At 62.3% G+C, this 113,793-nt stretch carries 112 protein-coding genes and 4 tRNA genes (2 of these 116 cut by a window edge); 42 read left to right on the forward strand and 74 right to left on the reverse strand.

What is annotated here, in order from left to right; genetic code table 11:
- The 4 genes from M2342_RS12345 to ffh all read right to left on the reverse strand — a co-directional run.
- Positions 1–150: the 5' portion of a class I SAM-dependent methyltransferase gene (locus M2342_RS12345; RefSeq protein WP_264579310.1), read on the reverse strand. It extends 855 nt beyond the left edge of the window; 150 of the gene's 1,005 nt are visible here — the first part of the coding sequence; it begins with the start codon at positions 148–150; the stop codon falls past the left edge of the window.
- 91 nt (positions 151–241) lie between these two features.
- Positions 242–736, reverse strand: a complete 495-nt coding sequence (gene rimM / locus M2342_RS12350; RefSeq protein WP_264579311.1) for a ribosome maturation factor RimM — start codon at positions 734–736, stop codon at positions 242–244.
- 2 nt (positions 737–738) lie between these two features.
- A complete protein-coding gene (gene rpsP, locus M2342_RS12355) occupies positions 739–1,203 on the reverse strand; it encodes a 30S ribosomal protein S16 (RefSeq protein ID WP_264574806.1) in 465 nt (154 codons plus the stop codon).
- A gap of 51 nt (positions 1,204–1,254) precedes the next feature.
- The gene (gene ffh, locus M2342_RS12360) at positions 1,255–2,742 is read right to left on the reverse strand and encodes a signal recognition particle protein (protein WP_264579312.1); all 1,488 of its coding nucleotides are present in this window, start codon (positions 2,740–2,742) and stop codon (positions 1,255–1,257) included.
- 353 nt (positions 2,743–3,095) lie between these two features.
- On the opposite strand from ffh, the gene epsI reads away from it, so the two are divergent.
- Positions 3,096–3,812 (forward strand): exosortase-associated protein EpsI, V-type, encoded by a 717-nt coding sequence (gene epsI, locus M2342_RS12365; RefSeq protein WP_413715170.1) that lies wholly within the window; start codon positions 3,096–3,098, stop codon positions 3,810–3,812.
- A 10-nt stretch (positions 3,813–3,822) separates the two neighbouring features.
- Here the strand turns inward: epsI and M2342_RS12370 are convergent, their stop codons facing one another.
- The 4 genes from M2342_RS12370 to M2342_RS12385 form a co-directional block, all read right to left on the reverse strand.
- Complete coding sequence (locus M2342_RS12370) at positions 3,823–4,350, reverse strand: TPM domain-containing protein (protein WP_264579314.1); 528 nt, start codon at positions 4,348–4,350, stop codon at positions 3,823–3,825.
- Positions 4,347–4,991, reverse strand: coding sequence for a thiamine phosphate synthase (thiE, locus tag M2342_RS12375; RefSeq protein ID WP_264579315.1), 645 nt, complete (start codon positions 4,989–4,991; stop codon positions 4,347–4,349). Before thiE ends, M2342_RS12370 begins: the two co-directional genes overlap by 4 nt.
- A gap of 30 nt (positions 4,992–5,021) precedes the next feature.
- Positions 5,022–5,591, reverse strand: coding sequence for a glutathione peroxidase (locus tag M2342_RS12380; RefSeq protein ID WP_264579316.1), 570 nt, complete (start codon positions 5,589–5,591; stop codon positions 5,022–5,024).
- A gap of 112 nt (positions 5,592–5,703) precedes the next feature.
- The gene (locus M2342_RS12385) at positions 5,704–6,603 is read right to left on the reverse strand and encodes a fructose bisphosphate aldolase (RefSeq protein WP_181561363.1); all 900 of its coding nucleotides are present in this window, start codon (positions 6,601–6,603) and stop codon (positions 5,704–5,706) included.
- Positions 6,604–6,752: 149 nt separating this feature from the next.
- On the opposite strand from M2342_RS12385, the gene M2342_RS12390 reads away from it, so the two are divergent.
- Complete coding sequence (locus M2342_RS12390) at positions 6,753–7,277, forward strand: TlpA family protein disulfide reductase (protein WP_181559171.1); 525 nt, start codon at positions 6,753–6,755, stop codon at positions 7,275–7,277.
- Here M2342_RS12390 and M2342_RS12395 read toward each other — a convergent pair whose 3' ends face one another.
- From M2342_RS12395 to tkt, 3 genes are all read right to left on the reverse strand, one after another.
- On the reverse strand, positions 7,278–8,483 hold the full coding sequence (locus tag M2342_RS12395; RefSeq protein ID WP_264579317.1) for a phosphoglycerate kinase: 1,206 nt from the start codon (positions 8,481–8,483) through the stop codon (positions 7,278–7,280).
- An 84-nt stretch (positions 8,484–8,567) separates the two neighbouring features.
- Positions 8,568–9,578 carry a type I glyceraldehyde-3-phosphate dehydrogenase gene (gap, locus tag M2342_RS12400; RefSeq protein WP_181559169.1) on the reverse strand — a complete coding sequence of 337 codons (1,011 nt, stop codon included), beginning with the start codon at positions 9,576–9,578 and terminating at the stop codon, positions 8,568–8,570.
- 23 nt (positions 9,579–9,601) lie between these two features.
- A complete protein-coding gene (gene tkt, locus M2342_RS12405) occupies positions 9,602–11,569 on the reverse strand; it encodes a transketolase (RefSeq protein ID WP_264579318.1) in 1,968 nt (655 codons plus the stop codon).
- Positions 11,570–11,838: 269 nt separating this feature from the next.
- Here tkt and M2342_RS12410 point away from each other — a divergent pair, with 269 nt between their 5' ends.
- The 4 genes from M2342_RS12410 (at position 11,839) to M2342_RS12425 (ending at position 13,423) form a co-directional block, all read left to right on the forward strand.
- Positions 11,839–12,087: a hypothetical protein gene (locus tag M2342_RS12410; protein WP_181559167.1), complete on the forward strand. Its 249-nt coding sequence runs from the start codon at positions 11,839–11,841 to the stop codon at positions 12,085–12,087.
- 3 nt (positions 12,088–12,090) lie between these two features.
- Positions 12,091–12,426 carry a cell division protein ZapA gene (locus M2342_RS12415; RefSeq protein ID WP_181559166.1) on the forward strand — a complete coding sequence of 112 codons (336 nt, stop codon included), beginning with the start codon at positions 12,091–12,093 and terminating at the stop codon, positions 12,424–12,426.
- Between the two features lie 200 nt (positions 12,427–12,626).
- Positions 12,627–13,205, forward strand: coding sequence for a 5-formyltetrahydrofolate cyclo-ligase (locus M2342_RS12420; RefSeq protein ID WP_264579319.1), 579 nt, complete (start codon positions 12,627–12,629; stop codon positions 13,203–13,205).
- Positions 13,202–13,423, forward strand: a complete 222-nt coding sequence (locus M2342_RS12425; protein WP_264569843.1) for a DUF2842 domain-containing protein — start codon at positions 13,202–13,204, stop codon at positions 13,421–13,423. The genes M2342_RS12420 and M2342_RS12425 overlap by 4 nt, the downstream gene beginning before the upstream one ends.
- Before the next feature lie 91 nt (positions 13,424–13,514).
- Here M2342_RS12425 and M2342_RS12430 read toward each other — a convergent pair.
- The 3 genes from M2342_RS12430 to thyA all read right to left on the reverse strand — a co-directional run bounded on the left by M2342_RS12430 (position 13,515) and on the right by thyA (position 15,832).
- Positions 13,515–13,591: transfer RNA gene (locus M2342_RS12430), tRNA-Asp, on the reverse strand.
- A 61-nt stretch (positions 13,592–13,652) separates the two neighbouring features.
- Positions 13,653–14,744 (reverse strand): AI-2E family transporter, encoded by a 1,092-nt coding sequence (locus M2342_RS12435; protein WP_181561361.1) that lies wholly within the window; start codon positions 14,742–14,744, stop codon positions 13,653–13,655.
- A gap of 107 nt (positions 14,745–14,851) precedes the next feature.
- On the reverse strand, positions 14,852–15,832 hold the full coding sequence (gene thyA, locus M2342_RS12440; RefSeq protein ID WP_264579320.1) for a thymidylate synthase: 981 nt from the start codon (positions 15,830–15,832) through the stop codon (positions 14,852–14,854).
- A 194-nt stretch (positions 15,833–16,026) separates the two neighbouring features.
- Between thyA and M2342_RS12445 the strand changes: the two genes are divergently transcribed.
- A tRNA-Pro gene (locus tag M2342_RS12445) sits at positions 16,027–16,103 on the forward strand.
- 88 nt (positions 16,104–16,191) lie between these two features.
- Here M2342_RS12445 and M2342_RS12450 read toward each other — a convergent pair.
- The 4 genes from M2342_RS12450 to M2342_RS12465 form a co-directional block, all read right to left on the reverse strand.
- Complete coding sequence (locus M2342_RS12450) at positions 16,192–17,187, reverse strand: tyrosine-type recombinase/integrase (RefSeq protein WP_264579321.1); 996 nt, start codon at positions 17,185–17,187, stop codon at positions 16,192–16,194.
- 429 nt (positions 17,188–17,616) lie between these two features.
- Positions 17,617–19,077: an AAA family ATPase gene (locus M2342_RS12455; RefSeq protein ID WP_264579322.1), complete on the reverse strand. Its 1,461-nt coding sequence runs from the start codon at positions 19,075–19,077 to the stop codon at positions 17,617–17,619.
- Between the two features lie 279 nt (positions 19,078–19,356).
- Positions 19,357–22,311 carry a MobA/MobL family protein gene (locus M2342_RS12460; protein ID WP_264579323.1) on the reverse strand — a complete coding sequence of 985 codons (2,955 nt, stop codon included), beginning with the start codon at positions 22,309–22,311 and terminating at the stop codon, positions 19,357–19,359.
- Positions 22,312–22,963: 652 nt separating this feature from the next.
- Positions 22,964–26,158, reverse strand: coding sequence for a hypothetical protein (locus M2342_RS12465; protein WP_264579324.1), 3,195 nt, complete (start codon positions 26,156–26,158; stop codon positions 22,964–22,966).
- An 88-nt stretch (positions 26,159–26,246) separates the two neighbouring features.
- Here M2342_RS12465 and M2342_RS12470 point away from each other — a divergent pair.
- Positions 26,247–27,373, forward strand: a protein-coding gene (locus M2342_RS12470; protein ID WP_264579325.1) for an IS3 family transposase whose coding sequence is annotated in 2 segments (ribosomal slippage) — positions 26,247–26,478 and positions 26,478–27,373 — 1,128 coding nt in all. Because the reading frame shifts where the segments join, the coding sequence is not laid out codon by codon here.
- Between the two features lie 26 nt (positions 27,374–27,399).
- Here the strand turns inward: M2342_RS12470 and M2342_RS12475 are convergent.
- From M2342_RS12475 to M2342_RS12510, 8 genes are all read right to left on the reverse strand, one after another.
- Positions 27,400–28,143: a hypothetical protein gene (locus tag M2342_RS12475; protein ID WP_264579326.1), complete on the reverse strand. Its 744-nt coding sequence runs from the start codon at positions 28,141–28,143 to the stop codon at positions 27,400–27,402.
- A 546-nt stretch (positions 28,144–28,689) separates the two neighbouring features.
- Positions 28,690–29,837 (reverse strand): IS3 family transposase gene (locus M2342_RS12480; protein ID WP_264579327.1). Its coding sequence is split into 2 segments (ribosomal slippage): positions 28,690–29,576 and positions 29,576–29,837, totalling 1,149 coding nucleotides; the frame shifts between segments, so codons are not numbered across the junction.
- 701 nt (positions 29,838–30,538) lie between these two features.
- On the reverse strand, positions 30,539–31,036 hold the full coding sequence (locus M2342_RS12485; RefSeq protein WP_264579328.1) for a hypothetical protein: 498 nt from the start codon (positions 31,034–31,036) through the stop codon (positions 30,539–30,541).
- Positions 31,023–31,331 carry a hypothetical protein gene (locus M2342_RS12490; RefSeq protein WP_264579329.1) on the reverse strand — a complete coding sequence of 103 codons (309 nt, stop codon included), beginning with the start codon at positions 31,329–31,331 and terminating at the stop codon, positions 31,023–31,025. The genes M2342_RS12485 and M2342_RS12490 overlap by 14 nt, the downstream gene beginning before the upstream one ends.
- A gap of 54 nt (positions 31,332–31,385) precedes the next feature.
- Entirely contained in the window at positions 31,386–32,000 is a 615-nt protein-coding gene (locus tag M2342_RS12495; protein WP_264579330.1) for a hypothetical protein, read from the reverse strand.
- A 3-nt stretch (positions 32,001–32,003) separates the two neighbouring features.
- Positions 32,004–32,531, reverse strand: coding sequence for a hypothetical protein (locus M2342_RS12500; RefSeq protein WP_264579331.1), 528 nt, complete (start codon positions 32,529–32,531; stop codon positions 32,004–32,006).
- A 124-nt stretch (positions 32,532–32,655) separates the two neighbouring features.
- Complete coding sequence (locus M2342_RS12505) at positions 32,656–33,159, reverse strand: hypothetical protein (RefSeq protein WP_264579332.1); 504 nt, start codon at positions 33,157–33,159, stop codon at positions 32,656–32,658.
- A 536-nt stretch (positions 33,160–33,695) separates the two neighbouring features.
- Complete coding sequence (locus M2342_RS12510) at positions 33,696–34,034, reverse strand: hypothetical protein (RefSeq protein ID WP_264579333.1); 339 nt, start codon at positions 34,032–34,034, stop codon at positions 33,696–33,698.
- Between the two features lie 188 nt (positions 34,035–34,222).
- On the opposite strand from M2342_RS12510, the gene M2342_RS12515 reads away from it, so the two are divergent.
- Positions 34,223–34,666 carry a hypothetical protein gene (locus tag M2342_RS12515; protein WP_264579334.1) on the forward strand — a complete coding sequence of 148 codons (444 nt, stop codon included), beginning with the start codon at positions 34,223–34,225 and terminating at the stop codon, positions 34,664–34,666.
- 170 nt (positions 34,667–34,836) lie between these two features.
- Here the strand turns inward: M2342_RS12515 and M2342_RS12520 are convergent, their stop codons facing one another.
- From M2342_RS12520 to M2342_RS12570, 11 genes are all read right to left on the reverse strand, one after another.
- A complete protein-coding gene (locus M2342_RS12520; RefSeq protein ID WP_264579335.1) occupies positions 34,837–36,201 on the reverse strand; it encodes an aminomethyl transferase family protein in 1,365 nt (454 codons plus the stop codon).
- Between the two features lie 156 nt (positions 36,202–36,357).
- The gene (locus M2342_RS12525; protein WP_264579336.1) at positions 36,358–37,122 is read right to left on the reverse strand and encodes a class II aldolase/adducin family protein; all 765 of its coding nucleotides are present in this window, start codon (positions 37,120–37,122) and stop codon (positions 36,358–36,360) included.
- Positions 37,123–37,129: 7 nt separating this feature from the next.
- Entirely contained in the window at positions 37,130–38,581 is a 1,452-nt protein-coding gene (locus M2342_RS12530; protein WP_264579337.1) for a class I adenylate-forming enzyme family protein, read from the reverse strand.
- The gene (locus tag M2342_RS12535) at positions 38,541–39,275 is read right to left on the reverse strand and encodes a CoA-transferase subunit beta (RefSeq protein ID WP_264579338.1); all 735 of its coding nucleotides are present in this window, start codon (positions 39,273–39,275) and stop codon (positions 38,541–38,543) included. Before M2342_RS12535 ends, M2342_RS12530 begins: the two co-directional genes overlap by 41 nt.
- Positions 39,272–40,081, reverse strand: a complete 810-nt coding sequence (locus M2342_RS12540; RefSeq protein WP_264579339.1) for a CoA transferase subunit A — start codon at positions 40,079–40,081, stop codon at positions 39,272–39,274. The genes M2342_RS12535 and M2342_RS12540 overlap by 4 nt, the downstream gene beginning before the upstream one ends.
- A complete protein-coding gene (locus M2342_RS12545) occupies positions 40,081–40,794 on the reverse strand; it encodes an enoyl-CoA hydratase/isomerase family protein (protein ID WP_264579340.1) in 714 nt (237 codons plus the stop codon). The genes M2342_RS12540 and M2342_RS12545 overlap by 1 nt, the downstream gene beginning before the upstream one ends.
- Positions 40,794–41,954 carry a CaiB/BaiF CoA transferase family protein gene (locus tag M2342_RS12550; RefSeq protein WP_264579341.1) on the reverse strand — a complete coding sequence of 387 codons (1,161 nt, stop codon included), beginning with the start codon at positions 41,952–41,954 and terminating at the stop codon, positions 40,794–40,796. The genes M2342_RS12545 and M2342_RS12550 overlap by 1 nt, the downstream gene beginning before the upstream one ends.
- Before the next feature lie 11 nt (positions 41,955–41,965).
- A complete protein-coding gene (locus M2342_RS12555) occupies positions 41,966–42,733 on the reverse strand; it encodes an IclR family transcriptional regulator (protein WP_264579342.1) in 768 nt (255 codons plus the stop codon).
- 67 nt (positions 42,734–42,800) lie between these two features.
- On the reverse strand, positions 42,801–44,258 hold the full coding sequence (locus M2342_RS12560) for a carotenoid oxygenase family protein (RefSeq protein ID WP_264579343.1): 1,458 nt from the start codon (positions 44,256–44,258) through the stop codon (positions 42,801–42,803).
- Between the two features lie 197 nt (positions 44,259–44,455).
- Positions 44,456–46,882, reverse strand: coding sequence for a TonB-dependent receptor (locus M2342_RS12565; RefSeq protein WP_264579344.1), 2,427 nt, complete (start codon positions 46,880–46,882; stop codon positions 44,456–44,458).
- A 36-nt stretch (positions 46,883–46,918) separates the two neighbouring features.
- On the reverse strand, positions 46,919–47,899 hold the full coding sequence (locus M2342_RS12570; protein WP_264579345.1) for an AraC family transcriptional regulator: 981 nt from the start codon (positions 47,897–47,899) through the stop codon (positions 46,919–46,921).
- Between the two features lie 143 nt (positions 47,900–48,042).
- On the opposite strand from M2342_RS12570, the gene M2342_RS12575 reads away from it, so the two are divergent.
- The 4 genes from M2342_RS12575 (at position 48,043) to M2342_RS12590 (ending at position 52,577) form a co-directional block, all read left to right on the forward strand.
- Positions 48,043–49,467, forward strand: a complete 1,425-nt coding sequence (locus M2342_RS12575) for an NAD-dependent succinate-semialdehyde dehydrogenase (RefSeq protein WP_264579346.1) — start codon at positions 48,043–48,045, stop codon at positions 49,465–49,467.
- A 102-nt stretch (positions 49,468–49,569) separates the two neighbouring features.
- The gene (locus M2342_RS12580) at positions 49,570–51,111 is read left to right on the forward strand and encodes an MFS transporter (protein ID WP_264579347.1); all 1,542 of its coding nucleotides are present in this window, start codon (positions 49,570–49,572) and stop codon (positions 51,109–51,111) included.
- Between the two features lie 67 nt (positions 51,112–51,178).
- The gene (locus M2342_RS12585) at positions 51,179–51,601 is read left to right on the forward strand and encodes a DUF3237 domain-containing protein (RefSeq protein ID WP_264579348.1); all 423 of its coding nucleotides are present in this window, start codon (positions 51,179–51,181) and stop codon (positions 51,599–51,601) included.
- Positions 51,594–52,577: a 2-hydroxyacid dehydrogenase gene (locus M2342_RS12590; RefSeq protein WP_264579349.1), complete on the forward strand. Its 984-nt coding sequence runs from the start codon at positions 51,594–51,596 to the stop codon at positions 52,575–52,577. The genes M2342_RS12585 and M2342_RS12590 overlap by 8 nt, the downstream gene beginning before the upstream one ends.
- 7 nt (positions 52,578–52,584) lie before the next feature.
- On the opposite strand, the gene M2342_RS12595 is transcribed toward M2342_RS12590, so the two are convergent.
- Positions 52,585–53,469 (reverse strand): LysR family transcriptional regulator, encoded by an 885-nt coding sequence (locus M2342_RS12595; protein WP_264579350.1) that lies wholly within the window; start codon positions 53,467–53,469, stop codon positions 52,585–52,587.
- Positions 53,470–53,544: 75 nt separating this feature from the next.
- On the opposite strand from M2342_RS12595, the gene M2342_RS12600 reads away from it, so the two are divergent.
- From M2342_RS12600 to M2342_RS12610, 3 genes are all read left to right on the forward strand, one after another.
- Entirely contained in the window at positions 53,545–54,591 is a 1,047-nt protein-coding gene (locus tag M2342_RS12600) for a YeiH family protein (protein WP_264579351.1), read from the forward strand.
- 96 nt (positions 54,592–54,687) lie between these two features.
- On the forward strand, positions 54,688–55,905 hold the full coding sequence (locus tag M2342_RS12605; protein ID WP_264579352.1) for a molybdopterin-dependent oxidoreductase: 1,218 nt from the start codon (positions 54,688–54,690) through the stop codon (positions 55,903–55,905).
- A 2-nt stretch (positions 55,906–55,907) separates the two neighbouring features.
- Complete coding sequence (locus tag M2342_RS12610; protein ID WP_264579353.1) at positions 55,908–56,270, forward strand: cytochrome c; 363 nt, start codon at positions 55,908–55,910, stop codon at positions 56,268–56,270.
- Here M2342_RS12610 and M2342_RS12615 read toward each other — a convergent pair whose 3' ends face one another.
- On the reverse strand, positions 56,271–56,831 hold the full coding sequence (locus M2342_RS12615; RefSeq protein WP_264579354.1) for a TetR family transcriptional regulator: 561 nt from the start codon (positions 56,829–56,831) through the stop codon (positions 56,271–56,273). It abuts the gene before it with no gap.
- A gap of 73 nt (positions 56,832–56,904) precedes the next feature.
- On the opposite strand from M2342_RS12615, the gene M2342_RS12620 reads away from it, so the two are divergent.
- Entirely contained in the window at positions 56,905–57,978 is a 1,074-nt protein-coding gene (locus tag M2342_RS12620) for an aromatic ring-hydroxylating dioxygenase subunit alpha (protein ID WP_264579355.1), read from the forward strand.
- Between the two features lie 172 nt (positions 57,979–58,150).
- Here M2342_RS12620 and M2342_RS12625 read toward each other — a convergent pair whose 3' ends face one another.
- The 3 genes from M2342_RS12625 to M2342_RS12635 form a co-directional block, all read right to left on the reverse strand.
- Positions 58,151–59,185, reverse strand: coding sequence for an aromatic ring-hydroxylating dioxygenase subunit alpha (locus M2342_RS12625; RefSeq protein WP_264579356.1), 1,035 nt, complete (start codon positions 59,183–59,185; stop codon positions 58,151–58,153).
- Between the two features lie 525 nt (positions 59,186–59,710).
- Positions 59,711–59,884 (reverse strand): hypothetical protein, encoded by a 174-nt coding sequence (locus tag M2342_RS12630; RefSeq protein ID WP_181559163.1) that lies wholly within the window; start codon positions 59,882–59,884, stop codon positions 59,711–59,713.
- A 167-nt stretch (positions 59,885–60,051) separates the two neighbouring features.
- Positions 60,052–60,258, reverse strand: coding sequence for a cold-shock protein (locus M2342_RS12635; RefSeq protein WP_181559162.1), 207 nt, complete (start codon positions 60,256–60,258; stop codon positions 60,052–60,054).
- A 338-nt stretch (positions 60,259–60,596) separates the two neighbouring features.
- Here M2342_RS12635 and M2342_RS12640 point away from each other — a divergent pair, with 338 nt between their 5' ends.
- Together M2342_RS12640 and M2342_RS12645 are read left to right on the forward strand one after the other, a co-directional pair.
- Positions 60,597–61,094: an Lrp/AsnC family transcriptional regulator gene (locus tag M2342_RS12640; protein ID WP_264579357.1), complete on the forward strand. Its 498-nt coding sequence runs from the start codon at positions 60,597–60,599 to the stop codon at positions 61,092–61,094.
- Positions 61,095–61,274: 180 nt separating this feature from the next.
- Positions 61,275–61,964, forward strand: a complete 690-nt coding sequence (locus M2342_RS12645; RefSeq protein ID WP_264579358.1) for an HD domain-containing protein — start codon at positions 61,275–61,277, stop codon at positions 61,962–61,964.
- A gap of 248 nt (positions 61,965–62,212) precedes the next feature.
- Here the strand turns inward: M2342_RS12645 and M2342_RS12650 are convergent, their stop codons facing one another.
- Positions 62,213–64,600, reverse strand: coding sequence for a TonB-dependent receptor (locus M2342_RS12650; RefSeq protein WP_264579359.1), 2,388 nt, complete (start codon positions 64,598–64,600; stop codon positions 62,213–62,215).
- 386 nt (positions 64,601–64,986) lie between these two features.
- Here M2342_RS12650 and M2342_RS12655 point away from each other — a divergent pair, with 386 nt between their 5' ends.
- Complete coding sequence (locus tag M2342_RS12655; protein WP_264579360.1) at positions 64,987–66,072, forward strand: TauD/TfdA family dioxygenase; 1,086 nt, start codon at positions 64,987–64,989, stop codon at positions 66,070–66,072.
- Between the two features lie 82 nt (positions 66,073–66,154).
- Here M2342_RS12655 and M2342_RS12660 read toward each other — a convergent pair whose 3' ends face one another.
- Genes M2342_RS12660 through M2342_RS12670 form a run of 3 tightly spaced genes read right to left on the reverse strand, consistent with a single transcriptional unit; the run spans position 66,155 to position 68,281 of the window.
- Positions 66,155–66,754, reverse strand: a complete 600-nt coding sequence (locus M2342_RS12660; protein ID WP_264579361.1) for a nitroreductase family protein — start codon at positions 66,752–66,754, stop codon at positions 66,155–66,157.
- 20 nt (positions 66,755–66,774) lie between these two features.
- Positions 66,775–67,434: a cysteine hydrolase family protein gene (locus tag M2342_RS12665; protein WP_264579362.1), complete on the reverse strand. Its 660-nt coding sequence runs from the start codon at positions 67,432–67,434 to the stop codon at positions 66,775–66,777.
- Positions 67,427–68,281, reverse strand: coding sequence for an oxidoreductase (locus tag M2342_RS12670; protein ID WP_264579363.1), 855 nt, complete (start codon positions 68,279–68,281; stop codon positions 67,427–67,429). Before M2342_RS12670 ends, M2342_RS12665 begins: the two co-directional genes overlap by 8 nt.
- A gap of 168 nt (positions 68,282–68,449) precedes the next feature.
- On the opposite strand from M2342_RS12670, the gene M2342_RS12675 reads away from it, so the two are divergent.
- From M2342_RS12675 to M2342_RS12705, 7 genes are all read left to right on the forward strand, one after another.
- Positions 68,450–69,388, forward strand: coding sequence for a ribokinase (locus M2342_RS12675; RefSeq protein WP_264579364.1), 939 nt, complete (start codon positions 68,450–68,452; stop codon positions 69,386–69,388).
- 75 nt (positions 69,389–69,463) lie between these two features.
- Complete coding sequence (locus M2342_RS12680; RefSeq protein ID WP_181559154.1) at positions 69,464–70,582, forward strand: LLM class flavin-dependent oxidoreductase; 1,119 nt, start codon at positions 69,464–69,466, stop codon at positions 70,580–70,582.
- Positions 70,575–71,231 (forward strand): cysteine hydrolase family protein, encoded by a 657-nt coding sequence (locus M2342_RS12685; RefSeq protein WP_264579365.1) that lies wholly within the window; start codon positions 70,575–70,577, stop codon positions 71,229–71,231. Before M2342_RS12680 ends, M2342_RS12685 begins: the two co-directional genes overlap by 8 nt.
- Positions 71,228–72,517, forward strand: coding sequence for an MFS transporter (locus M2342_RS12690; RefSeq protein WP_264579366.1), 1,290 nt, complete (start codon positions 71,228–71,230; stop codon positions 72,515–72,517). The genes M2342_RS12685 and M2342_RS12690 overlap by 4 nt, the downstream gene beginning before the upstream one ends.
- 104 nt (positions 72,518–72,621) lie before the next feature.
- Positions 72,622–73,857: a CynX/NimT family MFS transporter gene (locus M2342_RS12695; protein WP_264574787.1), complete on the forward strand. Its 1,236-nt coding sequence runs from the start codon at positions 72,622–72,624 to the stop codon at positions 73,855–73,857.
- Between the two features lies 1 nt (position 73,858).
- Complete coding sequence (locus M2342_RS12700; protein ID WP_264579367.1) at positions 73,859–75,259, forward strand: peptidase M20; 1,401 nt, start codon at positions 73,859–73,861, stop codon at positions 75,257–75,259.
- A 99-nt stretch (positions 75,260–75,358) separates the two neighbouring features.
- Positions 75,359–77,704 carry an acetamidase/formamidase family protein gene (locus tag M2342_RS12705; protein ID WP_264579368.1) on the forward strand — a complete coding sequence of 782 codons (2,346 nt, stop codon included), beginning with the start codon at positions 75,359–75,361 and terminating at the stop codon, positions 77,702–77,704.
- Here M2342_RS12705 and M2342_RS12710 read toward each other — a convergent pair.
- From M2342_RS12710 to M2342_RS12750, 9 genes are all read right to left on the reverse strand, one after another.
- Entirely contained in the window at positions 77,694–79,010 is a 1,317-nt protein-coding gene (locus M2342_RS12710; protein ID WP_264579369.1) for a serine hydrolase domain-containing protein, read from the reverse strand. The two genes, M2342_RS12705 and M2342_RS12710, sit on opposite strands and share 11 nt — an antisense overlap.
- Complete coding sequence (locus M2342_RS12715) at positions 79,010–79,822, reverse strand: TauD/TfdA dioxygenase family protein (RefSeq protein WP_264576190.1); 813 nt, start codon at positions 79,820–79,822, stop codon at positions 79,010–79,012. Before M2342_RS12715 ends, M2342_RS12710 begins: the two co-directional genes overlap by 1 nt.
- Positions 79,823–79,900: 78 nt before the next feature.
- Entirely contained in the window at positions 79,901–80,920 is a 1,020-nt protein-coding gene (locus M2342_RS12720; protein WP_264579370.1) for a helix-turn-helix domain-containing protein, read from the reverse strand.
- Positions 80,901–81,992 carry an acetamidase/formamidase family protein gene (locus tag M2342_RS12725; protein WP_181559146.1) on the reverse strand — a complete coding sequence of 364 codons (1,092 nt, stop codon included), beginning with the start codon at positions 81,990–81,992 and terminating at the stop codon, positions 80,901–80,903. Before M2342_RS12725 ends, M2342_RS12720 begins: the two co-directional genes overlap by 20 nt.
- Before the next feature lie 40 nt (positions 81,993–82,032).
- Positions 82,033–82,815: a 4,5-DOPA dioxygenase extradiol gene (ygiD, locus tag M2342_RS12730; protein ID WP_264569825.1), complete on the reverse strand. Its 783-nt coding sequence runs from the start codon at positions 82,813–82,815 to the stop codon at positions 82,033–82,035.
- A 201-nt stretch (positions 82,816–83,016) separates the two neighbouring features.
- Positions 83,017–83,502, reverse strand: a complete 486-nt coding sequence (locus M2342_RS12735; protein WP_181559144.1) for a VOC family protein — start codon at positions 83,500–83,502, stop codon at positions 83,017–83,019.
- A gap of 144 nt (positions 83,503–83,646) precedes the next feature.
- On the reverse strand, positions 83,647–84,849 hold the full coding sequence (locus tag M2342_RS12740) for an aromatic ring-hydroxylating oxygenase subunit alpha (RefSeq protein ID WP_264579371.1): 1,203 nt from the start codon (positions 84,847–84,849) through the stop codon (positions 83,647–83,649).
- Between the two features lie 315 nt (positions 84,850–85,164).
- Positions 85,165–85,240 (reverse strand) — tRNA-Ala (locus tag M2342_RS12745).
- 110 nt (positions 85,241–85,350) lie between these two features.
- Positions 85,351–85,680, reverse strand: a complete 330-nt coding sequence (locus M2342_RS12750) for a TIGR02300 family protein (RefSeq protein ID WP_181559142.1) — start codon at positions 85,678–85,680, stop codon at positions 85,351–85,353.
- Positions 85,681–85,852: 172 nt separating this feature from the next.
- Here M2342_RS12750 and aroA point away from each other — a divergent pair, with 172 nt between their 5' ends.
- The 7 genes from aroA to M2342_RS12785 all read left to right on the forward strand — a co-directional run bounded on the left by aroA (position 85,853) and on the right by M2342_RS12785 (position 92,538).
- Complete coding sequence (gene aroA / locus M2342_RS12755) at positions 85,853–87,193, forward strand: 3-phosphoshikimate 1-carboxyvinyltransferase (RefSeq protein WP_264579372.1); 1,341 nt, start codon at positions 85,853–85,855, stop codon at positions 87,191–87,193.
- On the forward strand, positions 87,190–87,819 hold the full coding sequence (locus M2342_RS12760) for a (d)CMP kinase (RefSeq protein ID WP_264579373.1): 630 nt from the start codon (positions 87,190–87,192) through the stop codon (positions 87,817–87,819). The genes aroA and M2342_RS12760 overlap by 4 nt, the downstream gene beginning before the upstream one ends.
- A 176-nt stretch (positions 87,820–87,995) precedes the next feature.
- Positions 87,996–89,696 carry a 30S ribosomal protein S1 gene (gene rpsA / locus M2342_RS12765; RefSeq protein WP_181559139.1) on the forward strand — a complete coding sequence of 567 codons (1,701 nt, stop codon included), beginning with the start codon at positions 87,996–87,998 and terminating at the stop codon, positions 89,694–89,696.
- A 213-nt stretch (positions 89,697–89,909) separates the two neighbouring features.
- Positions 89,910–90,194, forward strand: coding sequence for an integration host factor subunit beta (locus tag M2342_RS12770; RefSeq protein WP_181559138.1), 285 nt, complete (start codon positions 89,910–89,912; stop codon positions 90,192–90,194).
- Between the two features lie 165 nt (positions 90,195–90,359).
- Positions 90,360–90,446: transfer RNA gene (locus M2342_RS12775), tRNA-Leu, on the forward strand.
- Between the two features lie 116 nt (positions 90,447–90,562).
- A complete protein-coding gene (locus tag M2342_RS12780; protein ID WP_264579374.1) occupies positions 90,563–92,053 on the forward strand; it encodes an ABC transporter substrate-binding protein in 1,491 nt (496 codons plus the stop codon).
- Positions 92,054–92,130: 77 nt separating this feature from the next.
- Positions 92,131–92,538: a DUF4112 domain-containing protein gene (locus M2342_RS12785; protein ID WP_264576197.1), complete on the forward strand. Its 408-nt coding sequence runs from the start codon at positions 92,131–92,133 to the stop codon at positions 92,536–92,538.
- Between the two features lie 32 nt (positions 92,539–92,570).
- On the opposite strand, the gene nadC is transcribed toward M2342_RS12785, so the two are convergent.
- The 9 genes from nadC to leuD all read right to left on the reverse strand — a co-directional run bounded on the left by nadC (position 92,571) and on the right by leuD (position 99,479).
- Positions 92,571–93,431, reverse strand: a complete 861-nt coding sequence (nadC, locus tag M2342_RS12790) for a carboxylating nicotinate-nucleotide diphosphorylase (RefSeq protein WP_264579375.1) — start codon at positions 93,429–93,431, stop codon at positions 92,571–92,573.
- The gene (locus M2342_RS12795; protein ID WP_264579376.1) at positions 93,415–94,728 is read right to left on the reverse strand and encodes a DUF2254 domain-containing protein; all 1,314 of its coding nucleotides are present in this window, start codon (positions 94,726–94,728) and stop codon (positions 93,415–93,417) included. The genes nadC and M2342_RS12795 overlap by 17 nt, the downstream gene beginning before the upstream one ends.
- 16 nt (positions 94,729–94,744) lie before the next feature.
- Entirely contained in the window at positions 94,745–95,740 is a 996-nt protein-coding gene (nadA, locus tag M2342_RS12800) for a quinolinate synthase NadA (protein WP_264580046.1), read from the reverse strand.
- Positions 95,741–95,808: 68 nt separating this feature from the next.
- Positions 95,809–96,573 (reverse strand): hypothetical protein, encoded by a 765-nt coding sequence (locus M2342_RS12805; RefSeq protein WP_264579377.1) that lies wholly within the window; start codon positions 96,571–96,573, stop codon positions 95,809–95,811.
- Between the two features lie 66 nt (positions 96,574–96,639).
- Positions 96,640–97,533: an MBL fold metallo-hydrolase gene (locus M2342_RS12810; protein WP_264579378.1), complete on the reverse strand. Its 894-nt coding sequence runs from the start codon at positions 97,531–97,533 to the stop codon at positions 96,640–96,642.
- Positions 97,534–97,840: 307 nt separating this feature from the next.
- Complete coding sequence (gene grxD / locus M2342_RS12815) at positions 97,841–98,170, reverse strand: Grx4 family monothiol glutaredoxin (RefSeq protein WP_181559131.1); 330 nt, start codon at positions 98,168–98,170, stop codon at positions 97,841–97,843.
- A 46-nt stretch (positions 98,171–98,216) separates the two neighbouring features.
- Positions 98,217–98,450 (reverse strand): BolA/IbaG family iron-sulfur metabolism protein, encoded by a 234-nt coding sequence (locus M2342_RS12820; protein WP_181559130.1) that lies wholly within the window; start codon positions 98,448–98,450, stop codon positions 98,217–98,219.
- A gap of 12 nt (positions 98,451–98,462) precedes the next feature.
- On the reverse strand, positions 98,463–98,789 hold the full coding sequence (locus M2342_RS12825) for a DUF1476 domain-containing protein (RefSeq protein ID WP_264574774.1): 327 nt from the start codon (positions 98,787–98,789) through the stop codon (positions 98,463–98,465).
- 96 nt (positions 98,790–98,885) lie between these two features.
- A complete protein-coding gene (gene leuD, locus M2342_RS12830) occupies positions 98,886–99,479 on the reverse strand; it encodes a 3-isopropylmalate dehydratase small subunit (protein WP_264579379.1) in 594 nt (197 codons plus the stop codon).
- Positions 99,480–99,612: 133 nt separating this feature from the next.
- On the opposite strand from leuD, the gene M2342_RS12835 reads away from it, so the two are divergent.
- Entirely contained in the window at positions 99,613–100,110 is a 498-nt protein-coding gene (locus M2342_RS12835; protein WP_264579380.1) for a GNAT family N-acetyltransferase, read from the forward strand.
- Between the two features lie 171 nt (positions 100,111–100,281).
- On the opposite strand, the gene leuC is transcribed toward M2342_RS12835, so the two are convergent.
- The 5 genes from leuC to thiS all read right to left on the reverse strand — a co-directional run bounded on the left by leuC (position 100,282) and on the right by thiS (position 104,844).
- A complete protein-coding gene (gene leuC / locus M2342_RS12840; protein ID WP_264579381.1) occupies positions 100,282–101,724 on the reverse strand; it encodes a 3-isopropylmalate dehydratase large subunit in 1,443 nt (480 codons plus the stop codon).
- A 266-nt stretch (positions 101,725–101,990) separates the two neighbouring features.
- Entirely contained in the window at positions 101,991–102,626 is a 636-nt protein-coding gene (locus M2342_RS12845; protein WP_264576204.1) for a CoA transferase subunit B, read from the reverse strand.
- On the reverse strand, positions 102,626–103,333 hold the full coding sequence (locus tag M2342_RS12850; RefSeq protein ID WP_264569800.1) for a CoA transferase subunit A: 708 nt from the start codon (positions 103,331–103,333) through the stop codon (positions 102,626–102,628). Before M2342_RS12850 ends, M2342_RS12845 begins: the two co-directional genes overlap by 1 nt.
- Before the next feature lie 206 nt (positions 103,334–103,539).
- Positions 103,540–103,722, reverse strand: coding sequence for a CsbD family protein (locus M2342_RS12855; RefSeq protein WP_264569799.1), 183 nt, complete (start codon positions 103,720–103,722; stop codon positions 103,540–103,542).
- A 117-nt stretch (positions 103,723–103,839) separates the two neighbouring features.
- A complete protein-coding gene (gene thiS, locus M2342_RS12860; RefSeq protein WP_264579382.1) occupies positions 103,840–104,844 on the reverse strand; it encodes a sulfur carrier protein ThiS in 1,005 nt (334 codons plus the stop codon).
- 91 nt (positions 104,845–104,935) lie between these two features.
- Here thiS and aroQ point away from each other — a divergent pair, with 91 nt between their 5' ends.
- The 5 genes from aroQ (at position 104,936) to arsC (ending at position 108,226) form a co-directional block, all read left to right on the forward strand.
- On the forward strand, positions 104,936–105,379 hold the full coding sequence (aroQ, locus tag M2342_RS12865; RefSeq protein WP_264579383.1) for a type II 3-dehydroquinate dehydratase: 444 nt from the start codon (positions 104,936–104,938) through the stop codon (positions 105,377–105,379).
- Between the two features lie 98 nt (positions 105,380–105,477).
- Entirely contained in the window at positions 105,478–105,966 is a 489-nt protein-coding gene (accB, locus tag M2342_RS12870; RefSeq protein WP_264569795.1) for an acetyl-CoA carboxylase biotin carboxyl carrier protein, read from the forward strand.
- 13 nt (positions 105,967–105,979) lie between these two features.
- Positions 105,980–107,332, forward strand: coding sequence for an acetyl-CoA carboxylase biotin carboxylase subunit (accC, locus tag M2342_RS12875; protein WP_181559119.1), 1,353 nt, complete (start codon positions 105,980–105,982; stop codon positions 107,330–107,332).
- Entirely contained in the window at positions 107,329–107,859 is a 531-nt protein-coding gene (locus M2342_RS12880; protein WP_264579384.1) for a GNAT family N-acetyltransferase, read from the forward strand. Before accC ends, M2342_RS12880 begins: the two co-directional genes overlap by 4 nt.
- Positions 107,860–107,887: 28 nt before the next feature.
- Positions 107,888–108,226, forward strand: a complete 339-nt coding sequence (gene arsC, locus M2342_RS12885; RefSeq protein ID WP_264579385.1) for an arsenate reductase (glutaredoxin) — start codon at positions 107,888–107,890, stop codon at positions 108,224–108,226.
- 9 nt (positions 108,227–108,235) lie between these two features.
- On the opposite strand, the gene M2342_RS12890 is transcribed toward arsC, so the two are convergent.
- The 4 genes from M2342_RS12890 to M2342_RS12905 all read right to left on the reverse strand — a co-directional run bounded on the left by M2342_RS12890 (position 108,236) and on the right by M2342_RS12905 (position 111,646).
- Entirely contained in the window at positions 108,236–108,517 is a 282-nt protein-coding gene (locus M2342_RS12890; protein ID WP_264579386.1) for a DUF427 domain-containing protein, read from the reverse strand.
- Positions 108,518–108,588: 71 nt separating this feature from the next.
- Positions 108,589–108,864: a hypothetical protein gene (locus M2342_RS12895; RefSeq protein ID WP_264579387.1), complete on the reverse strand. Its 276-nt coding sequence runs from the start codon at positions 108,862–108,864 to the stop codon at positions 108,589–108,591.
- A gap of 74 nt (positions 108,865–108,938) precedes the next feature.
- Entirely contained in the window at positions 108,939–111,176 is a 2,238-nt protein-coding gene (locus M2342_RS12900) for a xanthine dehydrogenase family protein molybdopterin-binding subunit (protein WP_264579388.1), read from the reverse strand.
- Entirely contained in the window at positions 111,173–111,646 is a 474-nt protein-coding gene (locus M2342_RS12905) for a (2Fe-2S)-binding protein (protein WP_264569789.1), read from the reverse strand. The genes M2342_RS12900 and M2342_RS12905 overlap by 4 nt, the downstream gene beginning before the upstream one ends.
- Positions 111,647–111,791: 145 nt before the next feature.
- Between M2342_RS12905 and M2342_RS12910 the strand changes: the two genes are divergently transcribed.
- Both M2342_RS12910 and M2342_RS12915 read left to right on the forward strand, forming a co-directional pair.
- The gene (locus M2342_RS12910) at positions 111,792–112,709 is read left to right on the forward strand and encodes an XdhC family protein (protein WP_264579389.1); all 918 of its coding nucleotides are present in this window, start codon (positions 111,792–111,794) and stop codon (positions 112,707–112,709) included.
- Positions 112,709–113,317: an NTP transferase domain-containing protein gene (locus M2342_RS12915; protein WP_264579390.1), complete on the forward strand. Its 609-nt coding sequence runs from the start codon at positions 112,709–112,711 to the stop codon at positions 113,315–113,317. Before M2342_RS12910 ends, M2342_RS12915 begins: the two co-directional genes overlap by 1 nt.
- Positions 113,318–113,546: 229 nt before the next feature.
- Here M2342_RS12915 and M2342_RS12920 read toward each other — a convergent pair whose 3' ends face one another.
- Positions 113,547–113,793 carry the end of a potassium transporter Kup gene (locus tag M2342_RS12920; RefSeq protein WP_264579391.1) on the reverse strand. 1,691 nt of this gene lie beyond the right edge of the window, so the window shows 247 of its 1,938 coding nt (coding positions 1,692–1,938); its start codon lies off the right edge, out of view; its stop codon occupies positions 113,547–113,549.

Below are 113,793 nucleotides of genomic sequence, written 5' to 3' on the forward strand. Positions count from 1 at the left end.
GCGACAGATCCTCAGCCCCCAGCGTCCCGGCGCGCCGAACATCGGATCGCGCAGATCGCGATAATGTTGAGTGCCCGATTCGCCGCACAACGGACAATCCGGCGCGTGCAGGCAGCCAATACCCTCATTGTCCAAAACAATCGCGTTCATGCGGCCCTGCGCTCTTGGAGGTGATCGATCGAGACCGATCCATGTGGGCAAGCAAGAGGCCCGTCCTCATTCGCCGAAGCGGAATGTCCTGTCAGTCTGCAAGGAAAAGGCTGCTCAGGACAAGTCTTTCCTCGTTCCAGTCGAGCACCGCTTCCGGCTGCATGGGGACCATGAACCGTTTTCCGCCGGGCTTCTCGATTTCGATGACGTCACCGGCCCCGAAATTCTCGACAGCCACGACCGTCCCCACCGCTTCAGCCGATTCGGCAACGCATGGCAGGCCGATCAAATCGACATGATAATATTCGCCGGGTTCGAGTGGGGGCAGCGCCGAGCGCGGAACGGTGAGTTCCACGCCGCGCAAGACTTCGGCGGCATTGCGATCGGCAATTTCCGCAAAGCGCGCGACGGCGCCATTTGAGCCATCGCGCACCGTCTTGAGCGTGAGGGTGCGACCGCCCGCCTCGAAGCTCTTGTAGCGTTTCAAGCTCTCCGGCCCATCGCCGAAGAGCTTGAGACGCACTTCCCCCGTCACGCCATGCGCGCCGATGACAGCCGCGAGCGTGACGGGACGATCCACGGGCAAAATCAGCCCTCGGCCTGCTCTTCAGCGGCAGCCTCGGCAGCGGGTGCTTCCTCGGCGGGTGCTTCAGCAGCCGGCTCTTCAGCCGGAGCATTGGCGGCTTCTTCCGCAGCCTTGCGGGCTTCCTCGGCCTCGGCCAGCTTGGTGGCCTTGTCCTCGGCGCGGTCCTTGGCCTTCTGGCCCGGCTCTGCCTTGTTGGGGTTGTTGCGCGCAGCGCGCTCCTTGACGCCTGCGGCATCGAGGAAGCGGGCGACACGGTCGGTCGGCTGGGCGCCGACGCTCACCCAGTGCTTGGCGCGCTCGGTGTCGAGCACGACGCGCTTCTCGTCATCCTTGGCGAGCAGCGGGTTGTAGCTGCCGATGCGCTCGATGAAGCGGCCATCGCGCGGCGAGCGGCTGTCCGTCACCACGATCTTGTAATAGGGGCGCTTCTTGGAGCCACCGCGCGACAGGCGAATGCTGGTTGCCATCTGTAACTTACCTTACCTTTCTTCTGAACTCTGAACCTGAAATTCGTTACGTTACTTCTTGAGAAAATTCTGAAAACCCGGCGGAAGCTTGGGCATGTCCGGCATCCCCGGAAGTCCCTTGAGGGCGCTGAGATCGCCCTGCCCCGCTCCCGGCGGAGCGCCGCCACCGCCGAGCAAACCGCCCAGCCCGCCGCCGCTACCGCCGCCCGCAAACATCTTGGCCAGTCCCTTGAGACCGCCCATTTTCTTGATCTTCTTCATCGCGGTTTCCATCTCCTTGTGCATCTTGAGGAGACGGTTGACGTCCTGCACCTGAAGACCGGCGCCCTTGGCCACGCGGATCTTGCGCTTGGCGTTGAGCAATTCCGGCTTCTCCCGTTCCTTGAGCGTCATCGAGCCGATGAGCGCATCGAGGTGAACGAGTGTCTTGTCGTTGACGCCGGCATTGGTCATCTGCGCCTGCGCCTTCTTGAGGCCGGGGATCATGCCCGCGAGCATGCCGAGGCCGCCCATGCGCTGCATCTGGCTGAGCTGCGCGCGCAGATCGTTGAGATCGAACTTGCCGGCAGCCATGCGCTTGGCCAGCTTGTCGGCATCTTCCTGCTGGATCGATTCCGCCGCGCGCTCGACGAGGCTGACGACGTCGCCCATGCCGAGGATGCGCTGCGCGACCCGCGCGGGATGGAAGGGCTCGATGGCATCGAGCTTTTCGCCGGTGCCGGCGAACTTGATCGGCTGGCCAGTAACGGCGCGCATGGAGAGCGCGGCACCACCACGCGCATCGCCGTCCATGCGGGTGAGGACGACGCCGGTCAGGGGCACCTGCTCGGTAAAGCTCTTGGCGACGTTGACGGCGTCTTGGCCGGTCAGGCTATCGACGACCAACAGGATTTCAGCCGGCGTCGCGACATCCGCGACCGCCTTCATCTCGTCCATCAGCGCCTGATCGACGTGCAGGCGGCCGGCCGTGTCCAGCATCAGCACGTCGAAGCCCTGCAGCTTCGCGGACTGAAGCGCGCGGCGGGCAATATCCACCGGCTGCTGGCCGGGCACGATCGGCAGCGTCGCGACATCGGTCTGCGTGCCGAGAACGGCCAGCTGCTCCTGTGCCGCCGGGCGATTAACGTCGAGCGACGCCATCAGCACCTTCTTGCGCTCTTTTTCCTTGAGGCGCTTGGCGAGCTTGGCCGTGCTGGTGGTTTTGCCCGAGCCCTGCAGGCCGACCATCATGATCACGGCCGGCGGCGTCACGTCGATCAGCAGCTCGCTGGTCTCGGCGCCCAATGTCTCGGTCAGCGTGTCGGAGACGATCTTGACGACCATCTGCCCCGGCGTGACCGAGCGCAGAACGTCCGATCCCACCGCGCGCTCGGTCGCCTTGTCGACGAACGCGCGCACGACCGGCAAGGCGACGTCGGCTTCCAGCAGGGCGATTCGGACCTCGCGCATCGCGGCGCGCACGTCCGCCTCGGTCAGCGCACCGCGCCCCCGAAGCTTCTCGAACACCCCACCGAGCCGATCGCTCAGACTATCGAACATCACCACCTCATTGCGGCCGAAGCCGCTGAAAAACCAACCAAAACGCCGCAACGCACAAAGCGCCGGTGGGCGAAACCTCGCCGACCAGCGTCTATCCTTGGACAGTGAAATCCAGGACTGTCAGGGCGCCCGGGCAGTTGGACAACCGCGCCGGAACAGCGGCTCCTTAACGAAATCCGCCGGTTAAGACAAGAAGGCAGGCATCCGGGCCTGCGGTGGACGCGCGGAGAGGCCGAGGCAGAAAGGCTTTGGCAGGAATTTGCCGCTATGGCGCTTGCAGTTTGGAAATCCGCTCTTAGCTGCTATTCTGCGCGACAGAGCCAAGGAATGAGGGTGCAGTGGCAGCGGACGACGTGAATTCAGTTTCGGATGAGAGCGAGCCCGCGCGGCGCTCGCTCAGCCGTCGCCATCTCCTCATGGGCGGCGCCATGCTGGCCGTGAGCGGCCTTGCCATCGCGCGCGAGCCGCACCAGCGCTATCGTGATCTGTCCGACAAGCAGTTCGAGGCCCTGTTCCCCAAGGCGTTCGGCGATTGGACGACGCTCCCCGTCAGCGAGCTCGTGCTGCCGCCAGAGAGCGACCTGGCCGACAAGCTCTATCAACACATTCTCACGCGCACCTACGTCAATTCCAAGGGCGTGGGCGTGATGTTCCTGGCTGCTTACAACAGCAAGCAGTTGAACAACGTCCAGCTCCATCGGCCGGAAATCTGCTATTATGCTGGCGGTTTCTCAATCGATCGCAGCGAGTCACTGGATTTGCCGGTTGATGTCGCCGGCCGCCAAATGATTATTCCGGCCCGATCGGTGACGGCGGTGCTCGGCTCGCGCAACGAGAACATCCTGTACTGGACGCGGATCGGCCCCGACTTCCCGCAGAGCTGGCTCGCGCAGCGCATCGCGATGACCAAGGCCAATATCGCCGGCTATCTCGCCGACGGGTTGCTTGTCCGCATGTCGGTGATCGACAAGAATTACGATGAGTCCCTGCACAACATGCAAATCTTCATCGCAGACATGCTCAAGCATTCGGGCGAGCCGACCAGGGACATGGTGGTCGGCGACGCCTGATCCGACGTCGCTAGAGCCGACCTTCCAGCTCGGCGATCCCAGCCACCAGACCGGCCTCGAAAAGCCCGTTGCGAAACTGTGGCAGCATTAGCGTGTCTATGATCGCCTGGCAGTCATCGTCCGGAATGGCGGCGGCAAGGCCCTGCCCGACCGCGATGCGGACCAGCTGTTCTCTCGGCGCGAGCAGGATCACGATCCCCTCCGCCCCCGGCGCACCCACGGCCCAGCGATCGCCAAGCTCGCTTGCATAGCCGGCAATGTCCTGCCCATCGAGTGACGGCACCGTGACAACGATGGCCTCCCGCCCCGTCGCGGCCTGCAGCGCGACCAGCCGGCGCTCGATCTGGTGCCGCTGATCGGGCGTGAACAGCGCCGCAGCGTCGGTCACCCAGCCATCGCGCGCAATTGGCAGGCTGGATGGAAGAAGGACCTGGGCGGTCTCGGTCGGTTCACCGGCCGCAGCCGGCTCCGCCATCAGCCCCGCCGCCACACCCAGGGCCGCGATGCCAAGGGCGGAAAGCCCGCGTGTCAGGATCACCCAAGCACTTTCGCGAAGGCGGCAACACCGGCGCGCGGCCCATCAGGGTGGTTCCACACCGCGCCACTCACCGCGAGAAAATCGGCGCCAGCCTCGACCAGCGGCGCTGCATTGTCGGCAGTGATGCCGCCGATGGCGACGCAGGGAATTTCAAAGATGGACGACCACCAGCGCAGCAGGTCGGGTTCAGTATGGTGGCTGACTTCCTTGGTGGTGGTCGGATAGAAGGCCCCGAACGCGACATAATCAGCCCCAGCCTCACCCGCTTCCATCGCCATGTGGCGGCTGTCATGACAGGTCACGCCGATCTGAGCGGACGGGCCGAGCACGCGCCGGGCCTCGCGAGGATCCCCATCCCCCTGCCCCAGATGCACGCCATCGGCGCCGAGGCGCTGGGCCAGCGCGATGCTGTCATTCACGATGAAGGCGACATCCCGCTCCGCGCACAGGCGCTGGAGCGGTTCGGCCAGCCGCGCGACTTCTTCCTCGCGCACGCCCTTCAGGCGAAGCTGAAACGCGGCGACACTGCCACCGTCCAGCGCCTCGGCAAGGCGAGCGGCGAAATCCTCGCCGATCACCGGCGGGGAGATCAGGTAGAGTTGGCAGGGCGGAAGGCTGAGCGCCTGTGTGGTCTCGGTCATTCCGCCCCCATAAGCCCGGTGACCGCGCGGTCAACCAGCCGCAGCGGAACCCGACAAGGCCGCCTCAATCGCGGCGACGAGGTCGCCATCGTCCGGCTTGGTATCCGGCGAGAAGCGCGCGAGCACCGTGCCGTCGCGCCCGACGAGGAATTTCTCGAAATTCCACAGCAGTTCCGGCGGATCATTCGGCGTGCGGTTGCCGTTCTTGAGACGCTCACGAAACGCGCCATCGTTGAGCGCTTCCGGCTGCGCCTGCGTCAGGGCCGCGAACAGCGGATGCTTGTCCGGCCCGGTGGCGACCACCTTCTCGAACATAGGGAAGTCCACGCCGAAATTGGTTGTGCAGAAGCTCTCGATCTCCTCATTGGAGCCCGGCTCCTGCCCCGCAAAGTCATTGGCGGGAAAGCCCAGCACGACGAGGCCATCATCCTTATATTTGCGGTAGAGCGCTTCCAGCCCCTCATATTGCGGAGTGAGGCCGCATTTGGAGGCCACGTTGACGATCAGCAGCACCTTGCCGGCATAATCGCCCAGCGACGCATCATCGCCCTTGATGGTCTTGAGCGGAATTTCGTCCAATGCAGTCGTCGTCGCGGTCATGGTCATCCTCCAGATGAAAAAGGGCAGCTCGCCCAAGATAGGGAGCCGCCCTTCATCTGTCATCGGGTGGAGACCGCAGGCGGCGCAATTGGGCGCCGCCCCGTCGTGCGCGTCAGGCCGCGACCTTGTCCGTCGAGGCTTCGTAGATCTCGTCGATCGCGCTGGCGAGCGAGGCGTTGAACGCCTCATCGCTCATCTGATGACGCAGATCCTCCAGCAGAGCCCGGCTGAAGCTGGCGATCATGCCGCGATTCTTCGCCAGTTCGGCGCACGCCTCGGGGCGCTTGTAACCGCCCGAAAGCGCGACGACGCGCAGCACCTTGGGATGATCGACCAGCGGACCGAACAGACCGGCCTTCTCGGGAATCGAGAGCTTGAGCATCACCTGCTGACCCTCGGGCAGTGCATCGAGCGCCTTGAGGATTTCCTCCAGCAGGATCTGATCGGCCTGCGCCCGCTCGGCGCTCTTGATGTTCACTTCCGGCTCGATGATCGGCATCAGGCCCGCCGCCAGCACCTGCTGGCCAATCTCAAACTGCTGCTTGACGATGGCGGCAATCCCCTCGCGGTTGGCGAGATTGACAACCGAGCGCTCCTTGGTGCCGAACACGCCAAGGCTCTTGGCGCGCTTAAGCAACGCGTCCAGCTCCGGCATCGGCTTCATCATCTGCACGCCATTGGCCTCGTCTTCCAGGCCCTTGTCGATCTTGATGAACGGCACGACGCCGCGTTCGATGAGCGCGGCCGGCGTCGGCTTGCCGTCCACGGTGCCGTCCATGGTCTTCTCGAACAGGATGGCGCCCAGCACCTTCTCGCCGGTGAAGGCGGGCGAGGTGATGATGCGGCTACGCATCTGGTGGATCAGGCCGAACATCTCTTCATCGCCCGAATAGGCGTTTTCTTCGATGCCATAGCCCTTCAGCGCCTTGGGCGTGGAACCGCCGCTCTGGTCGAGCGCGGCAATGAAGCCCTGCCCCTTGGCAATCTTCTCGGTCATGTCGGAGTCCTGCATCATCCTGTCCTGTTTTTCGAAGTGGTGCCAAAATCGGCGGTGCTGTGTGGCACGCCTATGCCGCGCCTGCGCCGCATATTGCAAGCCGGTCAACCATCTTGACGGGCGCACTGCCCGGAACGAAAGATGGTTGGAAGGGGGGACGATCGATGCGCTCAAAATTCGCGGCCGTTGCCGCACTGATTGCGATCATCGGCATGAGCGTGGCCCGGCCAGCCCACGCTCAAAAGATCAAGGTGGGCGACCTAGCGCCAGCGTTCACGCTGATGCTGGCTGATGGAAGCTCGGTTTCGCTGGCCGATCTCAAAGGGCAAGTCGTCGTCCTCAATTTCTGGGCGACATGGTGCGGACCATGCATCAAGGAACTGCCGACGTTGGACGCCTTTCACGACATCCTGAAGGACAAGGGGCTGCGCGTTTTTGCCGTGGCGACAGAAGATTCCGTGCCGCTCCCCAAGCTCAAGAAAATGCTGGCCGGGATGACCATCCCGATGGTTCGACGGGTGAAAGGCCCCTATCGCCATCTGGGCGCGCTCCCCACAAACTTCGTGATCGGGCGCGACGGACGCGTTCGTTATGCCGCCACCGGCGCCTTCGACCTCGATCAACTCAACCGCGTAATCATTCCGCTGATGAACGAGCGGGCGCCAACGGCTCCCGCTCGCTCGCGTTGATCAACCGCGCGTAAGCGCCGCGACGCCCGGCAGTTCCTTGCCTTCCATCCACTCCAGGAAGGCGCCGCCTGCGGTCGAGACGAACGAGAAATCCGCAGCCACGCCGGCATGATTGAGGGCGGCGACCGTATCGCCGCCGCCGGCAACTGACACCAGCGAACTTTCCGCCGTCAGCGCCGCGGCGGTGCGGGCCAGCGCAACGGTGGCCGTGTCGAAGGGCGTCAGCTCGAACGCGCCGAGCGGGCCGTTCCAAACCAGGGTCTTGCATGTCTTGAGAACGTCCGCGAGCGCCTCGACGGCGGCCGGTCCCACGTCGAGGATCATTTCGCCATCGGCCAGCTCGTTCACGTTGCACACGCGGTAGCTGGCCGGATTGGCGGCGAATTCGGTCGCGACGGCGACATCATAGGGCAGGTGCAGCGTGCAGCCCGCTGCTTCGGCCTTCTCGAAAATCTCATTGGCCGTATCGACCAGATCATGCTCGCAAAGCGACTTCTTCACGTCGACGCCGCGCGCCGCGAGGAAGGTGTTGGCCATACCACCGCCGATGATCAGATGATCGACCTTGGCGACAAGGTTCTCGAGCACGGCGAGCTTGGTCGAGACCTTGGCACCGCCCACAACCGCCGCGACCGGCTTTTCCGGCTGGCCCAGCGCGGCCTCAAGCGCGTCCAGCTCCTTCTCCATCGAGCGGCCGGCGAAGGACGGCAGGCGATGCGCAAGGCCCTCGGTCGAGCAGTGCGCGCGATGAGCAGCTGAAAAGGCGTCGTTGACGTACATGTCACCCAGCGCGGCCATAGCATCGGCGAGCGCCGGATCATTCTTCTCCTCGCCCGCATGGAAGCGGGTGTTTTCCAAAATGGCAATGTCGCCGCCCCGCATCACCGCGATGCCGGCTGCCGCCGCTTCGCCCTGGCAGTCAGGAATGAACTGCACGTCGCGACCCAGCACCTGGCTCAGCCCGCGCGTCACAAGGCTGAGCGAGAGATCGGGCGACTTCTGGCCCTTGGGGCGACCGAAATGCGCGAGGATCAGAACTTTCGCGCCCCGGTCCGCCAGTTCCAGCAGCGTCGGCACCGCAGCCCGCAGGCGGGTGTCGTCGCTCACCGACCCTTCCAACATCGGCACGTTCAGATCCTCGCGGACTAGCACGGCCTTGCCGGCGATATCGCCCATGTCGTCCAGCGTCTTGAAGGGTTTGGCCACGTCGTCACTCTCCCATGCGTGAATCGGGCCGAGCGTGTGTGAACATGCCCGGCCCGAAGAAATGTCAGCGGTGTTCCGCAATCCTCAAATCAGGCCAGCAACAACCTTGCTGGTGTCGATCATGCGGTTCGAGAAGCCCCACTCATTGTCGTACCAGCTCAGCACGCGCACGAGCTTGCCGTCGATGACCGCCGTCTCGAGGCTGTCGACCGTCGAGCTGCGCGGATCGCCATTATAGTCGATGGAGACCAGCGGCTCATCCGAATAGCCCAGCACGCCCTTGAGCGGGCCGTTGTCGGCAGCAGCCTTGAGCAGGCTGTTGACCTCTTCCTTGGTCGTGTCGCGCTTGGCGATGAACTTGAGGTCGACGACCGACACGTTCGGCGTCGGCACGCGCACCGAGGAGCCGTCCAGCTTGCCCTTCAGCTCAGGCAGGACCTCGCCCACGGCGCGGGCGGCGCCCGTCGTGGTCGGGATCATGGAGAGCGCAGCGGCACGGGCGCGACGCATGTCCTTGTGGATCTGATCCAGCGTGTTCTGGTCGTTGGTATAGCTGTGGATCGTCGTCATGAAGCCGCTCTCGATGCCGACCGCATCGTTCAGCACCTTGGCGAGCGGCGCGAGGCAGTTGGTGGTGCAGCTCGCGTTCGAGATGACGATGTCATCAGCGGTCAGCGCATCATGGTTCACGCCGAACACGATGGTCTTGTCGACGCCCGTGGCCGGCGCTGAAATGACGACGCGCTTGGCGCCGGCGGTCAGGTGGGCGCTGGCCTTGGCCTTGTCCGCGAAGATGCCGGTGCATTCGAGCGCGATCACCACGCCGAGCTCGGCGTGCGGCAGATTGGCGGGGTCACGCTCCGCCGTCACCTTGATGCGCTTGCCGTCCACGACGAGGCTGTCGCCATCGACCGAGACCTCACCCTTCCAGTTGCCATGCACGCTGTCCCGCTTGAACAACAGCGCGTTCGACTTGGCATCGCCAAGGTCGTTGATCGCGACCAGCTCGAAATCATGATCGGTGCGCTCCAGCAGCGCGCGCGCGACGAGGCGCCCGATCCGTCCGAACCCGTTGATTGCTACCTTGATCGCCATGTCCTGCACTCCTTAGCTCAAAGTCAAACCAGCGCGGCGGAAACCCGTGCCGCGACACTCTGGGCATTCAGCCCGAAATGATCGTAAATTTCCTGCGCCGGCGCGGAGAGGCCGAAGCTGTCGATACCGATATTGATGCCATCGGTTCCCGTAATCGTCGCCCAGCCGAAGGTGGTGCCGGCCTCGATCGAGACCCGCAGCGCGCCCTGCCGCAGCACGGAAGCCCGGTAGGCCTCTTCCTGCGCCAGGAAGCGCGACATGCTGGGCATGGAGACGACGTTGGTGGCGACCCCCTGCTCTTCCAGCAGCTTGGCGGCGTTCACGGCGATCTCCACTTCCGATCCGGTGGCGATCAGCACCACCTTGGGCGCGCTCGCGCTGGCCACGAGGGTATAGGCCCCCTTGGCACAGAGATTTTCCGAAGCGTCGGTGCGCAATTGCGGCAGGTTCTGGCGGCTGAGCGCCAGCAGGGACGGCGTGGACTCCTGCTTTAACGCAAGCGCCCAGCACTCGGCTGTCTCGATGGTGTCGGCGGGACGGAAGACCTCCAGATTGGGGATCATCCGCAGCGACATCACATGCTCGATGGGTTGGTGCGTGGGGCCATCCTCACCAAGGCCAATGCTGTCATGCGTCATCACATAGACGACGCGCAGCTGCTGCAAAGCGGACATGCGGATGGCATTGCGCGCATAATCGGAAAAGACGAGGAAGGTGCCCCCATAGGGGATCATGCCGCCATGCAGCGCGATGCCATTCATCGCGGCGGACATGCCGAACTCGCGGATGCCGTAATAGACATAGCGACCGCTGTAATCGTCGCGGCTGAAAGCGACCTTCTGATCCTTGGACTGGGTCAGGTTGGAGCCGGTCAGGTCCGCCGAGCCGCCGAACATCTCGGGCAGTTGTACGTTGATCGCATCGAGCGCCATCTCGCTCGCCTTGCGCGTCGCGACCTTCTTGGGCTCGGCGATCAGGCCATCCAGATAGGGCTGGATGGAGAAGCCGGCCGGCAGCTTGCCCGCCATGCGCCGCTCGAATTCATCCTTGTCAGAATGGCTTGCAAGGCGTCCCTGCCAATCGGCATGAGCCTTCTTGCCGCGCGTGCCGGTTTCTGCCCAGGCGGCCTTTACATCATCGGGCAGCTCGAACGGCGGCAGATCCCAGCCCAGCGCCTCGCGGGTCGCCGTGATTTCATCCTCACCCAGCGGCGATCCGTGCACCTTGTGCGAGCCGGCCTTGTTGGGCGCGCCCTGGCCGATGCGGGTGCGGCAGGCGATGAGTGAGGGCCGCGGATCGGCCATGGCCTCATCCATCGCGCGGCGAATGTCGCCGAAATCATGGCCGTCGCAGGCCGTGACATGCCAGCCTGTCGCGGCGTAACGGGCCAGGACATCCTCGCTGGAGGAGAGGCTGACAGCGCCGTCGATAGTGATCTTGTTATCGTCCCACAGCACATTCAGGCGCCCGAGGCCCAGATGACCGGCAAGACCAATTGCCTCGTGGTTGATGCCTTCCATCAGGCAGCCGTCGCCCGCGATCACCCAGGTGCGGTGATCGACCAGCGGATCGCCAAAGGTCGCATTGAGATGCCGCTCGGCCATTGCCATGCCGACGGCCATGGCCAGCCCCTGACCCAGCGGACCGGTGGTGGCTTCAACGCCCGCCAGTTCGAAATTCTCGGGGTGGCCGGCGCAGGGGCTGCCCATCTGGCGGAAATTGCGAATGTCCGCCATGGTCGGTCTGGCATAGCCGGACAGGTGCAGCAGCGAATAGATCAGCATGGAGCCATGGCCGGCCGAGAGCACGAAGCGGTCACGGTCGTGCCAGCCTGGCGCACTCGGATCGAACTTCAGATAATCCTTGAAGAGCACCGTCGCGACATCGGCCATGCCCATCGGCATGCCTGGGTGGCCGCTATTGGCGGCCTGCACGCCGTCCATGGAAAGGACGCGAATGGCGTCGGCGAGCCGCTTTTCGGTGACTGACATGGGCGAGCGCCCCTTCTTCTTTATCTGGCCCGCAGGCGTGTTGCTCCAGAGCGATCAAGGACCGAAGATGGTCGATGAACGGCCGCGCCGGCGCCGAGAGAACGGGCCATGAGTCGCCGCGCGGTCTCCATGTCGTCTAGCGGCCCGAGCGTCAACCTGCGGGGCGCCCCACAGCCTCAAAGGCACGGTGATTCTGGCGCCGTCACGCTCAGTCCGCAGCTGCGCAACGAGTTTTTGCATTCGCTCGGGAGCGTGATAAGGGTTCGCTCATGGCAAGCAAGGCGATGATGCAGGCGATCGAGCGGCTGGAACGCGCCGTGACGCGCGCCGAGGGACTGGCGCGGGAACTGACCGAAGCGCGTGCGCAGGAAATCGAGGCGCAGCTCGCCGCTGGCAGCATCGAGGATGATGGCCCGCCGGTGGATATCGACCCCTTCTCACGCGACAAGGCGATCGCAGCGTTGAAATCGCTCGATGCGCTCATTGGCGATCTTCAAAAGGCCAGGAGCGAAGCCTGATCTATGGCAGAAGTACGAATCATGGTCGGCGGTCGGCAATATGCGGTGCATTGCCGGGATGGCGAGGAAGCGCGCCTGCACGAGCTGGCCGCATTGATGTCCGAGCGGGTCCAGCAGGTCAGCAGCGGCAGTCCCGGGCTGACCGAGGTGCGGCAACTGCTGTTCGCGGGCCTGCTGCTGGCCGATTCCCTCACCGACAAGGCGCCCGCCCCGGCAGCCGCGCCACCACCGCCCGCCGAGCCGGAGGACGAATCCGCAACGCTGGAGGCGCTCGATGCGCTGGCTCAGCGGATCGAAGCCTTGGGCGACAGCCTTGCAGCCCAGCTGTCCAACGCCTAAGTAAGGCGGGACGGGTACTGCCCGGTGCGCGCATTAGCGAACATCCCTGAGGCGATAATCACATCCAAGGGGGCTGTCCCTGGCCGGACCCAGGTCCGAACTACATGGTCCCCACCTGACGTTGAGGCGTCAGAGGATTTTCCGGCAAACGGCCACGGCGGTCCCGTCACCCCGCCGGCATCTCGGACAGGACCCAAAGAATGACCGATACTGATCGCGCCAAGCTGCGCTCCTCTTTGCTCGCCCGGCGCTCAGCCTTTGTCGCTGGCCTGCCGCCTTCGGTGCGCACGCTGGCCTTCCGGGTTCTCCCTTCCCGCGTGCTTGCCCGCACGCCGCCCGGCTCGCGCGTCGCCATCTATCGGGCCATGGGCTCTGAAGCGCCCACCGAAGCGCTGATCGACTTCCTCCACGAGCGCGGCTTCAAGCTGTGCCTGCCCCGGCTCGGCAAGACCACGGCCGAGGACATGGAATTTGCCGACTGGTCGCCGGACGACATATTGGTGCCGGGCCAGCTCCGCATCCCCCAGCCCGCCCCGCAGGCCGCCACAGTCACGCCGGACGTGGTGCTGACGCCGCTCGTCGGGTTCGATCCCTCGCTCAATCGCATCGGCCATGGTGCGGGCTATTATGACCGCGCTTTCGCCAAGCTGCCCAACGCGCTGCGAATCGGCATGGCGTGGAGCTGCCAGATGGTCGATGCGCTGCCCATTCAGCCGTGGGACGTGCCCTTGCACATGCTGTTCACCGAGCAGAGCGTCATCGAGGGAGAGGCCGCGTGAACGACGCGCCGCAACCGAGCTGGCGCAAGCCGGCGGGCATGTTCGCTATCCTCGGCATCATCGCCGTCTGGGCCGCCATCATCGGCTCCTTTTCGGAGCAGATCGCGCGCTGGCCCGGCGCCCTTCAACTCGTCTTCTATGTGATCGTGGGGATCATCTGGATCTTCCCGACCCGGCCCATCCTGGTGTGGATGGAGACAGGCCGCTGGCGCGCCTGAGTGCCAGTTCCAAATCCATTTTCCAGGGGCTTGTCCCGCTCCGTTCAGGAGGGGGAAGCCAGCGCGATGCCATTCTCTTCATTGAAGAAAATGGCGCGAGTGACGGGGCTCGAACCCGCGACCTCCGGCGTGACAGGCCGGCACTCTAACCAACTGAGCTACACCCGCGCTTGGCTGAGGAGGGCGCAGGTATAAGAGGGCGCCGGCCCTGTCAACACGCTTCGCGCGATCAATTGCGATATTCTTCCTGCGGGTCCGATGGCACGCTGGTGAGCGTTCCGGACTCGAACAGGAAACCGGCGATATCCGGCTTACCGGCTGCCGCGAGCACCGTCTGGATGATGATCAGCAGCGGCACCGCCAGCAGCGCGCCTGCCGTGCCCCACACCCACGTCCAGAAGCTCAGCGAGACGAGAATCATCAGCGGACTGAGCTTCAGGCGCTCGCCGAGCACCAGCGGCGTCACGACATTCGCCTCGATAAGATGCAGCCCGGTCATGATGATCGCCGGCATCAGCGCCCAGCCGACCGTAGAAAAGGTCATCAGCCCGCCCATCGCCAGCAGGATCGCCGCCACGAAGGGGCCGAAATAGGGAATGAAGTTGAGCAGCGCGACGAATCCGCCCCACATGAACGGCGTGGGCATCCCGAACAGGCTGAGCGCGATGGCGACGGTGAAGCCCAGCAGCACATTGATGAGCGCGATGGTGAGCACGTAGCGCGACGTGGCATCGACCACGTTCTGGATCACCCGCGCGATGGTCAGCGCGCCCGAGAAGCTGCCCCGCCCCTGAATCGTCCGCCGGCGCATGCGTGTCCAGCCGGAGAGGAAGAAGAAGATCACCAGCAGCCCGAACACGACATTGATGACGACGCTCGGCGCGGCGGTGGTCAGCATATCCAGCAGCGAGCCTGGGCGCGGCACCTCGCCGGGCACCGTCGGCGCCCTGCGGGTTTCCGTGACGAGCTTGAGCAGGCCGTCGATGAAACCCTGCGCCTCGGTATAGAGGCGGATGACCGGCTCCAGCGTCGTCTTGATCTGGCCGATCCGCTCGGGAAGCTGGGCAATCCAGTCGACCGCCGGCACCACGATGAGCACCAGCGCGGCATTCACAGCGAACAGGAAGGACACGAGCGCGATCAGCGCGGCCAGCGGCGACGGGATTCGCCGCCGCTCGAGCCACTCGAGGAAGGGCACGAGGCAAATTGCGATCACCAGCGCGACCGTGAGGGGAAGAAAGAAAGCACCGCCGGCGCGAAGCACGAACGGCAGGGCCAGCAACACGCCCAGCCCCGCGAACAACGCGATCGAGGCAACCAGCCGGTTGCGCTCCCAGGTACTGCGGTCAAAGCGCTCGGCGGAGGGCTGATCGCCCGCGCCTTGCTCTGTGGCCAGATTTTGCTCGTCCAGCGGCACCGACAAGCCCCTTAAACCGCGACCGGGGCAGCGATACCACGTTGCGGCGCATAGTCCTCAACCACGAAGTCCTCGATGCGATGCGCGAAGATGGTGTCCGGTCTGCGCAGGATTTTCAGCTTGGGCGAGCCGGACGGCGTCCGGGAAAGCTGCTCTTCGACCAGATCGGCGTGATTGAGATAGAGATGGACGTCTCCGCCCTGCCAGACGATCTCGCCGGCCTCCAGATCGCAGTGCAGCGCCAGCATCCGCGTCAGCAGGGCCAGCCCGAAGATGTTGAAGGAAAAGCCAAGGCCCAGATCGCAACTGCGCTGGAACAAAAGCCCGTTGAGGCGCCCGTTCGCGACATGGAACTGGTAGGTCATATGGCAGGGCGGCAAGGCCATGCCCTCCAGTTCGTCGACATTCCAGCCGGTAAAGAGCAGCCTGCGCGAGCCGGGATTGTTGCGGATGGCATCGACCAGCGTCGCGATCTGGTTGTGCCCGGTCGCCGCGCGGCGGTACAGCCCCGCCCCGGCCTCCGGCGCCGGCTCATAATGCGGCCAGTTGACCCACTGCCGGCCATAGACGGGACCAAGGTCGCCCCAAAGCTGCGCGAAGCCATCGTCGGCCAGAATGCGCGCCTCGAAATCCTCCATGGAGATCATGTCGCCGGTTTCGCGCCGGTAGCGATCCAGCGGCCAATCGGTCCAGATATGGACCCCCTGCGCCACCAGAGGGCGGATGCTGGTGTCCCCCGAGAGAAACCACAGCATCTCCCGCGCCGCGACCTTCCAGTAGACGCGCTTGGTCGTCAGCAGAGGCACGGCGTCATCGGCGAGCGAGAATCGCATGGTCGCCCCGAAAATCGACCGCGTGCCCACGCCGGTGCGGTCCACCCGTTCATCGCCCGCATTCCAAATATGCCGCATCAGATCGAGATATTGCTGCTCATAATGCGGCGAAGCGCTCGTTGGCGGCGCAGACTCGGCGAGGGAGGCAGATGAAAGCATGGATCGAGCTTAACCGCGCCGCCGCGCGAGCGCCAGCACATGCCATCTGCCGCCCTGATAAGCGCGACCAAACGATCCCGCAGCCAAGGGTTACCGCGCTGTTTGACGATTTCTCGATGCAGCGCTTGCCAGCACGCAAACCCCTGACTATAGGGCAGCGCCTGTCTTGCCGGCGCTTCAAGCGTCGGCCCGGTCGGGGAGTAGCTCAGCCTGGTAGAGCACTGTCTTCGGGAGGCAGGGGCCGGAGGTTCGAATCCTCTCTCCCCGACCAAATTCTCCAACAGTTAGCGACGGATTTCTGCCATTTTTGGAAGAGATGACCGTCAAGTACGACAGGGGTTGGAAGTTCAGTTTGAACCTCACTCGTGTTTTCTGGGTCGGCGTTGGACTGAATTAGCGGCTTTCTTGAGATGTCCGGGAGAATAGCGAGCATAGTGTTTTTGCGTTGTACGGTCGTCGTCATGCCCCATGAACTGCGCAAGTTCAGCCATCGACGTTCCGGCTTCGGCTGCCCAGACTGCTCCGGTATGTCGTAGCATGTAGGGGGTCACCCGAAAGCCGCAGCGCGAGCTCGCGGCTTGAAAGGCCTTCTTGATGTTTTCGATCCGTTGGCCACCCCGCTCGATTACATGTTGGGTCTGGCGCGCGGCGTACGCGTCGATAAGCACTTCAAAGAGAGCATCGTTGATCGCGACGATCGGACGGAACTTAATAGTCTGCCGGCGACCAGAAGGATTGAGATCGATCTGACGTAGATCAAAGTCGACCTGCTCCCACGTAAGGTCCAGCAGCGCTGTAGGCCGAGCCATCGTATACAGCCCCAGCAAGACATATAGCCGCGCATGCGGCGCTCGCACCGCCTCGAAGAACGCCTCGAACTGGGCGTGGCTGAGGTGCCGGATCTGCCGCTCTGGCTTAGGCGGCAGCCACACCTTTGGCTTTTCGGTATAGCTGGCCTTTCCTTTGGCCCATTCCAAAGCGGTCGACAGCAATTGCAGTTCATAACGAGAGGTGGCATCGCTCACAGCGCGCGCTTTGTGATAACCCTCGCACATCTTGTCATCAATGCGGCTTGGATCGACATTATCCCAATATGATCTCATGGCCTTCCACGCATCTCGGCGACGCTGAAGTGAAGGGGGAGCTGTCTCCGCTAACTTGTCAATGTAGCCGATTACAATCCGCCCCACCGTCCATGGGGCGCTATCGGCTTCCTGCCATAGCTGGCGCGCTTCTGCCTCTGCGCTTAAACGGTCCGTTGAATACAGCCTGCGGCGATGGCGCTGATCGCCCTCGTACCATACCATGGCAAAGGCACCGCGAAAGCGTTGCACGCTGTAGGATGTCAGCGACACTCGAACCTCGCCACTTCAACTGCGGGGACACGGATGAGTTTGCCGATGCGGAAATGCCCCAGCGCACCGGTCTGGATGAGATTGCGAATTGCCCCTTCAGAGCAGTTCCAGCGCTCAGCAAGGGCCCAAATCGCGAAGGGAGGCTCAGGCGCTGGTGATGGTCTAACCCCGGTCTCGACGGCCGCCCCTACCGACTGAACGCCGACCGATGAGCTTGGGGGCAAAGCTGCATCGACGGTCGTTGTATTAAGGGCCCTTGGCGGGGCGACACCAAGTAACTCTGCTGGCCATATCTTTTCTAGTGGATTCTGCCGAACCTTCGGGGCCATCGGCGCGGTTCTCGGCCGCTTTTTGCGGCAAAGTAACTTGTCGTGAAGACTCAATTTTTCCTCCTGGGAGTGCCTATGCGACACCCCAGGAATCCAATTATTAACTTGGTTGAACGAGCTGCTGCTGCCGCAGCTCTACTTTATCTCCGAGGCCCCCATCTTCTGACGAGGAGCCATCTTGCTCGTCGACCGCAGCGCTACCGCTTTCAAATTCATTCGTCGCGACAGTTGACACTTTACTGAAGCGCGACCGTGCAATCTGCAGGTCGATCACAACGAAACCTTGTTTGCTGTCTCCCAGCGCTCCGAATTCGCGCAATTGATAGAGACACCAAGCTAGACTGAAAGTTGATTTCGAATATTTACCTTCGTGCTCTGGCGAAACATGTTCGAGCGCATCGTTTAAGTTCCGATGGTGATCGAACTGATCTCTCAGATCCTGCCGGGTAAATTTCGAACCCGGAGTACCGTTATTGGATACCCGCGCGACAAGGTCTATGATGACGAGCCAAGTTTGGTTCTCATCCGTGGGTGACAGCCTTTCGGAACGGTCATTCTCACTCTTTGTCTTCGCGATCCGCTCGAATATGTTCGGAAACTGATCGGTGACGTCTCTGAATGCGCCGTTATCTTTCAAGCGGATCAGCGCGCGTGGCCTGAGATCGGCCCCGACCGAGTTGGCCTTTGCCGTCGAGAGGAACAAGACATCTCGCATTTCCAGATGTGGATATCGAACGAGCACCTGTTCGACATTGTCGATCGAGGTTGCGCAACGAAGTTCGATGACCGTACGCGGCGTTGTCGACCACATCGCCGAACCGCGCAGGCGTTCAACGGCTGGCTCATCAACTTTCTTCGCAGCGTCCTTGGGCGTATGCCCGATGATAGCCCAGAACATTTCTTGACGACGAGACATTCGGTTCAAGTGAAACAGAAAGTTCGTCGTCGCTTCGGATTGCGACATCTCGAACCCGGCCATTGAAACGGCCGAGTCAAGAATGACGCCCACGAAACGATCTTGCGGACGGTTCGCAGCCTCCGCTTCTGCGTTCGCGTCATCCAAAAACTTTTCGATATGAACAAGTGAACTGGTCGGCTGCCAATCGCCGTCGGCACCACGCTCGAACATTGAAGGATTAAGCTCTGAAAATTCGCTGCGGCTCATTGATAGAAATGGCATCACGTGAATGCGAGCGCAGACCTCCTCAACTTGCTCGCCACTCCAACCATTTTCCTCACCCATTTGCCAAGCGATGCCGCCGATGCGCTTGAACAGATGTTCGCGCAGGTCCTCGGCGGATAGCACCAGTATTTTTCCGGTAGCCCGAACATCCGCGCCGAGCCAGTCTTTGGTTTCAGCAACGCCCTGGGCCGCAATGTGGGCTCCAAGCCAGAGCAAAAGCTGCGTTTTACCCGTGCTGCCGGTACCAAAAAGAACTGTTGCGCCTGTCGCTGGCAGCAATCCTTCGACTGCCCAGTCCATTGCAAATGGGTTTCTGGCAGCATCCCGGGCACTGTATCCACCACGCCTAGCTAAAACGGTCCAGTTCTCGTCGCTCATTCTGATTCTCCTAAGGCTCATGACCGCCTAGGGAGCTTGAGTTAACCGAATGCTAGCCCTGCTATTTTTCCTCATTTCCAGAAATTTTAACTCTTTATAAACGCATCCCTTCCATGAAGGCGGCTTGGGGGTAAGGGGGTAGAGCAAGAGAGAGGGTGCTGTGCTCCCCAGCTCTTGCTCTACCCCTCTCCCCCCATTTTGATGCATCGCCTGATGACGGGCGCGCCGATTGCATTTCTCGCATTCGTTTCCGGACGCCTTCTTTTCGCGTCCTCGACATTATCGCTTCAGACCGTTGCGGAGAGCCAGATAGTAGGCTTGCTCCTCGATCGAATAGCCCTCGAGATCATTTCCAATCTCCACTGAAGGCGCTTGCGCCGGAATGATATCCTCTTTTTTCTCATCGAACTGCAGCGCCCTTAAAGCTGCCACATTCCTCTCACGTGCTTTCCACGTCCGATCTATATCCTCATACGCTGCGTGTAATTCCGGATGAGTTGGCCATTCGCTCACAGCCGCTTTGAATTTTTCGCTGATATGGGTGACGACCCAACGATCACCGTCCCGTTCTAGCGGTCTGCATTTCGACATCCTCAGTTCGTCAATGATCTTACCGCGATCTGACCTTCTCTCGCGTTCCAAAGCAGTAGTCCAACGCTCCTTGCTGGCCACTTGCACTGAAGCCTCAGCCTCAAAACTAAGAACGCTGATACACCAATCCGGCATTGTCGAAGCATCAACGCGATATTCACCGTCGATGAAGTCAACAACGACGCCAGGCTCTGTTAAAATTGCGTGGGCAAAGGCCAAGATTGCTTCCTTTCTAGCGTTATCGCTTTTCGGGTCGTGCACCGCGTAACTAGCAGGTGCACTGGAGACGCTCACCTCGTCAGATAGCTGTCCTGGTGAAAAGGCGGCAGTAGAACGTTCTGGAACAACTGGCTCTTCCGCACGCGACACCGCGATCGGGGAAGCCTTGTGCGGTGAAGTCTCCTGCAGAGGCGGATTTACGAGCTTACCAGGCGAAGCGCTCTGAATATACGCTTCGGCCCGATCAGAAGCGCGATTACCTTCCTGCTTGGGACCAGCCTGCAGTTCGATCTCCGGTTGCTTATATTCGGCAAGCGGTCGGCTTACTGCCTTCCTACGCTTGCTTTGGACCTCCGCAATGCCTTGCAGACGTTTCTGAACCCACACAAAGCTGCGATCGGCCGAGAGAGTTTTGAACTCTTCCCGGCTAATACTTGGCACGCGGAAGAAAGGCGCATTCTCGTCAGGGGCTAGAACGAGCATGTCCTCGGACATAATGCGGCGCAGAATGATGTCGATCTCGTCCCGGGGTGTATCGACGTTTTGTGAAGCTTTTTCGGCGACGGGTTCTTCTCGCCGCTCTTCGCCAGAATGCAACTCAAACGCCCGCGTAACCAAATAATCGGTTTCCTTGAGCACGCTCTCGATAATTCGCCTGGCTTCCTCAACCTGATCTAGGATTGGAGCAATACTGGTCATGCTCTGATCCATTATTTCTCGAATGGTCTCTCCGAAGGCTTCTGCTGCAGCTTTGCGTTCCCGAATAAGATGTTCATTCGCTCGATCGGACCGTGTCCCTTTTCCGGCTTCTAAAGTCTCTAGGAGCCGCGAGCAGGTCGCAATGGTTTTATCCGGACGGGCATAGGCCATCTCAAGTGTGACGCGAAACTCATCCATCTCGAGCTCATGTGCGTCGAGCAGCAAACTTTGTGTTCTAATTTCTTCGGCCTTCGACAAGAGACTGTCGCTCTCCCCGATTAGGTTTTTAGCTGCGAGATGACCGGCAGCGTCCTGTAACCGCTTCAACTGGTTCTTCCTTGCAACACGCCGTTTTTCGTCAGCCTGAAGCGCAGCCCGCAGTTCATTGGTCCACATTATCTCGGCATTTCTTCGTCCCGCAGGCGTTGAAACCCCGGCTGCCTCGAGGGGCGCGGCGTTTCGACCTAGCGGTTCGGTGGGCTCTCGATCGATCCCCATTTCCGAATATTTCCTTGGATCGAACAGGCGACTGATCCCGACCTGCCTAAGCTCCTCGTTACACAGTTCCGCGAAGCGCTCACGCCAACCGTAGATCATAGAGGCCCGGTATTTGCGATAACTACCACCTGAGGGATCTCGCCCAAGTTCCGAGATTTTCGGTTGACGATATGGATAGCGAAAGCGGTCATGCTGGCCTTCCACTTTTTCCCGGATTTCGAAATCCCACATCCCAAGTTCAGGCACGATCGAACAAGGACGATCATAATAGGCCAAGTGCAAGTGGTGATTTCTTTCGTCGTTATATCCATCGGGAGCATGGATAGCGGCCGTGTACATTGCGCCTAGCTCTCCAAAATCATTGCAAAACCTTTTGGTAATCCTGACTCGTGCGGTCGCATCAATGCCAAGCGGGAACTCGGCTGTCAGCCTGAACTGCGTTCTGCCATTGCGGCCCTTCACAACCTTCACGCCTGGCTGTTTTGCGTTCCAGCGATCTCCGCATACCATTTGCATGGTGCGACAAATCCTCCGGCCTTCTGCTGCACCCAATTCGAGGGTAACTTTCGGCTCTTTCGCCTCAATCAAGGGCGCGTGCGCCAGATCCGCCGCGATCTCTCGCACTTTGATCGGCAGCGTCGCCTCTTCAGAGATATCTTTCCAGCTTTCAGCGGAAAGCAGTGCGCCACTAAAAATGAGGCAATCTGGCTTGCCAATGCGCTCATGCTTGTGAACGGCGAGCCAGAACTTTCGACGAACTTCAGGGTCCTCACTAATATTTGAGAAGACCGCCGCCTTCTCCGACTCAATTTCAACGGCAGAATCTCGCTCGGCATAGTTACCAAATTTGGAGGCCGAAATGGTAAGCACTGCGTCTGGACGCGCCACATATCTGTCATGCTTCGCGGCAGCATTTCCCTCCAAAAGTTTATGCCCTCTGGCTGATGTGATCAGTGATCCACCACTCGCAAGCTTGGTGACGGTTTGTTCGGAAAAGTGGAAAGTAACACGTCCTTCTGCAGACATCGGTCGGATGGAAGCAAATGTTCCCGGCACATTAAATGACGGTGCGATCATGAACCTGCCGCCCATTGATGCTTTCTTTTCTTGATCCCGATCATGTGGAAGGCGCACTGTCCAACGCAGGGCTGCTTCTTCCTCAACGGCGAGTGCTCGTCGAAGCTTGGCAGAGCAGTGGCCGATTGGACCCAGAGGACGCAGGCTCATTGAACACTTCCTTTGTGACGTGTTCAATTATTGTGCTTGATTTGTTCTCTCTTCGACAAGCCCACTTTCAGATTTATTTTCACCCTCCCGAAGTTGAATCGACAACGAACGGGCCCATGCGTATGCATGCATAAGATGAAGCTGGCGGACCCTCGCCGCATGTCTTGATTCCGCTGAAAGCGACGCAGCAAAACAGAAGTTGTTCAGTTTTGCTTTATTGCGCCTCACCTTTAATCTTCTGAAATATCCTCGTCAGATCGGGGCGTCAGTGCGCCGATGATCAATCAAGCTTGCAACTAATTGACTGTCCGGAGATCGGGACTGAAAACACATTGATCTCGGGTTGAATGTTTACGATGAGCAGCAGGTACAGCTCAGATTACCCGTCCGATCGGACGGCAGATGATCGTTTCGAAGCGGCCAAAGTTGTTTAAACTTGACGCCCCTCATCCTGCGGATTTTCATGCAGCCTTGCAAAGCGGCGCGTTGCACCGCTGAGGCTAGCCGCCGCGTGTGAAGTGCTGGGCCAGCGTGAACGGACGCACGAACGGCGTGGGGACGTCCTCTACGATGCCGATCAATGGGAAAGTTGGGGTTCCTCTGACGTCAAGAACGCCGTGGGATGGAAGCCAATCTTGCTCCGGGTCGAAAATCATGCAGGCCGCGAAAGATCGAGGACAACGACCTGCACCCGCCCTGCCTTCACGGCTGGGTGAGCGTCGAAAGCTGATTGCAGTTCTGCAGCGGTAGTTGGCTTGGGCCCTCCGTCCCGGCGGGCCGACAGATTGAACCGAGAGCCAAACCAGAAGACAAGAAAGACACCTTGACCTTCCGCCTGCCAATGGCCCGTATAAAGCCGTTCTAGCTGGTGCTCTATAGCGATCCACAGGTCGGGGTGCTGCTGACGTTTGGCTTCGACAGGTAGCCAGAAAGCATCGTGATAAAAGACGATGTCGGCCCGCTTACCTTGCGGCATGTCTGCTTCATCCATCGGGTAAACTGACAGGGGCACGAGATGACCACGCAGCAGGGTCACCGTCAGGTCGCGGCAGTCGTTTTCGCTGCGCGGCTGATCGCCCTGCCAGAACCAGCGGACTTCGTCCTCGGAACTACCGCGCAGCCGGCGGTTCAAGCCCTCTAGCTGGTCGACCACAATCGCGCGCAGGTCGACGACGTTGGCCGGCGGGCCTGCATCGAGCACCGCTTTAATCTGATCGAGAGTGGGAGAAATATAGCCGTCGTCTGCTTGCTTCTGCCGCTGCTCGGCGACGACTGTCCGCAGTGCCCAGGTGTATCCATCCTCAGGAGCATCACGCAATTTGGCGAGCGCAGTTGCGGCCTCGGACGAGACCTCATTGCCGAGACGTGTGATTAGCGCCCGGATATGTTCGGAAGCGTCCCACGGGTTCGTATCGCCAGTTGTGGCGCCCGTCGGATGGCCGGTGACCGGCCATAGCACACGGAAGGTCGCGATTAACCAGGCGAGCTGGTCCACCGATAGGAAAGTCGGCAATCCCTCGCCGTCGTGGTGGTAGCGTCCGCCGCCAGCGCGAGCGCGCAAGTGCCATAGCAGCTCTGGCTCGATTGCAGTGCCGAGCCGCGCCCGCGCGGTGTCGAAGTCGATGATGAGCGCAACAGCGTCCCAATTGCGCCGCCTCTCCTCATTCAATTCCCTCCCCAGTCGGTCGGCGAGCAGCGCGCGCAAAGCACTCCGCCGGTTGGAGCGGATCAGCCGATCGATCATCTCCACCTCAGCTTCGCCGGACATGTCTGGGAATCGGCTCAGCCAATCCTCGGCCAGGTCCGCGCCTAGACCGCCATCATCCCCGCGCATAATTGCCCAAAGCCGATCAACATGCTGTGTGCGGCGGCGCAACTGCGGTTCGACAAATAGCCGGATTACCCGCCTCCACTGCCCACGCCGCCTCAGTTCGGCCTCGAGAAGCGGCCCAAGTTCTTTTAGTCCGGCGTGGTCCCCTATTGCGCCCTGCCAGCACTCGAACACACCCGCCGCCAGTCGCTCACTGCTCAGGCCGTCGAACGGCTGTTCCCTTGTCCGCACCCGCTCTGCAAGTGCCGCGACAATGATATCGCCCGCTGGCCAACGTTTCGATTCGGCATAGCTACGTACCATCTCGACCGCGCGCGGACGCGGCGGCCGGGCTTGAAGGAACGCCTCGAACCCGTCCCGTGACGCCGCCGCGACCTCCGCACCCAGCCACTCGGCTACCCGCTCATGCGCAGGCACCTCGTCGCCCATATCTTGGAAACGCTTGAGATACGCCTGAGCCGGTGCGAGGATCAGCCCGTATTCCCCTGCCGCAACCCCATTGATTTTCCCGAGGAACTCGCGGCGATGCTCCGCGCGCTTGGATGTCCGCTCGACGTCGCGCTGGCGTGCCTGCTCCTCCTGCTTGCGTTCCCAATCGGGTACGGGCCGATCAGCTTTGGCTTCAATCCATGCGAGGTCTTCAGGCCGGCCGCCAGCAAAGCGCATGGCCGCCTCGCGCAACGGGAGTCCTTCCTCCCCCCAGGTCCGACCCAGCTCCAAAACCTCACGCCAGCGCGCGTCGGCCGCGCTCATTGATGCCAGAAGAGCGATAACGTCGCTCTGCGTGGGATACAGGTTGACGGTGTCACGATGGAGCGGCCAAGCTCGTTGCCAGATGTCTTTTGTGGCTTCTTTGTCGAGCAACAAATATCGTTGGATGGCTTGGCGCACTGGGGCATTGTCACTGAGCCATTCAGCTAGCTGCTTGCCCTGTTCGCGCCGGTATGAGCTCTGTTCCTCGAAAGGCTCAAGCCATCGCCATAGCCGGAGCGGATCGACCGAACTGCCGCTTCCGAGCCGCTCTAGTATCAAAGCGTATTGTAGGTCGATCAGATCGTTTTCTTCTCGGCCGGCATGCTCAGGCAGCAGTTCTTCAGAATAATCTGTGAAAAGATCGAGCAGCCCATCGATCCGCGTGAGCGGCACGTGCTTCGCCAGGCGGTAGAAGCCCATCACTGTGTTGCGCTCTGGCTCCGCAGCCAATGGGCAAAGGGTTAAGCCGTCGCGAGCTAAAATGATCTTAACAATCTGATCGTCGCTGAACGTCGTCAGGCCGATGTCATCGAGGAGCTCGTGTGCGAGCCGCAGGGAATCCTCGCGCGCCTGGCAGCGCAGCTGCTCCAGCACGGTGGGCCAATCCTCGCTGCCGACGGATACTAGAGCGCTCGCGGAAGCATGGCGGATACCATAGGGCTCAGCCTCATCAAGCATGAGCTGTCGCAACAGGTCACGAAGTTTTTCCGCCGTGGGTGTGCCATTTAACTGCTGTAGCAGAAGAGCGCGCAGCCCAAATTCCGCTTTCGGATCGCGGACGACGCGCTCCACCTGGGCTATCAGCGCCGGCGTCACTAGGGATGACGCGCGGTATTCGCGCCAATCCATGAAGCGGGGGTTCTCGGTAGCAAGGCGCTCAATCGCAGCAAACAGACGCCGCGCCTGATCAGGCGTCAACGCTTCCGCGTCGCCATATTCAACGACACCCATTGGATCGATATCAATTACCGCATCTGCGAAATGCGCGTCCCGCGCGAGCCACGCATGTAGACCGCGCAGAGACGCCGGCACGAGCCCATGTGACGAGAACTGTTCGCGCAGTCGGCGCCGCTTTAAGGGCGTATCTGCGCGCGCTGCCAGCCATTGGGCGCCGACAAATTCCCCAACACGGCGGTGAGCGTAGGTTAGGCCTTCCGATTTGTCGGCGGAAAACAGCCTAGTGTCGGCGGCCCGCCTGACATTGCCTCGATCGAATGCCTCGACTTCGGCGAGCGGGAGAGCTTTATCGCCCTGATCGACCAATCCACTTGGCTTGTCTACGATACTGGACTTGTAACGGATTTGCGCCGGTCACCTGAGCGATTAGAGCTCGCAACAGGAGACCGACGAGATGATCAAGCATACAGAAGAGTTCAAGCATGAGGCGGTGCGGATTGCGCTGACCAGCGGGTTACCCCGCGACCGGGTTGCATCGGATTTGGGGATCGGGAAGTCGACGCTGGGCAAGTGGGTATCACAGTATCGGCCCAGTGATCTGGTTTCAGCGCCGCAGGCAGATTTGGCACGTGAGAATGAACGCCTTCGCCTTGAGAACCGTGTCCTCCGGGAGGAGAGGGAAGTGCTAAAAAAGGCCACGCAGTTTTTCGCGAGCCAAAGGCCGTGAAGTTTGCGTTCGTGCATAGCTGGCGGCACCGGTGGCCCGTTGAACTGCTCTGCCGTGTCATGCTTGTCAGTGAGCGCGGCTATCGATCCTGGCGCTCGCGACCGATCAGTCGTCGGGAGCGGACGGATATGAAAGTGCTGGCCCATATCCGGGAACAGTACAGCCTGAGCCTTGGCAGCTACGGTCGTCCTCGCATGACGATGGAGTTGAAAGAGGTGGGCCTCGATGTTGGCGAGCGCCGTGTTGGACGACTGATGCGGATCAACGGGATCAGGCCGGTCCGTACACGCAAGCATAAGGTTACGACGGATAGCCACCATCGTCTGGGGGTCGCAGCGAACTGGCTGGACGGTGATTTTGCCGCCGATGCGCCCAACCGTAAATGGGCCGGCGACATCACCTATATCTGGACCTCAGAAGGCTGGCTCTACCTTGCCGTCATCCTGGACCTGCATAGCCGCCGCGTCGTGGGCTGGGCAGTCAGCGACAGGATGAAGAAAGACCTGGCGATCAGGGCGCTGGACATGGCGGTGCGCCTGCGCCAGCCCCCCGAGGGCTGCCTTTTCCATTCAGATCGCGGCAGCCAATATTGCTCCTATGATTATCAGAAGAAGCTGCAGGCCTATGGCCTGCGTCCATCGATGAGTGGCAAAGGTAATTGTTACGACAATGCCTCCGTCGAGACCTTCTTCAAATCCCTGAAGGCCGAACTCATCTGGCGGCAGAGCTGGCCAACGCGGCGTCAGGCCGAAGCGGCCATCTTCCAGTACATAAACGGCTTCTACAACACCCGCCGTCGTCATTCATATCTGGGCGGCATCAGCCCGCTCGCGTTCGAAGCCAAGGTGGCTTAATGAGATAGGTGACCGGCACAAAACCGTTACAAGTCCATACGCCCGTTGCCCGACAAGATGAGGCCGGCGAACGCCGCCCCTGCTGCATCGAGCGTTGCCTCGCGCGGTAGCTCCTCCTTGACCTCGTTACGCTCCTTGCGGAGCGTCTCGATTGCTTGCTCGAATAGCTCTACGGACGTGTCCGGCAGCGCTTCATTAGGCAGGGCCGCAATCAGCTCAAGAGTCTGCGGGTTACCGAGGAAGCTTAGTCCGAAATCCTCAAAATGACCCAGTAAGACTCCAGCCCTGCCTGCGTCACCGGTCAATTCGGTCAGCAGTCGCAACTGCTCGTCCCGAGTGAGCGGTTCAAGGTGCACCTCAAGCGGTGGCGTGTCATATTGCTCTGCGATGGCGCCGGACGCGATCGCAGACCGCCACTCCGCGACGCGGCAGCTTAGCACAAAGGGCGGGTAACCGAGTTGCCCCAGCTTCTGCAGAACTAAGTCGACGGCATCTCCATGACGTTGCGCCGCCACTTCATCTAGTGCGTCAATCACGAGGCGTGTTGCGTTTCCAATCAGTGTTTCCGGCCGCAGCCGGTTGATAAGCGTTGTGGCTCGACAGAAGGCATAATCGTCCTCGCTCCCAAGCGCCTTCAGCAACTCAGTCTTACCCATTCCAGGCTCACCCAGCACGATCACTGGTCCAGAATGCGCTAGTAGGTCGTCCTGCTCCAGCCAGCGTTGGCCGTCCTTGTCGATGTACCAGAAGCGGCGGCGAAGATAGGTCATGCCTGTACATTGCACCAATAAATTTGTCCCACCAACCATCTACTCGCCGTGAGGTAATCTCGCTCCGCATTTCGGTGACGACCGTCAGCAGAATTCAACGGCGCGCCAGCCGCACAGCCGCCGTTTAAGAGTGCAATCGGTGCCTCAATGGCTGCTGGCTGCTTGTCTTTGCTGGGCCCCTACAGATTGGAGACATCAATCCAAAACGTTCACCCCATGCACCAGCTACTGTAAACTGGAGGCAGGTACGAGCCAATACAATAGCCGTGAGTTGGCGGAACAATATTGGCCTCGGCCCTGATTTTGCCGATTACGCTTGGGGCACAAGCAAATAAGAGCGGTATTGTGATGGAGGAAAAGGCGAACGCAACAAGCAAGGTTCCGCCGATAAGGAGATTCTTCTCCGCCGCCACGCCTCGATCGCCGCCGTGATCGATATCTCAACTACAGCGACATGTCCCGGATTGCGCGGCCAGGCTTAGGTGCGCCGCGACCTTAGATACCACGCCAGCCGATTGAGCTGCACCCGGTTTTGCGGACACCAGGTTAGGCTACATTAGCCTGCTTCTCGAAGTCCATGGGGCTGAGATACCCCAAGGTCGAGTGCCTGCGTGTCGGATTGTAGAAGCGCTCGATATAATCGAACACGTCCGCCCGTGCGTGATTGCGCGTACGGTATGTTTTGCGGGCGATTCTTTCGGTCTTTAGCGAGGAGAAGAAGCTCTCCATCGCGGCATTGTCCCAGACGTTGCCCGACCGGCTCATCGAGCAGGTGACGCCGTTCTCGGCCATCAGCCGCTGGAACTGCTCGCTGGTATATTGGCTGCCCTGGTCCGAGTGATGCAGCAGCGCATCCGGCCTACCGCGTCGCCAGATCGCCATGACGAGCGCATCGGTGACGAGTTGCGCCGTCATCGCATCGCTCATCGACCAGCCAACGACGCGGCGTGAGAACAGGTCAATGACGGCGGCGACATAGAGCCAGCCCTGGGCAGTCCAGATATAGGTGAAATCTGCCACCCACTTCTGGTTCGGCGCGTCGGCGGTGAACTGCCGATCGAGCACATTGCCGGCGATCACCGATCGCTGGCCTTCGTCCTTGGGCAGGCCGCGACGCCTTGGCCGAGCCTTGAGACCATGTGCCCGCATCAATCGCTCGACGCGGTGCAGGCCACATGAAAGGCCTTCGGCCAGAAGGTCATGCCAGACACGACGCGCGCCATAGGTGCGATAGCTGGAGATGAAGCTTGCGCGCACCCGGGCGCCGATCTCCTCGTCGCTGCGCGAACGCGCGCTCGGTGCACGCACCAACCAGGCATGAAAGCCGCTGCGCGAGACCCCGAGTGCCTCGCATATCCACGATACCGGCCATATCCCCCGGTGCTTCGCTATGAAGGCAAACCTCATATCGAGTCCTTCGCGAAGTAGGCCGCCGCTTTCTTTAGGATGTCGCGCTCCGCCTTCATCCGAGCCAACTCGCGGCGCAGCCGCTCAATCTCCTGTTGCTCGGGCCTCATATTACCGTGCCCCGGAAAAACCGATCCACAATCACCTTCCGCTTCGCGGACCCACTTGCGCAGCACGTTCACATGCAAGTCCAAATCCCGCGATGCCTGTGCCACCGACACCCCGCGATCTCGCACCAGCTTCACCGCCTCAAGCTTGAACTCACGGCTGAACTTCCGTCGTTGCATTGTTACCCTCCGGTTCCAAAAACACCTTATCTCGGTGTCCACCAAACCGGGTGCAGCTCAGAATGCGCGGATAAGTTTAACGTCCATGTTGCATCTTGAGCCATGTCGCAGCGCAGGGGACAAGTACAATTGTTAGTATGGCGGGATATCCAGACATTCTCTGAGTTGGGCGGAAACTAAACTCCGCCTCTGATGCGAGCGAGCATCTGTTCACAGCAATTTCCTGTGTAAGCGGACTGTCACAAATTCCTTACCCAGGTTCACGTTCTGGCTCCATGAACGAAGGGCGGCTTAGCATGATTCATCTGCAACCGAGCCTTTCCGAACTGTCCGCAATAGCCGTCATTTGCCCGGGCCTGAACGAACGGCGGCTTTCGGAGGTTGCTCGGCAAAAGCAGACTGTTCGAACTGTCCAACTACCCGGCCATTCGCGGAGCGCTTTTGGGCAGCGTGAACGTACGGCGGCTTAGCTGGTCTGACTGCTCGAAGGGGACTTTCCGGATCGTCCCCAGAAGCGGAAATGGTTACCTTGATCGCGGTTGAGCCGCTCATTCCGCCGAACCATGTTCAAGCGTACAGCGCCCTCTATCCACACCCCTGCTGCGGCGAGAGAACAGGCACGTTCCAACATGAAAGTGAAACCCCCTTGGACACATGAAGTCGCGCAAAATCGTCGGAGCTATGCCTCCGCAAATTTACCTCTACCCATAATTTACATGAGTCTGCCCTAGGAACGTGAACACCGCCGCGTCATCCTCGCCGCTCTCTAGCGCACGAAGCCTCTTCCTCACACTATCCGGCACAAGGGCAGACGCGCCAGGTCTAAGCCTGTCCAGTTGGTTCAACCCTTGTGCGACTGTGGCGGAGTCAGCTTCGTCTCGGCTGAGCATCCGCGAAAGCATCCGCCGCAATTCGGACCCGTTGCGAGCAAGCGAAACGTAGAGTGTGACAGTGAGCCCCGCCCCTGTCACATAGCTATCCAGATAAGCGACCCAGATTCTCTGCGGCTGGTTAGACGCCGGACTTTCCTCCAGCTCCCACGAAAAGGCGGTGATCTCCTCTTCTTTGAGGGTTTCACTTGCCAGCATCGCACGTGCCTGATCGACCAGCAGCTGATACTCGTTGATCACCCTTTCCCCTCGACCGGCAAGCGCTCGGACCAAGTGGATGGGTGGCCAGTAGAAATCATCCTTCGTCATCGGGCACCTCCGGTTCTTTCACCTCCGGTTCTTTCGCCTCAGATCCGACAAAGTCGACGGCATTGAGGATGGCCGCAACTAGCGTCCACACGCCTTCGGCCCGGTTGTGATTTTCAAGGGTGAATTCGCGCTCCCAGCCATCGATGCCAATGTCGGGCGCAGGCCCCTGGCTAATCGAGACAGAATATGAACTGACCGATGAGAGACCACTCTCGTTGGCAGCGATGATCTCGCCGACCAGGTAGGCGCGGCTCTCATCGCCCCCAGGCCAAATTTGGGCACTGACTACAAGCATCTTATTATCCTTTCTTAGAATGACCGGGTATGTTCCCCCGCCTTGCGCTTTGACTTAAGCGTCAAGGAACCCGGGCATCCACTGGGCGAGTTCGTCGGCAAGGATCTGCTTGCCCTGGTCGGTTGCGAGCGGCCGCACGAACTCGCAGAAGCCGAAGCTGCACAGCTCCCGTGCTGGCATCATCAGATGGACATGAGGCGGATTGGTCGAGCCGACGAGCACGGGCAGATGCATGGCTGCCACCACTGCCAGATGACGCTGGATGCACAGCCGCTCATAGGCGAATGCACGGACCTGCTCCCAGACCTGATGCAGCGGCCCAGGATAAGGGAATCGCAAGGTCGCCATGACGGCGAGGTCTTTCAGACCAGCGCAGGCCTGCTCTTCGTAGAGATCACAGAGCCGTTTCGGGTCACGACATGCCTCTGGTGCATCGGGCGGCAGCAGCACGTCCCAGCGATAGCAGCTTGGCTGCCAAGGCTCTGAGATGGCGGCCGTCGTTCCAGGACACAGCCGCCGCAAGATTGATTGTCCAACCGTCTGTATCGGACCAACGCCGATCTGTCGGCGCGAGACACCGAAGACCAGTCGGTCAGGGCCGCCTGGCACTGGAACGAAGTCGAGACCGCTCGGGGCCACGCGCTTGGCATGGATATTCTTGTTTGCCACGGCTCAGATGCTCCAACGCGCGAGGTCAGACATCGCGCGATGTGCCGTGTCCAACCCAGCCGAACGTGCTTGCGCGCTTACGAAAGGATGATGGGGGCGCTCGAACAGGCCACCTGCCACCTCGATTGGCAGCAGTGTTGAATCACTCGGGGGCACGAGCCACAACGCATTCTCGCTCATCCAAGGAAGATAGCCGGTGAGCCAGCTATTCTTATGTGTCAGGCGAACATCGAGGCTGGCCCCCTGCCCTGCCTCACAGCGCAGCAACAGCATGTCGCAGGAGAGCAGCTGGCTGATCTGGTCCGCTTCCTCGCGCAGTAGTGGCCTTGCGCAGCTGGTGCCAACGATCACGAGCCGGGCAAGCGGCATGTGGACGCAGCCTGCATCGATAAGGGCTCGGCCAGTAGCTGAGAGATCGACCTGACTATCGATCAGTCTGGCGAGCCCAAAGACCTGGCTCTTCACGACATTGCTGGGGCGTGGCAGTAAGGGCTGACGTTCATCGAAGCACGCCGCTGGTAATAAGTGCATTCTCTATTCCTTCCAGGCTCGCGGGTGGGCCAACCCGCGAAAGCCTTCAGTTTTTCATTTAAACTCCTGACCCACTGGACCTCCCTTCCCGCTTCATCTCTAGTCCAAGTCCGCGCGCGTCATGTCAGGGCAGCAGGCTGTGGGCACTTGCCAATCCGGCCTGCAGCTCGCCGTCAGTGCGCCATGGTGGCGCTGTGGCAACCGGCCCTGTCGGACCCAACCGGAAGACCACAGGTTCGGGCTCATCCATGTCGGGATCGGTCAGCAACCACAGGCCGTGCACCTCATTGAGCCAGAGGCGCAGGCATTTATGTTCGTGGATCCTGCCTCCTGCGCAAAGGCGCAGTTGCGCCCAGAGTGTGGGCTCACCGGCAATCGAGCGGCCCTCGTTGATGACCAACGCGCGACAGCGCAGTTCATTCTGCGCGGTCACAAGGCCGGCAGGCGATCCCTCCACTGACGGCAGAACCAGCAGGTCTGCACGCACAACATAAAAGCAGCGGGTATCGCGGAGACGGATGAGGCTGGGATCTTCCATAAGCGCCCATTCCGTCACAGCGGCAATGGCACGCACGGCGTCGAGCAGCCTCGCTTCTTCAGCGCGGTACAACGCATTCTTATACTTCATGGTTATTTTCCTTCATCGGCTTGTTGCAATCAGCCGACAGTGAAACACCTTGCTGTCATCGCCCTGTGAGCGCTTGCCGCTCGGCTACAGCTCTTCCCGCAATCGAGCGGCGCTCAAAGATGTCAGGCATTTCGCGTCCGGAAGGCGCGGACTGGCGGATTGGTTGGGCTGGCGCCCAGATCCTTGGTTATGATGACCAACCAACATCATGATCTAAACTGGCTCAACGCCCGCTTCCATTCCCGCTCATCAGGCATAGGCAGCACGACGGTGGGCGCGTCCTTTGCGAGATACAATCGTGCTTGCCGGACAGGCCTCCCTTCAGTCGTCAGGCACGGGATGCACCGGAACCGCCTGGCGGCAGCTGACAAACTGTCGTCCCAACCCTTGCGCTGGAAAAGCCACCAAAGACCATGGGGATGGAAGAGGGCATGGTGCCCGCAGCGGCCACACACCGGTTTCACCGAATAGTGCCAAGCTGCCGCCTCAAAAATGCGCGTGGCTACCGTTAGGCCGTTCGCATAGCGGGCCATCGCTCAATAAGGCAGGTCGTCGTCCGTGAGGTCTTGCAGGCCCTCAAAGAGCGGCAACGGTTCCGGAGTGTGTTCAGCGAGCGCGGCAGCCTCAAAGGGCGACACAGCAGCCCATTCCACCCTCCTGTCGTGCTCGATCCTCTGGCCGTCGATGCGGGTCAAGCCCGCACCCTCTGTCGCCACGCGGAAACTATGTTCTGTGCCGCTGTGACGCCCTTCCAGCAGCGTTCCGTCCGACAGGCTAACCCAGTAGCAAGGGGCTCCTGATGGGACTGTGAGGACAGTCTGGATATCTCCGGTGACGTGAAGGGAATGGTGGTCCGTGATGATCTGAATGCTCATAGCTCGCCTCGACTCGATGGAGAGAACTTTTAGAACATAAAGAGAACATAGGAAACTGGAGTGCGGTGAGTTGGTCCCCTAAGCCCTGAGCGTCGACACCTATCTCTTCCACATAATGGCGAACGCTTAGCGATGCTGCTACCCTGCGCAGCAGGCTCATCCCGCCAGGCCTTGTGGAGATTTAAGACGTGGAGCGCTTAGACGCGTGGCTGGCCAGGACAATCTTTTGGCCCATCATCATCAAGATTTGTCAGGAAACAGGCTGCACCAAATGGGCCTTTGGGCGGCTGTGCGCGTTCCTGTGGGTTTGTGGCGTAATCCTGACGACGAAGGAATGGACGTGGTTCTGGAGCATCTTCATCGCAATAATTGCTATTTCAGAAACCCTCTCACTCGGCCTGCGCAGGGACTCCCCTTACGGACAGAGCGGCTTCGCCCGTGCGGTCTTCTGGATCGCTTTGGCCCTTGGCATCTTCGACGCAGTCACGGGGAATGGCCATCCGGCCCAGCCTGCCTCGACGCTTGCGATGCTGTTCAGCCTCTACGCCGCCACCCTTCCCACCGTGCCTCCCAAGCGGCGCAGGGAGAACAAGAAGGCCAGTGCTTCCCGCGCGGGTGTTGCCAGAGGCTAATCGCCGCGTGGAGCCTCGGGCAGTAAGGGCTTCCGCGATGTTCGCGGCCACCAAACAATCACATCTGCCAGACTGGCGAGCATCCGGGGCGATGCTTCGATCAAGGCAAAGAGGTGTGGCTTGCCTGCCAGCAGACAAGCCACCCAAAAAATATTGGTTCGGACTTCAGATCAGCCGCCAGACCTGTACGATTCCCTGGCCTTCTCAGAGAAAGGCCACCCACTCACCTGCGCCCGCAGCTCGAATGGAACATGCGGTTCTACATTTGGCCGACGTGAATCCTTCTCGCCCCACGCGATGGTCAATTCGGTGCCTTCGGCAGCAAAGGCCTCATCAACCGATGCGATGGATACCATCGCGCCATCGGGCGCAAGGAACGCGGTGTAAGTCGATACACCCACCTGATTGCCCTGCTTGTCCAGCACTGTGTCGTAAGGATAGGCGGCATAATGGGCGAGGGGCAGTTCCATCGCCTTGCCGTTCTGGCCGGGCGTCAACTGGCTGCGGAACAGCGCAGCCAAGTCGTCCCGATTGAAAACGAGAGACACTTTCTTCCGGTGTGTCTCTTTCTCCATCTTGGCGAGCGCATCACGACCGATGAAGTCATGATCGAACCGGATCAGGCGACCATAATCCAGATCCCAAGGCGTGAAATAATAGTCCTCGATGCGATCGGACACGAAGCTGCCGCCGAGACCGACAATGCCATCGAAGCTGTTGGCAGGCAGCCATTCGCGGAACGCACGACAGTCGTCACCGGAGTAAAAGGCGGGAAGCGGGCACGCCATCCAGCCAGAATCCGCCGCAGCACTGGAATATGCGCGGGCGCCGACCTGCTTGAGATCGAACTCGACGCCAGCTTCAAGGATGGCGGCTTTCACTTCATCATAATGATCGAAGTCGCCCCAGAATTCGAGGCCAGGGGCGCCGCCCATGCCATGGCGCAAGGATTGATATGTGCGTCCGGCGACATTGATGGTGCCCATCTGGAAGAAGCGCGGAACATCAACGGCGCTTCCATTCAGCTTTTCCAGAACTTTCCAAGCCTTGGGGCCCTGAATCTCAAAGCGAAAATTCTTGCGGGGTTTGGCATTGTTGACGGTCCTTTCGTCACGCTCGCACCAAACGTCCATGTCCGTGCGGGAAACCTGATATTCGATCCAGTTTGCAACGCTTGGCTTGCCGACGAGGTTTACCGTGTTGTCGGCGAGGCCGAAGATCACCATGTCGCCGATGAGGTAGCCGCTCTCCGCGCAGGCGATGAACTGCTTGGCTTTGCCTTCGCCAAACTTTTCGAAGCTGTTGACAGCGAATTGCGAAATGAACCGGAAAACGTCCGGCCCCTTCACATAGAGATCCACCATGTGGAAAGACTGGTCCATGAGCGCGACGCCTTCGCGCCATGCGTGCTGCTCAATCCGCCAATTGGTGAATTCTGACTGGACCGGAAAAACATAAAGACCCGCCTGCGAATTGCGCAGCATTGGCAGCGCGCCACCGGCCCGGTCGATTTTCTCCTGCAAATTCGCTACCATATGATCACTCCAATATCTGATAAGCCATGGCTATCGCGAAAGGCGGCTCCCTGTCTTTCAAGCCCGCGACAGGGAGTTTGACAAAGGCGTCTGACCCGCCTTCTGGCGTCACACCGGTCGCAAAATTACTGCTGACACAAGCGATGAGCGCGGTGCTCAGGACCTGAAGCCAGTGTCCAGTCGGTCAAGCTTGCGCAACCATGCCTGCCACAGCATCGAGCCCGCTCCCGAGAAGGCGCGTAAATCCTCGATCACTTGTTCAGCAGCGCCTGGAGGCGGAGGGAGCAGATCATCCAAAGACCCCACGCTCATCAGGCATTGCGCCTGACAAGCGCGCTCCAGCGCGTAAATTCTCGAAAAAGCGTCCGCAACACTCGCGCCCGTCGCCAAGGTCCCATGATTTCGGAAAATCATGACCGCCGAATTCCCAAGATCAGCGACGATCCGCTTCTTCTCATCGTCTCGCGTCGCGATGCCCTCAAAGCTATGGTAGCCGATCCCGCCTGCGCTCGCGATCATAGCGGTCTGCGTGTAGGGCAAGAGTCCGCATTTCATTGCTGAGATGGCCTGCCCGGCAGGTGTATGTAGATGGATGACTGCCCGCGCATCGTGCCGCGCTGCGTGAATGGCGGAATGAATGACGAAGCCAGCGGGATTGACCACGCCTCTCTGGTCGCCAATCTTATGGCCCTCGAGATCGATCTTCAGAAGGGACGAGGCAGTCACTTCTTCAAACATAAGGTCGAGCGGATTGATCAGAAATGTGTCGGTCTCGCCAATCCGGACGGACATGTGCGTGAAGATCGCATCGTCCCACCCGAACATAGCGGCCAGCCTGAAAGCAGCCGCAAGGTCTACCCTCAGGGCATCTTCTGCATACTCAGCGTCATTTGCCATCATGAGATCCTTCTTCCACTGCACGCCTCTTTCAAAGCATTGCGATGAGTGCCTTGCGGTCGATTTTCCCGACCGAATTTTCAGGAAGAGCCGCGAGCACGATCACGCGCGCCGGCTCATGAATGCGCGATAGCCGCGCGCGGACGTGCGCACTGATCTGGGCGGTGTCGATCAGGTCTGCGCTGGTCGTCATGAAGAGCACCGGGACCTCCCCCAGATCCTTATGAGGCGCCCCGACTACGCAACATGCATCAACATCGGCGAGCTCAAGCGCGGCGGCCTCAATCTCGGCAGGGCTCAGATTTTCTCCGCCACGGATGATGATGTCTTTCAGCCGTCCGGTAATCCGCAGATTACCTGCCCCATCAATCGTTCCAAGGTCGCCTGTTCTTAGCCATCCCGAAACGATCGGCTGGTCGGCGGACCCGACATAGCCTTGCATGAGCGCAGGGCCGCCGATCCGGATTTCGCCCTCCCCACTCTCAAGCTGCTCGTCACTACCGGGGCGAAAAATCGCCAATTGCTGGCCACGCAGGGCGCGGCCGACACTGCCGATGCACCGATCAGCCGGAACGTTCATGACTGAGGTGCAGGTCGCTTCCGACAGGCCATAGGAGACGATCAACGGGGTCTCGAAGCCCGCTTCTATCTCCCGATGCAATTGCTCAGTCAGCGGCGCAGACCCGCAGCGCAGGAAGCGGAGCGATGGAAAGGGCTTGCCCTGCACCAAGGGCAACATACGCGCGAAGATGGTCGGCACGCCGGTCATGATCGTGATGTCATTCTTCATCAGGGCGTCAACCGCCCGTTCCGCGTTGAACCGCGCGTGGAGCAGGATGGAAGCACCAGCCAGAATGGGCGCAATGATCTGATTGTTGATGCCGTTCGTGTGGTGGAGCGGCATGACATGCAGCAGCCGATCCTCGGGCGAAAGCCCTGTGCGATCGAGGACGCCCGCTGCATTACAGGCAAGATTTCCTTGCGAAAGCAGCGCGCCCTTGGGCTTTCCGGTGCTGCCAGATGTAAGCTGGATCATGGCCAGCTTGTCGGGAGCAGGCTCGGCAATCCGCGCGCTGGCCGATGGCGCAGGCAAATCGGACAGCGCGAGCGGCGCTCGTTGCACGCCGCACATCTCAAATTGCTGCGTAAGAAGCGCCGCTGGCGTTCCCGGATCGAAGATCAGCGCAGGCGCTCCTATGCGCAGAGCCGCCAGAAACAGGATGATCGTTTCGGCAGTACGATCGCCGCGCAAACCGACAACCTCGCCTTCTTGAATGCCCGCCCCCGCCAAGGCATGAGCTGCAGACGAAACCCGCTCAGCAAGGTCTTGATAGCTGACGCTTTCCGTATCCGTGGTCAGGGCGTTGCGCGATGATGTGCCGTGACGTTCGAGCGCCTGTGCCAACATTGAGCCGATAGCGATCTGGCCGCTAAATGCTGCTTCAGGACAAATGTACATTGGCGTTCCGTGCATGGCGGCCATCGAAATCGAGCGCAGCCAGAGCCGCCTGTTCGCGTTCGGTCGGTGGCGCTGTGGGGCCGACATTGTCCGTGCTGAGAGCAAAGCCTGTCCGCTCCACAACCTCCTGCGCAGTCACGTCGGGGTGATGCGATGTCATCTCGAGGCTACCGTTGCGCAGTTCCAGCACGGCGATGGGCGTAACAATGCCGGACATGCCGCCAGATGCCGTCTGAAAGTCCAGCTTCTCGACAAGCGTCCTTGGCGTATGCTCGGTGCGCCATGTGTAAGCGCGCCGTGCTGTCGGCAGCATCACCGCCGCACCGCCGCCGCCCGGCAGCCTCACTTTCGGGTTCGACCACTCACCGATAACGGAATTGTTGGTATTGCCGGATTTGTTAATCTGCGCCGCGCCCAGAAAGCACAGGTCCATTTCGCCACGCGTGCAAAGATCGTAAAAATCTTCGTTCGCAAAGATCGAGCTGGAGCCTTCCGCGAGCACCGGGTCCGAGCTTGACCAGGGGATGTGCGAAGGCCTTGGATCGACGCCACCCGCCACGTTGATATAGGTGAAGTCGAAATCATAAGCCTGCTTGGCAAGCAGGCATGACAGCATCGGGATCGTCGAATTGACCCCGCTGAAGGTGACTTCGCCTGCCCGGATGAACCTGGCAAGATTGATGACGATGTAGGAGAAGGGATCCCAGGTCGCGCTCATGACTCTGCTCCCGCACCTTCGACATGGTCGATGAAGCTGGAGACATCGCGGTCTTTGGAATTCATATATCTCTCGATCTCGGCATAATCGATGCCATAGTCCGGCCAGCAGGAGCCGGGCCATGCGCCGCGCTCGACCACGGCAAATCCATCGACCATGAAGTGCGGTGCCAGTGTCAGCTCCGGGCGCTCTTGAAACGCCTTGGCGGGCACGCAGCGCTCAGCGACGACCAGCACGGATTTGGCTGCGCGGGTCATCAGCCGATCCCAGTGACTGGTGCCGAACACCCGAATATCGCCTTCTTCGCTCACCTCGTTGACGTGGATGATCGCGAAGTCCGGCTGAATTTTCGGGATGAGAAATGTGGATTGGCCGCTTCCATAGGGGTCCTCCACTTCCTTCCAGCCGTTGATCACGGCCAGTTCGGAGCCGAAAATTCCGCCGCATGGTTGAAACGGCGCGCCAAAGGCTGCGGCACGCAATCCTGCCGTGAGGCTGGCGCAGGCATGCTCTTCCAGCGTGATTTCGCCCGCCTGCACGGCATGGCGATACCAGGGCGCAAGGCCGAAATAGCCTTCCATCGCCACGATGCCGACACGCGCTTTCTTCACAGCGCCAGCGCGGCAAAGCAGATCGATGTCATAGCCCGGCGATTGCTTGATGATCTCCAGGTCGCGGCGCCCCTGCCGCACCAGTTCGCGCACCATCGCGAAGGGGCCGCGATGGAGAAAGCTGCCGCCAAGCGCGAGGCTCGCGCCGTCGGGGATGCCGGCGGCAAGGTCAGTGAGGGAAAAGCGACGGTTCATCAGCGGCCTGCCACATAGGATTGAAGCTGTTGTTTGAAATCAGGCGCAGCGGCGGAGCGGACCAGATCGGCAAGGTCTGCATCCCGATGATCACGCTTCGTCACGGCCAGCAGACGGCTATGCGTCACCACATCGATTGGATCGAGCGATGCGTCAATCCTCTCCACATGCGCAGGCCAATCCTCGGTGGCGGCAATCTCAGTCGCAATGCCAAGCGACAGGGCTGCCTGTGCATCCAGCTTTTCCGTGGTCGAAACGATCCGCCATGCCGCATCATCGCCTACTCGTGCGGCCAAACGGCGCGTGCCCAGCACGAGTCCAAAGCGCGGTCCAGGGAAAAGGAAGCGGGCATCCGGTGCAGCAATGCGATGGGCGCACGCCGCGAACAGATCTGCCCCTGCGCCAAAGCAGGGACCATGGCCAAGCGCAATGACGGGGATCGGCGCATGATAGACGAGCTGGAGCAATTGCTCGATCTCGACGAGGCGGAGCAGCAGATCGCCATGGCTCGCCTCTTCCAGATCGGACAGATCGAACCCTGCGCAAAACGCCTTGCCGCGCCCATCGAGCACGATCAGGCGGCTACCGTCATGAAAGGCCGTTTCGAGCGCGGCACTCAACGCCCGCACGAGCTCGGGAGCCAGCGCATTGCGGCGCTGGTCATTGGCAAGCGTCAGCCGCATGATGCCATCCTGCTTTGTGCTTTCCAGCATCAGCCAGCCACCTGTGCCTGCTTTTCCCGCAACGGGTCCAGCAGCTCGGCATTATGCTCGCCAAGGCGCGGTGGGCTGCGGCGCACGGTTCCACCCACACCGCCAATCGTCAGCGGGCTGACGAACGTCTTGGTCATATGACCGCCCGGCAGCTCCAGCGGTTGCACCCAGCCCATATGGGCGACCTGTTCGTCGGCGAGCGCCTGCGAATAGGTGTTGATCGGCGAGCAAGGCACGGCGGCCTCACGAAGACGTCGCAGCGCTTCATCAACGCTCGTATCGGCAAAGGCGGCTTCGATGATCTCGACAAGCTCGGCCTGATTGGCGCAGCGCAGCCGGGTCGATGAGAAGCGCTCTGCATCGGCCAGATCTTCCCGACCGATTGCCGTGCAGGTGGATTTCCACAATTTGTCGTTACCCGCCGCGAAAGCGATATAGCCATCCTGCACCTTGAACGCCTGATAAGGCGCGTTGCGCGGATGCGCCGAACCCAGTTTGACCGGATCCTTGCCGCTGCCGAAATATTCGCTGGTCTGCAGGGCTGCGATCGCCAGCGATGCGCCGAACATCGGCACATCGACTTGGCTTCCCTGGCCGGTCTGCTCCGCTTGACGCAAAGCTGCGATGGCGGCCATCGCGCCATAGAGACCGGTTGCGAAGTCGGTGAGCGGAACGCCGCTTTTTACGGGCGCACCACCGGGCTCGCCCGTCACGCTCATCACGCCGCTCATCGCCTGAAGCGTCAGATCGAAGCCGCCTTCGGTCGAGCGTGGCCCTTGCTGACCAAAAGCCGAAATCGAGCAATAGACCAGCCCGGGCGATTGTGCGCTCAACGTCTCATAATCGAGCCCAAGCCGGCGCATCACACCGGGACGATTATTCTCCACGATAATGTCGGCATCGCAAGCCAATTGGCGCGCGAGTTCGGCGTCCAAAGGATCTTTGAGATTGAGCGTGACCGACCGCTTGTTCCGATTGAGCGACGCGAAATTCTCGCTGTAGCCATCTGTGATCGGTGGCCACTCCCGCATGGAATCGCCACCGCCGGGATGCTCGACCTTGATGACGTCCGCGCCAAGATCGGCAAGCAGCATCGCGCAGAATGGCCCTGCAGCGACACTACAGAATTCGACGACCTTGACCCCGTCAAGCAGCTTCATGAAATCTTCCTTTATCTTGTCGAGCGTCTGGCGAGATCGAAATCACCGCCAGTCATGCGGGAGACGGCGCGCGCGGCCGCTAATACTTCTGAAGAAAATTGTTCCCGCTCAATCGCTGTCATGCGGTCGGTCGGTCCCGACACGCCAATCGCTGCGATACAACGCCCGGTTGCATCGAAAATAGGAGACGCGACACCACCGACGCTCTCGCGCCACTCACCCATATTCACGGCGTATCCACGCTCGCGAACCTGCGCGAGCTCCTTGCTCAGATCGGCGCGTGTCGCACGTGTGTTAGAACTGAATGAGGGCAGCGGATCAGGTAGCGAATTGAGATTGTGAGACCCTGAAAAAGCCAATTGTGCCTTGCCTGATGCAACGCAGTGCGCAGGCGCCCTGCCGCCTATTTCGGAGTAAGCACGGACTGGCTGAGGACTTTCGATCTTGTCGATATAGATGACTTCGATCCGATCGAGGATCGACAGATGGATCGTCTCTTTCGTGATGTTGGCGAGGCGCTGCATCTCACCAGCGGCGATCTTGCGAATGTCCTGACGGCCGAATGCAGCATTACCAAGTTCGAAGAGCTTGGATGTGCATTCATACAACCCATTCTCATCTTGTTGCACGAAACCGGCATGGATGAGGCTTTGCAATGTCCGATGCGCATTGCTTTTCGGAACGCCAAGGGCGCCAGCGAGATCCGTGGTTCCGCGCGCCTGGGGCGATCGCGCCAGAATTTCGAGGAGCTTGAGCCCTTTGAGTAAGGTCGTGTCCATCAGCCGGTTTTACCCTTTCCAGAGTTATCTTGAGGCTGAGAGTGGTGGACTGGGGAAAGGCTCATCGTCAATCCAGACGCAGATCGTGCGCGGCCGCCCAGACGCCGTGAATCTGCGGGGCAAGGCGGAACGGCAAGATGGCGCGGCCACATTCCTGCATCGTCATCGCATCGACGATCAGCAGTTCGCCCCGCATCTGAGGGACATTATGGGTCGCGGCGATCAGATAACCATCGCCTTCGAGATGACTTCCGGGCCGGGGAATGAAGCTGGGCTCCTGGACGACCTGACCGGCACCGGCGTGATAAGCCACGCATTCGCCCGTCTCCAGATTGAAGCGGGCAATATGATCCGTCGCTGCATATTCGCCCGGCGCGCGACCGCGCGTCATCCCTGAGGATTCCCGTGAGGGATCCTCGCATTGCACCCAGGTAAATTTGCTGTTCTGGCAAGCGAACCGATCATCGATACGCGTGAAGTTGGTGATCGTTTGATTGAACAGGATCTGCTCTTCAATCTCGTTGGCGGGGTTATCAAGATCGATCGTGAAGCGACGAATCTTGTGCGCCACGGTGTCCGGCGTCGACTCATCAAGCGCCGGGAAGAGCGGGAACCAGCTGTTTCCCTCTGCGGCGGGCGCATCCAGCGTGAGGACATTGCCTTCAGACTGGCCATTGATCGTGTGAACGATGGCGCGCAGTGGCCCCTCGATCACGCGCAGATCTTCCGGACGCCCATGCCTTGGGATCACGAGGTAATAATTTTGGCTGTCATTATCCCACGCCCAATGCGGATATCCGGCCTTCAGGCGCTCCATGCTCGTTATGGTGCCGCCGCCGGGAATGACGATATGGCTATTGGTCAACCACATGTCGTGCATCAGGCAAGTATAGGGCGCCTCGATTTTGCACTCCCAAGTCTTCTTGCCGCTCCGGTCGAAGCAGAAGAGGACGACATCGCGGCTGCACAAGCCAGAGGCTTCATAGCTGAACGCAAATGTCTCACCGGTTGCGGGGTCGACCTTGGGATGTGCGGTGAAGGTCATTGCATCGACCTGCCCGTCAAAGTCGTAATAGTCTTTCGTCTCTAGCGTGTTGGGGTCGATCTCGAAAGGAAGCGCATCCTCCTTCGTCGCGAGCAACTTGCCTGCCAGCACGACAGGGGTGGTGTTCGACGCGGTGCTCCCGCGTGGAGAATCAAAATTACGGACCGACTCATCGTCAGTGAACGGGTTGCGATAGGCGCCGAACAATTGGCGCTGCGCCGCGATCTGGCTGCGGTAACGCTCATTCTGCACGTAGCGGCCACGATAGGAAACATGGCCATCCTTCACGCGGAAGCGACTGATGTAGCCGTCGGCTGCGAGGGCATTGAACCCTGCGGGCGGATAAAGAAAATCCGCTGACAGGCGGAAGAATGCGCCATCAAGGTCAGCAGGGATCACGCCTTCAACCATGCAGTCCGCGACGTCTGCATCGAAGCGATTGGGAGCGAAATATCCGTCCCCTCCCCATTTAGCGACCATTTGCTTCCCTCACTATTTGCAGAGCCATGGAAATTCCAAATAACAGAACATAGTTCTATATTATGCATTAACGGAATGGGCTTGAAATGTCCATCTTTGACATGACCCTTTGAAAGCTTTGGCGTGAGCGGCAACTGCCTTGCTCACGCCAAAATCCTCCTTCTATCGATCGCGAACGCTGACGATCATGGTCGCCTTCATTTGAACGAACGACGCACAGTGAACATGAAGGTGCGCGGTTCGCCCACAACGCCAAGCCCTGTGAAATAAGGCGCGCCGGTCAGCACATAGGCGGCATTATAATAGAATTTATCCAGAAGGTTAGTGACGGAAGCCTCTGCCTGCCACTCATCTGCCTGATCGCGCCATGTCAGCTTGGCCGAAACGAGCGCCCGGCCCGGAAGCGAACCTCTCGGATCATTCACCGCGCGTGTTTCAACCCGAGAACGATAGGCCATATCGACACGTGGCGTGAACGAACCGATCTTGCCAGCCTCCAGACGATACTGGATGCCTGCAGACCCGGTCCACTCAGGCGTATATTCGTTGGTCATGCCGGGCAGAACGCCACTGCTCGGATTGATCCTTGTATATTCGAAGTTGAGATAGCCCAGAGATCCATCCAGTTTCAGGCCATCGATTGGCTCTGCCGTTAGCTCACCCTCGATACCCTTGATCCGGGCGTCACCAATATTCGTTGTTTGCGAGCATGGCGCTGCGGCAAAGGGTGAGATGGAATCGCAGCGGGTCAATGTGCCCTGGAAGTCCTTATAATCATTGATGAATGCTGAGACATTCAGCGTCACGCGACGATCAAAGAAGCGGCTTTTAAAGCCCACCTCATAGGATGTGAGCGTCTCAGGCTCATATGGAAGCGCCTGACTTGCGAAATATGGCCGTGGGTTGACGCCACCGCCCTTATAGCCAGTGGATAGCTGCGCATAGGCAAGCAGGTCCTGAGCGAGTTCCACATCAGCAGCGATGCGATAATCGACGCGTTCACCCTTGAACGTCACATTCACACCGGTCAGCCCGCCGAGGCTCGTGCTATTTGAGCCATCAATGTTGTAGCGATGGAAGGTGAAGGATTTGAAATCGTCCGTGTAGCGAACTGCGCCGGTGATGTTCACGCCAACAATGGGGTGCAGGACGGTGTGGAGAAACACAGATTTAGAGCGCGTTTCAACCGGATCGCTGTAAAGCGCGTCGAGATTCACGCCGCCGCCGCCCAGGGCCACGCCGCCGGGGATCGTCAAGCGTCCAGTCGATAGCCCCTTGGCATCGTAGTAATAGCCGCCCGCCGTCCAATCGAGCAGCGCGCCGAAGCTGCCGTTCAAACGAAGCTCCTGCGAAAACTGTCGGTGCTTCATGTTCCAGATCTGATCGAGGATGGAAGCAGGAGTTCCATCAGCCGCAGACTGGATCGAGATTGTCGTGCGACGATAGCCGGTGATGGACGTCAGCGAGACATCACCCAGCTTGATCTTGAGCGTGTTGGAAATGCCCCATGAATCCACAGGCGTTCTGTCCGACATGTAATATCTGCTACCGGCGGCAACGCCACTGGTCGGGCGAACCTCATAATTTTCGTAATTTGTGTAGCTCTCCGGACCGGTGATATAATTTGCCGTGCCAGCCCATGCGGCCGACTGGGTCAGAGTCTTGACGGCCGGATTCTCCGAACGATCATGGGAAACGTCAGCAACGAAAAGATTTTCGATATCTGCTGAAGGCGTCCACAGCAGCGAAGCACGGCCAACGAAGACGTCGCGGCCACCCTGTTGCCCAAGCATGCAGCTTGTATCGGTCCGCTTCGTCGTGGCGAAGGACGTGCCTGTCGCGCAGGCATAATCGAGCCGATCCATATAGCCTTCGCTATGACGCACGCCGAAGGCAACGCGGCCGTAAAGGGTCTGATCAGCGATTGTCACATTGGTCGCGCCCTTGGCGACCACACTGTTGCGCGATCCCGCTCCGACCTCGATGAATGCGTCAGCATTCGGGCCGGGTTGTTTGGAAAAGAGGCGGATGGCGCCGCCGATCGAGTTCTTGCCTGCCAGCGTGCCCTGGGGACCGCGCAGAATTTCAACGCGCTCCACGTCCACCATCTCAGTGACCGCGCCAGGCATTACGCCATAGTAAACTTCATCCACATAAACGCCGACGCCCGGCTCGACCGCGAAGTTCGGATCGCGCTGACCCACGCCGCGAATGTAGATCGCCGCCGTGCCGCCATATCCGGTCGCATTGTTGGAAAGCTGGACATTCGGGGCAAGATTTGCAGCACCGATGATATCGGTCACGCCTTTCTGGGCCAGCAATTCAGCGTTCAAAGCCGAAATGGCGAGAGGTGTCTTCTGCACAGTTTGCGACCGAAATTGCGCTGTAACGATGATGTCGCCATCCCCTCTGACAGGGTCCGCTTGCGCGCTCTGGCTTGGCTCTGCCGGAGGTGCGGAGGGATCGGATGACGTTTGCGCGTGCGCCGCGCCCGACGCGACGATCGCGAACAGCGACACGGCCAGTGATGATTTAAAAGCAACTTTCATGACTTTATCCCCTCTCGGAAAACGCTCTTTGGCGATTTTCACATTGTACTTTTCGGTTCGATCCGCGTCTTTCACCTACGCGTCTGCTGCTTGACTGATTTGGACATCCGGTCACCTTTGCGCCGCGTCGGTACAGAAGGATCGCGGACACATTCCAAACTTTTGCGAGAATGATCGGCTGAAATAGCTGGCATCATTGAAGCCGACGGACATGGCGACATCCAAGATGCAGCCCTGTGTCAGTCCGCCTCGTCTCAGCAGCGCCGCTGCGCGATCCAGCCGCTGCGAACGGATGAACGAGGCCGGGCTCTGACCCACATCGAGGAAGGCCCGTTGCAAGCTTCGCGGCCCGATTCCAAGCGACCGGGACACGGCGCCGACATTGAGCTCGGGATCAGCCAAATTTGAATTGATGTAATTCATCGCGTCGCGGCGGATCACCGAGCGTTGCTGTGTGGCCCCCTGCACGGCATTAGGCGCCACCACGCCGTCATAAAGCATCTTTACGCAGTCCAGGATCAAGCCTGACATCGTATTGCCAAGCTCGGTCTGTACTTGGGTCTCAAGCGTGCGGTAAATCGAACGGATGACATCGACGGCCATCGCAACCATCGGGTTGGTTGCCGGGAAGGTCTGGCCTGCCAGCAAAGAGGGATCACTCACACGTGCAAGCAACGCGGAATAGGGGATCTTGACCATGAGACGGTCGATCTTTTCCAGGCTGTCATGCGCCCAGGGCTTGGTGAGATCGCGAATGAACAGGTCGCCCCGTTCAAGCTTGAGCGCCTTGCCGCATTCCTGAAACACCCGCTCGCCCTCAGAAAGGACGAGGAGAAGGGAATCATTGTCGCAGGATGCCCATTGGCCAACGCCGCCGTCCGAGGCGATGGCCCGTGCTGGCGTCGACTGGACGCGAATCAGGCCAAGCGGCCCGATCGCGATTCTCGAGATTGTGCCAGCGAACGGCGCGGTGCCAAGTGGCTGGATCTCGACGGGGCCGAGAGTCTGCGCTGTGAAACGATTCCATTCAGGAACAATTTGCGTCGCGCGCAACCCTGCGGTGGAGAAACTCTCCCAAGCACTTTGCGTCATGGTCCTCTCCTTACACTCCTCACATCCCAGGTCTGACCCGCTTGCGGCGCGGCCTGGTTGAGACAGGACTAGACAAATGACCAAGACGTTGGCAATACCTTTTAGAACACAGTTCCAAGATATAGAACTCAGGAGAGAGTTTCGTGAGCTTTAAGCATTTTGTCGGTGGCGTATGGCGCGAGCTAGGCGCTGAGAGCTCACCTATCTTCGATCCTGCGACGGGTCAGGAAATTGGCCGCTGCCCTTTGATCGACCAGGCTGGCCTTGATCTAGCCGTGCATTCAGCCACCGCCGGGTTCGAGAAATGGCGGCACGTGCCTGCATTCGAGCGGCGCGCGATTCTCCATCGATCCGCTTCCTCATTGCGCAGCCGTGCGGATCGCATAGCTTCGCTCATTACCGCCGAACAGGGCAAGCCGCTGACGCAGGCGCGCGCCGAGGCGATGGCTGGCGCGGACATTATCGAATGGTGCGCGGATGAATGCGTGCGCGCCTATGGCCGTGAGATACCATCGCGCGATCAAAGAATCCTACAGTCTTCGATCAGGGAGCCGATTGGCCCGGTCGCTGCATTTACACCGTGGAATTTCCCGATCAATCAGGCTGTCCGCAAGCTCGCCGCCTCGCTCGCTGCCGGTTGCTCTATCATCCTCAAGGGCCCGGAGGAAACGCCTTCGAGCGTCGTCGAACTGGTTCAGGCTTTTCTAGATGGGGGCGTTGAGCCGGAGGCGATCAATCTTGTCTTTGGTGTGCCTGCCGCCGTATCGACCTTCCTCATCTCCCATCCTTCCGTCCGCAAAATCTCCTTCACCGGCTCCACGGCTGTCGGCAAGGAGCTTGCAGCGCTGGCAGGCAGGCACATGAAGCGCATGACGATGGAGCTGGGCGGTCACTCCCCAGCCCTCGTGTTCGATGATGCCGATCTGGACTCCGCCGTCTCAATTCTTGGCGCCAACAAGTTCCGCAATGCGGGCCAGACATGCGTGTCGCCCACGCGTTTTCTGGTGCAGGAGCAGGCCTATGAGCAGTTTCTCTCCGGGTTCGATGCGGTCGCCGCCTCTTTCAAGATCGGCGCAGGCACGGATGCCGAAACGACGCTCGGGCCGCTCGCCAATTCACGTCGGGTCGATGCCATGAAGTTGCTCGTCGATGACGCGGTAGCGCAGGGCGCCACCTTGCATCGCGGTGGGCGGCGCGCGGGCAATGCGGGCTATTTCTTTGAGCCGACCATCCTGACCGATGTACCGCTAAATGCCCGCATCATGAGCGAGGAGCCATTTGGCCCGATCGCGCTGATCCAGAAAATGCCGGACGAGGCGAGCATGATCAGCGAAGCCAACCGGCTACCTTATGCTCTTGCCGCTTATGCTTACACCAAAGACGCTGGCCGCATCTTGCGACTGCGCGATCAGCTTGAAGCAGGCATGGTATCCGTCAACCATCATGGCGTAGGCCTGCCGGAGACGCCCTTCGGCGGCATCAAGGACTCAGGTTATGGCAGCGAGGGCGGCAGCGAAGCGTTGGAAGCCTATCAGAACGTCAAATTCGTTTCTGTGCTGGCGGCCTGAGCGATGATCGTCTCCCCATCCGCTAGCACGCAAACACCGTCTGGCGAGGCTGCATCGCCGGTGGATTCGACAAAGGCTGTCGGGGGCTGGCGGGCATGGGGCATGCTTGTAATCCTGACGCTCATTTCTGCCGTGAGCATGCTGGATCGTCAGGTCATCACCATCCTCGCGGTCGATATCAAGCGTGATCTCCAGATCGGCAATGCCGAGATCGGCCTGATCTACGGCACCGTCTTCTCGGTCTTCTATTCGCTGTTCGCGATTCCCATGGGACGACTTGCCGACGGATGGGTGAGAACCCGCCAGATCGCGAGCTGCCTTGTCGTTTGGTCGGTTGCGACGATTGGATGCGGCCTTTCGGCTGGTGTTGCGCAACTGGCGACCTGGCGCTCGGTCGTGGCCGTCGGCGAAGCAGGCGCAGGCCCCGCCTCCAATTCCATGGTCGCAGATCTTTTCCCCAAGACATTGCGCGGGACGGCGTTCGCAATCCTGATGTCGGCAGCAACGCTCGGTCTTGGCCTTTCGACCATTTTCGGAGGCCTCGTCATTGGCTGGTGGAATAGCCAGTTCCCAGGCGGCATCGGCTGGTTCGGCCTTTCCGGCTGGCGCGCGACGTTCATCGCCGCAGCTATTCCCGGCCTGACCCTTGCCGTTGTGATATTTTTCCTCCGCGAGCCGCGTCGTGGCGCTGCCGATGGGGTTGTCACGCCGCCAGCCCATAAGCCGGTCCGCACCGCCGCATTCGAAATCCTGCCGCTGCTGCCGATCGTGAACATTTGGGCTGCAGCCAGAAATGGCACCAGCCGTAAGGACATCGTCCAGCTTATATCGCTGCTTTTTGGCATGACTTTGTTCGCACTGCTCTGCGTGACCGCTCTGAGCTGGATCGCGCCTGTGGATGCCAGTGATGTCTATGGTCACCTTCTGGGTGTGCCAATGACCTCCCATATCGTGCAATCGGTCATGCTCGCCTTTGGGCTGCATGCCGCGTTCAGCTGGATGCTCGCGCAGAGGCGCAATGATCCCGCAGCCTTTTCTACAATGTGGTCGAAGCCTATTTTTCCCAGCCTTGTCATCATCGTGACTGCGCAAGTCTGCATGGCCTATGGCTTCAATGCATTCGCTGCGCCCTACGCGATGCAGACCTATGGCGCGACCCCGGCCGAGGTCGGCAAGCAGATCGGCCTTGTCACACTTGCATGCGGCTTTGCCGGCACAATCCTGGGCGGAATGCTGGGTGACTGGATGAGTCGCCGGACGGTGCTTGGTCGCCAGTTGGTAATGCTCGTCTCCATCCTCGGCGCACCGCCCTTTGCCCTCATGGCCCTGAACCAGACCAACCTTGCGGACTATGTGGTCTATTACGGGATCTTCCTGTTTCTGACCGGGGCTTGGTATCCATGCTGCATGGCCAGCATTGCGGATACCATGCCGCCCCATCTGCGTGGCCTTGCGACCGCCGTCACCTACCTCTCCTTTACCATCCTTGGCCTTGGCATCGGCCCCTATGCAGTCGGGCTGACAAGCGACGCCACCAATGATCTGGGCTTCGCAATGGCCGCGATCTTCCTGGTCACCCCCTTATCCATTGCCGCCCTTGCCGTGGTGATGAAGGCCACGAGAGCGAGCGCAAGCACGCGTTGATCGCTCGGCTGAGCGCTTTCCCAAACAGGAGGACGATGTGCATATCTCAAAAGATCTTTGGCTCACCTTGTCGGTCGATCTCACGACACGCCATTCGCTGGGCAGCGCGCAGGGCTTTGAACGCCGATGCGTCGAGGTTGTCGGCGGACGCGCTGCGGGCAAGTTCGAAGCCGAGATGCTGCCAAGCGCCGACTGGCAAACGGTCTGGCCGGACGGCACGACGGAACTGGACGTCCACTTCATAATGCGCACGACCAGCGGATCGCTCGTTGAGGTTCGGGGGTTCGGCCTGCGTTCGGGGCCCGTTGACGTCATGCAGGCCGTTAATTCGGGCAAGGCCGTCGATCCTGAACAGATTTATTTCAGGGCCGTCTATCGCTTCATCACCTCGGATCCGGCGCTTGCCGACTTCAATCATCGGCTGTTCCTAGGCGTTCCAAGGCGTGATCCACCCGCCCGATTGTACATGGACATTTTCAGCATTGAGTAACGCAAAAACGACGAAGCAAAACGAGGACCAAGTGCAAAATATTGTCGCCGTCACCTGCAATAAATTTGCGCCGCTCGCCGAGTGGACGCGGCTCTTCGAGGCGGCTGGCGCCAATGTGCGCGTAGTCGATATTGATGATGCGTCCATCGAGGTGGAAGATGTCGCCTATGCACTGTGCTTTCGGCCGCAACCGGGTCGGTTGGCGCAGTTTCCCAATCTGCAGCTCATCATAAGCCTCGGCGCCGGCGTGGATCATCTCACGGCCGATCCCAGCCTGCCGGACACTGTTCCGATTGCACGGATGTCAACGGATCAGACCCGTGACCAGATGGCTGATTACGTCGCATGGGCATGCCTCTCCTTACTGCGCGACGTGCCCCGGATGATGCAGGCGCAAGCTGAGCATCAATGGGACCATTTTTCCATCGGTCGCACCGCACATGATTGCCGGGTCGGCATTCTGGGCCTTGGCGCCATGGGCATGAGTGCCGCCAATTGCCTCGAAAAGATCGGCTTTCAAGTGAAGGGTTGGGCAAGCCGAGCCCGACCCGAAAGCGCGATTGCCTGCCTGTGGGGAGAGGAAGGTCTGCAGCAATTAGCGGCGCAAAGCGATATCCTCGTCTGCATGCTGCCATCCAGTCCCGCGCTGAGCGGCATCGTCGACCAATCCCTTTTCGCGCTCATGCCGCGCGGAGCGGGAATCGTGAACGTCGCGCGCGGCGAGCATGTGGTCATTCCGGATCTTCTGGCAGCTTTGGAAACAGGGCAACTTGGCGGCGCGGTTCTGGATGTTACGCCGCAGGAACCCTTGCCTGCAGGCGATCCACTTTGGGATCATCCGCGCGTCATCGTCACGCCGCATCTTGCCTCTGTTGTATCCATGTCGGCAGCGGTCGGGCACGCCCACACTCTGATCGGCGCCGTGGAGCGCCGGGAAACCCCAACCCACCTGTTCGACCGCGTCAAAGGCTATTGAGCCAGCCCTATTCAGCGCTGCTCGTGATTGCACCTTGAAAGGCTTTGGCGGCAGCGCTCACAGCGCGGTCCTTGTTGCTCAGCATGAAGAAGGCGCGCGGCGGCAACTGGCAGGGGATTTCGCGCAACACGCCAGAATCGACACGGCCCCTGCCAGCAAGGCAAGATGTCACTGCGATCAGTCCGCCAGCGCGCGCCGCTTCCAGCACAGCGCCATTAGACGGTAGCTCCAGCAATATATCGAGGTCGGACGGGGCGACTCCATAAGTGCCGAGCGTCGCCATGAAATGATCTCTCGTGCCTGATCCGGGCTCGCGCAGCACCCAGTTTGCGCCCAGAATGTCGTCCCGGTCCAGATGCTTATTGATCAAAGGATGGCCTGCCGCCGCATAAAAGCCCAACTCGTCACCACCAATCGCGACGCGCTCCAGCTTCGCGTCGTGATGATCGCCCTCAATGAATGCGAGGTCGGCTGCGCCCGAGATGACGGCCGCCACGGCCTGACTCGTGTTGCCAACATCCAGATCGATCGAAAGCTGGCGATGCGTCACGGCAAAGGTCGCGATCCGGGGCGGAAGCCAATAAGTCGCGACGGTCTGGCTGGCGAAAATACGCAGTTCGCCGGTCAGCAGCCCGGCAAGGTCGGTGAGTGCCTGGCGTGCCACAGCGACATCCTGCAGAACCAGTTGAGCGCGCGGTAGCAAGACGAGCCCGGCCTGCGTCAGCTCCAGCCCCTTGTGCACGCGGTCAAACAAGGCAGTGCGATACCTCGCTTCAAGGGCCGCAATGGCAGCGCTGACCGCCGGTTGGGACAGGTTCAGCTGCTCGGCGGCCCGCGTCATGTTGCGGGTTTGGGCGACCGTCACGAACGCACGGAGCTGATCAAGTGTCATAGTATAAGTATTCTTTATCGTTGCTAGATAATCTATTGATTAGACCTTTTCTGACGCAAGTTTCACTGCAGGGCAATGATAGTTCCGCTTTCACCGCCTTGCCGACTGTCGATTTGGGAAAGGCGCCTTCCGGGGCTCATTCTTTGTCTGATCGTGGCCTGCGCCGCTGTCGGCATCGAGCGCCTGGAGGTGGCACTGCTGGACAAGGCATGGCTCGACGCAATTGTCATTGCCATCCTGGCAGGCACAACGATGCGCACCGGCGGTCTGGTTCAGACGATAAGCCATGCCGGTATAGATTTTGCAGGGCGCTTTCTTCTTGAAGTCGCTGTCATGCTGATGGGGGCTTCGATTTCGTTCAGCCTCCTCGCAGGGGTTGGGCTGCCCCTTGTGGGAGGCATCGTTGCGCTCGTCATTCTCATGATTGTCTGCAGCTTTGCGATTGGCCGAATGCTTGGCCTGCCCACGAAAATGGCCGTGCTGGTGGCCGGGGGAAATGCGATTTGCGGCAATTCGGCAATCGCTGCCATCGCCCCTGCAATCGAGGCGGATTGTGAAGATGTCGCATCGGCGGTTGCCTTCACCGCTGTCCTTGGTGTCATTCTCGTGCTGCTGCTGCCAGTCATCACAGCCGCGCTTAGCCTGAGTAGCGTTGCAGGTGGAGCGCTCGCCGGCTTGACCGTCTATGCCGTTCCACAAGTGATTGCCGCTGCAGCGCCGCTCGGCGCGGTCGCGGTGCAGTTCGGAACGGTCGTCAAGTTGATCCGGGTGATGATGCTTGGGCCTGTCGTTCTTGTGTTGTCGCTGCTTTATCGCCGTCGCATGGCCGACAACGCCCCGCATAATGCAGGTCGCAATGCCGCAATGATTCCCTGGTTCATCATCGGGTTTCTCGGGATGGCCGCGCTCCGGTCAGTCGGTATCATTCCCGACTGGTTTGCCGAAATCAGTCATTCGATTTCCATAACCCTTACGATCATTGCGATGGCAGCGCTGGGCCTCTCGGTCGACGTGCGCGACATCAGGGCAGCCGGTGCGCGGGTCAGCCTCACCGTCATTCTCTCCTTGATCCTTCTCATCATCAGCGGGGTCGCTGTCATTCATGCCGTGGGACTGCATTGATGGCTCCGCTCGGTATCCGGAACGCATGCATCAATGCGGAAATCTGTTTGCTGGCCGTGCGATGCGTCGCCGTCAGCCTGTTTAAGGAGACCTCTGATGGACCGGGCTGATTCTGTTCTGGCACTGCGCCTCGCGCGAAGACGGCTTCTGGCGGTCGCGGCGTTAGGGAGTGCCGGGGCTGCGATGGCAACGACGGATCGAGGGATCAGCGCGCTGACGCCGTCGCCTACGCCGCTGAGCAACGCGTTCCCCCAAAAGCGCGGCATGATCGTCCAGCGAAACCGGCCTCCTCTGCTGGAGACACCGCTTTCCGCCTTTGACGGGCAGGTCTTCACCCCCAATGATCGCTTCTTCGTGCGGTGGCACTGGTCCAACATCCCGCTGGAGGTCGATGTCGAGAGCTTTCGCCTGACGGTGAGTGGCAAAGCCGCGCGTCCGCTCTCCTTGTCGCTCAAAGACATATTGGCGATGCCGCGCATGTCGATCGCGGCAGTCAACCAATGCTCGGGCAATTCCCGCGCCCTGTTCAATCCGCGCGTGCCCGGCGCCCAGTGGGCGCATGGCGCGATGGGTAATGCGTTGTGGGAAGGCGTGAGCCTGCGGACGATCTTGGATCGCGCCGGGGTCCAGGGCGATGCGGTCGCCGTGCGGTTCGGCGGGCTGGATCTGCCGCTGACCGATGTCGATCCGTTCGAGAAGTCGCTCGCCATCGATCATGCGCGGGACGGCGAGGTCATGCTCGCCTTCGCCATGAACGGTGAGCAATTGCCCATGCTCAACGGCTTCCCGCTGCGCCTCGTCGTGCCGGGATGGTACTCCACCTATTGGGTCAAGGCACTTAACAGCATCGAGGTGCTGAGTGCTGAAGATCAGAAATATTGGATGGCCAAAGCCTATCGCATTCCCAAAACGCCAAATGCCAATGTCGCGCCGGATGCCAAGGGCTTTGCGACCGAGCCGATCAATCGGATGATCCCCCGCTCGTGGATCACCAGTATCGAGCCGGGCAGCGAGGCCGCCTATCAGCCCGATCTCCCTGTTCGCGGCATTGCGATGGGCGGCACGAGCGGCGTTCGCCGTGTCGAGATTTCATCGAACGGGCGGGACTGGACCGATGCGAAGCTGGGCTCCGACGAAGGCAGTTATGGCTTCCGCTTATTCTCGGGCACCCTTCCGGTTCCGGGCCGTGGCGCCCTCATGCTGATGAGCCGCTGCACCAATGCTGCAGGCGTCACTCAAGCGATGGAGCCGAATTGGAACGCAGGCGGTTATATGCGCGGCTGCGTCGAGCAAGTTCCGGTGAGGATTTCATGACGATGAAGACCTATCTTTTCATATCGGCCATCGGTCTGGCTCTGGCCACTGGCGGCACGTTGTTCGTGGAAACAGGTGTCGCATCCACAACCCCGCTCGCAATTACAGGCCTGAAAAGCCAGTCCATCACCCTGCCCGAGGATGCCGTCATGTTCAGCGGGCCAAAGGCGGACACGCTCAACAATGCTTGCCTGGCCTGCCACTCGGCGAGCATGATCTCGTCGCAGCCGCCTCTCAACGCGGAGCAATGGCGCGCGATCGTCCACAAAATGCGCGATGTTTATAAGGCACCGATTGCCGATGAGGATGTCGAGCCGATGGTCAATGAGCTGGTATCGGGCGTCACTACAGCAGCGGCGCCATGATCAATCCGGTTCAAACCCTTTGACCAGCGCTTGTAAGCCAGTCTCGAAGCTCGCGTCGAAATCCATCATCGCCGCGAGATAGGCATGCATCGATCCATTCGCTTCAAAACTGGACCAGCCCAGTGCGAACGAAATGACTGAGGCCTGGAAGGACAATGCATGGGGCATATCCAGCCCCAGTGCCACGAGCGGCGCCGAGATGCCCCGGGCCCGCTCGTCTGGCGAGGCAACATCAGGCGCAGAAACCGTCGCGCACAGGCGGGCACCATCCCGATGCGCAACAAATGTCCGCCGCAACGCCCGGCCAAGTTCAATCAGCCAGTCGCGCCAGCCAAGCGATGCCGGAATGGCAGCATAAGCGCCCGCGTAAATCTCTTTCGCCATCATGCGCAGCAACGCGCTCTTGTCGGGCACGTGCCAGTAAAGCGCTGGTGCCTGCACGCCCAGCCTGCTCGCCAGCGGGCGCATGCTCAGCCCATCAAGGCCAGTTTCTTCCAGCTGCGCAAAGGCGGCGGCAACAATGCGCGCGCGATCAAGGGCAATAGTTTGGAGGCGCGCCATCGCGATATGGATTGACTATTTAACAGTGTTAAGTCAACCTGCCCGCCAGGAAAGTTGAAAGGATGGAAAGTCAATGAGCAACCTCACCACGCCTTATGTTCGTGACGCATGGTATGTCGCTGGCTGGTCGCAGGATCTCGCCCCATCCAAGCCATTTGCAATCACCATATTAGGCGAACCGATCGTCCTGTGGCGATGCGAAGCTGGCACCATTCACGCACTTGTCGATCGCTGCATTCATCGCCTCGCGCCCCTCTCTCTCGGCCGGTGCGAAGGGGAGCGGCTGCGCTGCATGTATCATGGCTTGCTTTTCGATCCGGATGGCAAAGTCGTTGAAATTCCGGGGCAGGATTTGATCCCTCGCGATGCGCGGGTCAAACGCTATCAGGTCGTCGAGCGGCATAGCTGGGTCTGGGTATGGATGGGCGAGGCAGAAGATGCTGATCCGGCCCTCATTCCCCCTGCCGTCGGTTTTGATGACCCCGACTATATCCTCGGCCACGGCCATCTGGATTATGCCGCCGAGGCACGGCTCATCAATGATAATCTCCTCGATTTCAGCCATTTAAGTTATGTCCATGCGCAAAGCTTCGGCTCCACCCCCGATTTCGCGAACAACCTTCCGGTCGTGAAGCCGCTCGATCGTGGCGTGCGGTTCGAGCGCTGGATCACGAACACGCACGGCTCAAGCATTCGCAAGTCACCGACGCTCATCGACAGCTGGCAGACCTATGATTTTCTCCTGCCCGGCATTCTGCTGATGTGGAGCGGCACTTATCCCCTGGGCACAGCGGAAAAGCTTGGGTACGCCGCGCCGGAAAAAACCGATGCGATCGGGAATTTGAACTTCACCAGCCAGGCCGTCACCCCGATGACCGACAAGACAGCGCGCTACTTCTTTTCCTGGGGGCCCCATCGCAGCCATGGCGATGAGAGCGTGCGCGACGGCATGATGCGCACGGCCGATATGGCCTTCGCCGAAGACAAGGTGATGATCGAAGCACAGCAACGCTCGATCGACCAGGCACCCGATGCGCGGATTATGCCGACGAGCCATGATCGGGGGGTGACGCTCTTCAACCGGCTCGTTGCGCGGCTCGCTAGCAACAAGGAGCCTGCGCAAGAGCAAGAGGCAGCGAACGCGTAAAGCATGCTCTTGCGGACCTCGCCTGCTCTCAATAAGCCTTGCGCGGGGACGGCTACCCCTGCGCGGGAGCTGCATGAGCGAACAGACCGGTCGTCCACAACCTGCCTCTTCAGCCGCTGTCACTCAGATAATGGTCGCAGGCCCTTAAGAGCGCCCACACACATGGCGCTTGTCACACCATCTCCCGGTCCATCATGGCCTGCAGGATGCGGCGCCCCTGCACAGTCGTCGCATCACTTTTCAGCATGAGTTCGGGAGGCAGTTCATCCAGGGTGCTGATGATCTTCTCGATCTGCTCGGTCGCAAACTTGTCCTCTTTCAGAACCGGTTCAAGACTGATTTTAGCGCGAGACAGGTCCTCAAGGGAACGACCGCTCATGGCGAAAAAATAGTTGCAGCTGTTCTTCGTCGCGGGCGTCACGGCGTGCCACACCCGGCTCGTGCGAATGATATCGCCCGCCCGCTCATGATCACGCGGATACTGCATTTCACCAATGCCTGCGTGAAACCCGGGAAAGAAAAAGTCCATTCCCGAGACGCGATCGACCAGCCCCTGATGCCCCGTCAGGCTGCGATGCATGGGCGGGATCTCGGTATCGCGGATGTAGCGGCGACTGGACAGGCGGCGGTCACTCAAGTCGCGCACCTCGGGTGTCGCAGCATCATCGGGCGTCCCGATCGAGCTGCTATGCAGATATCCAAGATGGGTCAGGTCCAGCAAATTGTCATTCAGCAGCTGATAGCGGCCATCGACCGGCATCGAATAGAAGGCCTGAGGTATCAAGCCCTCTATATTGAACCCAATTTCATCCAGCGTTGGCAGCAAAGCTTCATCGCATTTCTCTGCGTCACCCATCCATATCCACGCCCAGAGCCCCCGCTCCACAAGCGGGTAGGATTTGATGGAATAAACGCCCGGAATGGCGGTCTGGCTTGGCACGAACGTGCACTTGCCAGCCGCATCGAATGTAATGCCATGATAGCCACATTGGATTGCGTCGCCAATGCGCTTGCTTTCACCGAGCGGGAAGTGCCGATGCGGACATCGCCCTTCAACGGCAACAGCCCTGCCATCCTCCTTGCGATAGAGCACGACCGGCTGGTTGAGGATCCACCGGCTCAGTAATGCCTCCCCGATCTCCTCGCAGAACCCCGCGACATACCACCCATTTTTAGGCGCATAACTGCCAGCTCGAAATGGGTACATAATGCCTCTCCGGGGACTCAACTGAACAGCGTTAAAGTGTGTGAGTGCGTTCAATCCATGTCAAGGGAGACCCCCATCGCAGGCAATGCAAGCTAATCAAGTTAACGATGCAGAGGTCATTGGTACTTCCTGCGGCGAGCGTCGATATCTACGGTCCGTCGCCCCCAACGGCGACCAACGTTCAATTCCCCCCGACCGGATAGTACTGGCCAATGGATTCCGTTTTCGGGAAGGCGACAGGGGTTGAGGTTCGCACTGAACCTTTAGCATGAACGAAAAAAGAACAAACGCCCTCATCCGCCCAACTACATCACACCTCAAATGGTGGAAATAAGCCGAAAGTTCATGGGAGCACTGTCTTCGGGAGGCAGGGGCCGGAGGTTCGAATCCTCTCTCCCCGACCATTTATTTTCGTCCTCGGCCTGAGATTGATCGGGCGACGGACACAAGCATATAGCAGAAAATCAGCACGAAAAACGGCGTGACCCGCAAGCCACGCCGTTTTGATCGACAAGTCCGGTCCGCTTAAGCGGCGGCCTGACGCTTCTTGCGCTCGATCTCGATAAGACGGTCGGCCATCTGCTGCCAGGCAGCTTCTGCGCGCAGGCAGCGCTCGCGGACATTGGCCAGGTCGGCCTTGCTGGCAGCATCGGCACTTTCCGCCGCGCGGGCGAGATAGAAATCACTGGTCGCTGACATTGCACGCTCCTTGCCGGCTGTGCGCGGGGGCCGCGGCGGCCCCAGCGTGAACTCTGATGGGAAGATTGGTGTTTTACCGTCTCCCCTGCCCCGCCCAGAAATCCTTGCGAGAAATCCTTGCGAGGCACACCCCCGACCGGACGAGCCAGCCAGGGAGAGCGTGCTGCTCAGGCTTCTTCGAGCTGCGTTGCCGAGGCCCGACCGCGCTGGTCGGTCGTGATCTCGAACTTCACGCGCTGATTCTTGTCGAGCGTGTGCATACCGGCCTGCTCGACCGCGCTGATATGGACGAAGCTGTCTTCACCGCCATCGTCGGGTGCGATAAAGCCATAGCCTTTGTCGGCGTTGAAGAATTTGACTGTGCCAATGGGCATGGGATCATTCCTTTTACATAAGAAACCCACCGAAACGCCTGTCCCGGTGGCGCTGGCCGAAGTATCAAAGGAAGAATCCGCTGCAATGGCATCAAAATCCGTCGAGGTGCGACGTTAGCGGATATTAGATGGTGCCGATTGCCCGAAATGTCAATATTTTGTAATTTTGGCGCAATAACTTTGGCTATTTTATCGTCATATTTCCGCTCAAACCGCGCGCAGCGTCAACTCGACTTTGCCATTCGAGCGCGGCCACCTCATGCCAGCCATGTTCACGCCAGCGAAGCGATGGTAGGTCGGGGCGACCACTCATCATCGCGAGCGAATGGCACCAGCGCATGACGGATCTTTCCCGCACCGATCTGAAGCTTCTCCATGAACTGCAGCAGGACGGCCGTATCACCAATCTGGCCCTCGCGGAGCGCGTGGGTATGTCGCCCAGCCCGTGCCTGCGCCATGTCCGGCGGCTTGAGGAAGAGGGCATCATCACCGGCTATACGGCGATCGTCGATCGCAAGCGGGTGGGCCTTGGCATCCTTGCCTATGTAGAGGTGAAGGTGCCCCAGACGCCCAGCGGCGCTGCCACGGGCTCCTCCAGCTCCTCGATTATCGAACAGTTCAAGCAGGCCGTGCTGAACGAGCCGGCAATCGTGAGTTGCGTCATCACGGCCGGGCAGTTCGATTTCCTGTTGAAAGTGCTGGCGCCGGATATGGATGCCTATGCCGAACTGGCCCAGCGCGTGCTCCTCAAGCTGCCGGGCGTGCGCGACATGCGCACCACCTTTGCGCTGGACGTCGTCAAGGACAGCCCGGGGCTGCCGCTCAATGTGGCGTAATCGACCGCGTCCAGTGCTCCTTTTGCCCATATTCACCCAATAATCTGAAAATTTCGGTACATTAAGATCATTCATGCCCGCATGAAGGTGATAATCGTTCCTCATGAGCGCTACCGCGATTGAATATGGAGAGACCTGATGTGCGATGACCATCCCTGGCCCCAGGAAGGCCGCACCCGCATGATAGTGCCTGCCCCGGTGGGCAGGATCGGCACCGGCATGCCTGACCCGGAGCCGGACCTCATCCGGCAGATGGACGAGAATCACGTCTTCATGATGGGCGACAACCCCGCGCTGCCGCGCATGCCGAAACAGCCCAAGCTGATGGATTTCTTCAAATATCGCTTCAACGATATTGCCATCCGCCATCTGCTGACCAGCGCCAAGCGCGCGCTGGATGATGGGCAGGAAGAGAAGATCGTCCTTGCCTGCCTGCTGCACGACATCTCCAATGGCTGCTTCGTGCGCGCCGACCATGGCTATTGGGGCGCGCAGATGATTGCGCCTTATGTCTCCGAGGAGATCGCCTGGGCCGTGCAATATCACCAGCCGCTCCGCTATTTCGCGGATGAGGCGGTGGGATATGAATATCCTGAGAGCTATGATCGCTTCTTCGGGCCGGACTATGTTCCGCCCGAATATATCCAGCGCGATGCCGAATATGCCCGCAACCACAAATGGTATATGAGCTCGCGGCTGGTCACGATCTACGACTACTACTTCTTCGACCAGTCCCCGCCGGTCGACCCCGAAGAGTTCACCGACATCATCGGGCGGCACTTCCGGGAGCCAGAAGAAGGCCTGGGCTTCGACCGCTCGCCCACCGCGCACATGTGGCGCACGATGATCTGGCCGAATAACTTCCTTTGATCGGTGCGCCGATCTTCACCGTTCGTGCTGAGTAGGCTCTGAGGAGCGCCGCAGGCGCGTATCGAAGAGCCGTATCGAAGCATCGCGGCGCACGGAGCAGGCCTTCGATACGCTGCTTCGACAGGCTCAGCAGCTACTCAGGACGAACGGAGGGCACGACCACACACCGCCAAACAGGAGCGGCGCCTTCCCCGAGAAGAAGAGCGCCGCTGTGTCAGCCTGCCCTTATAAGGCAGTGCCAGTGGTGATCAGAAGTTGAAGCCGACCGAGAAGATCGCCTGCCGGGGCGCGATGTACGTCTCGAACCCTTGCGAGCTGCCATAAGGGTCGGAGAAGCGCGAGTTGACGCCCGTCGTATCAAACACATTGGTGACCGAAGCGCTGAAGTACACCGGCGCATGGTCCAGCGCATATTTCACGAACAGGTTGACCGTGTCGTAGGACGGCGTCTTGTCGTAGAAATCGTCGTTGAACACACGATAGAAGAACTGGCCGCGATAGAGATATTGCGCCCGCGCCGTGAGTTCGCCGGCCCCGAGCTGATCGGTGTAGGTGACCGCAATCGAGCCCTGGAACTTGGGCAACTTGGGCACCCGGTTGCCGTTGATATTCTCGCGAGCCGCTTCACGCGCCAGCACGGCGGGGTAGAAGTTGCTCCAGAACAGCCAGTCGGGATAGCCCGCCGCCGTCTGCGCTTCATCGGCCTTCACCGGATCGAGCGCGAGATAATCCTCGTCGAACTTGCCGCGCAGGAACGAGGCGGAGCCGTCGATCTTCAGCTTGCTGGTGACCGCCCAGGCCCCTTCCAGCTCCAGGCCGTAGATATGCGCGCCGGGGGCGTTGGCCGTGCCTTCGCCATACAGGATCGCATCCTCGTCGAGGAACTGCATGTTGCTGTAGTCATAATAGAAAGCGGAGGCGTTGAAGGTCAGAGCATTGTTGAAGAAGCGGTTCTTGGAACCGATCTCGAACGAATTCACCGTCTCGGGCTTGTAGGTCGGTTGAATGCCGGTCGCAAAGCCCAGCGACGAGGAGCTGTTGCCTCCTGCAGCCGAACTGTTGATGCCGCCCGGTTTGAAGCCACGGGTGAAGCTGGCGTAGAGCAGATTTTCCGGCGTGATCTTGAAGTCCAGCGCCACCTTGCCTGTCCATTCCGTCGTGCTCAGGCCGTCCGTGGGGGTCGGCTGGAGAAAGGCGCCGGACGTGTAGCTTGCGGTGTCGCTGTTGCTGGCTCCCTGACCGCTATATTTGTCGCTGTTGTAACGGATGCCTGCCGTGAGGCTGAGCTGCGACGAGAAGTCGTATGTGCCCTGCACGTAGGCCGCCCAGGCTTCACGCTTGATCGACGACAGTTCCGCATAAGTGAGATTGCCGACCAGCGGGTCGTTATAGGGTGTGGTAACCGGCAGGACGGGCGGAACGAGATTGTCGTCACTGCCGCGATATTCGAGAATATACTGGTCGTTGGTCGACTGCAGATACACCGCACCAGCGATCCACTGGAACGGCCCCTCGTGCGTGGAGGAGATATTGAACTCCTGCGTCCAGCTCTTGGTGTTGCTCTCCCACATGGCCACGTGGTCGTAGCGGGTGCCGCCAAAGGTGAGCGGGCTGTAGGTCAGTGCCTCGAAGAGGTCGGCCGTCAGGCCGTCCGCATCCCAGCTCTGCTCGCTGTGGACCTTCTGGTAGCTGGTGATCGACTTCACCGTCGCGAAGCCGGCATCAAAGGCGACCACGCCGTAGTAAAGCTCTGTGTTCACCACCGACCGACCGGGATAATCCTGCGTGAGGCGCCGTGGATCGGGCTCAGGATCGAACACGTTCTTCTGCGCCGTGCCGTGGGTATTGCTGCGGTACTGAATCGTGTTCAGGCTGACCGAGATGCTGTCGGTAGGCTCCCAGAGCAGGGCCGCCTTCCAGCCGGTCTCATTGGCGTCATCCAGTTCATATTGGCCGAAGCCGACGACATCGGTCGCCACGGCATAACCGTCATGCTTCTGGTGCTGCCCAGCGACGCGCAGGGCGAGCGTATCGCCCAGCGGTACGTTCACGCCGGCATTCATCTTCAGCATGTTGTAGTTGCCGATGCCGATCTCGCCATTCGCGCTGGATTCGCCCAGCACAGGCTGGCGGGACACGACATTGATCGTGCCGCCCGTCGAGCCCTGACCGAAGGTCGTGCCCTGCGGGCCACGCAGCACCTCGACCTGGGCCACGTCGATAAACGCCGCGTTGGCAGCGATGGAGTTGAAGATGTAGACGCCATCGACATGATAGGAGACGCCCGGCTGGGTGTTCGTGTTCTCCGGCGTTTCCGAGCCGATGCCGCGGATGGTGATGATGCGCTCGGCGCCGCCGCTCTTGGCGACCACGAGGCCGGGCACCGAGCCGTTGAGGCCGGTCACATCCGTGACGTTGGCCATGCTCAGCGTCTCTGCGGTCACGGCGGACACCGACAGGTTGGCGCGCTGCAGGCTCACATCCACCTTGGAGGCGGTGATGACGATCTCGTCGCCATCATGTGCGCTCGCGCTATCCGCAGGCGCTTCCTGCGCGAAACCTGCGCTGGTCATCAGCGCGGCCATCGCCGCACCCGCCATGAAATATCCGTATGTCTTTCCTAGTCTGTCGCTCATTGTCGCGGTCCCCTTCTCGGCCTGACCTCGCGGCTCCTCTCCGGCGATTGTTCCGGCCCCGGTTTTCCCTGAGTGCCGCTGAGCCTGCATTGAGCCAGTTTTGGGGAACTTAATCTTGAGGCGGGGCGCAGAACTTGTTGATGCAAATGCGCCATGCTGCATTGCAACACAGCCCGGGCGGGCGCTCGACCTGCGCGCCCTATATAAGAAGCATCACCACCGACTGGTCGGCGCGAATGCCCGCGATGCGCCCAGGCACGCGTTTGATTCGCGCACCGGACACTAATTTTGCATGTGCTGCCAAGACGGGAAGAAAGGGACGCTTTAGTCAGGCAGGATCAGACCCAGACGACGATAATGGCCTTGCAAGAGGAGCCGCGCTGACCATGTCCACAACGACGACCATAGCCCTGGAACCGGTACGGACCGACGCCGCCTGGCGCGGCGATACGCTGTCTCAGTCTCAGGATTGGATCTACCGGCTCTCGGAGGATCAGGTTGCGGAACTGGAAACGCTGGGCACGCGGTTCGTAGAAGCCAATCCTGACCTGCGTTTCGTCTCCAAGCAGGATTATCCGCTGGTTGCCTGCGCCGACGCTGCCGCCGAATGGGGTCGCGATGTCGATTACGGCCGGGGCTTCGTGCTGGTGCGCGGCCTGCGCACCCATCTGTACTCGGACGCGCTCTCGGCGGCGATCTACTATATTCTGGGCCTGCACATGGGCGACCCCATCCGCCAGAACGAAATGGGCGACCTGATCGACCATGTCTATGCGACCTCCGACAAGACGATGGACGATCCCACCGCCCTCTCCTCCAAGGTGCGGGACAAGCTCGTCTACCACTCGGACAGCTCGGATATCGTGGCGCTGATGTGCCTGCGCCCGGCGAAGGAGGGTGGCGCATCCTGTCTCGTCTCGGGCGCGCAGATCTACAATGAGATCCTCGCCCGTCGGCCCGACCTGGCGCCCCTGCTGCTCGAGCCGTTCCACTGGGACTGGCGCCGGCAGGACCATAATGCGCCCGCCAATACCTACACCTCGCCCATCATCAGCATGGAAGAGGGCGTGTTCAGCATGTACGCCGGGTCGCTCTACATCCTCACAGCGCAGGACTATTCCGAAGCGCCGCGCCTGACGCCCGAGCAGATCGAAGTGCTCAAGCTGTTCGACGACATCACCTATGAGCCGGGCATGGCCATCGAGATGGATTTCCGCCCCGGCGACATCCAGTGGCTCTCCAACTATGCCGCGCTGCACGCGCGCACATCGTTCAACGATTTCCCTGAACCGCAGCGCCGCCGCCACCTGCTTCGCCTGTGGCTGCACCGGGATTCCGGACGGCCTGTGGTCGAGAATTTCGGCAAGAACGGCGTCGTGCAGCACCGCGAAAAGCCGCGCGACGGCGGTGAGGAGCATCCGGACGCACGATTCACGGTCGGCGCGATTTCCGTCCCCCGGCTGCTGTCCTGACCTGCCTGCTTCTCCCGCAAACATGAAGAAACCCCGGAAAGCACTGCTTTCCGGGGTTTTCATTGCCGATAGACGGAGCCGATCAAGCCGCGGGGAAGCCCCCTGCAAAGGCGAAGTCGGTCACGGGCTTGCGGTCAGAGGGCTGCTCGCGCTCGCGCAGGCCTTCGGGCAAAGTCGACGCATCGCCAATGCGCCCCACCGCAATGGCGGCCTCGATGCGAAAATCTTCGGGCACGCTCAATTCGGTGCGAACCTTGTCGAAGTCGACTCCAGTCATGCCGTGCGTGTAAAGCCCGCTGAGCGTAGCCTGCATAGCGAGCATGCCCCATGCCGCGCCGGCATCGAAGGAATGGCTGTGCGAGGCAGATTTCGGCGTGCCGTCCGGGTTGCGCATCTGCGTGTCAGAGAGGATGATGATCAGCGCGCCGGCGCTTTCCGCCCAGCTCCGGTTGAACGGAATCAGCAGATCGAGGAACCGCGTCCAGTCCGCGCCGTCGCGCACGGCGTACAGGAACCGCCAGGGCTGCGCGTTGAACGCCGACGGCGCCCAGCGCGCGGCCTCGAACAACCGCAGCAGCTCGCTTTCCGCCACCGCGCTGCCGTCAAAGGCGCGCGGAGACCAGCGGCGGGTGAAGATGTCATCGATCTCGTGGTGGGTCGTCCTCGAGCCAGCGTCAGTCATATGTCAGCGTCTTCCTTGCTTTACAGCATGTTGATGATGGACGTGCTCTTGCGCACGTCCGCGAAATTGAGGCGCAGGTTGAGCAGCGCCGCCTCATGCTCCTCATCCGTCACGGCGGCCATCGCGTCCAGCGCGGCAATGACCTTGTAGCCGCGCATATAGGCATCGCGCGCGGTACTTTCACAGCAGACATTGGTCAGCGTTCCGGCGATGACCAGCATCTCGATCCCCCGCTCGCGCAGCTTCGCCTCAAGCTGGCCAGCAGGACAGGCGAAAGCGCTATAGCGATATTTGTCGAGCACCACATCGCCCGTCTCCACCGCTATGTCCGGATGCAAGCCCTGCGCCGGATGCCCGGGCGTCAGGGCCTGCATGGCGGCCTGCACATGGGGATCGGCCCGATCATACTGCCAGGGCGCCATGGCGAGCGGTGGATCGTCCGAGACGCTCTGCCGGGTCCAGAGGATCGGGCAGCCGGCGGCCCGCATCGCTGTGGCGAGGAGGTTAACCGCCGGGATGATGTCCATCCCTTGCGGATTACCGAACACCGCGCCGGGGGCCAGGAACGCCGTCTGCATGTCGATCACGACCAGCGCACTCCTCTCCGGCACGATCGCCGAAAAGCTGTTCAGATAGCGTCCGCGCTCGATTGCCCAGGCCGGCAGGCGGCTGTCATGCATCGGCGCTTGCCATCTCCTCGGCCGGGTAGGCGATGGAGAGGGAATAGTCCTTCCAACGCTCCATCTCTGCGCGCAGCAGATCGGTCTGCCCTTCGGCATAATGCAGCGCATCCTCACCCAGCAACAGGTGCATGGGCGGCTGCGGCGCGTCCAGCGCGGCGAGGATTGCGGCAGCGGCGCGGATCGGATCGCCCTTCTCCTTGCCGACGCCTTCCTTGAGCGACTGGCGGGCGAAATGGGCCGAGCCCTCATAATCGGCGATCATCCGGTCAGCGAGACGCAGCGATCCGCCCGCGAAATTGGTGCGCAGGCCGCCCGGCGCGACATTGGTCACCTTGATGCCGAGCGGCGCGACCTCCTGCGCCAGCGTCTGCCCGATGCACTCCAGCGCATATTTGCTCGCCCCGTAGATGGACGTACCCGCCCAAGGCGCCAGGCCACTGACGGAGGTGATGTTGACGATATGCCCCGCCTTCCGTGCGCGCATCGCCGGCAGCACCGACTGGATCATCGCAATCGCACCGAAGAGGTTGATGTCGAACAGCGCGCGCGCGTCATCCAACGTGATTTCCTCGACGGCACCGATCAGCCCGTATCCGGCGTTGTTCACCAGCCGGTCGACACTGCCCATGGTCTCCTCTGCGAGCGCCACGAGCGCGGCCGGCGCGACTGGGTCGCCGAAATCGAGGCCGTGCGCAAAGGAGCGCCCCGGCGCCAGCGCGGCGAACCGGGCACACGCCTCGACACTGCGGGAGGTGCCGAAAACCTGGTCGCCCCGGTCGAGCGCGGCCTGAGCCAGCGCTTCGCCGAGACCGCCGCCAATACCTGTGATCAGCCAGTTCACCATGCGTCATCTACCTTGTTGAGAGTTGCTGCGCCCTGTGTACGCCCGTGGCAGCGCAGCGCTTTGCAAGGCAGACCGCAATTGTTGTCAGGGAGCGCACGCCGGCGCGCGGCGCATTGTGACGAGGCGCCGATCATGGTTGGGAGCGAGGCAGTTCAGAAGGAGGCCGGCATGGCGGTGGTGGTAGCAGGATCGATCAATGTGGACCTGATCCAGTCCGTGGATGCCCTTCCCCGGCCCGGCGAAACGGTGCTTGCCTTGCAGTCCGAGCGTCTGCCCGGCGGCAAGGGCGCGAATCAGGCCGTCGCCGCAGCGCGCGCAGGGGCGCAGACGCGCATGATCGGTGCGGTCGGCGAAGACGATTCCGGCGTCTGGATGACAGAGCAGCTCGCCGCCGCCGGAGTCGACACCCTCGCAGTGGTCGCCGTCGAAGGAGCGGCGACCGGCACCGCCTACATCACCGTCGACACGTCCGGCGAGAATCAGATCATCGTGGCGTCCGGCGCCAACGCCGCCTTGGCGCCCGCCATGGTCGATACCGTGGCAGACGCCGATATCCGCGTGGCTCAGCTCGAAGTGCCAGTCGAAACCGTCGCGGCATTCTTCGCAGCCTCACCGGGAAAGCAGGCGGTCCGAGTCCTCAACGCGGCCCCTGCGGTTCTTGAAGCCAAACGCCTGTTCGCCTCGACGGATGTGCTGATCGTCAACCAGCATGAGCTGGCCATTTATCTCGGCCGGCATGACGAGCGAGCGACGCCACAGGCCGCGCTGGCGGCCCGAACGTTGATCAGCCGCGACGATCAGCTCGTCATCGTCACGCTCGGCGCATCCGGCGCGGTGGCGGTGCGGACAGGCAGCGCTGTACATGTCCCGGCCTTTCCGGTCGTGCCGCGCGACGCCGTGGGCGCGGGTGACTGCTTTGTCGGCGCGCTGTGCGCCATGCTCGATCGCGCCGGCGACGCTCGGCCAACGGACGAGGCCCTGCTGATCTTCGCCAATGCCGCGGCCGCCCTGTGCACGCAAAAGCCCGGTGCCGTACCCGCCATGCCGCTGCGGAGCGAGGTCGAAGCCTTCATCGCCGCCCATCCGAACGAGGGCCGACCAATATAATATGCGCGAATGATCAAGAACGGATCGGTCGGCGCGATAAGGTGGGCGTGCCAATAAGGTCACGGGATTGAGATTATGAGCGAGATTACGCCGACGCCCTTCGGGTTGCCCTCCGACACAGGAGGAAAGGATTTGGGCGTGTTCCTTCCCATCGCCAACGGCGGATGGATCCTCTCGAAAAACAAGCCGCACATCGATGCGTCCTACAGCTACTGCCGCGATGCGGCGGTGCTGACGGAAAAGCACGGGCTGGATTTCGCGATGGCGATGGCCAAGTACCGCGGCTTCGGCGGCGAGACCGAGCATTGGGACTATCAGCTCGATTCCTACCTCACCATTGCCGGGGTGGCGGAAGCGACCAGCCGGGTGAAGGTGTGGGGCACGGTTCACACGCTCCTGCAGAATCCAGGCGTTGTCGCCAAGATGGTCGCCACGCTGGACCAGATCAGCGGGGGCCGCGCCGGCCTCAACATCGTCACCGGCTCCTATAAGGACGAGTTCGCGCAAATGGGTGCGTGGCGCGACGATGTGAACCATGATGAGCGCTACGACCTCGCTTATGAATGGATCCAGGCGATCAAGGCGCTGTGGACCGGCGAAACCGTCACGAAAGAAGGCAAATATTTCTCGCTGGAGGATTGCCGCTCGCTGCCGACGCCCTCCACCCGCCCCTTCCTCGTCTGCGCCGGCACCTCCGGCAAGGGCATGCGCTTTTCGGCTGACGAGGTGGATGCGATCTTCCTTTCCGGCGGGACACCGGAAGAACTCAAGACCGCCAGCGAGAAGGCCAAGGCTGTCGCTGCCGACATCGGCAAGCCGATCCGCACCTATTCGATGATGACGCCCGTGTTTGGCGAGACCGATGCGGAAGCGGAAGCCTTTGCGCAATCCATCCGCGACGGCTTCGACGAAGGCGCGTTGCACGGCATGATGCGCGCTTATGGCTTCCTCGACAGCGAAATCGGCAAGGAAAACGACTTCACCCGCAAGAGCCGGGCCGGCTTCATGACCCCCCATGTCATCGGCACGCCCGAGACGGTGGTCGAGAAGCTCACCGAACTCTTCGAGGTTTCCGGCACGGACGGGCTGATGCTGATCTTCCCGGATTACATGAAGGACATCCCGATCTTCGGCGAGCGTGTCCTCCCGGTCCTGCGCGAGCGCTTCCCCGGCAAGGTTCCGGTCCATGCCTGACGCGGCGCTCGTGGACATTCCCCACGTCGCCGCCGGTGATCTGGCCGGGATGATCGCGCCCGAGCGCACCGCGCTCGTGCTGGTGGATATCCAGAACGACTGGGCCGCCCCCGAGGGCCTGCTCGGGCAGCATGGGGTGGATCTCTCCGCACCCCATGCTGCCATCGACAAGGCCGAGGAGCTGGTCGCCGCGGCGCGTGCCGCTGGCGTCACGCTCGCCGTCGTGCGGGTGGTGACGACACCCGAAACCGATTCCGAGGCACTCAAGACCTTCTACACGCGTCGCGGCGAACCCGGCGGGCAGGTCATCTGTCGCAAGGGCTATGGTGCTGACTATTATCGGCTCTTGCCCGAGCCGGGCGACATCGAGGTCGAGAAGGTTCTCTACGATTGCTTCCACGGCACCGACTTTGAGGCCCAGCTCACCGAGCGCGGCATCGACACGTTGCTGATTACGGGCCTGAGCACTGACTGCTGCGTTGACGCCGCAGCCCGCTCGGCCTTCCACCGCAATTTCAATGTGTTCGTCGTTTCGGACGCCACTGCCGCCTATGAGCCTGGCCTGCATGAAGCGACGCTCAAGGTGCTCAGCAAGAACTGCGCCCTCATGGTCACCACGCAAGCCGCCAAAACGGCCTGGGCGCAATGACCGCGCAGCCGGCGATCGCCCTCGACGCCGCGAACGGCCCTCTCAGCGAAGCGCCCGCACTGAACAAAAGCAGGACCGGCGTTCTGATCGCTGCCACGGCAGGCAATGCGCTCGGCAAGACCGCCACGGTTCATGCAGTTTTCGGCACCTTCCTCGTGCCCCTCTCTCAGGAATTCGGCTGGGCGCGGTCCAGCATTTCGATGGTGCTGGCGATCCTAGCCGTCGTGAGCGCCTGCATCTATCCGCTTGCCGGCCGCTATGCCGATCGGCACGGCACCCGCAACATGGTGCTGCTGGGCAATGTGCTGTTCGCCCTCGCCGTCGCCTGCCTCGCGCTCACGAACGGCAATCTGATGCTGTTCTACCTCAACTTTCTGGCCATCAGCCTGTTCGGCTCGCTGCCCGCCACCTCGGTCTTCTCGCGCCTGGTGGCGGAATGGTTCGATACCAATCGGGGCACCGCGCTTGGCGTGAGCGCAGGGCTCGGCAACGGCATTGGTTCGGTCTGCGTGCCGATCATGACCGCGCTGATCGTCTCCACAGCCGGCTGGCGCGCGGGCTATCTGGGGATTGGCGCACTGATCCTTTGCGTCGGCTTTCCGATCTTTTTCTTCCTGCTGCGCGATGCACCGCGCCCGGCAGCGCCGAGCAACCCATCGGAGACAGCCTCCCCCATCGTGGACGGCATGACCTTGCGTGAGGCCATCGGCACCGCGCCCTTCTGGCTGATGCTGGTCGCCATCGCAGCCGGTGGCGGCACCATGATCGCCGTGCTCAGCCATGTCGTGCCCATTCTGGCGGATCGCGGCTATGGCCTGGGCACGGGCACCGCCATCGTCAGCATCTTCGCGCTCACCGGCTCGCTCTGGCAGATCTTCACCGGACGCGTGCTCGACAAGAGCCGCGGGCCGCGCGTGGTCGTGCCGATGTATGCGCTGGCCATTCTCGGCCTGCTGCTGCTCGAATTCTCACCCTTCGGCGCCCTTCTGCCCGTTGCCGGCCTGTGCCTTGGCATCGCGCTCGGCGCCCAGTTCGGCGCACTGCCTTACTTCATTGCCCAATATTTCGGGTTGCGCAGCTTTGGCGTCATCATTGGCGTCATGTATTCCGCCGTCATCGGCGCGCAGGGCATCACGCCGGTGCTGATGGACCTGAGCTACGACATGATCGGCCATTATCGCGCTGCGGTGGTCGTCGCCGTCGGCGTCATGGCCATCGGCAGCCTGCTGCTTTTCCTGCTTCCGCCCTACGCCGCCAGCACCGGATCGTCTGCTCCCGCCGAATGAGACGGGACGGCGGCCCGCCAAGCGAGAGGACGCCCCACGTCAAGACACCGGCACACCCAAACCGGCATCTTCCAGGCACTTACTCCAGATAGGCGAGTCGCTGCATGACCTATGAAGGACGGAAAAAATACCTGGCGCTGACGGCGTTCTGCCTGCTGTTTTTCATGCTGAACGCCTTCACCTTCAACGGGCTTGGCGTCGTGCTTCCCTATATGGTCGAGGAGATGGGCTGGCCCTGGGCCGTCGCTGGCCTTGGCTTCACCTTCCTGGGCGTGGCGTGCGGCTTGTCCAGCCTTGCACCCGCTATCTCGATCCGGCGCCTGGGTGTTTCCCGCACGATGATGATCGGCGGCGCGCTTCTCCTCATCGGCTTCACCTGCCTGGCCGTCACCAAAACGGCGATGGTCTATTTCATCGGCACGGCGTTCGCTGGCGTCGGCTTCTCGATGTGCGGGACCACGGGCGGCGTGAACGTCATTTCCCACTCCTTCGAGAAGCGCTCGACCGCCATGGGCGTGTACTTCACCGCGGGCGGCATGGGCGCGGTTGTCGGGCCGCTGATCGCGTTTTCCACGCAGGCGATCACCGGCGAGTGGCGCCATTACTGGTGGACGGCCGCCATTGCCGCCGTGCTGCTCTCGATGTTCGCCGCCCTCGTCACCAGCGACCGGCCCGGTGATGCCGAGGTTGCGCCCAAGCCCCGGAAAGCCATGGCCACGGACGGCTGGACGGCACGGGCCGCGATGCGCACCGCGCAATATTACATCGTGGTCGGCGTCTACACCTCATTCCTGCTGATCAACACCACCGTCCACGGCTTTGCGGTGAAGCATCTGACCGAGACCGGCCTGACCATGGGTGCGGCCGCCACCGTGATGAGCGGCATTGCCCTCGTCAGCGCCGCCGGATCGATGATCGCCGGCATGGCGGGCGAGAAAATCGGCGCGCGCGAGCTCACCTTGCTCTCCATCACCTCCACCTCGCTCGGTGTGCTGGCGCTGATGATCGGCGGCAATCTGTTCGTCGTCTCGCTGGCCGTGATCGGACTGGGTGTGGGCTTCGGCTTCAGCTATGTCAGCACGGCCATGTTGATGCTCAACCTGTTCGGCAAGCGCGCCAATCTCGAGCTCTATTCCACGATGAGCTTGATCTCCACCGCTGCCGCCATCGGCCCGGCGCTGGGCGGCGTCATTCGCGACGAAACGGGCGGGTTCTCGCTTGTCTTCCTCGGCTGCGCCCTGCTCGGCTTCATCTTCGTCGGAGCCCTGCTCTTGCTCCGCACCCCGGAGCTCCCCCAACAAGACACAGCGGAGGATGCCGAGCCCGCCTTGGCAGCATGACATGACCCAAGCCCAGCCCAAACCCGCTCCGATGTTCGCCCATCCTGCCACGGCTCCCTATCAGGTGACCGAAGCCGAGAAGGACGCTCTCGCCGCCGCCATCGATTCCGATGAGCTGGTCGCCCTCGCCCTTGAACTCGGCAACATTCCGAGCCGCTCGCGTGAGGAAGCGGCCGCCGCGCAATATGTCTATGAATGGATGGATCGCGAAGGCTTCCAGCCCCGCCGCGCCGGCGCCACACCTGAGCGACCCAACATCATCGGCGAATATGGCGGCTTGGGTACGGGCGCCAACCTGCTCTTCACCGCCCATCTCGATACGGAAAGCCCGAGCGGCGACCTCTCGCAGGACAAGTTCCGCTATCGCAAAACGACGATGCGGGATCCGGAATGGACGCAGTGCTGGCTCGATGAGGATGGGCGCCTGCGCGGCTTCCCCATCTCCAACGATCGCGGGCCGATGGCCTGTTTCCTGATGGCGGCCAAGGCGCTCAAGAAGGCGGGCATCGGCCTTGCCGGCAAGGCCTGGCTCACCGCCTGCCCCGGCGAGATCGGCCCGGAGCCGATCGAGGAATTCTCCGGCATCGACTATCTCGGCAAGGATATCGGCGCGCATTATCTGTTCCACCATGGCGGCGTCGCGCCCGATTACGCCATTGCCGCCGAAGGCACGGATTTCGGCCTGACCTGGCAGGGCTGCGGCTATGCCCTCTTCCGCGTGCGCATCTTCGGCACCGGCATGTTCACGCCAATCTTGGAAACGCCCGAGACCGTCGCCCAGCACCTCAACCCCATCTATAAACTCGGCCCGGTGATCGACGCGCTGCACCAGTGGGGCCGGCAGTGGGAAGCGCAGGGCGTGTTCGAGACGGCTGGCGGCCTCTCCCTTCCCAAGACGCAGATCGCCTCCGTGCGCGCCGGTGCACCGACCGATTATGGCGCCGGCACCGAAGTGTGCGCCATCTATGTGGAAGTGTGCCTCGCACCCGGGCAAAAGTCGGCGCAGGCTTATCATCAGATCGTTGCGGCCATGCGCACACTCGATCTCGACAGCTTCGATGTCGAGCCAATGGTCGTCCGCCACGGTTTCGTTGCCGACGCGGACGAAGTCGCGCCACTCGCCGGCGCGGTGGATGCCGCCACGCGCCTCGCCCGGCGGGCGCCGGTGGAGCGCGCGCATCCGGTCTATTCCAGCATGTGGCGCGACCATAATGTGTTCAACATGCAGGGCATTCCCGCCATCACCACTGGCATGCCACGCTGGCGCCCGACGCCTGAGGATCTGCACTCCAGCGCCCTCATCTATGCACTGACCATGCTGGCGGTATGCGGACGCTCAGAGCAGTCGCCGAATTCTGCTGCGATTTCATCTGTTTACGGGGGCAGGGATGACCCATTCTGAAACAGCCGCCGCGTGATGGATTGACCGGGCTCTCTCAGGCGCGCATCTTGGCGGGCATAAAGACCCGGGAGAGGCGCACCAAAACATAGAGAACCGCCGTTGCGCTCGACTACAAATGCCTACCCCAAGGAGCAGCGACTCAGCGCATGGAGCTTTGCGCTCAAGCGCGTTTCGATCACGCTGGAGGCGGCCGACGAGGCCACGCTCTACGGCGAGCTCATCCAGTTCACCAGCAGCAACGGCATCGTGTTCGTCCGCCTGCTGGCGACCGCTCAGGAATATACCGTTGATTTTCGCGACGAGCCGGGCTGCTTCTGGCTGGCCGTGACGCTCGATGCGCCAAGCGTGGCGCGCAACGCCACCACCAGCTTCACCCTCGATGATGGTCACATGGTCTGCGCGCGCAGCGAAATGCCGATGTCGCTGCAGTTCACCGGCGATCACCGCGTGCTGTTGCTCAAGATTCCGCCGCGCGCGCTCGATCAGCGCCTCAAGGCCCTGCTACCCGAAAAGCCCCGGCACCTTTCCGCCGACAGCGGCCCTGCCCGCCTGCTCTCCACCGTGCTGCGCTCGCTGGCGGACATGGGCAATGACGTGACGGACGAAGAACTACGTCCCGTCGAACTGGCCCTGCCCGAGTTTCTGCTGGCCAGCCTGCTCAACGATGCGCCGGCCCGCGCGCTCGGGGGCGCCGCGGGGATGCGCGCCGCGCTGCTGGAGCGGATCTTCCAGACCATCGAGATGCGCCTCTCGGACCCCAATCTGAATTACCAGCAGGTTGCGGCCGAACATGGCATTTCACCGCGCTATTTGCAGAAGCTGTTCGAATCCATCGACGACAGCTTTGGCCATTATGTAAAGGTGCGGCGGCTGGAGCGCTGCCGGCTCGACCTGCGCAGCCCGCTTCATGTTCAGAAATCGATCTCGGACATCCTGTTCCAATGGGGTTTCAACGATTCCGCCTCGTTCAGCCGCGCCTTCCGCGAGCAATATGGCATTTCCCCGCGCGACTATCGCAAGATGCCGGCCGTGGACGAGGCCGATCATGGCCCCGACACGCTGCGGCGCGGCCGTTCGACCGCCAAGCGGGCGGTCAGCGACGAAGCCGCCGTCGCGCCGGTCGAGGAGTTGGAGATCGGCGAGGCGGACGCAGACGGCGTCGAGGCCAATGTCATCCCGGCGATTGGCGATGAAGGCACGGTGCGGCATCATCATCTGCCGGTCAGCCCGCGCACGGTCCATTGGGGCTATTTCAGCTCGGCGATCAAACCGGCGCTGATGGTGCGCTCAGGCGACTTCGTGACGGTGGAGACGCTGACCCACCACGCCAATGACGATCCCGAGCGCATGGTCGAGGGCGATCATGGCGCGGAGAGCGTCTATCGCTGGGACGAGACAGGCCGGGCAATCGAGCGGCGCGGTGCCGGCCCGATGAGCGCCAGCGAGTTCGGGCGCGGCCCCGGCGAGGGCTTCGGCGTGCATATCTGCACCGGGCCGATCGCCATTCAGGGCGCGGAGCCGGGCGACATCATCGAAGTACGCATCCTCAGTCTGGAGCCCCGCCGCAGCGGCAATCCGCGCTTTCAGGGCAAGTCCTTCGGCAGCAATGCCGCAACCTTCTGGGGCTTCCACTATAACGACCTGCTCACCGAGCCGAAGAACCGCGAAGTCATCACCATCTATGAGGTAGAGTCGGGCGGCGAACGCCGGCCGACCGCCCACGCCGTCTATTCCTACCATTGGACACCGCAGACCGACCCTTCGGGCACCGTCCATGAGCGCTATGATTATCCGGGTGTGCCGGTCGACCCTGAGACAATCGAGCGCAATTATGACATCCTGCAGAATGTCGAAATCCCAATCCGCCCCCATTTCGGCGTGATCGCGCTGGCGCCGGCCCAGGCCGAGCCGGTCGATACCATCCCGCCCAGCGCCTTTGGCGGCAATATGGACAATTGGCGGACCGGCCCCGGATCGAGCGTGTTTCTGCCCGTGCAGGTCTCCGGCGGACTGCTCTCGCTCGGCGACCCGCATGCCTCGCAGGGCGATTCCGAACTATGCGGCACCGCCATCGAATGCTCGATGACCGCGCTCATTCAGGTGATCCGTCACCCCGCCGGCGAGCTGACCGGCAAGCTGCGCGATCTCGATTATCCGATGATCGAAACCGAGACCGATTGGGTCATCATGGGCTTCAGTCACCCGGATTATCTGAAGGAACTGGGCGAGGACGCGCAGAGCGAAGTATACAAGCGCGCATCCATCGATGCCGCCATGCGCGACGCCTTCCGCAAGGCGCGGCGCTTCCTGATGACCACCAAAGACCTCTCGGAAGACGAAACCATCTCGCTTCTCTCGGTCGGGGTGGATTTCGGCATCTCGCAGGTCGCCAACGGCAATTGGGGCGTCCACGCGATCATTCGCAAGGAACTGTTTACCGCCTGATCGCTGGCTCCCGCTCGGCAAGCACGGCCTGCGCTGCCTGATCAACGAGGCCTCGCAATCTGATCGTCCGATCCACGAAGGCCGGGCCGACCAACACATTGGTCATGACGATGGCGACCAGATTTCGGCCGGGATGGACGAAGAAGTAGCTGTTGGCAGACCCCGACCAGCCGCCGGCACCGGCCGGCATCCCGCCGCGCTGCTCGCTGACCGCATCGCCAATGCCCAGGCCATAGCCGAACAGGACATTCTCGTGCGGCTGCCCGCCGGTCTCCAGCCGCGGCTGGAACATCCGGTCCACTGTCTCGGGCCGGAGGAGGCGCTTACCGTGCCATGCTCCCCGATGGGCCAGCATCTGCGCGAAGTTCAGATAATCATGCAGTGTGCCGGCCAGCGCCCCGCCGCCGTCGAACGGCCGGGCGGGGTCGCGATATTCGGACGTCGCCGCCGGCTCGACAGCCTGCAGGCCGCCGTCCACCGCCGCATAATTGGTGACGAGCCGTGTGGCGCGCGCATCGTCCACCACGAAGCGCGTGTCGGTCATGTCGAGCGGATCGAAAATGCGGGCCTGCAAGAACGCATCGAGGCCCTGCCCCGTCACCCGCTCGATCAGCGCGCCCAGAATGCCGGTGGAGTTGCCATAAGAGAAGCGCGCGCCGGGCTGATGCAGCAGCGGTGCCTTGGCGAGGCGCGCGATCAGCTCGTCCATCGTCCTGGCTGGCGGCGCATCATCAGCATTCTGCCCGACCCCGCCAGCGCGCATCACCCCATGGCGGCGATAATATTGCTGCACCGGGCCGTTGCCGGTGAAATTGTAAGTTACCCCGCTGCTATGGGTGAGCAGATCGCCAATGATCACCGGGCGGTTCAGCGGCTCGGTCACCATCGCATCGAGGCTGCCGCTCTTGTAGACCCGCAGATTTGCGAATTCCGGCATGTAGCGGCTGAGCGGCGCATCGATGGCGATCTTGCCTTCTTCCACCAGCATCATCACCGCGACGCTCGTGATCGGCTTGGTCATCGAATAGAGCCGGAAGATCGCATCGGCGGGCAGTGCGCGGTCGGCTTCGAGGTCCAGCTTACCGATCGAAACGCGAAGCCGCTCCCGGCCGTCCCTGACGATCACGGCCTGCGCATTGGGCAGCTCCCGCGCGTCGACCATGGCCTGCAGCCCCGCACGCAGGGCGGACAGTGCATCGGCCGGCGCGACGGCCTCTGCCGCAGCACCGGCCTTGGCGGCGAGCGGCGTGGCCGTCAGCCAGAGGCAGGCCAGCGCACCAGCCGCCAGTCGGGCGGCGGCCCGCATCAGTACGGCCGGTCGCCTGCGATCGTCACCCGATAGCCCGAGCGTGTTTCCGGGAAATAATCCCAGGTCGCGAAATGCTGGGTGCAGCGATTGTCCCAGAAGGCGACCGAATGCGGCTGCCAGCGGAAGCGGACCTGGAAATTCGGGTTCTTCACATGCTCGGTGAGGAAGCGCAGCACCGCATCTCCTTCCTCGGCCGAGAGGCCGTTGATCTTGATCGTCTTCGACTTGCTGATGAACAGGCATTTGCGCTTGGTCACCGGATGGGTGCGGACGACAGGGTGCGTGTTGCGTGGGTAGACCTTGTCCACATCCGGGAACAATTCGCGATAGATGTGGTTGGAATCATGGACCGCCGTCAGCGGTTCCAGAAAGGCCTGCATGGCCGGCGACAGCGCATCATAGGCGGCATACATGCTCGACCACAGCGTATCACCGCCCGTGGGGGGCACGGTGTGCATGTAGAGGATGCTGCCCATGGGCGGTTCGGCATCTTCACTCAGGTCCGAATGCCAGTCCTCGCCGGCGATGAACTTGCTGTTGGCGTCCGCGTGGATCGACACGATCTCGGGATGCTCTGCAAGGCCGGACACACCGCTGTGCAGCGCCAGCTCGCCGAAATAGCGGCCCAGGCGCTTGTGATTGTCATGCTCCAGATTCTGGTCGCGGAAGAACAGCACCTGATGTTCCATCAGCGCATCATGCAGCTCGCTGACGACCTTGTTGCCGAGCGGGGCGTTCAGATCGACCCCGAACACTTCGGCACCGATCCGCCGGGTGACGGGGCGGATATCAAGAACATCATAGGACATGGCGAACAACCTCGACTGGAACGTGACCCTTGGCATGTGGGCTGCGCGATCATGCGCCAGCGGCGCACACACGTCTTGTCAGCCCGCGAAAGCTCGATTGTCCGGCAGCGCCTGCCGCGCATTGGCGCGGGTCTGGCGCGGCGCTTCCTCGAAGCGCTCGCGATAGGCCCGGCTGAAATGCGCCGACTGGTTGAAGCCCCAGCGAAACGCGATCTCGGAAATGCTCAATTGCGCATGGAGCGGATTGACGAGGTCGGCTCGCGCGCGCTCAAGGCGCCGCCCTTTCACATAGCCGGTCACCGTCTGCCCCGAGCGTGCAAACAGCTGCTGGATATAGCGCACGGACACGCCCTCGCTGCGCGCAACGGACTGCACCGAGAGGTCCGCGTCGGTCAGATTGGTTTCGATCGTGCGGCAGATCCGCTCGAACTGTCGAGCGCGGTGCGCGGCGGCACCGCCCTTGGCTTCCACGCCGCCGGCATGGGCGATCACCGGCACGAGCAATTCGATCAGCGCAGTCTCAAGCGGCGCGAATTCGCGGGCGCGCCCTAGCGAGAGCGAGTCGGCAGCGCTGCGCAACAGCGCCAGCAGCGCATGGGCCACCAGACTGTCCGGCTGGATGACTCCGATGCGGCGGGCGAGCGGTGCCAGCATCCGCGCATCGATGGCAACGCTGGGGATGCGCACGAAGAACTGGCGAAACTGCGTCTTGAACCGCAACGCAGCATCCACGCCCGTCGCGCCGTAGATGAGGCAGTCGCCGGTGAGCGGCATCACGCCTTCATGCGTCTCCAGCGAGGCTTCGCCATCGATGAGCAGACCCAGCCACAGGCCGGGCGCGGCCCCCGGCGTGCGGCCCGCGATGGTGAGAGCGCCGCCCGTCACCACCGCGAATTCGAAGCCCATCGGCGAGGTGATGGCGAGCACCGACCCGCCTGCCTCTGCCGTATTGGGAAACGGCATTTGCAGGCGCTGCATGGCGGCGGCCCAGGCCGGGGCGCGCTCCGCCGCCGGCAGCGACGCGACGTCGAAGGACCAGGCGTCCGGACTGGAGACTGCCTCCCCCGGCCGGGCCGGATCAGCGGGGATCGCGGACACTGCCCTTGTTCGGGAACATGCCACGGTCGATCCGCACATGGATGCCCTGCGTGCCATCGACGACCTGCGTCACACCGAAGTCGGCGCCGACGCTCATCAGCGAATAGGCGTCCGTCCGCGACAGGCCCTGATGCTCGGAGAGCAGCTCGATCATGTCCATCGCGGCATTCTTCATCGCCGCATCGAGATCATCGCCAAAGCCGTGGACGATCCAGTGATTGGGCGTTTCCAGCAACGGCGATGGGAACTTGAAATCCTTACGCAGGATGATCTGGAACAGCACGTCGAGCGAGGCTTCGATGGCCGTGCCGCTGATCTCGCCATCGCCCTGGCTGACATGCGGATCGCCGATGGAGAACAGGCCGCCCTTGACCTGCACCGGATAATACATTCGGGCATTGGCGCCGATCCGCCAGTTATCGATATTGCCGCCATGCAGGCCCGGCGGAATGGTGCTGACCGGCGCATCGACCGCAGGCGCGACGCCGGCGGTGCCGAGATGCGGGCGGGCGGGGATTGTCACGCCGGGCAGCGCCGGTTGCCGGTCGCAATGCGGGCAGTTGGTGATGCGGCCAGGCGTCGTGTAAACCCCCTCGACATCATAGGCGTAAAGCGCGGTGGCAGTGTTGGCGTTCGGGTCCAGCTCGTAGATCGTCACGCGCTCGGTCTCGCCGAACTCCTTGTAGAGATGCCCCCAGTTCGCCTGCAGGTTGGAGCCGTAATTGAAGCGCGGGGTCATCTGGAAATAGCGCACTTCCAGCATGTCGCCGGGCTCTGCGCCCTCGACATAGATCGGCCCGGTCATGATGTGACAGCCCGGTGCGCGCGTGCTGGGATCGACCTCGGTAAAGATGCGCTGGATGTGCTCGTCGAACATCAGCTCGGGATCATCGCCGGCGTGGTGCGTCACCGCCTGCGCCTGGATGAGATCGCCGCTCTTGACGGTCAGCGCTGGTTTCAGTTCCGGTGAGAAGAAGCCCCAGTGCACGGTCTCAGGCGTCGCCCGCAAATAGTGCAGCGCTCCGGGCTGCGTTTCGCTCCGTCGCATTCCATGATTGCAGATCAGCGCCATAATTCCCCTGCTCGTCAGTCAGTGTTGGGTTTGTGGAGGCTCAGGAAGCCCCGATGAGAATGCTCGTCATGCCGAGCGATTTGTGATGGATAAAATTGGGGTGCAGCTGCGCTTCCTCACCCGGATGACGCGCACCCAGCACATAGAGCAGCGGCCAGAAATGGTCGGGCGTCGGCACCGAGAGGCGGGCATCGTCGCCCAGTGCCGCGAAATCGATGACGGTCTGCGGGCGATCCGCGACCACGGCATCCAGCATCGTGCTGTTGAACCGGTCGGCCCACGGATAGGGCTCGGCATCCGGGTTGTTCCAGTCCATCGCCGGCAGATTGTGGACGATGTTGCCGGTGCCCATGATGAGCACGCCTTCGTCGCGCAGCGGGCGGAGCATCTGCCCGATCTTCCAGTGCTGCTCGGGCGTGGCATTCACGTCCATGCCCAGTTGCACGACGGGAATATCGGCCTCGGGATAAGCGTGGACGAGCACCGTCCAGGTCCCATGATCCAGGCCCCAATTGGCATCCATATGGACCGGCACCGGATCGAGCAGTTCGGCCACACGCCGCGCCAGGGCGGGATCGCCGGGCGCGGGATATTGCATGTCGAACAGGGCCTGCGGAAAAGCCCCGAAATCGTGGATCGTGCGGGGCTGCGCCATCGCCGTCACGGCCGTGCCGCGTGTCAGCCAGTGCGCCGAGATGCACAGGATCGCCTTGGGCTTGCCGATGCTCTGTGCGATGCCCTGCCAGGCCTGCGTGGTGCTGCTCTGCTCGAGCGCCACCATGGGGCTGCCATGGCCGAAGAAGATCAGCGGCAGGCGGCTCATTGTCCGGCTCCCGCTGCGCAGGCGCACCTTGCGGACAGACAGGGTTGAACTTGTAGGCTCATGGTCGCTTTTGCCTCATGCTTGCCGCTCGGGCCGTTGCATTGGATGACTGGAGGCTATGGGAAGGGTCGCGGCCCGGTCTTGCAGATTGGCGCACAACATGTTGTTCCGCCAACCCGCCAAGCGGGCCGCGCGCACCCCTCATTCCTTGGTGAACGTCTCGGGAATCTGCGGATTCTCGCCCGCCTTGCCCCACAGCAGGATCTCATTGCCCCAGGGGTCGACGAAGCAGTGGTTATAGCCGTTGAACTCGGCCCAATAATGGTCGCGCCACAGCAGCGTCGCGCCCAGCTCCTGCGCCGTCGCCAGGATTCGATCCGCCGAATCATCGTCGCTGATCAACACCCAGATGCGCGGCTTGCGGCCATCGCTGGCGATATGGCGCGGCGCGACGCCTGCCGGGTCGGGATGCGGGCGCATATTGTCGACCTTGGCGATGCCCATGTGGAGATTGCCGATCTCGCTGTCCGTCCCGTCCTTCTTCTTGAAGAAGCCGCCCGGCACCATGCGGTGATAGACGCCCATCGGGCGGGGATCATTCTCCCAGCCGAACACCTGCGCGTAGAATTCACCGGCAGCATTGGGATCGTCGGCGGGAATATCGAAGAAAATAAGTGAATTGGTCATCATCACCTCTGACTGGACACAAGCCTTTGGGCCGCCGCGCCAGTTAGGCAGCGCGGCGGACGCGAAGCTGTGTCTCCTGCGAACAATGTTTTGATTTCGGGCCTCAGCCCGTCGCGGCGAGGCCCTGCCCCGCCGCCGGAGAGATCAGGAGGTTGCGTGCAACCGCGTGACCGGCGCCGAGGGGCCGCGACGACGGTCCCACTCCTGCTGGTAGCGGTCGACCAGCCACACATTGAGCTGGCGCTGCGCATCTTCCTGCCAGCTGTAGCGCCCGCGCGGGGCGAAGCGGGACGAGAGCCCCTGCTGCACCAGCAGATCGACGTGCAGATCCTGCGCGACGATATCCGCCGTGTGCTCGTCATTGATCCGGCGCTTTTCCTCGAACTCCGGGTCCTCGAAGGCGCTGGGATGATAGAGGCTGCCGAAGGTCAGCCCGTGCGTGGTCGGCGAACGCGCATCCATGATGAGGTAGATCACCACATCGTTGAGCACGACCAGCGACAGCGTCGGCGGCAGGTTCACGAACAGCAGCCGGCTCTGCTCTTCCTCGGTCAGCTTGGGAAAGACCGGCAGCAGCGCCTTCTCGGTGGGGTTGAAGCTCGCATTGGGGTGCGTGGAGCCGTTGAGGCGATAATAGCCCGCCGTCTCACGCGGCACCTCGGGGAAGCTTGCCAGCGAACTCGGCACGAAATCGTGCAGCCCCTGGTGAAGCCGGCTGGCATGATAGCCATCATTGTTATTCTCGAACTGGACCTTCCAGTTCCACGGATATTCATGCGACAGCGGCTCGGGGCCGCGCAGGCTGGCAAACTCGTAATTCGCCACCACCGGCTCGATCGGTCCCATGCGCGAGGCGAGCGACTCCGCTTCGGAATCGAAATTGACGAAGATGAAGCCGTGCCACAGCTCCACCTTGAGTTTGGGCAGATTATACTGCGCCTTATCGAAATTGCAGGTGCGGCCCATCGCCGGCGCGCCGACCAGCTTGCCGTCCAGATCATAGGACCAGTGGTGATAGGGGCAGGTGAAACCGCGCGTATTGCCCTTGCCTTCCGCCACCAGCATGGCGCGGTGCTGGCACACGGCGGACATCGCCTTGATATCCCCGTCCCGCCCGCGCGAAATGATGATCGGCTCATTGGCGTGGCTGGTCGTGAAGAAATCCCCGACTTCCGCGATCCACTCGTCCCGCCCCACGCAGAGCCATTCGCGATAAAACAGCGCGTCCTTCTCGAACTCGTAGAACTCCTGACTCGTGTAGATCTCCGGCGGCAGCGTCTCCGCCTCTTCCGTGGGCTTCACCGAGGAGGCGAAGCTGTCGAAGAACTTGTCGGTCAGAAGAGTCATGTCACATCCTCGCAATTGGCGTCCATGCCGCGCCGCGCGTCCAGTCCCGACCCTCGGCCAGAACCGCCATGCAGCGCGAAGCACCCCAGGCTGAGAAGATGTGTACCAACCGCCGCCCCCACTGGCTTTGCGCCGGGCGACCAACTTTTTGTCGAGAGAGGCAGGGTGGCCCGGGTGGCGCGAAGCTGCGCGGGTAGGCCGGTCGCCGTCAATAAGAGAGGTTGGGATGAGTTCCGGACGCGGCGCTGGCCCGACGCCGCGCATTCACGACGGGGCACGCTCTATAGCGCTTAACCTGTCTGCGATAAGGGGAAATGGTGGAGCCGAGGGGGATCGAACCCCTGACCTCTACACTGCCAGTGTAGCGCTCTCCCAGCTGAGCTACGGCCCCGATCATTGCAGCGGCGACGGGTGGGTCCGTCGCGGCGAGGCGCTGCCTTTAGGTCAGGCTCTGCCTCGCTGCAAGTCCATTTTTTATGGCGCGCAATCTTTCCTGCGCGCTCAGTTTTCTTCGTCGTTATCGTCGCCGGCATCGACGCCGAGATCGTCATCGCCGCCGAGATCGACGTCGTTGTCGGGCGAGCCTTCGGCCTCATCGACGTCGATGTCGATGTCCAGATCATCGTCCGCCGTGCTTTCCGTATCCGCACCGGCCGCGACCTTCTGCGGTGCTTCCTCGAAGGGCAGCGGCTGCTTGGACTTGAGCACGGGCTCGGGCGTCCAGACATTGCCGCATTCGATGCATGTCACGGGCTCGTCCTTGCCCAGATCATAGAAGCGCGTTGCGCATTTGGGGCAGGTCCGCTTCGATCCCCATTCAGGCTTCACCATGTGCCGCCTCATCCTTCCAGAGAGTAATAGCCAAGTGCGCGGACAGGCAGGCCTGCCGCGAAGTGTGGGGCGCCTTGCCATAGCGGGCGGGCACTGTCAAAAGCAGTTCGCCATTTTTATTGCCCGCCCTCCTGCTCCGTGCAGCGACGGCCATTTTTCGGACCTGATTTTCATGACTGACATTGCGCGCAACATGCTCTTCGAGCCTGGCGCTCCGCTGCGTGGCACGGTGACCGTGCCCGGTGACAAGAGCATTTCCCACAGATCCCTGATGTTGTCCGCCCTGGCGGTGGGCGAGAGCCGCGTCTCCGGCCTGCTGGAGGGCGAGGACGTGCTGGCGACGGCGGCGGCGATGCGGGCGCTCGGCGCGCAGATCACGCGCGACGAGGATGGCGTGTGGCGCATTCATGGCGTCGGCGTCGGCAGCCTGACGCAGCCCGCGACCGCGCTCGACATGGGCAATAGCGGCACCTCGACGCGCCTGCTGATGGGTCTGCTGGCCAGTCATGATCTCACCGCGACCTTCGTGGGCGATGCCTCGCTCAGCAAGCGCCCGATGGGCCGCGTGACCACGCCGCTCGGGCTGATGGGCGCCGAGTTCATGACCTCGCCGGGCGGTCGCCTGCCGCTCACCATGCGCGGCATCGCACCGGCGGTGCCGATCGAGTACCGGCTGCCGGTTGCATCGGCCCAGGTGAAGTCGGCCGTACTGCTCGCCGGCCTCAACACGCCGGGCATCACCCGCGTTATTGAGCCGGTGCCCACGCGCGACCATAGCGAGCGGATGCTGCGCGGCTTCGGGGTGGACCTGGTCGTGGAGATCGAAGCAGACGGCACGCGGATCATCTCGCTGACCGGTGAGGCCGAACTCAAGCCACAGACGCTGGTGGTGCCGGGCGACCCCTCCTCCGCCGCCTTCCCCGTGGTCGCAGCGCTGATCACACCGGGATCGGACATTACCGTCACCAATGTCGGCATGAACCCCACCCGCACCGGGCTGTTTGCCATGCTGCAGGCGATGGGCGCGGACCTGACGCTGACTAACCAGCGGGAAGTCGGTGGCGAGCCGGTCGCGGATATCGTCGCGCGCCACAGCACGCTCACTGGCATTGACGTGCCGCCCGAGGTCGCGCCGAGCATGATCGATGAATTCCCGATCTTCTTCGTCGCGGCAGCCTGCGCACAGGGCACCACCCGCACCACCGGGCTGGACGAGTTACGCGTAAAGGAATCGGACCGACTCGCCCTGATGGCGCAGGGCCTCGCCCGTCTCGGCGTGTCAGTGGAGGAGACACCCGACGGCCTCATCATCCACGGACGCGGTGGCGAGCCGCTGGACGGGGGCAATGAACCGCCGACGATCGGCGCCGATCTCGATCACCGCATTGCGATGAGCTTCGCGGTCGCCGGTCATCACACGCGCGGCGGCCTCATCATCGACGATATGAGCCCGGTCGCAACGAGCTTCCCCGGCTTCACCGACATGCTGGCCACGCTCAAGGGCGCGGCATGATCATTGCCGTCGATGGGCCCGCCGCCTCCGGCAAGGGCACGATCGCGCGGGCGCTGGCCCGGCATTATGGCCTGCCCCATCTCGACACGGGCCTGCTGTATCGCGCCGTTGGTATGACAGTCGCGCGGCAGGGCGGGGACGCCGACAATCCGGCCGATGCCGCAGCGGCCTGCGCTTTTCCGGACAGCCTGCTCGCCGATCCGGCGCTGCGGTCGGAGGAAGCCGGCCCCCTCGCCAGCCGCGTCTCGCGTCACCCGCAGGTGCGCGCGGCGCTGCTGGAGCGGCAGCGTGCCTTCGCCGCACAGCCGGGCGGCGCGGTGCTCGACGGGCGGGATATCGGCACGGTGATCGCGCCGGATGCCGACGCCAAATTGTTCGTCACCGCCAGCCTTGCGGTGCGCGCACAGCGCCGCCATGCGGAACTTTCCGCCCATGGCCATCCCGTCGCGCTGGAAGCCCTCTCCGCCGACCTCGCCGAGCGCGACGCGCGCGACATGCAGCGCGCCGATGCGCCCCTGAAGCAGGCCCAAGATGCGGACTTGCTGGATACCAGCAATTTGAGTATAGACGCCGCCGTTCAGCATGCGATCGCGCTGGTGGACGCTCGCCTGAAGAGTCGCCATTAGACGGCTTGGATGAGGCGCTTCGTGTTGCGAGGCGCCCTTTTGCTTTTCCCAAAGCACGAGTGATCGCCTTCGCGCCGCATGGTGAATGCCCGGCCGGCATGAGGTCGTTCGGGCAGTTTGGCCAAAGACCACCGGAGACAACCGGTTGGCCAGCAACGACTTGAAGGAACTCTTACATGGCCTCTCAGGCAAACCCGACGCGCGATGATTTTGCCGCGCTTCTCAATGAATCTCTTGGTGGTGCAGACGGCGGCTTTGAAGGCCGCGTGGTCAAGGGCACCGTCACCGGCATCGAAAACGACCTCGCCGTCATCGACGTGGGCCTCAAGAGCGAAGGCCGCGTTCCGCTGCGCGAGTTCGCCATGCCCGGCCAGAAGGCCGATCTGAAGGTTGGCGACGAAGTCGAGGTCTATGTCGACCGCGTCGAGAACAGCAATGGCGAGGCCATGCTCTCGCGCGACCGTGCCCGCCGCGAAGCCGCGTGGGACAAGCTGGAATCCGAATTCGCCGAGAGCGCCCGCGTTGAGGGTGTCATTTTCGGCCGCGTCAAGGGCGGCTTCACCGTCGATCTCGACGGCGCCGTGGCCTTCCTGCCCGGCAGCCAGGTCGATATCCGCCCCGTGCGCGACGTCACCCCGCTCATGGACATTCCGCAGCCCTTCCAGATCCTCAAGATGGACCGTCGTCGTGGCAACATCGTCGTGTCGCGTCGCGCGATCCTGGAAGAGACCCGCGCCGAGCAGCGCAGCGGCCTCATCCAGACGCTGAGCGAAGGCCAGATCATCGAGGGCGTGGTCAAGAACATCACCGATTACGGTGCGTTCGTTGATCTGGGCGGCATTGACGGCCTGCTGCACGTCACCGACCTCAGCTACAAGCGGATCAACCACCCGAGCGAGATGATCAACATCGGCGACACGGTGAAGGTGCAGATCATCCGCATCAACCGTGACACGCAGCGCATCAGCCTCGGCATGAAGCAGCTCGAGAGCGATCCGTGGGAAGGCGCATCGGCCAAGTACCCGATCGGAGCCAAGCTCTCCGGCCGCGTCACGAACATCACCGAATATGGTGCGTTCGTCGAGCTGGAGCCCGGCATCGAGGGTCTGGTCCACGTTTCGGAAATGTCCTGGACCAAGAAGAACGTCCACCCCGGCAAGATCGTTTCGACGAGCCAGGAAGTGGAAGTTCTGGTGCTCGAGGTCGATGCCGAGAAGCGTCGCATCAGCCTTGGCCTCAAGCAGGCCCAGTCCAACCCCTGGGAGAGCTTTGCCGAGCGTCACCCGGTCGGCAGCCAGGTCGAGGGCGAAGTCAAGAACGCCACCGAGTTCGGCCTGTTCATCGGCCTGGACGGCGACGTCGACGGCATGGTCCACATGTCCGACATCGCGTGGGGCATCTCCGGCGAGGACGCGCTCAACCTGCACCGCAAGGGCGAGACCGTTCAGGCCATCGTGCTTGACGTGGACGTCGAGAAGGAGCGCATCAGCCTCGGCATGAAGCAGCTCGAAAAGGGTGCGCCGGCAGCTGGCGCGGTGCGTGGCACCGGCCTCAACAAGAACGAGACCGTGACCGTGACCGTTCTGGAAGTCCGCGACGGCGGCCTGGAAGTTCAGGCTGGCGACGACGGCGTGACCGGCTTCATCAAGCGCAGTGACCTTGGCCGCGACCGCGACGAGCAGCGCCCCGAGCGCTTCCAGGTCGGCCAGAAGTTCGACGCGCTGGTGATCGGTTTCGACCGCTCCAAGAAGCCGAACTTCTCCGTCAAGGCGCTCCAGATCGCCGAAGAGAAGCAGGCTGTCGCGCAGTACGGTTCGTCCGACAGCGGCGCGTCGCTGGGCGACATTCTGGGTGAGGCGCTAAAGGCGAAGAACTGATCGCCGGGGCTTTTCCCACCCTTTAATAATTGCGGCAGTGGGCCGGTCGAGCAATCGGCCGGCCCGCTCCGTTTCCGGCGTTCTGCGGGGATTTTTCTTGATTGCACGCCGATGTTGGCGCATCGCGCGAGTCACGGAAAACGCAACGAAGGGGGACTCGGGGCACTTCCGGATTATGGGGGACGGCTTCGGCCTTTTCGGAAAGTAGCAGAGATGATTCGTTCTCAGCTCGTTCAAAAGCTTGCGCTTCTTCATCCTGACCTCAGCGGGCAGGAAGTCGACCGCATCGTGGATATCGTTTTCGACTCGATTACCGCGCGCCTGGCCGAAGGGGGCCGGGTAGAACTGCGTGGATTCGGCGCCTTCACCACCCGCGCACGGGACGGCCGCACGGGGCGCAATCCCCGCACCGGCGATTCGGTGGTGGTGCCGCCCAAGCGCGTGCCGCACTTCAAGCCAGGCAAGGAAATGCGCATTCGCCTGAATGCCGGCGACTGAGCACCGTCACCTGAGCCTTTCACGATCCGGCAGCCCGGCCACGCGGCAGCGCATCGGCCGGGTTGCGGTCATTCCGCGCACAGCATGTGCTTGCCGCGGCGCTTGATAAGGGCTGGAACCGTCCTGCCGTGCATGGCATGGGCGTTCGCGCATCCCCATGTGCTTGCGGACGTGGCGAAATCGGTAGACGCAGCAGACTTAAAATCTGCTTCTCATCTGAGAGTGCGGGTTCAAGTCCCGCCGTCCGCACCATAGCGAATGCGATGTCGCCCCTTTCAAGCGCAGCCATGGTTGGACGAATCGCGTCGGCAGGCTACGGCCTCCCTGTAACGTCGATGGATTCTTGTCCGAACAGGGAGTGAAAGGCGATGGGCACCCGCCCCGCGCGAACCTGGGTCCGCCCCCTGCTGGCATTGGCCGTGCTCGCCACTGCGGGATGCAACAGCCCGCGCGACAACCGCACCGTTCGGGTGGACGTGATCGGCCAGAGCGAGGCACTCGCCCAGCCGCTGCGCCACGGCAATGCACCGGCTGCCCGGCTGATCCTCGCCTCGACTGCGCAAGGGCTGCTCAGCTTCGACGCGCGCGGCGACATCGTCGGCGCGCTGGCGGAAAGCTGGATCGTCGAGGATGGCGGCCAGAGCTACATCTTCCGTCTGAAGCGGCTGCACTGGGCGGACGGCAAGCCGGTCCATGCCGATGAGGTCGCCCGGCTGCTGCGTGAGCGGATGCGCGCCAATCCGCTGCTGCTGGCGGGCCTTACCCCCGATGTGCGCGCGATGACCGACCGGGTCATCGAAATAAGGCTCGACATGAGTCTCCCCGCCTTCCTGCAATTGCTCGCTCAACCGGACCTTGCGGTAATGACCCGCTCGGGCGACGGCACCGGCCCCTATCGCCGTGAGCCGGTTGCCAAGGGCGGGCCGGTCGTCCTGGCGCCCGCGACAGCCGCGATCGAGGAGCCGACCGAGGGCGAGCCCGAGAGCGAAGCCGCGCCCCCGGTCGAGCGACGGGAAGTGCGCACCGAGCGCGCGTCGCTGGCTCTCGTTCGCTTCCGTGCCCGCCATACCGATCTGGTGCTGGGCGGGCGCTTCCAGCACCTCCCCTTGATCGCCGCAGCCGGCCTCAACATGGCCGACGCGCAGGTCGACCCGGTCGAGGGCCTGTTCGGCCTCGCCTTTACGAGCACCTCGTCCTTCTTGGCAGACGTACCGGTGCGCGACGCGCTCGCCCGCCTTGTGGACCGGGACAAGCTCGCCGAGGTTCTGGGCTTGCCGGGCTGGCGCACCGCCACCTACCCGCTGCCTGCCTCCTATGAGCTGAACCGCCTGCCGAGCGCACCGGCATGGTCCGGCCGCTCACGCGAGGAGCGCGTCGAATCCGCCCGGCGGATCATCGACCGCTGGCGAGCGGACAAGGGCGACCCGCCGGTTCTGCGGATCGCCTTGCCGGACGGATCAGGCGCCTCCCTGCTGTTCCTGCGCCTGGTTCAGGATTTCGGACAGGCCGGATTGCAACTTGATCGGGTGGCTATCGACCAACCCGCCGATCTGCGGCTGATCGACGAGGTCGCGCCCTTTGACAGCGCGTTCTGGTATCTCGCCCGCCTCGATTGTTCGGCCGGGCTCCTGTGCGATCCGCGCGTGGCCAGCCGCCTCGCCGAGGCACGCAAGAGCCAGAATGACGAGGAGCGCGCTCGATTGCTGGCGGAAGCCGAGGAAGCGACGGTGGCGTTCAGCGGGTTCATTCCGCTCGGTCGTCCCATCCGCTGGTCGCTCGTCGGTCAGCGGCTCACCAACTTCAAACCCTCCTCGCGCGGGGTTCATCCATTGAATGCGCTGATCACCGTCCCCAACTAATCCTTCGCGCTGCCAGCAAGGCAGCCTGCAAAGGAACATGAATGGCCCGGGCGAGACCGCATAACGCCGCTGAAGAGATGGCGAGACAGTTTGAGAGCCTCGCCAGTTCGCGGCTCGGGCGCGATCCCCATGCGGTGCGCCGCCGCATCGAGATGATGGAGCAGGTGCTCGAAAATGCGATGGTGATCCCCGGGACGCGTATCCGCGTCGGGCTGGACGCTATGCTCGGCATCGTTCCCATCGTCGGCGATCTGCTCGCAGCGGCCATGGGCGCATGGATCGTTTGGGAGGCCCGCAATCTCGGGATGCCGCGCTGGCAGTTGCTGCGGATGAGCGGCAATGTCGCCTTCGACACCGCAATCGGCGCGGTCCCGCTGGTCGGCGACGCCTTCGACGTCATGTTCCGCTCGAACACGCGCAACCTGCGGATCATCCGCAAGCATCTCGACAAGCACCATCCACAGACAGCGATTATCGAAGGCTAAGCAAGCGGGCTCCGTCCCTCGGCGCCTTGAGCCTAAATGTTGCTGAAATCGAGGCCGATATCCGCCGCTGGCGCCGATTGGGTCAACCTCCCGACGCTGACATAATCGACGCCGGTGCTGGCGATGGCGCGGATGGTCTCCAGCGTAACCCCGCCAGAGGCCTCCGTGGGCACGCGCTTTCCAACCAGCGTGACAGCGCCGCGCAGAACGCCCGGCGACATGTTATCCAGCAGCAGATGCGTCGCCCCGGCCGCGATGGCCGGCTCGATCTGGTCGATCCGGTCGACCTCCACGATTACCTCGGCAATCCCGGCGGCCACTGCCCGGCGCACCGCCTCGTCCACCGATCCGGCGACAGCGACGTGATTGTCCTTGATCATCGCCGCGTCCCACAGGCCCATGCGGTGGTTTTTCGCGCCGCCCATACGCGTCGCGTATTTCTCCAGCACGCGCAGGCCGGGGATCGTCTTGCGGGTATCGAGCAGCGTCGCCCCGGTGCCGGCGATGCGGTCTACGTAAGCCCGCGTCATCGTGGCGATGCCGGTGAGGTGCTGCACCGTGTTGAGTGCCGACCGCTCCCCCGTGAGCATCGCGCGTGCGCGGCCCTTTAGGCGCATCAGGTCGGTGCCGGCGGGCACCTGATCGCCATCCGCGACGAGCAACGTGATCTCGACAGCGGGATCGAGCGCACGGAAGAAGGCTTCGGCCAACGGCAGGCCCGCAACCGTCACCGCGTCGCGGCTGTCCATCACACCGCTGAACACCGCGTCTACGGGGATGACGCTCTGCGACGTCACATCCCGCCCGCCCCCATTGACCGGACCATCAAGGTCCTCGGCGAGTGTGGCGGCGACGAAGGCGTCGAGGTCGAAGCGGTCAAGTGTGAAGGGCATGGTGCGCTCGCTTTTTCATCGCCGCCTCGAAAGCGCAAGAGCGTTCCTCAAGCTCGGCGAGGGAGGGACCGGCCAGCGCGATCCGCGCCTGCGCCATCAACCGCTCGCCTTCCAGCCGCAGCGCCTCCCGCCGGGGCTGCGAGACGAGGCCGGCGGAAATGCCCAGCAGACAATCGAGAAACTGCGCCGCGGCAATAGGGCTGGTTGCGGCGGCCGAGCGCAGGGAGCCGAACCCGCGCCGCAGGAAATGGTCGAAATCGTCATCGAGCGGAATGACACGCTGCCAGTCTTCTTCTTCCTCTCCCGGTCTGCTGCGCAGATCGCGCCGGGCAAGTTCGCTCATCGAAGCGCCGAGCCAGTGCATCGCCGTCACCGCCGTGAAGGGATCGTTGATGCCAGGCGACAAGGCCCGCAAGCCGATCTCGACCAGCTCGTCGATCAGAAATTCGATGTCCTGCGCCGGAGACCGAAATCCAGCGAGGGAGAAACAGTCCCGCAACTGCTTGGCCATCTCATCATCCACATGACAGCCGTGGACGGACATCAGGCCGATCTCGGGATGCACAAAATCGCCGGGACGCAGGCGCATGACCACGCGGCATTTGTGCTCGCGGGCAACGTCAGCCAGGCCTGAGAAATCGACGATCTGGATATAGCCGCTGCCCGTCGCCGGCACGATCTGCCCGTCAGACAACGCCATCATCTCCACATCGTCACCCTCTTTCGGAAAGCGCTGGCGCACTTCCTTGGTCAGGCGCCGTCCGATCTCCTCAAGCACGGAATTGATGCGGATGCTGGCGGGCACATGATTGAGGAAGAAGACCAGCACGCCGATGGAAATCAGCATCAGGCCGGTGGCGATGACCAGCGAGAGCTGCGGCACGAACCCCACATCGACACTGGATTCCGCCGCCTCCCGGACAACCCGCAGCACCATGACGGCATAGACGAACGTGCCGATGAACGTCGCCAGCGAGAGCTGGTTGCCGCGATCTTCCATGAAATTGATGAGCAGGCGCGGGCCGTAATTACCCGAGGCATAGACCACGGCGGCAATGGTGATCGAGAAAACGGTCGACGCCACGCCGATCATCGATCCGGCAATCACGTTGAGGACGTTGCGCGCCCCCTCCGGCCGCGCGGCATCCACGAACTTGACGAGATGGGCGGCCTGCCCCGAGCGATCGATGGCGATAGTGACGATCGCCAGCGCGAGGGCGAGCATCGTGAACAGCGCCGGATAAAACCAGTAGCTCGCGTTAACGTTCAGCCAGAGCGAGCGCAGGCGGACGATCACCGGGGCGGCTCCCCGCTCACCGCGCTCCCACGTCGCCCTGCCCGACCGTATCGCTGGCAAGATCCAGCATGCGATCGAGGCTCTTCTTCGCGGCCACCCGCAGGCTCTCATCCATCTCGATGCGCGGCTGGAGATCGCGGAGCGCGATGTAGAGCTTCTCCAGCGTGTTGAGCGCCATATAGGGGCAGACGTTGCAATTGCAGTTGCCATCCGCACCCGGCGCGCCGACGAAGCGCTTTTCGGGGATCGCCTTTTCCATCTGGTGGATGATGTGCGGCTCGGTCGCGACGATCAGCGTGTCGCCCGGCATGTCCTTGGCATATTGCAGGATGCCGCTGGTCGAGCCGACATAATCGGCATGATCGATGATAGCCGGCGGGCATTCGGGGTGGGCCGCAACCGGCGCGCCGGGGTGCATAGCCTTGAGCTTGAGCAGCTCGGTCTCGCTGAAGCTCTCATGTACGATGCACACGCCCGGCCAGAGCAGCATCTCACGCCCCAGCTTGCGCGCGAGATAGCCACCCAGATGCTTGTCTGGCCCGAAGATGATCTTCTGGTCCTTGGGGAGCTTGCTCAGGATTTTCTCGGCAGATGAGCTCGTGACGATGATGTCGCTGAGCGCCTTCACCTCCGCCGAGCAGTTGATGTAGCTGAGCGCGATATGATCGGGATGGGCCTCGCGGAAGGCCTTGAACTGCGCGGGCGGGCAGCTGTCTTCCAGGCTGCAGCCGGCGTCCATGTCCGGCAGGATCACGATCTTCTCGGGGCTGAGGATCTTCGCCGTCTCGGCCATGAAGCGTACACCGCAAAATGCGATCACGTCCGCATCCGTCTCCGCCGCCTTGCGGGACAGCTCCAGGCTATCGCCCACGAAGTCGGCCAGGTCCTGGATTTGCGGCTTCTGGTAGTAATGCGCGAGGATGACCGCGTTGCGCTCCTTGCGCAGGCGATTGATCTCCTCCAGCAGGTCCAGCCCCGCAAGACTTCCGCCGATCCCGCCGCGTGCATCCATCACCGAATCTCCTTTGTCATGCGGGGGAGATGGCCACGAAGCGCCCGTTGATCAACCTCTAACCGCGCTCAGGGGAAGAAGGCCCGCATATCGCGCATCGCGCCGGGGGTGCCGGCGACCATATCGCGCGTGATGGCAAGGCCCATCGGGCTGTAGGCGATGGCATCGGCCATGAGCTGGCTGCCGATCAGGATCCCCGCTCCCCACAGCCATGCAGCGTGGACCCGCCCTTTGCGCCGCCAGTCCCAGACCATGCCGGCCAGGATGAACATCATGGGCGCCACGACAGCCGCGACCCACCAGCCCCAGGGGATGAGGAACGGCATCGGCAGCAGCCGCCCGAAGCCGGGGCCGGTCAGCCCGGCCATGGCGCCGCACATCAGCCGCCGGTGCCAGTCGGGACGCGCGCGCATGACGAGCGCCGCTCCAACGGTGAGCGCGAAAGCCAGCAGGCCGATGCTGTTGCCGAAGAGAAATTCGTTGGTATCGAAGAATGGAGGACCACCGATTGCGCGCACCGAGTGACGCGTCACCGCCAGACCCAGCACGACCATGACCGGCACCCAGAGCAGCGCGAGCACACCAAGTCGCCGGTGCAGGCGCGCCGAGCCGCTAGCCGCCAGAAAAGATTGGGTGACGAAAAGAACCAGCCAGCCGAAGAAAACCAGTGCGTGGACATGAAGCAGCAGCGGCGCGGCGAAGGTCGAGCGGCCGGCGGCGACATTGAATGAGAAGCCCGCCACAATGACAAAGGCCATCGCCAGCGCCAATTTGAGGAAGAAGCTGCGCTCGCGCTCGATCTCGGATCTGATGCCTGAAGCAAGTGTTGCCATGACGGTCCCCCCACCGTTGCCTGGACGGCAGGGAAGCTGATCCTGTTCGCGCCTTCCGTCAAGCGCCTAAATCAGCACCCTCGCCCAGACCCCGTCAGCACTATCCTCTACCAGCCCCCGCCGTTGCAGATCGATGAGATGGGCCAGCACGGATCGTCCGGCGGCGCCATGCAGGCGCGGATTGAGGCCCACATACATGCTCGCGACGAAATCCGGGATGGTAACGGCGCCCTGCCGCTCCAAAATGCGCAGGATCTGTCCCTCCCGCATCCGCCGATGCCCCAGCATGCCGCGAGCGAAGCGCTGGGGCTGCGTCACCGGTTCGCCATGGGCTGGATAATAGATGATGTCCGAGCGGGCGACGAGACGCTCCAGCGAGGCGAGATAGTCGCTCATGTCGCCATCCGGCGGCGAGACGACGCTGGTGGACCAGCTCATCACATGATCGCCGGTGAACAGCGCCGCTTCTTCCTCGAGCGCGTAGCACAGATGATTGGAGGTGTGGCCGGGCGTCGCCAGCGCGGTAAGAGTCCAGCCCGTGCCCACGATTTGCTCGCCCTCCGCGAGCACCCGGTCGGGACTGTAATCGGGGTCGAATGCCGCATCGGCGCGCGGCCCGTCATCCTCCAGCGTCAGCGGCGCGCAGCCGATGATCGGCGCGCCGATGCGCTGTGCCAGTGGCCGCGCCGCCGGACTGTGATCGCGATGGGTGTGGGTGCAGGCGATAGCAATGACGGGGCGACCGGCAATCGCCGCTTCCAGCGCATCCAAATGGGCAGGATCAACCGGGCCAGGATCGATTACGGCAAGGTCGCTGTTACCCACCAGATAGGTCTGCGTCCCCTCAAAAGTGAAGGGCGAGGGATTGGGTGCCAGCACGCGCTGCACCAGTGGCGACAGGCGCATGACCCGGCCGGTGTCGGCGGCGAGACTGGGGGCAGCAGGCATCATCTCTTCCATGTGTCACGGCCGCCGCCGATTGCAAGGCGCAAGCGGAAATGCGGGCGAAACTGTCGGAGCGCTTTACAGGTCGCAACCTCTTGCCCCGCCCTTAACCAGCGTCGCCGCCCGCTCTCCTCACCCGGAGAAACTGGCACGGCGCTTGCTCTTCTTGTCGACACACCCGCTTTGGGGGACGGGCACCCGGTCTTCTTGCCTGTCCCCCAATCCCTTTGTCTCCCAATCCCTCCGAACTCCGGCGCCCGAACGCAAAACGGGCGCCGGGCTTTTTGCCCCGCGCCCGCTTGAAGAACCAAATGGAATCCGATCAGGCGGCGATGACGCCCTGCTCCGCGAGAAGCTGCTTGAGCTCGCCCGCCTCATACATTTCCATCATGATGTCCGACCCGCCGAGGAACTCGCCCTTCACATAGAGCTGGGGGATGGTCGGCCAGTCGGAAAAGCTCTTGATGCCCTGACGAATCTCCTGATCCTGCAGCACATCCACGCTCTCGAAGGGCGCGCCGAGCCGTTCCAGAATGGCAATGGCGCGGCTGGAGAACCCGCATTGTGGGAACAAGGGCGTGCCTTTCATGAAGAGCACGACATCATTCTTGCCGACGATATCGGCGATGCGGGCGTGGACGGGGTCGGTCATGTCTGGTCTCCGGGCAGCAGTGCGGCGCGATGCCTGCGCTGCGCTATCAGTTGGGAACGGCCGTGGTCAGTTGCAAGGCGTGAAGCTCTCCGCCCATGCGCCCGCCCAGTGCGGCATAGACGGCCCGCTGCTGGGCAATTCGGTTCATCCCCCGAAAACTCTCGGAGGTGACCCGCGCCGCATAATGATCGCCATCGCCGGCCAGATCGGTGATCTCTACCGTCGCATCCGGGAAAGCCGCGAGGATCATCGCCTCGATATCGCCAGCCGCCATGGGCATGTCAAAGGCCCCTCAATTCTCTTCCTGCATGAACTGGCGACGCGCCTCGGCGGCCTTGTCGCTCAGCGCCGTGCGCACGCGCTGCTCGTCCATGTCGACGCCGGCCGATACAAGATCGCCCATCACCTTGCGGATCACGTCCTCATCGCCGGCTTCCTCGAAGTCCGCCTGCACGACCGCCTTGGCATAGGCATCGGTCTCTTCCTTGGTCAGCCCCATCAGGCCGGCCGCCCACTCGCCCAGCAGGCGGTTGCGCCGGGCAGCGACCCGGAACGCGAGTTCCTGATCCATGGCGAACTTGGTCTCGAACGCCTTCTCGCGATCGTCGAATGAACTCATGAAAGAAGCACCTTCATCTGGAGGTAAGCGATACAAACTCTACTTAAGAAGCAGCCGCCCCAATGGCAACGCGCGGGCCGGGGCGAGCGAACGATTTCAGGCGGCCGCCGGCACCAGCCAGGGCCGCGTCTGCGCATCGCGCGCCTCGAACGCCCCGATGGTATCGCCCTGCGCCATCGTCAGGCCGATCTCGTCGAGCCCGCCCAGCAGGCAGCTTTTGCGGAACGGGTCGATCTCGAAAGTGAAGCGGTCCTGAAACGGCGTCGTCACCGACTGGTTCTCAAGGTCGATGCTGATCGGATCGGTCTTGGCGACCTCCAGCAACCGGTCGACCGCTTCCTGCGGCAACACGACGGTCAGGATGCCGTTCTTGAAGGCGTTGCCCGAGAAAATATCAGAGAAGCTGGGCGCGATGACGGCCCGCACGCCCATGTCGATCAGCGCCCAGGCGGCATGTTCGCGGCTCGACCCACAGCCGAAATTGTCGCCCGCCACGATGATCGGCGCACCGGCATAGCGCGGGTCGTCGAACACATTGCCCGGCTCCTTGCGCAGCGCCTCGAACGCGCCTTTGCCCAGGCCCGTGCGGCTGATGGTCTTGAGCCATTCGGCCGGAATGATGATGTCGGTATCGACATTCTTCAGGCCGAAGGGATAGGCGCGACCTTCAACGGTGGTGACGGGTTCCATGCTGGTCCTGCTGATGACGGGCTGTTTGACCGGTCAAGTGGCGGATGTGCGCGCTTGCGTCAAGATGCCGACCCGATATGCAGGCGGCCGACGGCGATGTGCGGAGGAGGCGATGTGCGGAGGAGATGAGGCAATGGCAACAAGCGGCACATGGCGCCCGATGCGCGCCAGTGACATGGCGGCAGTCAAGGCGATCTCCGATGCGGTCCATGGCCGCTATACAGAGGATGAAGCGATCTACGCCGAGCGCCTAAGCCTGCATCCGGCGGGCTGCTTCGTCTTCGAGGATGCCGGGCGCGTGCTCGGCTATCTTGTCGCCCACCCTTGGGAAGCGAACAGCGTGCCCGCCTTCAATGCCCCATTGGGCGCCATTCCCGAGAACCCCGGCAGCTATTATCTGCACGATCTCGCCCTGCTGCCCGACGCGCGCGGCAGTGGCGCCGGGCGCATTGCGCTGGGGCTGATCGTCGCACAGGCGCGCCGCGAGGGTCTTGGTGAAATCTGGCTGACGGCCGTCAACGGCGCAGAGAGCTATTGGGCCGCGCAAGGCTTCGAGGTGGTCGAAGCGCCGGATCCTGCCGGTTATGACGAGACCTGTCGCCGCATGAAGCTGCGTATTCCGATGGTGTGACAGCGCGGATTGAGAAGTCCGCGCCCGTCTAACGTCGTCCCCAGCTCAGCGTGCGGCTGGCTTTTCCGCCTTTGCGGGCACAGCGGCGGACTGGCCGAGGCCCATGGCCATGGCGGCGCTGCCGAGAGCACCGGCGACCAAAATCCAGAAAATGACTTTCATTGCGTCCCCTTACGCTTGCTCGGGCACCATTAGTTCGCGAACGTCCGCAAGTCGACCCCTGATCGCGGCGGCGGCGGCCATCACCGGCGAGACGAGATGGGTGCGCGCACCCGGCCCCTGCCGGCCCATGAAGTTGCGATTGCTGGTGGAGGCGCAACGCTCTCCGCTCGGCACGCGATCCGGGTTCATGCCCAGACACATGGAGCAGCCCGGCTCGCGCCACTCGAACCCGGCCTCGATGAAGATGCGATCCAGCCCCTCGGCCTCGGCCTGATGCTTGACCAGACCGGAGCCGGGCACGACCAGCGCCTGCTTGATGCCGTCAGCAACCTTGCGGCCCTTGAGCACAGACGCGGCCGCGCGCAGATCCTCGATGCGGCTGTTGGTGCAGCTGCCAATGAAGATATGCTCGACCGGCACGTCTTCCATGCGCTGGCCGGCGGTGAGGCCCATATAGGCGAGCGACTTGGCCGCAGCTTCCCGCTTGGACGTGTCCTCGAAGCTCTCCGGATCGGGCACGACGCCGGTGATCGGCACTACGTCCTCGGGACTGGTGCCCCAGGTGACGGTCGGCGCGATCTCGCTCGCCTCCAGCCGCACATGCTTGTCGAACACGGCGCCTTCGTCGGTCACGAGCGTACGCCAATAGGCGACGGCGCGATCCCAATCGGCACCCTGCGGCGCCATCGGGCGGCCCTTGATGTATTCGAACGTCTTCTCGTCCGGCGCAAACAGCCCCGAGCGCGCGCCACCCTCGATCGCCATGTTGGCGACGGTCAGCCGGCTCTCGATGCTCATGGCGCGGAAGGTTGAGCCACGGAATTCCATGACATGGCCGGTCCCACCGGCGGTGCCGATGCGGCCGATAACGGCGAGGATCACGTCCTTGGCGGTCACGCCATAGCCTAGCTCGCCCTCGACCTCGATGGCGAGCGTCTTGCTCGGCTTGAGCAGCAGCGTCTGCGTGGCGAGCACATGCTCGACCTCGCTGGTGCCGATGCCGAAGGCCAGCGCGCCCAGCGCGCCGTGCGCGGCCGTATGGCTATCCCCGCAGACCAGGGTCATGCCGGGCAGCGTGAAGCCCTGCTCGGGGCCGACGACATGGACGATGCCCTGATTGATGTCGGTCGCGCCGAAATAGCGGATGCCGAACTCGGGCGCGTTGCGCTCCAGCGCGGCGAGCTGCTGCGCGCTCTCCTTGTTGACGATGGGGATGCGATTGCCCTGCGCATCCACCCGCGCCGTGGTCGGCACGTTATGATCCGGCACAGCCAGCGTGAGATCGGGCCGGCGCACCTTGCGCCCGGCAAGGCGGAGCCCCTCGAACGCCTGCGGACTGGTCACTTCATGGACGAGGTGGCGGTCGATATAGATCAGGCACGTGCCATCGTCGCGCTTCTCGACGACGTGCGCGTCCCAGATCTTCTCATAAAGGGTGCGGGCCTGGGTCATAATGGGGCTGCCCTACATCTGTCGCGGTCGGGGGGGAAGCCCCAATATCGGGCGCTCGAAGTCCGTTTCAATGGCGCGCGCGGCGCTCTTCCCCTCGTCGCCCCGGCCTTGATCAGGGTCCCGCTGCCTTGGCGCGCGATCGCTGAATAAGAAGCGTCATCCCGGATCAAGTCCGGGATGACGGAGTATTGGTGGGGCAGCGAAGCGCTCCGGAACTGCCCCTCCTCCGAAGAGAAGAGGTAACCACTGCGCGCTAACCCGACGCCTTACGAGACGTAATGCGCGGTCGTCTTGGCCGCGACTTCCTCGGCGGTAACACCCGGCGCCAGTTCCACGAGGCGGAACGGCTGATCGTGCGAAACGCGCTGGAAGACGCACAGATCGGTGACGATCATGTCCACCACGTCGCGGCCGGTGAGCGGCAGGGTGCATTCCGGGATGAACTTGGGGCTGCCGTCCTTGGCGGTGTGCTCCATGACCACGATGATCTTCTTGACGCCGGCGACGAGGTCCATCGCGCCGCCCATGCCCTTGATCATCTTGCCGGGGATCATCCAGTTGGCGATGTCGCCTTTCTCGGACACTTCCATCGCACCCAGCACGGTGAGATCGATGTGGCCGCCGCGGATCATCGCGAAGCTGTCTGCGCTGGAGAAGTAGACGCTGCTCGGCAGTTCGCTGATCGTCTGCTTGCCGGCATTGATGAGATCGGGATCGACCTCGTCATCATAGGGGAACGGGCCGATGCCGAGCATGCCGTTCTCGCTCTGCAGCGTGACCTCCACGCCCGGCGGGATATGATTGGCGACCAAGGTCGGGATGCCGATGCCGAGATTCACATAGAAGCCGTCCTGCAGCTCCTTCGCGGCGCGCGCGGCCATTTCATCGCGTGACCAGCCCATTATGCGGCCTCCCTTTCGCGGACAGTGCGGAATTCGATCTTCTTGTCATAGGGCGCGCCGACGATCATGCGCTTCACATAGATGCCGGGCAGATGGATGCTGTCCGGATCGAGGCTGCCGACGGGCACCACTTCCTCGACTTCCGCGACACAGATCTTGCCGGCGGTGGCCATCGGCTGGTTGAAATTCCGCGCTGTCTTGCGGAAAATCAGATTGCCCGCTTCATCGGCCTTCCAGCCCTTGATGATGCACAGATCGGCATAGATGCCGCGCTCGAGCACATATTCCTGCCCATCGAAAATCTTGGTTTCCTTGCCCTCGGCAACTTGCGTGCCCACACCGGTCTTGGTGTAGAAGCCCGGAATGCCCGCACCGCCGGCCCGGCAGCGCTCGGCCAGCGTGCCCTGCGGACAAAACTCCACCTCCAACTCGCCTGCCAGATACTGCCGCTCGAACTCCTTGTTCTCGCCGACATAGGACGAAATCATCTTCTTCACCTGGCGGGTGCGCAGCAGCTTGCCCAGCCCTTCGCCGTCGATGCCGGCATTGTTGGAGGCGAAGGTGAGATCCTTCACGCCGGAGTCGCGGATCGCGTCGATCAGCCGTTCGGGGATTCCGCACAGGCCGAACCCGCCGGCGCAAATGAGCATTCCGTCGTGGAGCAGGCCATCGAGAGCGGCTGCGGCATCGGGATAGAGTTTCTTCACGCGTGTCTCCTTGGCACGGATGGAGCGAAAGCTGATCCGCCCATAAGAGCGCGGGACCGGACGGTCAAATGCCCGGATTGCACGAGGCGGTAGGGAAACGAACCGCACCGGGTGATCGGTGCCTGCTCGGACATAAACAATGAAGGCCGCACTCGCTTCTGCGAGTACGACCTTCATCAAAAACGCTTGAGCGTTACGGCTTGGGGTCAGACCCGGTCGCCGAGGGCCCCCTTCACGGAGCCCTTGAGGCCTTGGCCCTTGCCCTTGAGCTCCTGACCGAGACCTTCCGCCTGCTGATCGGGATCGTTGCGCTGCTTGCCGATCTCCTGCTTGGCCTTGCCGACCGCCTCGTTCGCGGCGCCCTTGGCCTTGTCGATCAATTCACCCATGATAGGTCTCCAATCGCTGAATTCTGCTACGGCCGGAAGATCCGACCGTCTGAAAATCAAACGAGTTGGGAGGCGGCTGGTTCCGACAAATGCGACCAGCGGTTGGCCTTGCCCGGCTCAGATCAAGCCGGCAAGCGGGCTTGAGGGGTCGGCATACATGCGTCGCCCCATGCGCCCGGCGAGGTAGGCCATGCGCCCAGCTTCGACCGACGCCTTCATCGCGGCCGCCATCAGTACCGGCTTCTTGGCTTCTGCAATGGCGGTGTTCATCAGCACACCTGTGCAGCCCAGCTCCATCGCCACCGCTGCATCGGAAGCCGTGCCGACACCGGCATCGACCAGCACGGGGAGCTTCGTTCCTTCGACGATCAGGCGGATGGTCACCCGATTCTGGAGCCCCAGACCAGAGCCGATGGGGGCGCCGAGGGGCATGATCGCCACCGCGCCCGCACTCTCCAGCTGCTGCGCGGCGATGGGATCGTCGGTGCAGTAGACCATCGGCTTGAAGCCCTCCTTGGCGAGGATCTCAGTCGCGCGGAGGGTCTCGATCATGTTCGGGTAAAGCGTGCGGGCTTCGCCCAGCACTTCCAGCTTCACCAGATCCCAGCCGCCCGCCTCGCGCGCCAACCGCAACGTGCGGATCGCGTCTTCAGCCGTGAAGCAGCCGGCGGTGTTTGGCAGATAGGTGATCTTCTTGGGGTCGATAAAGTCGGTGAGCATCGGCGCCTTGGGGTCGGACACATTCACTCGCCGCACGGCCACGGTGACGATCTCCGCGCCCGACGCCTCAACCGCGGCGGCATTCTCGGCAAAATCGCGATATTTGCCTGTCCCAACGATCAGCCGGGAACGGAAGGTGCGCCCGGCCACGCTCCAGCTGTCATCGGCCAGCACCGGCGATCCATCGCCACCGCCGACGAAATGCACGATCTCCAGCTCATCGCCATCCTCGACGATCACATCGGCCAGCTTCGCACGCGGCACGACCTCCAGATTACGCTCGACCGCCACCTTCTCGGGCGCCAGCCCAAGCTCATTGGCCAGATGCGCGATGCTGTGCCCGGCACGCACACGGCGATGCTCGCCATTGACCCGGATGCCGATCGTTCCGTCCGCGCTCATGCCGTGTGTTCACCTTTCGCTTTGAGAGCCGTTCGCCACGCCATATAGGGTGGAGCCCAAGGCTCGCAACCAACAAGGACCGGATGGCCCCATGACTGCCGCGCGAAAAATCTATGTCGTCAATGGCCCCAATCTCAACCTGCTCGGCACGCGCGAGCCGGAAATCTACGGCTATGATACGCTCGACGATATTGCCGACCGCATGGAAGACGAGGCCCGGCGGGCCAGCGTGGAGCTGGATTTCCGCCAGTCCAATCATGAGGGCCATCTGATCGACTGGCTGCATCAGGCCAATGCGGAAGCAGCGATGGCCGTCATCCTGAACGCCGGCGGCCTCACGCACACTTCCGTGGCGCTGCACGATGCGATCAAATCCATCACCGTGCCGGTGATCGAGGTTCACCTCTCCAACCCCGCCGCGCGGGAGAGCTTCCGCCATCATAGCTATGTCGGCATGGCCGCGCGCGGATCGATCGCGGGCTTCGGCGCGCTCTCCTATATGCTGGCGCTGGAAGCGGCGCTTGAGATGGATTGAACCAGACAGGGCGTGCAAACGGTTGCCTTATTGGGCGAAGGGCAATAGGCCCCAGCCCCACTCCAGAACAGAATAAAGCTTTCTCAAAGGGAAGACCAATGGCCGACAAGACCAACGAAGGCTCGATGCAGGTGGACGTTAAGCTGGTGCGCGAACTGGCGAAAATGCTGGACGCGACGAACCTCACCGAGATCGAGGTGGAAGACGGCGACCGCAAGATCCGCGTCGCCCGCACCCCCGCCGCCCAGAGCGCGACCTATGCGCCGATGGCCGCTGCGCCCGCACCGGCAGCCCCGGTGGCTGCTGCTGCGCCCGTGGAAAGCGCTGCACCGGCCCCCGCGGCCGGTCCCGCCGCCGGCACGATCAAATCGCCGATGGTCGGCACCTGCTACCTGACGCCTGAGCCGGACGCCCCCGGCTTCGTCAAGGTCGGTGACGCGGTGAAGGCGGGCCAGACCCTGCTGATCGTCGAGGCCATGAAGGTCATGAACCCGATCACTGCGCCCTCTGCCGGCACGGTCCAGGCTGTGCTGGTCGAAAACGGCCAGCCGGTCGAATATGACCAGCCGCTGATCGTGGTCGCCTGAGGACACGCCAGCCATGAGCATCGAGAAGCTGCTGATCGCCAATCGCGGCGAGATCGCCCTGCGCATCCACCGAGCCTGCCATGAGATGGGCATCAAGACGGTGGCCGTGCATTCGACCGCGGACGCGGACGCCATGCATGTGCGCTTGGCCGACGAAGCCATCTGCATCGGCCCCCCCGCTGCGAAAGACAGTTATCTCAACATTCCCGCGATCATTTCCGCCGCCGAAATCTCGGGCGCGGATGCGATCCATCCGGGCTATGGCTTCCTGTCCGAAAATGAGCGTTTCGCGGAAATCGTGGAAGCGCATGACATCATCTTCGTCGGCCCCAAGCCCGAGCATATCCGCGTGATGGGCGACAAGGTGGAAGCCAAGCGCACCGCCGGCGCGCTCGGCCTGCCGCTTGTGCCGGGCACCGACGGCGCGATCGAGGACATTGCAGACGCCAAGCAGCGCGCGAGAGAGATCGGCTATCCGGTGCTCGTGAAAGCGGCCTCCGGCGGCGGCGGGCGCGGCATGAAGGTTGTCCCCACCGAAGACGAGTTCGAGAGCCTGATGTCCCAGGCCAAGAGCGAGGCCAAGGCGGCGTTCGGCGACGACACCGTCTACATGGAAAAATATCTCGGCAATCCGCGCCATATCGAGTTCCAGATTTTCGGCGACGGCAAGGGCAATGCCATCCATCTGGGCGAGCGCGACTGCTCGCTGCAGCGCCGCCACCAGAAGGTGCTGGAGGAAGCGCCCTCCCCGGTCATCTCATCGGCTGAGCGCAACCGCATGGGCACGCTCGTGGCCAAGGCGATGGCCGACATGGGCTATCGCGGCGCGGGGACCATCGAGTTCCTGTACGAGAATGGCGAATTCTACTTCATCGAGATGAACACCCGCATTCAGGTGGAACATCCGGTGACGGAGATGATCACCGGCTTCGATCTGGTGCGCGAGCAGATTCGCATTGCCGAGGGCAAGCCGCTCTCGGTGACGCAGGACGAGCTGGAATTCCACGGCCACGCCATTGAGTGCCGCATCAATGCGGAAGACCCGGTGACGTTCATGCCCTCCCCCGGCAAGGTGCAGATGCTCCACGTCCCCGGCGGCATGCATGTGCGCGTCGAAAGCGCGCTCTATCAGGGCTATAGCGTGCCGCCTTATTATGACAGCATGATCGGCAAGCTGATCGTCTATGGCCGCACCCGCGAGGGCTGCTTGATGCGCCTCAAGCGCGCGCTTGAGGAGTATGTCATCGAGGGCATGAAGACGACCATCCCCCTGCACCAGAAGCTCATCGCCGACCCGGACGTGCAGAATGGCGATTACAGCATCAAGTGGCTGGAAGAATGGCTGGAGCGGCAGAAGGTCGATTGAGCGGGCAACCGCCACTGCGCATCCGTCCGGTCGCCCCGGCGGATGCGGAGGCCATAACGGCGATCTACGCCCATCATGTGCAGCATGGCACAGCGACCTTCGATACACAGGCGCCCACGGCCGAGCAATGGCGCGAGAAGATCGCGTATCTGGCGACACGGGGCTGGCCCTTCATCGTCGCGGAAGATGAGGACGGCGCGGTGATCGGCTATGCCTACGCCGCGCAATTCCGCGACCGCCCCGCCTACGCTCATGCCTGCGAGGACAGCGTCTATCTCCATCCTGAGAAGACCGGCCAGGGCCTCGGCAAAGCGCTGCTGGCGGCGCTGATCCCGGCCGCCGGCGCGGCAGGGTTTACCCAGATGCTCGGCGTGATCGCCGGCGGCGAGGACGCCTCGGTCGCGCTCCATGCCGGCCAGGACTTTCGCCACGCAGGACGCATGGAGAAGGTCGGCTATAAATTCGGGCGCTGGCTAGACACCATCTACATGCAGCGGGCCTTGCCCGGCGGCGACCAGACGGCCTGACGGACGGGCAAACGAAAAGGATCAGGCGATGAAGGCGACCATCTACCACAACCCCCGCTGCTCGAAATCCCGCGAGGCACTGGCGATCCTGCAGGAAACGCGGGGCGTCGAGGTGGAGATCGTCGAATATCTCAAGGCCCCGCCGAGCCGCGACACGCTCGCCGCCCTCTATCAGCGCGCGGACCTCACCCCGCGCGAGGGCCTGCGCAAGGCCGAGGACGGCGCCAAGGCCCTCAAGGACGCGGACGACGCCGCCATCCTCGACGCCATGGCTGCCGACCCCATCCTGATCGAACGCCCGCTGGTGGCGACCGAAAAAGGCGTGCGGCTGGGCCGTCCGCCGGAAGCGGTGCGGGATATCCTGTAAGGCGACCGCTCAGCCGACCTCAACGCCTTTCCAGAAGGCGATACGGTCGCGGATCGATTCCGCCTCGGGCTTGGGATCGGGATAATACCAGGCGGCATCCGGATTGTCCGCGCCGGCCACGTGCAAGCTATGATAATGCGCTGTGCCCTTCCACGAGCAGACCGTCGTCGTGTCGCTCGGGCGGAGAACGGCGGGATCGACGGCATCGGCGGGGAAATAGTGATTGCCTTCCACGACGACCGTGTCGTCGCTGCGGGCAATGACGGCGCCTTTCCAGCGGGCTTCGACCATGCGGTGTCTCCTTAAGTGTGATCGGGTGGCGCAACCAAGCAGTTAAGCTCGCGACTTGTTAGAACAGGCAATCAGTTAGCAGGGGCGCAACGATACTCCCGGGCATAATTGACACTTTTCAATCCAGAGACCGCCTTTTTGCATTCGCCACTGTCATCAACGTAGCCAAAGATTAAGCCGGTGCGTTCCCATTCACCGTCCATGTTCTTCATCTCGATCCAGTAGTCCGTATCCGTTCCTACGCGATTATTCTGCACCTGCCGTATCAGGCCGTCCTTTCCGGAAATTCTATCGCCGCTTCCACAAGCAGCGATTGAGAAACACAAGAAAAGCAGTGCAAATTTCATACAGGGCATGTCCGTAGTTGGACCCCTTTTCATGAACGAGCTAGGGGGAAGAAACCTCCTCCCCCGGCCTCTCCTCAGACCGCCAGATCCGCAGGGACCACGGGAAGCGAGCGGATGCGCTTGCCAGTGGCGGCGAAGATGGCGTTGATGATCGCCGGGATCACCGGCGGCAGAGCCGGTTCACCGAGGCCGGTCGTATCATTGTCCGAGATCACCCATTCGACCACCACGTCCGCCGGTGCATCGACGATGCGGGGCAACGGGTAATCGTGGAAGTTGGTGCGGTTGGCCGCGCCATCCTTGATCTCGATCTTCTGGCCGGACAGCGCCTGGCCCAGCCCGTCGATCACCGCGCCCTGCGCCTGATGGAGCGCGTTGATGGGGTTGATGATCTGCCGGCCGACATCGCCAGCGACCCAGACCTTGTCGACGCTGACCTTGCCGGTCTTGGCGACGGTCACGTCCACCACTTCGGCGAAATAGCCGCGATGGCTGTAATAGAAGCCGAAGCCCCGGCCCTTGCGCACGCCGTCCCCAGCATCCCCGCCGGTGCGGCCCTTCCAGCCCGCCATCTGACAGACCTTGTCGATGACCGCGCGGGCACGGCCCGTGTTGAACTCGGGTACGCTGCCATCCATGCCGGGGCGGTTGCCATGCTTCATCAGCCGCGCCTCGCCCAGCGTGCGGCGCATCAACTCGGGCAGGTCGAGACCGCCGGCCAGCGCCACCTCGTCGAGGAAGCTCTGGAACGCAAAGGCCAGCGCATTGGAGCTCGGCGCGCGCAGATAGCCCGTCGGCACGTTGCTCTCGACATAGGAGACCGAGAGATCGACATCCGCTAGCAGAGGCGCCGGAAATTCCGTCGCGGTCATGGCGGCGCCGGTGTCCGGCTTGCCCTCCTTGCCATAGGTGATGAAATGGTCGGTGAAGGCCACGAGCTTGCCCGAGCCATCGATGCCGGCCTTGAAATCATGCCAGCCGCCGGGCCGGAAGAAATCGTGACGCAGATCGTCGGTGCGGGTCCAGATCATCTTGATCGGCCGACCGGGCAGCGCCTTGGCGATCTGCGCGACCTGCGCCATGTAATCGTTCATCAGCCGCCGGCCGAAGCCGCCACCGATGCGCGTCATGTGAATGGTGATCGCCTCCGGCGCGATGCCGAGCGCCTCGGACACCACCTTGCGCCCATCCGCCGGGAGCTGGGTGGGTGCCCAGAACTCGATCTTGCCGTCCTTGAACAGCGCGGTGCAGTTCTGCGGCTCAAGCGTTGCGTGGGCGATGTAGGGATATTCATAGCGCGCCGTAACGGTCTTTGCCGCGCTCGCCATGGCCTTGGCGGCATCGCCGGCCTTGTGGATCGAGCCTTCCGGCGCAGCAGCCATCTTGGCTTCGGCCGAAGCCTTGAAAGCCGCGCTGGAGAAGCGCTTCTGCGCCTCCATGTTCCACACCGGCTTCAGGGCCGAGCGCGCCTGATTGGCGCCCCACCAGCTTTCCGCGACGATAGCCACCGCATCATGCGGCCCCTTGGGATTGTAGCCGCTGTTGAGCGGCACCACGGCGATGATGCCGGGAAGCGCCTTCACCGCCGCCTCATCGAAGCTGGTGAGCGTGCCGCCATAAGCCGGGCACGCCTCGATCGCGGCATGGAGCAGGCCGGGCTTCTTCACGTCGATGCCGAACAAAGGCTTGCCCGCGACGATGGCCGGCGTATCGACGCCAATCTTGGACTTGCCGATGATCTTGAAGCTCGCCGGGTCCTTGAGCGGCACGGTCTTGAGGTCCGGCGCCGCGATTTTCGCTGCTTCCGCCGCCAGCTCGGCATAGGTCACGCTGTGTTTGGCCGTCGGCGAACCGGACGTCTGCGAGACGCGGCCGCCGCCGGTGGAGAGCGTCGCCTCCGGCACGCCCCAGCGCGCTGCCGCCGCCTTGATGAACATCTGACGCGCCGCTGCGCCGATCTGGCGCATGGGCATATAGTTCATCGGCGTGGTGAAGCTGCCGCCAGCGACCTGCATGCCGTAGGTCTTCTCGTCGGCAATGGTCGTCTCGGCTGTAACCTGCGCCCAATCGACATCCAGTTCCTCGGCGATGAGCATCGGCAGCATCGTCTTGACGCCCTGGCCGATCTCAGGGTTCTTGGAGCCGATGACGAAGCGGTTGTCCGGCAGTACGCGGATATAGGCGTTGATGATGACCGCCTTCTCGCCCGGCGCCTGCGCGAAGGCGAAGCGCGCATCGAAGGCCAGCACCGCGCCGCCGACCAGCGTCGCCTTGAGCAGCCCGCGGCGGTTCATGTTGAGGGGCGCGTTCATGCGGCGGCTCCCTCTTCGATGCCGGCGGCCTGCTTGATGGCCTTCCGAATGCGCAAATAGGTCGCGCAGCGGCAGATATTGCCGCTCATCGCTGCATCGATCTGCTGATCGGTGGGCTTGGGCGTCTTGGCGAGCAACGCCGTCGCGGAGACGATCTGCCCCGCCTGGCAGTAACCGCATTGCGGCACGTCGAGCTGGGTCCACGCCTCGCTCACGGCCTTGCCGACCGGCGTCGTCGCGACATGCTCGATGGTCGTGATCTGCTTGCCTGCCGCCGTGCCGACCGGCGTGGTGCAGGAGCGCACGGCCTGCCCGTCGATCATCACCGTGCAAGCGCCGCACAGCGCCATGCCGCAGCCGAACTTGGTGCCGACCATATCCAGATCTTCACGAAGCACCCAGAGCAGCGGCTTCTTGGGGTCGGATTCGACCTGCCTTTTTTGCCCGTTGACCATCAGTTCGGTGGCCATGCCGCTTCTCCCTCCGCAATGTCTCGATGAACAGCGACATTGCCGTTGCTCTCGCCCGGTTGTCAATGTCCGTAGGCTTGCAATAATGAGGCTGGCGAGAGATGGCAGCGGCTCCCCTGCCCCCACCCCGATACAGGACGAGCGCTTGAACGATATCGATGCCATCATCGCCGCCGCGCGCGACTGGGCCGGCCAGCCCATGGCGCTTGCCACCGTCGTGGAAGCCTCGGGCTCCGCGCCAAGGCCGCGCGGCGGGCATATGCTCATCGCGGCGGATGGACGCTTTGCCGGATCGATCTCGGGCGGCTGCGTGGAATATGACGTGTTCGCCATGGCCGAGCGCGCGCTTACGAAGGGCGAGACCGGCCTGCGCTATTTCGGCAGCACCGACCCCAGCATATGGGAGCCCGGCCTGCCCTGCGGCGGGCAGATCGGCGTACTGGTCCAGCCGGTGAGCGAGGTGGGCTTTGCGCCGGCGCTGTTCGAGGCGATCGCGCAGGCGCGCGCGGCGGGCAAGGCGGTTGCGATCTCCACTGACCTTGCGACTGGCAAGGCCCGGCTGGGGACGCAGGCGGGGCAGTTCGTCAATCTCTATGAGCCGGCGCGCAAGCTGCTGATCGTCGGCGCGGTGCAGATCGGCCAGGCGCTGGCCGCCATCGCGCAGACGCTCGGAATGGCGGTGACGGTCAACGACCCACGCGAACGCTTCCTGAGCGCCGAGCGCTTCCCCGGCGTGACGCTGAGCGACGCCTGGCCGGACGATGCCGTCGCCAGCTTCGCGCCGAATGCCGCCTGCGCGGTGGTCACGCTCAGCCACGACATCAAGATCGATGACCCGGCCCTGATCGCGGCGCTGGCGCAGTCGACCGGCTATATCGGCGCGCTCGGATCGCGTGCCAATCATGCGCGGCGGCTGGAGCGGCTCGCGGCGGCGGGGGTGGGCGCGGACGAGCTGCGCCGGGTGGACGGGCCGGCCGGCCTGCCGATCGGCGGCCTTGGTCCGCAGGAGATTGCCCTCTCCATCGCCGCCGGCATGGTCGCGGCCTTTCGCGGGGCCCGCTGATGGCGCTGCCCGGCCTCGCCGTGGCGCTGCTGGCGGCGGGGCGCTCGATCCGCTTCGGCACGGCGGACAAGCTGGTGGCGGACCTCGGCGGACGCGCATTGATCGGCTGGGCGGCTGAGACCGGGCTGACGGTAGAGGCGACCCATCATCTGCTGGTGGCGCCGGCGGGCGTGGACTGGGGAAGCCACGCACCGGGATATCGGCTGATCTTCAATTCCCGGCCAGATGCGGGAATGGCGCATTCCTTGGGTCTGGCGGCGAGGGCGGCGCAGGACGCCGGAGCCTCGGCGTTGCTGGTGCTGCTCGCGGATATGCCGTTCGTTACGGCCGAGCACCTGGACGCGGTGCTCGGGGGGGCTGCGGCGGATGAAGCGTCCGCTGTCTTCTCCTGTTCGCCCGACGGGGTTGCACAACCGCCGGCGCTGTTTCCGGCGCGCGCTTTCGGTGATCTCCAAGCCCTCAAAGGGGATCAGGGTGCGCGAAGCCTCGCCACAGGGTCTGCGCTGGTGAACGCCGACGCGCGGCTGCTGCTGGATATCGACACGCCGGAAGATCTCGCGCGGGCGCGGGCGATGGTTGCGAAGACGGAGAGCAAAGCTCCGGACTGAGCGCACTCTCACAATCTCGCAGCATCACCCTTCCCCGTGCTCCTGCGAAGGCAGGAGCCCAGGGCGTTCGAGAACCACGGCGACGTATAAAGAAAGTTCGCGCACATGCCGAGCGTATCGGTTCAAGTCGGCTGATTGATCGAAGCGCTTTACCGCCCTGGGCTCCTGCCTTCGCAGGAGCACGAGAAAAGGTTTCGAGTGCGGAGCGATGCCCCTCTCGACGCCACCCCTAAATCTCCAGCTGGCTACCCAGTTCGATCACGCGATTGGTCGGCAGGCGGAAGAACTCCATCGGGCTTTCCGCGTTGCGCAGCATCCACGCGAAGAGCTTTTCGCGCCAGATCGGCATGCCGGGTCGGGCGGCCGGCAGCAGGGTCTGGCGCGTGAGGAAGAAGCTCGTCTCGATCATGCGGAAAGGCTGGCCGCAACCTTCCACCATCGCCAGCGCGGCTGGCACATCGGCCTCTTCCATGAAG

The organism is Sphingobium sp. B8D3A (genome assembly GCF_025961995.1).
GTDB lineage: Bacteria > Pseudomonadota > Alphaproteobacteria > Sphingomonadales > Sphingomonadaceae > Sphingobium.

Bases quoted from the DNA above. Each gene is read 5' to 3' on its own strand.
- leuC (WP_264579381.1), bottom strand. From the start codon at position 101,724: ATGACCCAGGCCCGCACCCTTTATGAGAAGATCTGGGACGCGCACGTC.
- M2342_RS12410 (WP_181559167.1), top strand. From the start codon at position 11,839: ATGGCAAGCAAGGCGATGATGCAGGCGATCGAGCGGCTGGAACGCGCC.
- ygiD (WP_264569825.1), bottom strand. From the start codon at position 82,815: ATGAGCCGCCTGCCGCTGATCTTCTTCGGCCATGGCAGCCCCATGGTG.
- thiE (WP_264579315.1), bottom strand. From the start codon at position 4,991: ATGACCGAGACCACACAGGCGCTCAGCCTTCCGCCCTGCCAACTCTAC.
- M2342_RS12545 (WP_264579340.1), bottom strand. From the start codon at position 40,794: ATGCTGGAAAGCACAAAGCAGGATGGCATCATGCGGCTGACGCTTGCC.
- M2342_RS12835 (WP_264579380.1), top strand. From the start codon at position 99,613: ATGGCAACAAGCGGCACATGGCGCCCGATGCGCGCCAGTGACATGGCG.
- thiS (WP_264579382.1), bottom strand. From the start codon at position 104,844: ATGAGCGCGGACGGAACGATCGGCATCCGGGTCAATGGCGAGCATCGC.
- gap (WP_181559169.1), bottom strand. From the start codon at position 9,578: ATGGCGATCAAGGTAGCAATCAACGGGTTCGGACGGATCGGGCGCCTC.
- M2342_RS12675 (WP_264579364.1), top strand. From the start codon at position 68,450: ATGGCGGTGGTGGTAGCAGGATCGATCAATGTGGACCTGATCCAGTCC.
- M2342_RS12890 (WP_264579386.1), bottom strand. From the start codon at position 108,517: ATGGTCGAAGCCCGCTGGAAAGGCGCCGTCATTGCCCGCAGCGACGAC.
- M2342_RS12810 (WP_264579378.1), bottom strand. From the start codon at position 97,533: ATGGAAGAGATGATGCCTGCTGCCCCCAGTCTCGCCGCCGACACCGGC.
- M2342_RS12490 (WP_264579329.1), bottom strand. From the start codon at position 31,331: ATGCTTGTAGTCAGTGCCCAAATTTGGCCTGGGGGCGATGAGAGCCGC.
- M2342_RS12805 (WP_264579377.1), bottom strand. From the start codon at position 96,573: ATGGCAACACTTGCTTCAGGCATCAGATCCGAGATCGAGCGCGAGCGC.
- nadC (WP_264579375.1), bottom strand. From the start codon at position 93,431: ATGCCCTTCACACTTGACCGCTTCGACCTCGACGCCTTCGTCGCCGCC.
- M2342_RS12710 (WP_264579369.1), bottom strand. From the start codon at position 79,010: ATGCGGGCCGCCGCCCGACTGGCGGCTGGTGCGCTGGCCTGCCTCTGG.
- arsC (WP_264579385.1), top strand. From the start codon at position 107,888: ATGAAGGCGACCATCTACCACAACCCCCGCTGCTCGAAATCCCGCGAG.
- M2342_RS12650 (WP_264579359.1), bottom strand. From the start codon at position 64,600: ATGAGCGACAGACTAGGAAAGACATACGGATATTTCATGGCGGGTGCG.
- M2342_RS12855 (WP_264569799.1), bottom strand. From the start codon at position 103,722: ATGGGTGAATTGATCGACAAGGCCAAGGGCGCCGCGAACGAGGCGGTC.
- ffh (WP_264579312.1), bottom strand. From the start codon at position 2,742: ATGTTCGATAGTCTGAGCGATCGGCTCGGTGGGGTGTTCGAGAAGCTT.
- M2342_RS12900 (WP_264579388.1), bottom strand. From the start codon at position 111,176: ATGAACGCGCCCCTCAACATGAACCGCCGCGGGCTGCTCAAGGCGACG.
- rpsP (WP_264574806.1), bottom strand. From the start codon at position 1,203: ATGGCAACCAGCATTCGCCTGTCGCGCGGTGGCTCCAAGAAGCGCCCC.
- M2342_RS12785 (WP_264576197.1), top strand. From the start codon at position 92,131: ATGGCGAGACAGTTTGAGAGCCTCGCCAGTTCGCGGCTCGGGCGCGAT.
- M2342_RS12690 (WP_264579366.1), top strand. From the start codon at position 71,228: ATGACCGCGCAGCCGGCGATCGCCCTCGACGCCGCGAACGGCCCTCTC.
- M2342_RS12500 (WP_264579331.1), bottom strand. From the start codon at position 32,531: ATGCACTTATTACCAGCGGCGTGCTTCGATGAACGTCAGCCCTTACTG.
- M2342_RS12380 (WP_264579316.1), bottom strand. From the start codon at position 5,591: ATGACCGCGACGACGACTGCATTGGACGAAATTCCGCTCAAGACCATC.
- M2342_RS12385 (WP_181561363.1), bottom strand. From the start codon at position 6,603: ATGCAGGACTCCGACATGACCGAGAAGATTGCCAAGGGGCAGGGCTTC.
- M2342_RS12560 (WP_264579343.1), bottom strand. From the start codon at position 44,258: ATGGTCGCTAAATGGGGAGGGGACGGATATTTCGCTCCCAATCGCTTC.
- M2342_RS12390 (WP_181559171.1), top strand. From the start codon at position 6,753: ATGCGCTCAAAATTCGCGGCCGTTGCCGCACTGATTGCGATCATCGGC.
- M2342_RS12660 (WP_264579361.1), bottom strand. From the start codon at position 66,754: ATGACTGACGCTGGCTCGAGGACGACCCACCACGAGATCGATGACATC.
- M2342_RS12535 (WP_264579338.1), bottom strand. From the start codon at position 39,275: ATGAGCGCGACCTGGGATCCCTTCTCCTACATCGTCATCAATCTTGCC.
- M2342_RS12845 (WP_264576204.1), bottom strand. From the start codon at position 102,626: ATGGGCTGGTCACGCGATGAAATGGCCGCGCGCGCCGCGAAGGAGCTG.
- M2342_RS12825 (WP_264574774.1), bottom strand. From the start codon at position 98,789: ATGAGTTCATTCGACGATCGCGAGAAGGCGTTCGAGACCAAGTTCGCC.
- M2342_RS12605 (WP_264579352.1), top strand. From the start codon at position 54,688: ATGGACCGGGCTGATTCTGTTCTGGCACTGCGCCTCGCGCGAAGACGG.
- M2342_RS12580 (WP_264579347.1), top strand. From the start codon at position 49,570: ATGCTTGTAATCCTGACGCTCATTTCTGCCGTGAGCATGCTGGATCGT.
- tkt (WP_264579318.1), bottom strand. From the start codon at position 11,569: ATGTCAGTCACCGAAAAGCGGCTCGCCGACGCCATTCGCGTCCTTTCC.
- M2342_RS12475 (WP_264579326.1), bottom strand. From the start codon at position 28,143: ATGACCTATCTTCGCCGCCGCTTCTGGTACATCGACAAGGACGGCCAA.
- M2342_RS12520 (WP_264579335.1), bottom strand. From the start codon at position 36,201: ATGGTAGCGAATTTGCAGGAGAAAATCGACCGGGCCGGTGGCGCGCTG.
- M2342_RS12740 (WP_264579371.1), bottom strand. From the start codon at position 84,849: ATGACTCTTCTGACCGACAAGTTCTTCGACAGCTTCGCCTCCTCGGTG.
- M2342_RS12505 (WP_264579332.1), bottom strand. From the start codon at position 33,159: ATGAAGTATAAGAATGCGTTGTACCGCGCTGAAGAAGCGAGGCTGCTC.
- M2342_RS12420 (WP_264579319.1), top strand. From the start codon at position 12,627: ATGACCGATACTGATCGCGCCAAGCTGCGCTCCTCTTTGCTCGCCCGG.
- M2342_RS12540 (WP_264579339.1), bottom strand. From the start codon at position 40,081: ATGAACCGTCGCTTTTCCCTCACTGACCTTGCCGCCGGCATCCCCGAC.
- M2342_RS12630 (WP_181559163.1), bottom strand. From the start codon at position 59,884: ATGTCAGCGACCAGTGATTTCTATCTCGCCCGCGCGGCGGAAAGTGCC.
- M2342_RS12700 (WP_264579367.1), top strand. From the start codon at position 73,859: ATGACCCAAGCCCAGCCCAAACCCGCTCCGATGTTCGCCCATCCTGCC.
- M2342_RS12510 (WP_264579333.1), bottom strand. From the start codon at position 34,034: ATGAGCATTCAGATCATCACGGACCACCATTCCCTTCACGTCACCGGA.
- thyA (WP_264579320.1), bottom strand. From the start codon at position 15,832: ATGCTTTCATCTGCCTCCCTCGCCGAGTCTGCGCCGCCAACGAGCGCT.
- leuD (WP_264579379.1), bottom strand. From the start codon at position 99,479: ATGGAACCCGTCACCACCGTTGAAGGTCGCGCCTATCCCTTCGGCCTG.
- M2342_RS12455 (WP_264579322.1), bottom strand. From the start codon at position 19,077: ATGAGCGACGAGAACTGGACCGTTTTAGCTAGGCGTGGTGGATACAGT.
- M2342_RS12665 (WP_264579362.1), bottom strand. From the start codon at position 67,434: ATGCATGACAGCCGCCTGCCGGCCTGGGCAATCGAGCGCGGACGCTAT.
- grxD (WP_181559131.1), bottom strand. From the start codon at position 98,170: ATGACCGACCCCGTCCACGCCCGCATCGCCGATATCGTCGGCAAGAAT.
- M2342_RS12415 (WP_181559166.1), top strand. From the start codon at position 12,091: ATGGCAGAAGTACGAATCATGGTCGGCGGTCGGCAATATGCGGTGCAT.
- M2342_RS12635 (WP_181559162.1), bottom strand. From the start codon at position 60,258: ATGCCCATTGGCACAGTCAAATTCTTCAACGCCGACAAAGGCTATGGC.
- nadA (WP_264580046.1), bottom strand. From the start codon at position 95,740: ATGGATGCACGCGGCGGGATCGGCGGAAGTCTTGCGGGGCTGGACCTG.
- aroQ (WP_264579383.1), top strand. From the start codon at position 104,936: ATGACTGCCGCGCGAAAAATCTATGTCGTCAATGGCCCCAATCTCAAC.
- M2342_RS12685 (WP_264579365.1), top strand. From the start codon at position 70,575: ATGCCTGACGCGGCGCTCGTGGACATTCCCCACGTCGCCGCCGGTGAT.
- M2342_RS12640 (WP_264579357.1), top strand. From the start codon at position 60,597: ATGACGGATCTTTCCCGCACCGATCTGAAGCTTCTCCATGAACTGCAG.
- M2342_RS12695 (WP_264574787.1), top strand. From the start codon at position 72,622: ATGACCTATGAAGGACGGAAAAAATACCTGGCGCTGACGGCGTTCTGC.
- M2342_RS12780 (WP_264579374.1), top strand. From the start codon at position 90,563: ATGGGCACCCGCCCCGCGCGAACCTGGGTCCGCCCCCTGCTGGCATTG.
- accC (WP_181559119.1), top strand. From the start codon at position 105,980: ATGAGCATCGAGAAGCTGCTGATCGCCAATCGCGGCGAGATCGCCCTG.
- M2342_RS12570 (WP_264579345.1), bottom strand. From the start codon at position 47,899: ATGACGCAAAGTGCTTGGGAGAGTTTCTCCACCGCAGGGTTGCGCGCG.
- M2342_RS12615 (WP_264579354.1), bottom strand. From the start codon at position 56,831: ATGGCGCGCCTCCAAACTATTGCCCTTGATCGCGCGCGCATTGTTGCC.
- accB (WP_264569795.1), top strand. From the start codon at position 105,478: ATGGCCGACAAGACCAACGAAGGCTCGATGCAGGTGGACGTTAAGCTG.
- aroA (WP_264579372.1), top strand. From the start codon at position 85,853: ATGACTGACATTGCGCGCAACATGCTCTTCGAGCCTGGCGCTCCGCTG.
- M2342_RS12610 (WP_264579353.1), top strand. From the start codon at position 55,908: ATGAAGACCTATCTTTTCATATCGGCCATCGGTCTGGCTCTGGCCACT.
- M2342_RS12625 (WP_264579356.1), bottom strand. From the start codon at position 59,185: ATGTACCCATTTCGAGCTGGCAGTTATGCGCCTAAAAATGGGTGGTAT.
- M2342_RS12770 (WP_181559138.1), top strand. From the start codon at position 89,910: ATGATTCGTTCTCAGCTCGTTCAAAAGCTTGCGCTTCTTCATCCTGAC.
- M2342_RS12485 (WP_264579328.1), bottom strand. From the start codon at position 31,036: ATGACGAAGGATGATTTCTACTGGCCACCCATCCACTTGGTCCGAGCG.
- M2342_RS12550 (WP_264579341.1), bottom strand. From the start codon at position 41,954: ATGAAGCTGCTTGACGGGGTCAAGGTCGTCGAATTCTGTAGTGTCGCT.
- M2342_RS12905 (WP_264569789.1), bottom strand. From the start codon at position 111,646: ATGGCCACCGAACTGATGGTCAACGGGCAAAAAAGGCAGGTCGAATCC.
- M2342_RS12895 (WP_264579387.1), bottom strand. From the start codon at position 108,864: ATGAAATTTGCACTGCTTTTCTTGTGTTTCTCAATCGCTGCTTGTGGA.
- M2342_RS12555 (WP_264579342.1), bottom strand. From the start codon at position 42,733: ATGGACACGACCTTACTCAAAGGGCTCAAGCTCCTCGAAATTCTGGCG.
- M2342_RS12460 (WP_264579323.1), bottom strand. From the start codon at position 22,311: ATGAGCCTGCGTCCTCTGGGTCCAATCGGCCACTGCTCTGCCAAGCTT.
- M2342_RS12620 (WP_264579355.1), top strand. From the start codon at position 56,905: ATGAGCAACCTCACCACGCCTTATGTTCGTGACGCATGGTATGTCGCT.
- M2342_RS12715 (WP_264576190.1), bottom strand. From the start codon at position 79,822: ATGTCCTATGATGTTCTTGATATCCGCCCCGTCACCCGGCGGATCGGT.
- M2342_RS12725 (WP_181559146.1), bottom strand. From the start codon at position 81,992: ATGGCGCTGATCTGCAATCATGGAATGCGACGGAGCGAAACGCAGCCC.
- M2342_RS12645 (WP_264579358.1), top strand. From the start codon at position 61,275: ATGATAGTGCCTGCCCCGGTGGGCAGGATCGGCACCGGCATGCCTGAC.
- M2342_RS12915 (WP_264579390.1), top strand. From the start codon at position 112,709: ATGGCGCTGCCCGGCCTCGCCGTGGCGCTGCTGGCGGCGGGGCGCTCG.
- M2342_RS12595 (WP_264579350.1), bottom strand. From the start codon at position 53,469: ATGACACTTGATCAGCTCCGTGCGTTCGTGACGGTCGCCCAAACCCGC.
- rpsA (WP_181559139.1), top strand. From the start codon at position 87,996: ATGGCCTCTCAGGCAAACCCGACGCGCGATGATTTTGCCGCGCTTCTC.
- M2342_RS12530 (WP_264579337.1), bottom strand. From the start codon at position 38,581: ATGGCCGCCATGCACGGAACGCCAATGTACATTTGTCCTGAAGCAGCA.
- M2342_RS12600 (WP_264579351.1), top strand. From the start codon at position 53,545: ATGATAGTTCCGCTTTCACCGCCTTGCCGACTGTCGATTTGGGAAAGG.
- M2342_RS12655 (WP_264579360.1), top strand. From the start codon at position 64,987: ATGTCCACAACGACGACCATAGCCCTGGAACCGGTACGGACCGACGCC.
- M2342_RS12760 (WP_264579373.1), top strand. From the start codon at position 87,190: ATGATCATTGCCGTCGATGGGCCCGCCGCCTCCGGCAAGGGCACGATC.
- M2342_RS12670 (WP_264579363.1), bottom strand. From the start codon at position 68,281: ATGGTGAACTGGCTGATCACAGGTATTGGCGGCGGTCTCGGCGAAGCG.
- M2342_RS12750 (WP_181559142.1), bottom strand. From the start codon at position 85,680: ATGGTGAAGCCTGAATGGGGATCGAAGCGGACCTGCCCCAAATGCGCA.
- M2342_RS12820 (WP_181559130.1), bottom strand. From the start codon at position 98,450: ATGCCCATGGCGGCTGGCGATATCGAGGCGATGATCCTCGCGGCTTTC.
- M2342_RS12680 (WP_181559154.1), top strand. From the start codon at position 69,464: ATGAGCGAGATTACGCCGACGCCCTTCGGGTTGCCCTCCGACACAGGA.
- M2342_RS12735 (WP_181559144.1), bottom strand. From the start codon at position 83,502: ATGACCAATTCACTTATTTTCTTCGATATTCCCGCCGACGATCCCAAT.